The sequence below is a fragment of the Paraburkholderia sp. MM5496-R1 genome, from assembly GCF_050436205.1.
In the GTDB taxonomy this organism is placed as follows: Bacteria; Pseudomonadota; Gammaproteobacteria; order Burkholderiales; family Burkholderiaceae; genus Paraburkholderia; species Paraburkholderia tuberum.
Window position 1 is genome coordinate 1,412,672 of sequence record NZ_JBNDLT010000003.1, and the last position, 115,343, is coordinate 1,528,014.

Consider the following 115,343-nt stretch of genomic DNA (forward strand, 5'->3'; position numbering starts at 1 on the left):
CCGTTCGTAGAATGGTTTTCTTTGGGTCGTCCGTCTATCTTGATTCCATGGACCTGTATCCAGTGAGAGCCACGATGAGCATGAACGCAAGAGATTTACTCGAGCTGCACCGAGATGATCCAACGTCGTCAGAACTGCGGAAGATGGCCGCGAACATCATCGCCGTCGGCGTCGCAGATCAACACGAGGGATGCTGACATGAACGCGCTCGAACAGTGGCGCTCCCGACCGCTGCAGGTCAGTGTCCTGGATCGCTGCGATGAATGCGGCGAGTTGAAGGAAGACGTTCAGAAGCGCGTGAACTATTGGCCGAATATTACTGCCGTCTGCTGTGGGAAGTGCTTCACTGCAATGACCGCCCAATACAGCGGATCTTCAGCCCTATCAGGGGTCAGCGAGGAATGGCGCGCAACGCAATGCTGTCGCGACCGAGCCAGATAAATCAGTGTTTCCTTAGTTCCTTTGGAATTGACGGTAAGGCCGGCTGGGCCTGGGGGGCCGTTTTGGGTTTGCGTGGCATACATGCTCCTTGAGCTACATGTTATGCCTTGAACACAAAATTTATGAAAGGCCCCTAAAGTCCGGCCCGCGGATGACGATAAACCGCTTGATCGCGACGACGCATCGAGCACGAAGCATGGCTCTTGACGGTCCCAATCGTGCTCCTTCTCCTGGCCTCTTCTGCCGCCACCCCACGGCGCCTCCATCTCGGTACGTCGATTTTTTTTCAGAACTCTCCATGAAAAGTAAACGATGGTCAATTAGTCTAGTAACGTCTCTGGCTCTCTCTGCTTTGTTGCCGACGCAGGGCGCGCACGCGCTGGACGCCACCGTTCAGCCCGGGCAGAGCATTCAGAGCGCACTTCAATCGGTAGCGGCAGCGGGTGGCGGCACCGTTACGCTCGGCGCGGGCGTCTGGACCTTGAGCAGTTCGATCCAGATCCCGGGCAGCAACATCACGTTGACGGGCCAAGGTGCCGCAACGGTGATTCAAGGACCGTCGACGCCCTATGTATGGAACCTGATCCTTGTGAATGGCCAGAGGAGCCTGCACGACATTACCATCTCGAACCTTGTGCTTGACGGACAGGTTCCGAAGTCGGCGGCTTTTGATCCTAACAACGCCTACTCGGTGGCGGGCGGTGGCCTCAACGAAGCCGCGAAGGGTTTGGAGCTTGTCGACGCGAGCAACCTGAAGATTCTGAACGTCGAGGTGAGGAACACGGCGGAAGGAATGGCAACCGGGTCCATCAATGGACTGACCATCGATCGCTCCTACTTTCACGATAGCGGCATTATGGTGCACGGTAACGACGGCCTTGCCTGGCACAATGCGTATTTATGGGGCTCGACGAATGTGACGATTACCAACTCGCGCTTCTTGAACTCGTGGGCGGGCGATGGCTTGCATATCAACGGACCGGGGAGCAACGCGATCACTGTCGATAACTCGACATTCGTCGGCAACTATCGGCTGGGTATTCATGCCCAGCAAACTCCTGCCAATCTCACCGTCTCGAACAACGACCTGAGTTTCAACGGCTCGACCGCGCCCGGCACTGCGAACTACAACGGTCTGTCCATGAGCGGTCTCGACATGGAGTCCACGACTGGAACGATAGTCGGCAATACAGCCATCGGCAACACCAACGAAGGCATCATCACCCGCAGTGGAACCGGCACGCTCGCCGGCAATACGGCGCTCGCCAATAGCTGGTGGCAGATCGACAATTTCGGCTCCTACACGGTCGGTGCGAACTATTCAGTGCAGGGTCATGGTAGTGCGCGAGGCGTCGGGCCGATTCCGGACGGGACATATCAGATCGTATCCCGATCGAGCGGGCTGGCGCTGGCACCGGCCGGCCAGGCAAACGGCAGCTTGCTGACGCAAACTCCTTATACGAGGTCGACAAGCCAACTGTGGAGCTTCGTCAATCTGGGCAATGGCGAATATGAGGTCGCCGCCGCCAGTAGCAGCCTGGCGATGGACGTGAGCGGAGCGGGTACCGGAGATGGGGCGCAGGTTCTGGTGTGGAATTACCACGGTGCCGCCAATCAGATCTGGCGTGTCATCTCGACCGGCTCGCAGTATTACCGTCTGTGTCCGGCCCACGCGCCCGGTTCGTGCCTCGATGTCAAGGGTGGCTCGACGGCTTCTGGTGCAAATGCAGACCTTTGGCAATACGAAGGTTTGCAAAGCCAGCAGTGGCAAGTTCTCGCCCCCTGATCGCAAGCTGCCAGGCAAATCTGAAGATGCGGGCGTTCCACGCGGGGCTTTATAGCTCCGCTGCCGGGTGAGTCGACACGGAAAGTTGTTGCAGCTTCCGGCTCCCCACCCGCATCCGATTCTGTCAGGACTCCTATTCGGTAAGCGTCAGTGCATCCCGTCTTGAATATGGCAAGCCCGAGTGTGAATGTATTGCTTTCGTGAGGATGACAGTGCGCCAGCTCACGCTCATTGAACACGACCACCTCCGCGATGTAGGGCGCCCCCTGATACCAGTTCGGGTCGTCCTGACGTCGGGACCGCATTAGTTGAGAATCTCGCCGTACTCCGGACCCCATTCGATGAGAACGGGCCCACACTGGGTGAGAACAGCCCGATTACATCGGCGCGGAACCGCGTTCAGCAAGAATGTCCGAGCGGCTCAGCCAAGGTGCGTGTCAAAGTCAGCTAACGACCCACTTCTGCCCCTCGACCGACGGTATCTCAACGGGAGCTTTAGCTGCGGAGCAGACAGTCGGAAAAGTCGTTCGGAGGGAGGCGCGAGCGATGCGCCGGCGTGGGCGCTACACTCATATCTGTACTCCGACTGCGATGACGATGGAGACGGCGAGGATCCACAGCTCGATGGCGGTGAAGCGGGGGTATCCAATCTTTTTCATCGTCTTCCTCTCCTTATGACCCGCAGCCCGAACTTCATTGGGCATTCCCGGCCGGCAAGTACCTGGCTCTGGCCGTCGTCGATGTGCAACAAATCAACGGCTTGTACCTCAGCCGACGGTGAAACCTCGGCCCGAGGTCGAGGTCGACGCGCCGTACTTGGCCGGGGTCTGCGCCTGGCTACCGGTGGCAGGCGCGTTCCGCCGCTCGCTGACCGCTCGGTAAAAAAAAGCCGGCGGAAGCCGGCTTCGAAGCAGGTTCCGTTTTTCCCAGGGGTGCGGAGGTAGGAACCTGAGGAGACTCATTGTGTCAACGCGTTGGCCGGGTGATGTCCTACAACAGTTCACAAGCGTCCAAACTAAGACCTGCCGATTCGATCCTCGCCTCCTAAATAACAATCGCACCGTCCATGGAACCATGGTATGCGGATGCTCCCAAGACGGCCATTCTACGAACGGTTGCCGCAGTCGTACGCGAGCGTCGGGCTCTTATACTCGTGTATATCATCGAGACGATGAAGCGGGTCGGGCGTCGAACAAACATATTGCAGTACAACAGGACGGAGCGTGCCTGCCCGAGCGGCGGGTACTGCGGGGTAGCAGACGTCGGAACGTCCGCGAGAAGGTGCCGACCAACGTCAGTAGCTGGCCGAGAGCACCAGTTCAATCAAGGTCCTGTAGAGCGACCGTTGAAAATCGTCGACGGCCGCTTTCGGGCGGCTTCTGTGGATGAGTACTGTCGGCCAGGAAGCGCCGTTCGCCCGGTCTTGCACGAGGACATTCGTACGTCCGCTACTGTTTAGGTTTGTAGGATGCCTGCCCTCGACCACGGATATGAGCGCACGCCACAGGCGCATGCTCCTGAAGCCGATCGCACCGGCTCGCGAAAAGCCGGTGCGATGCTACCTACCTCAGGACGAGGCGAGCGTGACGATGTCGCTGGCGCTCATGGCGCCGTTATAGACACGGAAGTCGTCGATCAGACCGCTGAAATACGGGTCATTAGATTGTGAACGTCCGAGCCAGTTGTTCGTCGTACCTCGCAATTGGAACGGCGAAAGGAACATCGAGGCATTGGTTCCGACAACGGCTCCATTGACGTACAACGTGCCAGTCGCACCGGACAGCGTCACCGCGACATGCACCCATTGCGACATCGGCAGCGCCGCGGTGCCGTTGATACGTTGCTCGGCATTCCCAGTGCCGCTCTCCGTGATCGCAAACCGCACCGTGCCGAGATTGCTTCGCGGTGTCAAAAACATGTAACGAGTGGTGTTGTTGCCAAAGTCGAAAATACGCTGCCAATTCGAGGAGCCATTCCAGTACACCCAGGCCGCGATGGTGAAGTCGTTGATGTCTGAGATGAAACCGGCCGGCAGGGTGACATAGGCGCCGCTCCCGTTGAGCTGCACGGCGGTGTTGTGCTTGCCGGCCGCCCATGTTGCGCCGCCGAGCAGCGTGCCGTTATTGCCATTGCCCGTCGCATCGGAGGCGGTGGTGCCGCTCCCCTCGTCGAAGGTGAGGTTGGTATCCATCCGCGTGCCGCTCACGCCCATCGCTTCGTTCGACTGCGTCGTTTCGCCGGACGGCGTGATTGCGGTCACCACGTAGTAGTAAGCGCCTGCGGGCAGGTTGGCGTCGGTATACGTCAGAAGATCGGAAATACCGCTCGCGGCAAGCGTGTAGGGGCCGCCGGACGTCGTGCTCCGGTAGACGTTGTAGCTGGTCGCATAGGCGGTTCCCCACCAGGACAGGACGATCTGGCCGGCAATCGTTGGCGCGATCAGGCCGGAAGGCGGAGTCCCTTGAGCAATGGGGTCGCGCTGGAAGGTCAAGGTGCCATAGCCCAACTGATCAGAATTGCCGCCAGTGCCAAGTCCGCCTTCCGGTGAGTGCGACGTCGCAAATTTCTGGCAGTATGGAGCGGCTATACCTTTCCGGTTGACGTAATGGTTGTAAATGAGCGCCCACTGCGGCCGGAGGTTGCCCTGAGCGGAGGTCGAAAAGACGTTGTCGTACGCACCGGTGGTAGGGCAGTAATAGGGAGAATGGCACTTACTTAAGCCTACATGGAGGAGAAGACGCGGGTAAGTGCTTGAAGAGAAAGGGAGGGGGCTGATCCAGGGATTGATACGATGGTTGTTACCAGGCAAACACCGTCTCATTCCAAAGATCAGCCCCCATGGATCGTAATGCACGAAGTCATCACAGGCAAACACGAAGCAGGGTTCAAAGCCGGGCGTGCAGGGCCCAGGCGGTAGACTACTTCAACATACTGACGAGCCCGGGGCTGTTGGGCATAACGGAAGCGTATTTGCCAGAACATCGGGAACGGCTGTATCCGCCGACGGTGACACTGTCGATGTTCATGCGCCAGGCGCTGGAAGAGGACGCCTCCTGTCAGAAGGCAGTCAACGGGTGGGCGGCGCAGCGAGCTGCCGACGGGCTGCGGCCCATGAGTGTGCGTACGGGAGGCTACTGCCGCGCTCGCCAGAGACTGCCGCTGACGATGGTGCGGGAGTTGGCGCGCGAGACGGGGCGCCAACTGCATGAGCAGGCCGAGCCTGCCTGGAAGTGGCGCGGGCGCCCGGTCAAGCTGGTTGACGGCACCGGGATCTCGATGCCCGATACGCCGTCGAACCAGGCCCGTTTCCCGCAGTCCAGTGCTCAGGCCGAAGGAGTGGGCTTTCCATTGGCCTATCTGGTTGCGGTGATCTGTCTGGCAAGCGGCGCAGTACTGGAGTCGGCGGTCGGAACTTACGCGGGCAAAGGCAGCGGGGAGCTGACGGCGTTTCGCATGCTGCAAGGCACGTTTCGCAAAGGTGACGTGATCGTCGCCGATGCCTTGTACTGCCACTACTTTCTGATGGCCTCAATGATCGCCGCCGGGGTGGACGTCGTGATGGAACAGCATGGGGCACGCCGCACCGACTTTCGGCGAGGCCGGTCCCTGGGCACGCGCGATCACATTGTGACGTGGCCCAAACCCCGGCAGCGTCCTGACTGGATGACGCATGAGCAGTACCAGGCCTTCCCCGATGAGCTGATGGTGCGCGAGTCCAGGCTGCATCACCGGGTGCTGGTCACCACGATGCTTGATGCACGCAAGACCAGCAAACAGGACCTCTCGCAGTTGTACGCCAGGCGCTGGAACGTGGAACTGGATCTACGTAACATCAAGACGACGATGGGCATGGATGTGCTGCATTGCCAGACTGCCCACATGAACGAAAAGGAGACCTGGGTCCATCTGCTGGCCTACAACGTGATTCGGCTGCTGATGGCTCAGGCCGCCAGTCACCATGCCACTGACCCGAGAACACTGAGTTTCAAACACACGGTGCAGTTATGGACTGAATGGCTGGCCAGAGGTCTGACGGCAACTCACAACCAGAGTCTCCTGTTCAACCTGATCACGCAGTCTTGCGTTGGGAGTCGCCCCGGTCGCATCGAACCACGAATGCGCAAACGAAGACCGAAGTCCTACCCATGGCTGAAAGAGCCTCGTCACATCGCACGTGAGCGCGTCCAAAAATATGGGCACGCTCCACGGGCTTAAGTAAGTGCCATTCGCCTTAGTACTAAACCGCTTCCCTCCCACTACCGCGTCAGCGGTTTAGTACACAGCAGAGATTTTTTTGGTTGGCGATCGCGGCTACTGACGCGTGAACAGGCCGGACGGGGCCCCTCCGCGATCGCCAATCAAAAAAATCTCTGCTTTATAGAAAGCTTCGCATAAGGCCGATGAAGGACCGTCCGTCTTTCACAATCGAACGTACGGAAGCAGAGGCGGATTCAACGTCCGAATGGTCCCCCCCTTGGCCGCGGAAGCGAAAAGTTCGCATATTGACTGCTGGCCTGCCAAAGGCACTCGCCATGACAAAGTCCTGGCACCATTGCACGACTGCCCAAAAGGCACCCTCCTTCGAAATGTTCGCACCGTGTTGCCGCTTTTCTAGCACCGTTATGGGGCGTTTTAAGCAAAGACTAAAGAAGTTCTTCAACCGGTCGATAGCTTGATCAGGGGCTCTTCCCGCCGTGGGATCTAAACCAGAGGTCCGACGTTCCCTGCACGGAGAAACTCAGTGAAACGCCTGGCTTGCCGCACGTGGGACGAAAACTTTGCGATAGAGCGACCACGCCCATGAAACGCAACCTGTTCTTCCGGTTTCTCGGACGTCTCCGCGTCGGCCGAAAGCTGCTGCTGATTTATCTGCTCGACTTGAGCGCAGTCCTTTACATCAGCGGCATCCTGATCCGCGAAAAGTACATCGCAATTGACTTCTCCGACAAGGAGCTGATCGGGAATGCCTACGTCGCGGCCGTGCATGACGCGCTTATCGACTTCGCACTCGCGGGGGCTGGGCAGCCGCAGACTGCGGTCCAATTGAAGAGCACTGCTAGCAGACTCGACGACGCAGAGCGCCGCTTTGGCGCGAACATGCAAAGCGCAGTTATTAACGAACGGGTCCGCGATGCACTCGAAGCAAGTTCGGCGCCGCATGCGAGCGCATCGACGGTGGACCTCGGCCTCGACGCGACGCGCGCACTGGTGACCCGGGTCGGTAACCAGTCGAACCTGATTCTGGATCCGGACCTGGACAGCTACTATTCAATGTCACTGTCGATTCTGCGCTACCCGGAGCTGCTCGGCGACGTCAACCGGATCGGCCGCCACCTGCACGATGCCGGCGCGAACCCTCACGCCGCATCGATGAGCCACGATGAGATGCGTACCCGCTACCTCGTGCTGGAGGGACAGCTCGACGCGGTATTGCAGGGGCTGCGCTCGGACTATGCGGAAGCTTCGGCCGCGAACGGCACACTGACCGGCACGATTGGACCGTCGGTCGAACGCATGCTCGCCGCCGTCGAAACGTATCGCCGCATGGCTGGAGCCGCAGTTGACGCTGGCGCGGATGCGGCCGCGCTGAACCGGCTCGATTCCGCACAGCAGCGCCTGGTAACGAGCGTAAGCGACGCGTGGAGTAACACCGGCAGCCAGCTCGAAAGTCTTCTGCATAAGCGCGTGCGCGGCCTCTTTGAGCGAATGTGGCTGCACCTTGGAACGGCATTCTTTCTGCTATGCGCGATCCTGAGCATGGTGTACTTCGTCGCGCAGCAGATTTCCCGCCCCTTGCGCCAGCTGGCGCGCGTGATGGATACCGTGCGCCGCACAGGAGACCACTCGCTGCGCGCCAGGTGGCATAGTCAGGACGAGATCGGCCAGCTCGTGAGCGGCTTCAACGACATGCTCGCGCAGCTTGACCGCGAGCGCGTCGTGCAGAAGGAGCTTGCCGCGACAGCGCGTGCGTCGGCCGCGCAATACGCTCTTGTAGAGGCGACTCCAGTGCCGATGGTCGTCACGTCAATCCCGGGGCATGAGATCCTGCACGCAAACCGGCCAGCGCTTGCCTGGCTCAACGGCTGCACGGTAGACCCCTGGGGCTTCAGTCTCGACTCGGAGGTACGCGCGCGGTTTTTCCAGCAACTGTCGGACCGAGATGCCGTAGACGAATTCGAGGTGCGCTGGAAGGCCGGCAGCGAACCTACGTGGGCCATGCTGTCGGCGCGACGCCTCGACTTCCAGGGGCGCGACGCAGTATTGACTGCATTCACTCCAATCAACCAGATCAAGCTGATGGAGCAACGCCTCGAATTGTGGGGCAAGGTGTTCGAGGCATCATCCGAGGCGATTCTGATTCTGGATGAGCAACGACGGCTCGTCACTGCCAATGCATCGTTCTATCGAGCGACTGGATATTGCGCTGACGACGTGGCGGGCAAGAAGCCTGCTTTCCTCTTTGGAACGCAGGAGCAAGATGACATTTTTCCGGCCGTCATCGATTCTGTCGATCGCCTCAGCGGGTGGCATGGCGAAGCGCAGGTGCGAAGGCGGGCCGGCAACGACTATCCGGCATGGCTAATGGTGAGCGCGGTGCGCGACCGGCGGGCGAACCTGTCGCACTATATCTGCACGTTGATCGACATCACGGACCGCAAGAAGAGCGAGGCGCGCATTCAGTTCCTAGCCGAACACGACGTGCTAACGGAACTGCCGAACCGCGAGCTGTTCACCAAGCGCCTTGGCGTCGCACTCGGCAATGCGCGCCACTCCGGCCAACGCGTCGGCGTGCTTTTCATTGATCTGGACCGGTTCAAGAACATCAATGATTCGCTTGGCCATCACATCGGCGACAACCTGTTGCGCTCGGTCGCGCGGCGCCTTCTGCAAGCCGTGCGCAGCAATGACACCGTCAGCCGCCTCGGTGGCGATGAGTTCACGGTAATCCTCAACGGTGTCAGCAATGTGGCGGATGTTACCCGTGCGATCGAGGATCGTCTGTTGCCGCTCGTTCGTCAGCCGCATGAACTAGGCGGCGCCGCATTGCCGGTGTCATGCAGTGTCGGCGTGGCACTTTTCCCGGACGATGGCGAGGACATCGATACCCTGATGCAGAACGCCGACGCCGCGATGTACCAGGCGAAGGCCGCGGGACGTAACCTCGTCAAGTTCTTCGCACCTGATATGGCCGAACGCGCGCGCTACCGGTTGACGCTCGAAGCGTGCCTGCGCACGGCGATCACCAGGCAGGAGTTCCGGCTCGCGTACCAGCCGTGTGTCGATGCCCGCACGGGCGAACCGGTTGCCGTTGAGGGGCTCTTGCGCTGGAACAGCCCGCAGATCGGCACGGTGTCGCCTGCGCAGTTTATTCCGGTCGCCGAAGACACACGACTCATCATTCCGATCGGTGCCTGGGTAATCGACGAAGCATGCCGACAGGTCGCCGCGTGGGACGCTGGCGGGCTGATGCATTTGCGCGTCTCGATCAACGTGTCCGCGATCCAGCTGCGCGATCCAGACTTGATAAGCTCGCTCGCAGACAGTCTCGAGCGGTACCGCGTGGCTCCCGATCGGCTCGAACTCGAGATCACTGAGACGGTGTTGATGGACAACGCGGAGAACTATCTCACCACGATCCAGGCGATCCGCAAGCTTGGAGTCAAGCTATCCCTCGACGATTTCGGTATCGGTTACTCAAGCCTCAGCTATCTGAACCGATTTCCGCTTGATCGCCTCAAGATCGACCGCGCGTTCGTGCAAGACATGCTCGATGCGCCGGCCGACCTCGCAATTATTCGGGCAATCATCGAGCTCGGCCACGAACTGGGCCTCCGAGTGGTCGCCGAAGGAGTCGAGAGCGAGCATCAGGCTCAGATCCTGCGAAACATTGGTTGCGACGAACTGCAAGGTTTCCTCTTCTCGAAAGCATTGTCGCCTACCGAATTGCGGTCCTGGAGTAGCGTACGCAAGGTGGCTTGAGCGCCGCAGTAGCTTTCTTTCGCGCGATAGTATTCTCCGGGGCCGGAGCGGCCAAGCGTGATCACAACTGGCTGCACTTGGACCCTCAAGCGACCTCCGAAAAACCTCGACCAACGGCGGAAATTAACGGGCGGATATACGGCCATCGAGCGAGGTGCCGATCGTGTCGGTTGCCATCCGCCGGTGCGCACGGCGCTTCGGGTGCTGGCTTTCATCGCGTTTTGCAACATATTGAATCTGGCCTACACGAGCGCGATGGGTGTGCACGCGGTGTATGCCGATCCGTGGCCGGCGGATATGCCGAGCTGGCTCGCTAACAACCGTTAGGCGCACAGTGCCCGCCATCGTCAAACGCCACAGCGGATAACCGATGACGCATTGCAAGCCGCATCGCTTCGCCGACGTCGAGTATCGTGTAGAAGACGAAATCGCTATCGTCACGATGAGCCATCCGCCAGTCAACGGATTAGGTCTGGGAATCCGTCGCGGACTCGTTGCCGCGTTTGAAGCGGCCCGGTGCGACGCGCGGGTTCGCGCGATCGTAGTCAATGGCAGTGGACGAGGCTTTTCCGCGGGAGGTGATATTCGCGAGTTCGGCACTTCCGCTGCCACAGCTTGGCCAGCATTGTCGCTGCACGTTCATCCGGTGATCGAGGCGAGCGACAAGCCGGTTTTTCAAGTCACGCCGGGACGGCTCCGCTCGATAAGCACCAGCTGATTTGCTACTACGCGGAAAGTTGCTTGCGCAGATCGCCTTTTCGCACCTTTCCCGAAGGCGTGCGCGGCAGCTCTGCAACGATGCAAAGTTGCTCGGGCGTCTTTTGCTTCGCCACGCCCGCGCCGGCAAAGTGGGTCTGGACTGCGATCAGGTCGAGCGACGTGCGTTCGTGCAAGACGACGACCGCACAGACTCTTTCTCCATATCGTGCGTCTGGCTGTGCCAAGACGGCGACATCGCGCACGGCCGGGTGAGTGGCAAGTACTCGCTCTACTTCGAGCGACGATATATTTTCTCCTCCGCGAATCACGATGTCCTTCTTTCGGTCCGTGATGGTCAGGCAACCGTTTTCGTCGAGACGGCCGATATCGCCGGTCCGGAACCATCCGTCGTGAGTGAACGCGGCCGCATTGAGCGCCGGGTCGGTGTAGCCGACAAACAGCTCCGGTCCTTTGATCAGAATCTCGCCGTCGCGCCCGGCAGGCAGGTCGCTGTCCAACTCATCGACAACGCGCACCTGCGAGCCGGGTTGAATGCGACCGTCCGTGCAGGCCCGGATATCAAAAGGCGAATCGGCCCAGCCGACACTCACTGTCGAATGCTCGGTCAGCCCGTACGCGCGGGTTCCCGCGAAGCCGGCCCGATCGGCCATGGCGACGTGCTCCGGCGTGACACCCGTGCCGCCCAGACCGTAAGAAGCGAGGGACGCCAGGCTGCGCCCGTCGCGGCGGGCGGCTTCGAGGAGCCCCTGGAGATGAAACGGCGTGCCGCCCGAGAGGCGCACGCGATACTCATCGACCAGTCGCGCGGCAAGCGAGGCGTCCCATCGGTCCATGAACACCATCTCGGTGCCTGTAATGAATGGACGCAACAGGAAATTGAAGCCTGCAATATGGCCAGCAGGGAAGGGCGTGAGATACGGCCCAGGCCCGTCGATGAACGGAATTTGCCACTCTGCGCCTACTGTGCGATGAGAGTGCTGCACGCCTTTGGGCGAAGCTGTCGTTCCTGACGTGTACAGCAGCAGGCAGATGTCTTCCGACGTTGGCGGGTCAGCAGGGCGGTGTTCATGCGTTGTCGCGGCGAGTCGTTGCAGCGCGCCAAACGTGATGCCGTTCGAGGGCGCCCGATCGCCAACGACGATCACGCGCTCGAGGTCGGGCGTGTCGCCGAGCGCGGCGACACGCTCCAGGTAGTCGGTTCGGGACCAGAAATCGGGCACGCACAGAACGCGGGCGCGGGATTGTCGAAGGATGAAGCCGACTTCGGCGGGACCGTAGATGTGTACGATCGGCACGAGTACCGCACCGATCTCCAGTGCAGCCAGATACAGAAGCGCAGTCTCGCGCTGTGTGGGAAGCTGTATCGCGATCACATCGCCTCGACGCAGACCGAGGGCTGTGAGTGCCTTGCCAATCTCTTTCGCGTCGCGCAGCAGGGACTCGGTGGTGCAAGTGTAGGCACCGGCCTGGGTATGAAAATGGAGTGGCGTCGCGCCGTGCTTTTCGACGGCGCGCGCAATCAGGGCCGCAAGAGGCAAACCGCTCGACCACGGCGCAGTTTTCGATTCGCGCAGATTGGAATTCATGCTAGCAAGGCTCGCAAGAGACTCACCAGCGCGAGTGGCTGGTCAAGCATCATGTGATGGCCTGCGCGTGGCATCGTGATGGGACCCTTCGCGCCGGGAATCGCAGCTACGATGCGGCGCGCGCGATCGGCGCTGACCACGCTGCTGCACTCGGCGTGCACATAGCTGACGGGAACCGCGATGCGGGTCAGCAGGTCTTCTTCGCCTTCGACCGGCTGGAGATTCCGCAACTTCGGGTCGAAGCGCCATACCCAGCCGTCGGCGGTTTGACGAAGTGAAGTCCGCGCGAGGTGCTCGAGCAGCCACGGCTCGCAATCTTGTTCCGGGATGAGTCGAAAGCGACTGAGTGCAGTATGCCAGTCCGCATAGGGGCGGGGCGGCGGGCGTCGTTCCACTGCAGGCAAGGTTTCGCCGCGTAGCATGAAATACGAATCGAGCACGACTGCATGCGAGAGACGATCGGGAAAGGTCGCGCACGCCTGGAGCAGACGCGATCCGCCGAAACTGTGGCCCACCGCGACGCACGGTCCAGAGCCGATTGCATCCACGACAGCGACGAGGTCGCGCACGAAAACGTCGGCGCTGTATTCCTGCCTGTAGGCGCTGTCGCCCATGCCGCGGAAATCCAGAGCAAAGACGCGAAAGCGATCGGTGAAGAAGGGCGCAATGAAGTCCCACCAGTGCGTGTGCCCGAGAAAACCGTGTGCGAAGACAAGTGGCGGCTTACCGGTGTCTGCGGCGTTCCACGAGACATAATGGACAGTCACCCCGCCGCCTTCGGTGAAGTGAGATCGACGCGGCTGGGCCATGGCGTGATCGAACCATGAGGGGACACGATCATTCATTGCGGATTTTCCATTACCTGAGGCTTGCACACGCGGTCCACCGACCAGCTATACGAGTACGATGTGCTGTCGATTCGCATCGATCCAGTCCACCATCGGGGTGAGCTGGACACCACGTTTGGAAAGCGAATCGATATCGACGCGGTACCCGACCGCGTTGATCCATTCTTGTGCATTCACCCATCCGGGTGCGAGACCCTTTGCTCGGGCTTCATCCGGTGACACGTGCGAAACGTTGATCTGTGCGCCCAGAACGTTGTTCAGGCGATTCGCAACTTCAGACATCGTGAGCTTTTCCGACGCCAGCGGCACGGTCTCACCGTGCCAGCGTTGCGGATCGTTTAGCGCGCTGGCCGCGAGCGCGCCCACGTCGTCGGCGGCAATCCAGTCGAGTCGGGCGTCGGGTAGCAACGCGCTGAGCAACAAGCCTTCGCGCAGGTGCGGAAACATCGCGCCCGCTTTCGGCTCAGCGAGGTTGTCCATCATGAATGCCGGTTGCAAGACCGTCCACGATTCGAAGCCCGCGGCGCGAACGGCCTCTTCCACGTCCCATTTGTCCGTCCAGTATTTTCGGTTCCAACGTTTCTCGCTCCAGCCAGGAAACGTCTCATGATTGCCGGCCTGCGCCACGGAAGTGTGAACGAACTGCGGGACCTCCGCGTTGCGCGCTGCGTTGACGAGCGCAAAACCCTGGCGGCGCTCCCTGTCGCTGCGATCAAAATCAGTCAGGAGAACGGAGAAGACGGAACCGACGCCCTCCATCGCTTTTGCGAGCAAGTCGCGGTCGTCCAGATCTCCCCGTAGCGCCTGCGCATCCATGTCGACGAGTGCACGCGCAGCCGGCGAGTCCGGATTTCGTGTCAGGAAGCGTACCTTGCGTCCAGCCGCAAGAAGATGGCGAGCCGCGGCGCCTCCTTGTGCGCCAGTGGCGCCGATGACGAGTACCGCGGCGGATGAATCGATCATGACTTGTCCCGAGGTCGAACGTTAGACGTTGGCCAGGCGTGTCACGCCTGGGCGGCTTGCGCGCGACGCCGCTAACCCTGTGACAGCCATTGCAGGCTCGCGGCCTGGTTGTTCACAAGCGTATCGTTCCGATATTAGCACGATGTTCATAAAACCGCGAGCAAAGGCTGCCCATGATCGATGCTTCGGAATTGCCAGGCCAAAGGGCAAGGCGAATGGCGCGAGGCGCAAAGACGAAGCTTCGTCTTTGCGCCTGACACGACGATCAATGCTGCGGGCGCAGCGTTTGAACGAGGCCGCCTTCATGTGCAACGATCACCTCGGATCCCGGCTGATAAACCCCGGCAATTTCGTCTGCGCGCAGGCGGTTGCCCTGGAGGCCGCGCAGATAACTCGTGTCGTCAAATCGCAACACATGTTCACCATGCGCGTCGCGCACGACGATCTGGTCCGATGCGATCGACGTCAGCGTGCCCACATAGGGCAGCCGGGGCTCAAACGGGAAACTTCCGCCGTGCGGCAGGATGCGCGTGTCGAGTGACAGACGAAAACGGTCCGAATGATTGCTGAGACCAGAGTGCGGCGTGCGTCGGCTCATCAACAGGACGTCGCCCAAGCGGTAGTTCGTGCGGCGCCATGCGTCTTCTGGCACGCTCGCGAGATCGATGGGAACGATCTTGTCGCCGTCCTTCCTGTGCAGGCACGCAAGCTTATGCAATCCTTCCGCGACGGCCAATCCGCCGACTCGCGCATCGATATCGCTGAGCGGAATCCAGCAGATAATGAAATCGAGGCGGTCGCTGTAGATCGCATCTTCATGAATGAAGTCGAACCGTGTGCGGCTTTTGTCGATAGCGGGCGGCGACGTGCGGTATTCGGTGAAAGGTACCCAATAAAGCGGTACGCCGAAGAGCCGCTGAAAGAACGCACGAACTGCGGGGTCTTCCATCACGGTGCGTGCCGCACGCTGCTCGTTCATCGCCTTCACGGGAAAAAAGCTGAAATTTTCGCGGTCTTTGCCAGTCCATCGCACGTCTCGGTCGTTGCGGTCCACGAAGCCGTTGCTGTCGAGGTGATCAACAAGCAGACCGCGCATGCGCTCCAGCGGCTCGTGGTCGAGAACGTCGCGAAAAAACAGGTAGCCGTCTTCGTTCCAGCGCTCTTGCAACTCGGCGTGATTGCCGAGCAGGCCATTGGAAACGTTGAATTCGCGCATCGTCGGCACGATATCCACGCCTGGTGTGCTCATAGATTGTCTCTTTGGGTCGCGGGGGCGCTCCGATGTCGGCTCACAGCAATCCGCGTTCTTCCGAAGTGCGGGTCGTGGTGTCGATGCCAAGTTCCCGCAGTGTCTCCAGAACGGCCGTGGTAGCGGAGGCGACGGCGGGGAACCCGGCATACGGAAGCGCCTGAATCAGCACCCCTTCGAGTTCGCGTGCGCTCAGACCGTTGCGCACGGCAATGCGGACGTGGTTCTTCAGTTCGAGCGTCTGCCGGCTCGCGATGAGAATGCCCAGCGTGACGAGGCTGCGCTGCTTGCGCTCGAGTTTGTCGTCGCCCCAGACATCCGCGAACGCATAGTTGATGGCAAGGCGTGAAATGTCGGATCCGAAGCCGGTGGACTCGCTTGCGGCCCGTAAGCCGGCTGCCTTGTCTTCACCCATGATTTCGCCGAATACCTTTAAACCATAGGCAAGTTTTTCTTCGAGGCTCTTCACTTGTGTCTCCTGTTTAACCGCGGCGGCGCGGCTATTGATAGCGGATGCGACTCACCCGAGCCGCCTTGATCATCATTCGTATTGTAGAACGACATTCTAAAATGTATGTTGAACGGTGCTGGACGTCAAGATAGTGCGCACCCGATATGACCAGGGTTCGTCCGTAGTGCACCGCAACGGGACAAAGGCAATATGCTGGGGACACCCGATATCAAAGCCATATCACGTCATGGAATTGCGGCATCTCAGACACTTCGTTGCGGTCGCGGAGACCCAGCACTTTGGCCGTGCGGCTGCGCGCCTGGGCATGGCGCAGCCGCCGCTCAGCCAGTCGATCATGCGGCTGGAGGAGCAGCTCGGTATCAAGCTGCTCGAACGTACACCGCGAGGCGTTTCGCTCACAGCCGCCGGAGCCGCGTTGCTCGCGGAAGCGAAGCCGCTGATCGCGCAAGCGGAGTTGGCCGAGCGGCGCGTGCGGCAAGCCGCCGACGAACTGGCGAGCCTGAGCGTAGCGTTCGTGCCGATGTGTGCGCTGCGAATCATGCCGCTAGCCATTCAGGGGCTTCGCAAGCAATGGCCGGGCGTTGACGTCCGGTTGATCGAGCGCGGCAGTGCTTTGACCGTCGCCAGCGTGAAAAACGGCAGCATCGACCTGGGCGTGGTAGTCACCAGCTCGGCGGACGTCTCCGGTTTGGAAAGCGTGGTCATCGAGCGTCTGCGTGTGGTGGCCGCGGTTCCGGCGAAGTGGCCCGTGGCGGCGCAGCCTTCAATTCGTATCGCGGATCTCGCGCGATACCCGCTCATCATGTTCCCTCAGCAGATGTCGCAGCCGCTGTTCGCTGCGTTCGAGACAGCGCGCCGCGAGGCGGGGCTGTCGCCGCGGGTGACCCAGCAAGCGCGCCATCCATACACGATGCTCAACCTCGTGTCTCATGAACTGGGCATCGGTCTGATGCTGGACTCGGCGCGATACCTGCCCGTGGAGGGTGTCGCCTTCGTCGACATCGAGGATGTTCCGGCTTCAGGCGAAACTGAGGTGTCGCTGGTGTGGGCCGATAGACCTCACAAGCCCTACCACCGTTCGATGCTCGACATCATGCGCGATATCGCGTCGCCGGCGGCGGGGTGATACGCGCAATCGCACTGCTCGGCAGCTTCGTCCATGCTGCTCCTTTCGTCATCCGCTTCTCGTTCATCTTGACACGCCAAAGTGGTGTGTTTATCTTTGCGAATGACGTTCAGAAAATCACCCGCTCGCGCGGCGAGCCAAAGGAGGAGCAATGAGCACGAATGTGGCGAGTCTTTTCAATCTCGATCAGAAAGTGGCGGTGGTAACAGGGGCAGGCTCAGGCATCGGCCGCGAGACGGCTTTGCTGCTGGCGTCGGCCGGCGCGGCGGTGGTCGCGGCGGACCTGAATGAGGAAGCGGCGCAGCAGACGGCCAGCCAAATCGAAAGTGCGTCTGGCAAGGCTATCGCGATCAAAGTGGACATCAGCGATGAATCGTCGATTCTTGCGATGTACGAAACGGTGCAGGCCAAACTTGGGCGCCTCGACATTCTCGTGAACAACGCGGGCATCTATCCGAAGACGAAATTCGTCGAGACGTCGGTAGAAAAGTGGGACAAGGTGCTCGGCATCAACTTGCGCGGCACCTTCCTCTGCATGCGCGAAGCGATCAAGCGAATGCAAGGTGCCAAAAACGGCGGTTCCATTATCAATATTTCGTCGGTGGCTTCGCTGCAGCCGGTGATTTTCGACAACGGTGACTACGGCGCGTCGAAGGCGGGCGTCAACAACCTCACCAAGGTGGCAGCGCTCGAATTCGCAGCAGACGGAATTCGCGTGAACGCAGTACTGCCCGGCGGCGTGGCAACCGAGGGCGCGGCCGCATCGACGAAGGTTCATCAGGCTCACGGGCCGATCACCCAACCTGGCCGCATGCCGCTGGGCCGCATCGGCGTCGCCTCCGATATCGCCAGGGCAGTGTTGTTTTTCGCGTCGCCGGCATCGGACTACGTCACCGGTCAGCTTCTCGCTGTCGACGGCGGCTTCCAGGTCTCCTGATCACTCGTCTGCGTGTCATTTTCGAATCGCTAAGCTGCGTCGAGAACGCGGCTTGGCGCTGCCATTCCCTTTCCCCGATTGATTGCCGACCCGTTCGCACACACGTCCATGTGTGCCGCGGGCGCTCGCGCATGCGCGTCGGTCTGTGCCTTGTCGGGTAGTGAAAACACCGACGCCATTAATTGAACGACTTGTTGCATAACCATATTCCGTGGCCTAGGATGTTCATCAAGAGGCGCCATGCAAGCGCCCGAGAGGCATAAGCCTGATCGGAGACATGCGATGTACTTTCTCGACAGCGATTTACGTGGTCCTCTTGCGGACTATACGTACGACTATCGTCGCCAGCGCGCTGAAAAGGGCGCTCCGTCGTCGGACGAATCGGCTCGCGCAAAACAATCGAATTGGGCGGCGCGCGTGTTGGGCGCGGTGGCGCCTCGTGCTCTGGGCAAGCTGCGGACGGAGGGCCGGGCGCGATGAAAACGCTGACTCGCGAGAGCGCTCGGGAAGCGCGTAGAGTATGGCTCCCACTCATTCTCCTGTCGATTTCGGCGGCGGCGGTCTGGCTGCTGCAACGCGATGTGCGCATGGAAGAGCTAGGCCGGTCCGCACTCTTCGACGTCGTGATGATGTTTGCCGTGCTCGGGGCGACGGCATTGGCGGGCATCGTCGGATGTGCGATTGCGAGCCGTGCGCGGGCGCAGGAAGCCGATTTGTCGACAGGCGAGGGTTGTTGCTTCATTGGCGCCGTGATCGGTGCGGTCGTCTTTTTTGTCGCCATGACTATCTAACGGTAGAAGCCATGAATGAAGAACTGAGCGCGCGCGTCGAAGCACTCTTGGATAAGCAGGACATACTCGAATGCGTACACCGCTATTGCCGCGGGGTCGATCGCATGGACCGGAAGTTGACGCTGTCGGCGTACCATCCGGACGCAATCGACGACCACGGCGCATTCGTCGGGGATGCAGAGGAATTCGTTGACTGGGCCTTTGCGTACCATACCGAGCATCAGTTGTCGCACCACCATATGGTGTTCAATCACAGCGTCGAATTGCAGGGCGACGAGGCGCACGGGGAGACGTACTGGCTTTTCTTCGGAGAAAATCGCGTCAAGCCAGACACGCTAGCGGTGGGGCGCTATATCGACCGCTTCGAAAAGCGTGATGGCGTGTGGGCGATTGCCGCCCGCGTCTGCATCTCCGAAGCGATCAACGAACTGACTCCTGCGGAAGTGCCTACTGCGTGGCGAGAAATCCTGATGGGCAATGGCGTCAGTGCACGAAATCGTGAAGACGTCTCTTACGAACGGCCTTTAAAGACGCGCCAACCCAGCGAGGTTTAAGGCCAGACGCAAGCCTGCTACGACGCTTGCCACGGATACCAGCATCGATTTGCCATGAAAGCCAACGTCGGCAGCAAGCCGACGTTGGCTTTCAGCTATTGGGTAATGGCGCAATCGTGCTGTGACCGACAATCGACAGAAACTCGCGGCGGGTGGAAGGATCGTCACGGAATGCGCCCAGCATTCGGCTCGTCACCAGCGATGCGCCGGGCTTGTGCACGCCTCGCGTACTCATGCACTGATGCGCGGCTTCGAGAATGACAGCGACTCCCTTCGGCTGCAGCACGGTGTTCAGCGCATCGGCGATCTGAACGGTCATCTTCTCCTGAATCTGTAGGCGCTTGGCATAGACATCGACGAGGCGCGCGAGTTTGGAGATGCCGACCACGCGATGCTCGGGCAAGTAGGCAACGTGCGCACGTCCGATGATAGGCACCATATGGTGTTCGCAGTAGCTCTCGAAACGGATGTCCTTTAGCACCACCATCTCGTCGTAGCCATCCACTTCGGAAAACGTGGTGGCGAGAATCTGCATCGGATCGGAGTCATAGCCCGAGAAGAACTCGCGGTATGCGCGCGCGACGCGTGCAGGTGTTTTAATGAGACCTTCCCTTTCGGGATCGTCACCGGCCCATCGGATCAGCGTGCGCACGGCTTGTTCCGCCTCGTCCGGCGTGGGGCGAATCGACACTTCCTCAGCGCCAATCTGATTGTCTCGCTTGTTCATCAACTCTCCTGATCATTCATGCCTCGTGCAATCGCATTGGCGTCCGCGAATGCGGCACACGAGTGTCGGTGATATCGAGAAAGTGTATATAATTGCACAGTGTTCGTAAATACAAACGAACGGTGCGCCTCGCACGCGGCGTTCGACCATTGCCGGTCGAAAGATCAGGTTGCACTTACACAAGGATCAGCACATGAAAACGCGCATTACAGAGCTGCTTGGGATTCGATACCCCATTGTTCAAGGGGGCATGATGTGGGTGGGTCGCGCTGAACTTGCCGCCGCCGTCTCGAACGCCGGTGCGCTCGGCACCATCACTGCTCTGACGCAGCCCACGCCCGAGGCGCTGCGCAACGAGATCGCTCGGGTTCGCTCAATGACGGATCAGCCGTTCGCCGTCAACCTGACCATTCTGCCGACCATCAAGCCAGTGCCGTACGACGAGTACGTGCAAGCGGTCGTGGAGAACGGTGTGAAGATCGTCGAGACGGCGGGACGCAATCCCGAGCCATATATGCCCGCATTCAAGGCTGCGGGAATCAAGGTCATCCACAAGTGCACGTCGGTGCGTCACGCGCTGAAAGCGGAGGCGTTGGGCTGCGACGCCGTGAGCGTGGACGGATTCGAGTGCGCCGGACATCCGGGCGAGGACGACGTGCCCAATCTGATCCTGTTGCCGGCCGCGGCCGCGAAACTGCATATTCCGATGCTTGCGTCAGGCGGCATTGCCGATGCGCGCGGCATGGTCGCCGCGCTCGCGCTCGGCGCGGATGGGATCAATATGGGTACGCGCTTCATGGCAACGCGGGAGGCACCGATTCACGAGAACGTCAAGCGCAGGCTCGTAGAGCATGACGAGCGCAATACGGCGTTGATCTTCCGCACGCTGAAGAACACGTCGCGTATCTTCAGGAATTCGGTAGCGGAGCAGGTGTTGGAACTCGAGCAAAAAGAGGGTGTGACGTTTGCGGATCTCAAGCCGCTGGTGAGCGGTGAGCGCGGTAAGCGAGTGTACGAGACGGGTGACACCGAAGACGGAACGTTTCCGGCTGGCCTCGCAATCGGGCTTATCGAGGATATTCCCACCTGCGCGGAACTCGTGAGTCGGATGGTCGGCGAGGCGCGCGCACTCATTCATGGCCGACTGGCCGCGCTTGTAGAAGAGAGCTGAGTCCGCAACAAGACGGCCGTCGAACAAGGCCGCCCGCGCCCTCGGTTTTAGCGGGCGTGGCAGCCGATGCATGCATGACGATCGCAATCAGGCCTGCGAAGTCGGACGACGTTGTTCGTCGAGTCGTTCGAGATGCGCCAGCAGCGACCGGGATGCCGCTGGCCAGAGCCTTTCGGGAACATCGGTATAAGCAAGACGCAGCCAGTCGTCGATCGAACCGGTCGGCAGTGTCAGCAAATCGCCATCGAGCAATTCCGGTGTCGTGTTTAACAATGAGAATGGCGTTCAGAAATTAGCGCAATTTTTGTTTTCTGTCCACGTTGTTGTGCGATGCGCAAGGCTGCGATCGTGCCGGACATTGCGCGCGTCATTCGCGCCAGATTGCGTGTGTGCTATCAGGCCTTCCTCGTGGGTGACAACGGATAGACGTGGTTGGGATTTCGCGTTATTCTTGTTCAGAAATATGATCGACGTTCAATTATTGGTTGAACTTGGCCCGCAACATTTCCAGGTATCGGAAGGCGATGCGAGCGCTCGCGGGACATGACTTGCCAGATAACAACAGGACGACTCAGATGGATGCAGGTACGGCTTCGCACGACGCCCTGATGGATGTGCCGTTTCGCCCGATTCGCGTCGGCAGCATGGATGCCATCGTCGAGCGAAGGCCAGACGGAAGCGTGGTGTATGAACTGAAGGAACCGCTCCAGGCGTATCCCGTCCGCTTGACGGAGCGGCTCGAACACTGGGCGAGCGTCACGCCCGAGCGCGCGTTGCTTGCGCGGCGGACGCCGGACGGCAAGTCATGGGAGTCTCTGACCTACCGCCAGGCGTTCGACGGTGCGCGTGCGCTGGGGCAGGCGCTGCTCGATCGAGGATTGTCGCCGTCTCGTCCGTTGATGATTCTCTCCGATCGAAGCTTTGAACACGCGCTCTTCGCGCTCGCCGCATTGCACGTCGGGATTCCCTATATCCCGGTGACGCCCGCGTATTCGCTGTTATCGCAGGACTTTTCGAAGCTCAGGCAACTCGCGGCCGTATGCACGCCCGGCCTCGTCTTCGCGGAGGACGGCGCGCAGTATGGCCGCGCATTGCGTGAGGTGTTCGGCGACGTGGAATGTGTCGTCGTCGGTCCGTTGCCGGAGGGTCGTGGCGGTTCGCGCGTCGCGCAGTGGCTGAAGACGCCGGTTACAGCCGACGTCGACAAGGCGTTCAAGGCAGTCGGCCCGGATACGGTGGGCAAGATCATGTTTACTTCGGGAACGACAGGCGCACCGAAAGGCGTGATCTATCCGCAGCGCATGTTGTGCAGCAATCGACAGCAAGTCGCCCAGGTGTTCGCGTTTCTTCAGGACGGGCCATCGGATCTCGTCGACTGGCTGCCTTGGCATCACACTTTTGGCGGCACGCATAACTTCGGCATGGTGCTGTACGGCGGGGGGACTTACTACCTGGACCCAGGCAAGCCAACGCCGGAGGAAATTGGCCCGACGGTGCAGGCATTGCGTGAAATCGCGCCGGCGGTCTACCTCAATACGCCGCAAGGGTTGGCCTCGCTCATTCCGCATCTGCAGGCGGACAAGGCACTGCGCGAGAAATTCTTTAGCAAACTCGCGCTCATCTACTACGGCGGCGCAAGTCTGCCGAAATACGTCTGGGCTCAACTCGACGAGCTCGCGGTGCGTACCATCGGCCAGCGTGTGCTCATCATGTCGGGCATCGGCAGCACGGAAGCAGGCCCAACGCCGCTATCGGCGGCCTGGGATCCGCGACGCGAAGCGATTGCGGGGTTGCCCGTGCCCGGCGTCAAAGTGAAGGTGGCGCCGGTCGGCGCGAAGCTGGAAATCCGTTTCCTCGGCGACTGTGTGACGCCCGGATATTGGAAAGATCCCGAGCGCACCGCCGCCGCGTTCGACGAGGAAGGCTATTTCCGCTCCGGTGACGCAGCAACGTTCATCGACCCGCAGCGCCTCGAACTGGGACTGCGCTTCGACGGACGCATTGCGGAAAATTTCAAGCTGTCCTCGGGCACCTGGGTCAACGTCGCCGAGTTGCGACTGTACGCGCTGAACGTGTGGGGCCCGTATGCGCGGGATATCGTGATTGCCGGGCACGACCGCGACTACCTGAGCGCGCTCGTCTTCCCTGACATCGAAGCGTGCCGCGCGCTTTGCGACGACCTTCACGATCCGATGCCGGGCGCCGACCAGATCGTCAACAGCCGCGGCGTGCGCGCGTTCTTCCAGACCGGACTCGACCAGCTCGCCGCGCGTCCTGGCGGCAGCTCTACGCGCATTGCGCGCATCGTGCTCGAAAGCGAGCAGCCGACGCTCGATAACGGCGAATTGAGTGCAAAGAGCGCAATCAGCCAACGCAATGTGCTCGAGCGACGGCGCGGTGTCGTGGACGAGCTTTATTGCGTGCCGCCCACGCCGCGCACATTGGTCGGCAACGCTGGCGCAGCAGCGGGCGCAGATCGAGGCGCGCGCCGCGGTTCAACGTACTGAAAACGCTGGAAGCTAAACCATGGATTTTCGCGTAGATCCCGCGGACATCGCGTTCCGCAAAGAAGTTCGTGCGTTCCTCAACGAGCATTTGCCGGCCGACCTGGCCTTTCGCGGGCAGCAGGGCTTTCTGGCAGGTGACGACGATTCACAGCGCTGGACGCGCATCTTGCACGAAACGCACGGCTGGTCGGTGCCGCATTGGCCGGTTGCTGACGGCGGCACGGGGTGGACCGCGATGCAGCGTTACATCTTCGAGGAAGAATGCTATCTGGCAGGCGCACCGATACAGAATCAGGCGGGCGTGTCGCTCGTCGGACCCGTGATTTGCGAGTTTGGCAACGAAGAGCAGAAGCGGCGCTTTCTTCCTCCTATCCAGCGTGGTGAAGTGTTCTGGGTACAGGGTTTTTCAGAGCCGGGCTCGGGTTCCGATCTTGCATCGCTACGTACGACGGCGGTTCTCGATGGAGACCACTACATCGTCAATGGACAGAAGATCTGGACCAGCTTCGGCGCCTACGGCCAATGGAATTTCGTGCTGGTCCGCACGGATAGCGAAGCGAAGCCACAAAAGGGCATTTCCTTCCTGCTGCTCGACATGTCGTCGCCGGGCGTTACCGTACGGCCGATCGCGTCACTCGATGGCTGCCATCATCTGGCGGAAGTCTTCTACGACAACGTACGTGTGCCCGCTGAAAACCTTATCGGCGAGGTCAACAAGGGGTGGGGATACACCAAGTTTCTGCTGTTTAACGAGCGGGCGTTTCTTGGCGCTGAAGCGCCTGCCCTCAAGCGGTATCTGCGCAAGATCCGGCACTACGCCTCGCGCGAACGGATGGCCGGCAAGCCGTTGATCCAGGATCCGACGTTTGCGGCACGTTTCGCGCAGCACGAATTGGAGGTTCGCGCGATCGACATGGCGGTGCAGAAAATCCTGCATCAAGGGATAGACGAGCGCAGTGGCGGTATGGCGATCGGATCCATGCTCAAAGTGCGCGGATCTGAACTCCATCAGAAGCTCACGGAGATGCTGCTGGAGGTGATCGGCGATTACGGCGCCGTGTTCTATCCCGATCCGAATGAAGAGCGAGAGCTGCGCGAAGCCCAGTTCATCGGACCTGAATACGCGCCAGGCCTGGCGGCAGAGGTCTTCTATCGGCGGGCTTGCTCGATCTATGGCGGGACGGCCGAAATTCAGCGAAACATCATCGCCAAAGCACTGTTCGATCTTTGACGCCATATCGAGTCACGAACGGTCTTCGATCCCGAGACGTGGGATCGCATCAATTGCCGGCATAAAGAGGGTGCAGCATGGACTTCGAGTTGAGCGACGAACAGCGGATGTTGCAGGAAAGCGCGCAACGCTTCTTGCAAAAGAGTTATACGTTCGAACATCGTCGCAATCTTGCTTCGCAAGGAGGCGGATTTTCGCGCGAGACGTGGCGTAGGTTCGGCGAAATGGGTTGGCTCGGTGTCGCGGTGCCGGATGAATTGGGCGGGCTCGGTTTCTCGTCAGTCGAAAGCGCCATCGTGGCCGAGCAGATCGGGCGCGCGCTGGTGCTGGAACCATACGTGATGTGTGGTGTGTTTCCTGCGTCGCTTGTCACGCGCTGCGGGCGAGACGGGCAGCGCGAGGCGATACTTGGCGAGATCGTTTCGGGCGAGACTGTCTATGCAGTCGCGCACAGTGAACGTGAAGCGCGGGGTCAGGTGCATTACGTGACGGCCGCCGCGAAGAAGACAGAGGACGGGTCGTGGCGGCTGGACGGCTATAAGACGCTCGTGGTTGGAGCGCCCGTTGCAGACCGTCTGCTTGTTGTCGCGCGCGCGGCGGGTGCAGCCGATGCCACGGACGGCATCGGGGTTTTCGTCGTCGATCCGAAGCAGGCAGGCGTGACGCTGAAGACTTGCGCGTTGCTCGACGGCACGCCATCTGCCGACTTGCTGCTCGATGGTGTGATCGTCGCGGAATCGAATGTTCTGGGTGAGGCTGGGCGAGCGTTCGAAGGACTGCAGGCCGCCGTTGACGAAGCGGTCGTTGCGATCTGTGCCGAACTGGTGGGCGATATGGAAGACGCTATCGAGCTCGCGGCGGAGTACTTGAAAACGCGCAAGCAGTTCGGGGTGGCGATTGGCAGCTTCCAGGCGCTGCAACACCGGATGGCCGACATGGCGATCGAAGCGATGCAGGCGCGCGCAACACTGCACCGTGCGTTGCTCTCTATCAGCGAGGACAGGGAGAACCGGAGCGTCGAAATCTCGGGCTGCAAGGCACAGACCACTCGTGGCGCGAAGTTCGTCACGCAACAGGGTATCCAGTTGCACGGTGGCTACGGCATCACGGATGAATATAAGGTGGGCCATCACTATCGCCGTCATCTGGTGCTCGACGCATTGTTCGGCAACACGGACTACCACCTGAATCGCTACGCACGCCAGATTCAGCACGAGGCAATGGTCGCGGCGGCGTGAACCCTTTCGAGGCATTGCCATGAACGCAAATGCAACCGATCTGCTCGGCGTGCAGAGTGACGGAACGGTTCTCACGTTGACACTGAACCGGCCCGCGGCCCGCAACGCACTGAACCTCGCATTGACCGAAGCGCTGGTCGACGCATTGCGTCGTTTCGAAGCGGACCAAAGCCTGCGCGTCCTTATCGTGACGGGCGCCGATCCGGCCTTTTGTGCTGGGCTCGACCTGAATGATTTTTCCGCGCCCGATGCGCCGCGCACGCGGGTCGCGGACATGATCGATATGTGGCCGCGCATCACCAAGCCGGTAATCGCGGCGGTCAACGGCGCCGCCGTTACAGGCGGGCTGGAACTTGCAATCGGGTGCGATTTCATCATCGCGTCCGAGCGTGCGCGCTTTGCCGACACGCACACGAAAATCGGCGCGCTCGCGGGGGGCGGCATGACCGCGAGGTTGCCGTATATCGTGGGTCCGCGGTGGGCGAAGCAGTTCAGCTTGACGAGCGATCCGATTGACGCCGCCACGGCGTTGCGCATCGGCCTCGTGAACGAGGTGGTCAGCCACGAGCAACTGATGGAGCGGGCAGCGTCACTAGCGAAGACGATTGCGAGCCGCCGACCCGAGCTCGTCGCGACGGTCAAGCGCGTGATCGATCAGGGTGCGCTAGCTTCGCTGGAAGAGGCGTTGCGGATCGAGAAGGCGGCATTGGCGCAAAGAAAGCAAAGCGGCGGCATGGCGTGGCAGGTGGGGAAATAATCGCTTGCCTGAGCGAAGCGCGCGACGCGAGGGCTTTCATCGACAAGCCTCCATTTTTGTGGAGTACGTATGCCCTCATCGCTTTTTGACCTCACGGACAAGGTCGCAATCGTCACCGGATCGAGTCGCGGCATTGGCTATGCCAGTGCGCTCGGCATTCGTCACCCGTTACTTTGCGGCGGTCTTGGGCCGCGCGTGTCCCACGCACGGTATGTCGCGGCAGTCGTCAACGCAGGCGGCGAGATCTACAAGACGAAAGATGCGCTGGTGCGGGAGAAGCTGGAACGCGTCTGGTACACGTGGGCGACGCGTTATAAGGATGGCAGCATCGACTTCGGGCACTTCACGCTCGGTAACGACATGTTCGGCTTCGCGATTCTCGGCAACGAGAAGGGCGAGGTGCGCTTTACCTATGACGTGACGGGCACCATCGATTTCGGCGCGAATGGGTATTGGCAGGAAGGCATCCGTTACTCAGCGTTCGGCGAAGAGTGGGCGTTCATGCCCGATCCGCGCGGGCGTCTGGTCGGTCTCGGGACGCTCAGGAATCCGCAGGTGGACGGCCGCTGGCGGCGCGTGGGCGACGCGCGCGAGCCTGACGTGTGGTTCGCATGGGGCGAAGCCGCCCCGGAGCATGGCAGCCGCCCCATCAACCGGCTCCCGGGGCTTGGCACGCGTGTCGGCGTGAACTTCCGCAAATACTGAACTTCGGCGCGCGTATGCGCAAAGGGCGACGCCGAGCCGAGCGTCGCCCCGCCGGCATTTCCGCCGGTCACTTCACGTACTTGCGAAACTCCGGCTTGCGCTTTTCGCGGAACGCATTGCCGCCTTCCTTCGATTCGTCGGTGTCGTAGTACATCGCAAGCGCCTGCATCGCGAACGCGCCGATGCCGCGGATGTTCTCGGTATCGATATTGAACGAGCGCTTGGCGAGCGCAATAGCGGTAGGGCTCATCTGCAGAATCTCGTCGCACCACTTCTTCGTTTCGGCGTCGAGTTGTTCCGCGGGCACGACGGCGTTGATGAGACCCCAGTCGAGCGCCTGTTTCGCGCTGTATTTGCGGCACAGGTACCAGATTTCGCGCGCGCGCTTCTCACCGACGATGCGCGCGAGGTAGGCGGTGCCGAAGCCCGGATCGACCGACCCGACCTTCGGGCCGACCTGACCGAAGACCGCGGTCTCGGCAGCGATGGCGAGATCGCAGAGCGTCACCAGCACGTTGCCGCCGCCGATTGCATAGCCGTTCACGCGTGCGATCACGGGCTTCGGAATGTCGCGGATGATGCTTTGCAGTTCCTCGATCGGCAGACCGACGGTGCCGCGCCCGTTGTAGCCGTCGCCGGACTGGTCGCCGCCCGTGCAGAACGCCTTGTCGCCGGCGCCCGTGAGCACCACGACGCCGATATCCTTGTTCCATCCCGCGAGGCCGAAGGCCTTGATGAGCTCCTCAACGGTGTTGGCGCTGAATGCGTTGTACACCTTCGGGCGATTGATGGTGATCGTCGCGACCCCGTCCGCCTCCTGATAGCCGATGTCCTTGAATTCCATGTCGTATTCCAATGTTGTTGATTGATTGCGTTCGCGCTGCCGTTTATCCAGCCATCGTCAGACCGCCCGACACGCTGATGACCTGACCGCTGATGAACGCGGCGTCGTCACTCGCGAGAAAGGCCACCACGCCCGGGATGTCGCCAGGTTCGCCCATGCGGCCGAACGGCACGGCCTTCACGAGGGCGGCCTTGATGCGCTCGCCTTTCTCGCCCTGCGCGAGGTTGTCGAGAAGCGGCGTCGCGGTCGGGCCGGGGCAAACGACGTTGACGGGAATCATCTGGCGGGCCATTTCGCGTGCCATCGTCTTCGTGAAGGCGATGAGGCCGCCTTTGCAGAACGAGTACACCGCTTCCATCGAGGAGCCCACGCGTCCCGCATCCGACGAGATGTTGACGACGCGGCCACGGCCACGTTCGGCCATCCGTCGCAGCACGGCATGGTGCATGTTCAGCGGTCCGTACAGATTGATCGCCACCACTTTGTCCCAGAACGGTTTCTCGGTTTGCAGGAAGAACGCACCCATGTCCCAGCCGGCGTTGTTCACGAGAACCTCGATCGGTCCCAGTTCTTCCTCGACTCTCGCCACCGCAGCATGCACACCTTCGTGATCCGTGATGTCGACGCGGTAGGCTCGCGCCTTGCCGCCCGCCGCCTCGATTTCCGCCGCGACACGCACGGCGCCTTCTTCGTTCAGGTCGAACAGCGCGACGGTCGAACCTTCGTCGCCGAATCGTCTGCTGATGGCGGTTCCGATCCCACCTGCCGCGCCAGTGACGACGACGACCTTCTCCTTGAGCCCCTTCATTGATTCCCTCCGTGATGTGCGAGGCGCTGCCGCGCCAGTTAATCCTTGCTCAGCGCTTCCGATATGGCTTCGCCCCTTCCTGTGGCCAGGGCGAGGAGCGCGCTCGCTTCGTCCGCGCTATATCCCGCTTCGACCAGAACCTGGATGCTGTGCTCGCCGAGATTCGGCGGCAGATAGCGAACGTTGCCGGGCGACTCGGAGAAGTGCACCGGTATCGAGGTCATGACCATGTCGCCTTCGGTCGGGTGCTCGAAGCGCTGGAAGAACCCGGTCTCCTTGATGTACGCGTCGTGCATCAGGTCTTTCAGGTCGCGCACGGGACCGTGCGGCACGTCCGCCGAGGCGAAGATCGCATTCCATTCCGCAGTCGTCTTGTTGCGGATGGCGTCGCCGACGATGCGATACAGCTCGCTGATGTTGCGCATACGCTCGGCCATGTGCTGGAAGCGCGGGTCGTCGAGCAGATGCGCTGCACCGATTGCGCACAGCACGCGGCGCCATTGCTCGTTATTCACGGCGAGCAGGCAGATATGCCCGTCTTTTGTCGCATAGGGCCGGCGGTGCGGCGAGAACATGCGCGGATAGCCCAGGCCGGTTCCGTCATTGGAGCCCAGCGCACCTTCCCAAAGATGCTCGAAAAGATTGAATTGCAGCATCGTTTCGAACATCGGCACGTGGACGAGTTGGCCGACACCGGTCCGCTCGCGGTGATAGAGCGCCATGCCGATCGACGACGCCAGCACGTAGCCGCAGAACTTGTCGACGATCACGGTGGGGAAGTATCGCGGCGAGCCGTCCGCGTCGCGGTTCATCGCGGCAATGCCGGTTTCACCCTGAATCACGTCGTCGAAAGCGGGGCGGTCCTTGTAGGGTCCGTCGATTCGATAGCCGGCACCCGACGCGTACACGATGCGTGGGTTGCGCGCCCGCACGGTTTCATAGTCGATGCCGAGGCGCTCGGCGGCACTCGGGCGCATGCTGTGCACGATGACGTCGGCGGTCTCGACGAGCTTGAGCAGCGCTTCGCGGCATTCGGCCTGCTTCAGGTTCAGGATCACGCTGCGCTTGTTGCGGTTCATGATCGTATAGAACACTGCCATGTCGGGGTTGCGGCCAGGGCCATTCTTGCGGTTCTGGTCGCCTTCGGGCGGTTCGATCTTGATGACGTCCGCGCCCATGTCGCCGAGTAGCTGCGTGGCGACCGGACCGAGCACGTTGATGGTCAGGTCGATCACGCGGACACCGGCTAACGGGCCGGTCGCCGGTTCGAGGGGCTGTTGGGGATTTTCCATGCTCAGGCCTTGTAGTCCTTGCCTTTAACGAGTCTGAGCGGCGTGTACACCATCACTTCCGTGCCGTCCTGCCTGATCACGCGGTTACGGGTGCGCACCAGCCCAAGTCCGGGGCGCCCCTTGCTAGGCCTGCATTCGATCACCTCGCATTCCACGTGAATCGTGTCGCCCACATAGGTCGGGCCTTTGATGTCGAGTTCCATGTTGAGGAACGCGAAGCCGACGCCCTGCATGGTGGCCTGCGTGAGCAGCCCTTCCATCAACGTGAAGACCAGCGCGCCCGGCGCGACGCGCCCCTTGATGGCCGACTGCTCGCGAAGAAACTCGGTGTTGGTGAACAGAACTTCCAGCATGCCTGTCACCGAAACAAAATTCACGACATCCGTTTCGGTCACCGTGCGGCCCACGGTCTTGAACTTGCGTCCAATGGGCAGGTCCTCCCAGTGAATTCCCAGACCAACCGTTTCGATTTCTTCCATTGCCTGTCCTCTGTCGTTGTCGGCTCGGCTGTTAGCTGAGCTGTCGTTGTCAGTTCTTCTTGATGCGGCCTAGCACGCTGTCCGCGACGATGTTGCGTTGGATCTGGTTGGTGCCTTCGATGATCTGCACCACCTTCGCGTCGCGGAAATAACGGTTGATCGGGTACTCGTTGGAGATGCCTGCGGCGCCGAATAGCTGCACGGCATCGGTCGCGACCTTCATGGCGACATCCGACGCGAACATCTTCGCCATCGCCGCCATTGGGGCGAGTTCACGGCCGCTAACGCCCGCATCGACGAGCGACGCCGTGCGATAGACGAGTTGGCGCGCGGCCTCGGTCTGGGTGACCATGTCAGCGATCATCCAGCGCACACCCTGAAAGTTGCTGATGCTCTGGCCGAACGCAACGCGGTCCTGAATGAATTTGACGGTGTGATCGATCGCGCCCTGCGCGATGCCAACCGCGCGCGCGGCCACGATGGGACGGCTCGTGTTGAGCGCCTCCATTGCCACCTTGAACCCCTGGCCGCCTTCCGGCCCGAGACGGTCTTCCGCGCGGATGAAGGCATCGTCGAAGTAAAGGGGGCACGACGCCACGCCGCGCGCGCCCATCTTGTCTTCTTCGTTGCCGATCGTCAGGCCCGGCGTGTTGCGACCGACGATGAAAAGATTGATCCCCAGCGCCTGTCCTTCCTCGTCGAGCGTCCTGGCGGCGACGAGAATGAAGTCGGCGATATGCGAATTCGTGCACCAGATCTTTGAGCCGTTGAGCACATAGCCGCCGTTCTTGCGGCGCGCTGTCGTGCGAATGCCCGAAACGTCGGAGCCGCTTTGAGCCTCGGTAATGGACAGCGCACCGCGCAACTCACCGGAGGCGAGCCCCGGCAGCAGGCGAGCCTTCTGCTCTTCGGTGCCGCCTTCGAGAATCGCTCCGAAGGGTGTCCATTGCACGACCAGCAGATAGCCCGTGTTGTAGCAAACCCGCCCGAACTCCTCGACGGCGATGCAGGCCGACATCACGCTGCCGGCACCGCCATACGCTTCAGGAAACGGCAACGTGAAGAGGCCGAGTTCCTTGAGCAGTGCGTACATGTCGTGCGGATACCCGGCCGTACGGTCGATCTCGTCGGCCCGCGGCGCCACGCGCTCCCGTGCGACGCGACGGATGAGGTCGCGGATCTGAAGCTGGTCGTCTGTTAGTTCGTATGTCACTTCGAGCTCTCTTGCTAACGGTTTTTTCGGGCCGGCCCCCCGGATTCGTCTCCGGACTGGGGATACGTCGCCCCCGCCGACCACTTCCTGATCACATTCGAAGTCTTCACGTTTATGAACGATGTTCGATAAATTAAACGAAGGGCCGGGTGATCGTCAAGCGCTGAAACCGGCTCCCGCGGGTTTGTCCGAGGTGCGTCGGGAATTTGGTCGGGATGTAGTTTCAGCCTTGTACGGCGGGGCACGGCAGGGCTTTCCCGGCGTTGACAGCGCGCTCCCAGTGCGTTTAAGATTTGGAACAGTGTTCGGTTATTGGTTCCATTTTGGCCCGACGGAGCGGCTCGATTCGGCGTGAGCCCATGGCAAAACAATTTGGAGGAGCGGGGAATGGACTCTCTTTGTCCTGAAGTCGATTATCAGAAATTCCTGGCCGAGGGCCGCTTGATGATCCAGCGCAGCCGCGGCAGCGGCCGCTATGTCTTCTACCCGCGGGTGGCTGAGCCGGTTACCGGGATGCGCGATCTGGAGTGGGTCGAAGCCTGCGGGAAGGGGACGGTTTATTCCACTACCGTGGTGCGCCAGAAATCGCCCACGCCCAGCTACAACGTCGCAGTGATCGATCTGGAAGAAGGTGTGCGCATGCTGAGTTGTGTGGAGGGCATCGAGCCGGAGGCCGTGCGCATTGGCATGCCGGTGCAGGCGAAGATCGTGTACCGAGGGGATGCGGCATTGCTTGTGTTCGAACCAGCCTGACGCCCGCTAACCCGCAGCCGGCCGTCAACAGCCGGTCACACCGATGAAAGGTAGATCGAATGGAATTCAACTTGCGCGGGCGTACCGCACTGGTGGCAGGCGCCACCTATGGGATGGGGGAAGCACCTGGCTTGTCGTCGCTGGACCTTGCTGCGCGTGCGTCCGTTGACGCGCTCGCCCAGGGGGGACTTACGCCTGGCGATGTAGACGGCCTTTTCGTGTGCACGCCGGACGACATGCTGTCGGGTCTCACGTTTGCCGAATACCTCGGTATTAACCCGAAGTTCACCGACAACAACCGAAGCGGCGGATCGGCGTTCGAAATCTACGCGCATACGGCGGCCATGGCGTTGTGTACGGGACAGATCGATGTTGCCTTGATTGCATATGGGAGCAATCAGCGCAGCGCGGCGGGCAAGCTCGTGCAGTCGTCGCGTCCTTCGCCGTGGGAGAGCCCGTATAAGCCGATGAATCCGGTGTCGTCGTATGCGCTTGCGGCGGCGCGTCATATGCATCAATACGGCACGAAGCGTGAGCATCTGGCCGAGGTGGCCGTCGCCGCCCGCAAGTGGGCGCAACTGAATCCGGATGCGTATATGCGCACGCCCCTGTCGATCGACGACGTGATGGGCGCGCGCCTCGTGTCGGATCCGCTTTCCGTGCGCGATTGCTGCCTCGTGACGGATGGCGCGGCAGCGATCGTCATGGTGCGCGCCGATCGAGCGCGTGATCTCACCGACAAGCCGGTGTATCTGCTCGGCGCGGCCTCGGCCACTTCGCACCGCGAAATCGCGAGCATGCCGGATCTCACGGTGACTGCCGCAGCGGAATCGGGCAGGCGTGCGTATCAAATGGCGGGCGTGAAGGCGAACGATATCGACGTCGCGATGCTGTACGACGCCTTCACGATCAACACCATTCTGTTTCTCGAAGACCTCGGCTTTTGCCCTAAAGGCGAAGGCGGCCGCTTCGTTTCGGACGGCGGCATCGCGCCGGGCGGCCGGCTCGCGGTCAACACGAACGGCGGCGGTTTGTCCTGCGTTCACCCCGGCATGTATGGACTGTTCCTGATGGAAGAATCGATGCGGCAATTGACGGGCCGCGCTGGTGAGCGCCAGATACCCGGTGCGAAACTGGCAATCGCGCACGGTAACGGTGGTGTGCTCTCGAGCCAGGCCACGGTGATTCTCGGGACGCAGGAAACCCTGTAAAGACACGCTGTGAGACACGCCGCCCGCCAGGGTCACTGTCAACAGCTTTGCATGGGATCGGAGTAAGCGCTAAAACGCTAACCCCGATCGACAGGAGACGGACAGATGAGCGAAGAGACCAGCAACGATGCAGCAGAGATCGTACAGGTCCGGCAAGACGGTGCAATCGCGATCGTCACATTGAACTATCCCCAACGGCGAAACGCGTTTTCGCTAAAGATGCGCGAGACGTTGTACGCGCGGCTTTATCGCCTGATGCATCATGAGGAAGCGTGCCGTGCGATCGTACTGACCGGCGCGGGCAATACGTTTTGCGCGGGTGGCGACATCTCGGAGATGCAGACGCGCAAGGTGCTCGAATATCGACAGCGCAATGAACTGCCGCTCGATATTTTTAGACTGATGGTGGAAGGCCCGAAAGCGATCGTCGCCGCCGTCGAAGGGTTTGCGTTTGGCGCTGGTCTGTCGCTCGCCGCTGCTTGCGATCATGTCGTCACATCGTCGGCCGCGCGCTATGCGAGCGCGTTCGTCAAGGTCGGGCTGCTGCCCGATACGGGGCTCTATTGGTCGTTGTCGCAGCGCGTGGGCGGTGGCCTTGCACGCGAGCTCATGTTGAGTGCTCGTGAGTTCAACGGCGTCGAAGCGGGCGAGACCGGTTTTGCCAATCAGGTCGTCGAGCCCGGCGAGGCGCTGAACGCGGCCTCGAAGGTGGCGCAACAGTACGCGGAACTGCCCTCGGTGGCCACCGCGCACCTGAAGGCCGCGCTCGCGACGGGCATCCGTACGCTCGACGACGCCATCGAAGCGGAAGTCAACCTGCAGCCCATCCTGCGCCGCAGCCGCGAACACCAGGAGGCCGTGAGCGCCTTCATGGAAAAGCGCAAGCCGGTGTTCGTGGCCGACTGAAGGAAGCCAACATGAGCGAAAAAGAAACGGCAGAAAACGATACGACGTCGCTGATCGAGGTGACCCGCGAGGGACCGGTCGCGATCGTGACGCTAAACAATCCTCGACGCCGCAACGCGATGGGACGTCAGATGCGTCAGTTGTTGCGCGACACGATGCATCGGCTGATGGTGGACGATCCGGACTCGCGGGCAATCGTCCTGACGGGCGCGGGCGAGCACTTTTGCGCCGGCGCCGACATCTCCGAGATGACGCAGCGCACGATCCTGCAAAGCCGCGAGATTCTGGCGGAGTCGTGCGTGGTAGTGCGTGAAATGCAGGCGGGACCCAAGCCGGTCGTGGCGGCCGTGGAAGGCGTAGCCTTCGGCGCCGGGCTGTCGCTCGCGGTCGCGACCGACTATGTCGTGGCTGCATCGAGTGCACGCTTTTGCGCGGCGTTTCTGCGCGTCGGCCTGATTCCGGACACCGGTATTCTGTGGACGCTTCCGAAGCGCATAGGCATGGCTCGCGCGAGGGAGATGCTCTCGCTCGCCACTGAAATCGACGGCGACAAGGCCGGCACGATTCACCTTGCCAACGAAGTCGTCGGGCCGGGTACTGCGCGCGCAAAGGCAATCGAAGTTGCGCGCGGTCTTGCCGACTTGCCGCCGCTCGGCGTGGCGCTGCTGAAGGACGCGCTGACCAACGCCGCGGCGACCATGGAAGGCGCGCTGCGAGCCGAGATCGACTATCAGCCCATCCTGCGTCAGTCGAAAGACCATCAGGCTGCCTGCAAGGCGTTTATGGAAAAGACCAAACCGGTCTTCACGGGTGAGTGAGCGCGGGGAGCAATGCGATGAGTATCGAGCAGAAGGAAAAAGCCGCGGGCGCCGACGAGATCGTGCAGGTGCGCCGTCAAGGCGACGTGACCATTGTCACGATGAACTATCCCGAGCGCCGCAACGCGTTCTCCATGAGGATGCGCGTTGCGCTGACCGAGGTCTTGCACCGGCTGATGCACGACGATCCGCAAACGCGCGCCATTGTGCTGACAGGCGCGGGCGGCCATTTTTGCGCGGGCGGCGACCTGTCCGAAATGCACGCGACCACTCTACAGTTGCTGGCGCTTCGTGAGCGTATCGCGGTGGGCGTGCGTCTGTTCAAGCTGATTTATACGGGCACGAAGCCGGTCGTTGCGGCGGTGGAGGGCACGTGCTATGGAGCGGGGCTGTCGCTGGCGGCTGCATGCGATGTCGTGGTCGGTGCCGATACCGCGAAGTACTCATGTGCGTTCGGCAAGGTCGGACTGCTTCCCGACACTGGAATTCTATGGACGCTGCCGCAAAAGGTCGGCGGCAGCAAGGCGCGTGAGTTGATGCTGAAAGGCGATGTCATCGACTCGGCCACGGCGCGCCGCATCGGCCTGATCAGCGAGGTGGTCGCGAGCGGCGGCGCGCTCGCTGCGGCGATCGAGGCCGCGGCGCGCTTCGCGAACTATCCGCCAGTGACGCTGGCGCTCCTGAAGGCGAGCCTCGTCAATGCGGGCAATTCGATCGAAGACGCATGCCGCCTCGAAACTGACCTCAATCCGCTGACCCGTCAAACGAGCGACCACGCGGAGGCGGTGACGGCCTTCATGGAAAAACGCAAGCCGGTTTTCACGGGTGCCTGACGCTGCCATTCTCCGTTGCTGTCCCTACTGGAAGTTCAACGCATATGTTTACGCCTGACCTGCTGAAGAACAAAAGAATCCTCATCACCGGGGGAGGCACCGGCCTTGGTAAGAGTATCGGCCTGCGCTACCTCGAACTGGGCGCCGATCTCGTCATCTGCGGTCGCCGCAAGGAAGTGCTGGACGCGACGGCCGACGAGTTTCGCGGCGTCGTGCCTGGCGCGCGTGTCACGACGGTCCCGGCGGACGTGCGCAGCGGCGAGTCCGTCGAGTCGATGATGGAGACGATCTGGCGGGATGGTCCGCTCGACGTATTGCTGAACAACGCGGCGGCCAACTTCATCGCGCGCACGGAAAGCCTGTCGGCGCGCGCGGTGGATGCGGTGCTCGACATCGTGCTGCACGGCAGCTTCTATTGCACGATCGCGGCGGGCAAGCGCTGGATCGACGCGGGTCACCCGGGCAACGTGATCAGTACCGTATCGACGCCCACGATGACCGGCTCGGCCTTTACCGTGCCGTCCGCGGCCGCGAAGGCGGGTATTCTCGCCATGACCCGTAGCCTTGCGGTCGAGTGGGGCCCGAAGGGCATTCGCCTGAACGCGGTGGCGCCCGGACTGTTCCCGACGCCGGGCGCATGGGAGCAGTTGTACCCGCCGGGCTCGCAGGTCGAGCCGCAGGAGCGCTCGGTGCCGCTGAGGCGCTTCGGCGATCACGCGGAACTTGCCAATCTCTACGCTTATCTGGCGTCCAATGGCTCCGGCTACATCACCGGCGACATGATCGTGATCGACGGCGGCCGCTGGATGCAGGGTGTTGGCGGCCCGACCTTCCGCGCGATGCAGGACTGGACCGACGAGCAATGGGACGCCATGCGCGCCCACGCTCGCAAGGGTTGAACCATGGGTCCGCTTGCAGGAGTTCGAATCATCGAGCTGGCCGGCATCGGCCCGGGGCCCATGGCGGCGATGCTGCTCGCCGATCTGGGTGCGACGGTGTTGCGCATCGAACGTCGCCAGCCGGTCAAGCTCGGTATCGAGCGTCCGCTGCGCTACAACCTGTTGCTGCGCAACCGGAAGACGATTGCGCTCGACCTGAAAGACCCGGAGGCCGTCGAACTCGTGCTCACGCTGGTGGAGCGCGCCGATGCCCTGATAGAAGGTTTCCGACCCGGCGTGACCGAGCGACTCGGGCTGGGCCCGCAGGCCTGCCTCGAACGCAATCCGAAGCTCGCTTACGGACGCATCACGGGATGGGGCCAGCAAGGTCCGCTCGCGCAGTACGCCGGGCATGACCTGAACTACATCGCGATCACCGGCGTCCTCAACGCAATTGGCCGCCGCGATCAGCCGCCGTCGATACCGCTGAATCTGATCGGCGACTATGCGGGCGGTTCGCTGTACCTTGCAATGGGGCTCCTGTCGGCGATCCTGCATGCGCGCAACGGCGGCGCGGGACAGATCGTGGATGCCGCGATCGTCGACGGCACGGCCAACCTTGCTACCACGTTCTTCGGCATGCAGGCTGCCGGCATCTGGCGCGACGGGCGCGGGACGAATATCACGGATTCGGGATCGCACTTCTACGACGTTTATGAATGCGCGGACGGCAAGTGGATTACGGTCGGCCCCATCGAGGACAAGTTCTATCTCGAACTCCTCCGCCTGCTCGACATCGATCCGCAAACGCTGGGTACGCAGCTCGACGCAAGCAACTGGCCCGCCGCGCGCGCACTGTTCGCGCTGCAATTCAAGCGACGCACACGCGAGCAATGGACCACCTTGCTCGAACACACGGACGCGTGCTTCGCGCCGGTTCTGTCGTGGACCGAGGCACCCGAGCATGCGCATCTGAAGGCGCGCGGCACGTTCATCGAAGTGGACGGCATCGTGCAGCCCGCGCCGGCGCCGCGCTTCTCCGCCACGGTGCCCGCGAAGCCGACGGCGCCCGAGGCGCCCGACGCGACCACGATCGACGCCGCGCTGGCGGCATGGCTCGAACCGGGCCGCATTGGCGAGTTGAAAGAAGCGGGAACGCTGGCCTGAGCCGCACCCGACAGGCGACCCATAAAAGACGAAACGAGACACTCATGGATCTGCGATATACCGACGAAGAGCTGGCGTTCCGCAATGAGGTCAGAGCCTTCTTCAAGGAAGCGCTGCCGGCCGACATCCGACGCAAAGCTACCTTGGGGCAGCGCTATTCGGCGGCCGACCTGCGCCGCTGGCAACGCATGCTCTACGAGCGCGGCTGGGCGACGCCAGCGTGGGACAAGGCGTGGGGCGGGACGGGCTGGAGCGCGGTGCAGCAATACATCTTCAAGGAAGAGCTGCACATGGCCCCGGCGCCCGAGACGCTGTCATTCAACGTGAACATGATCGGTCCGGTTTTGATCGCGTTCGGCAACGAGGAGCAAAAGCGCCATTTCCTGCCTCGCATCGCGAGCCTCGAATACTGGTTCTGCCAGGGATTCTCCGAGCCCGGCGCCGGTTCGGACCTGGCCGCGCTGCGAACCCAGGCGGTGCGCGACGGGGACCAGTATGTCATCAACGGCCAGAAGCTCTGGACTTCGACGGCGCATCACGCGGACTGGATGTTCTGTCTCGTACGCACGGATTCGAGCGGCAAGAAACAGCAGGGCATCACGTACCTGCTGATCGACATGAAGACACCGGGCCTGACCGTGCGCCCGATCGTCACGATCGACGGCCACCACGAAACCAACGAGGTGTTCTTCGACAACGTGCGCGTGCCGGTTGCGAACCGAATTGGCGAGGAGAACAAGGGTTGGGATTACGCGAAGTATCTCCTTGGCAACGAACGCAGCGGCATTGCGCGCGTGGGCGTTTCGAAGATGCGCGTGCGTCACGCGAAGGATCTTGCGAAGCGCGTGCCCTGCGGCGACGGTGTGCTGTGGGACGACTCGCGTTTTCGTGAACGTGTCGCGGCTGTCGAGGTGGAACTGAAGGCCTTGGAGATGACGCAGATGCGCGTGATCGCCGAGAGCAGCGCGCAGCAGAGCCACGTGCCCGACCCGAAGACTTCGATCCTGAAGATCAAGGGTTCGGAGCTGCAGCAACTCTCGGCTGAATTGCTCCTCGAGGTGGCAGGGCCGGATGCTCTACCGCTCGACCTCGACTTCCTGCGTGGGCTTGCCGATCCGGTTCGCGAACCCGAATGGGCGCTCACCGTTGCGCCGAATCACTACTTCGCGCGTCATGTCTCGATCGTGGGCGGCTCCAACGAGATTCAGAAGAACATTCTCGCCAAGTCCGTACTCGGACTTTGAGCGACGGGCGAACTGCGGAGAAGCATCAGATATGGACTTTGATTTCACCGATGAGCAACGCATGCTCAAGGACAGTGTCGACCGGCTCGTCAAAGACGAGTACGGGTTCGAGCAGCGCGCGAAGTATCTCGCTGAGCCGGACGGTTTCAGCCGCGAGCTTTGGGCGCGTTACGCCGACATGGGTCTGTTGGGCCTTTCGTTTGACGAGGAATACGGCGGCAGCCACTGCGGCCCTGTCGAAACGATGATCGTGATGGAAGCGTTGGGCCGCGCTCTCGCGGTCGAACCGTATCTCGCGACGGTCGTGCTGGGCGGCGGCTTGGTGCGGCTTGGCGGCAACGCGGCGCAACGCGCGGCGATTCTGCCGCAGATTGCGCAGGGCGAGTTGCAGATGGCGTTCGCGCACAGCGAGACGCAGGCGCGGTACGACCTCGCGGACGTTGCGACCACCGCACGACGCGAAGCCGCCGGCTGGGTGCTCGACGGCGCCAAGCGCGTTGTGCTTCACGGCGGCAGCGCCGACGTTCTCGTGGTGTCGGCGCGCGTGTCCGGTGGGAGGCGCGAGCGTGACGGCATCGGGCTGTTCGTGGTTAGGGGCGACGCAGAGGGCGTGACGCGCCACCCGTATCCGACGCAAGACCGGCTGCGTGCGGCCGACGTCGAGTTGTCGCGGGTGCGCGTTCCAGATAGCGACGTTCTGGGCACCGCGGGCGCCGCGTTGCCGCTGATAGAAACGGTCGTTGCGCACGCGATCGCGGCGGTGAGCGCGGAAGCCGTAGGTGCAATGGCAGCTGCGCACGAAGAAACCGTGGAGTACCTGAAGGTCCGCAAGCAGTTCGGGGTGCCTATCGGATCATTCCAGGCGCTCCAGCATCGTGCAGTCGACATGCTCGTCATGGTGGAGCAGGCGCGCGGCATGGCGCTCTTCGCGACCATGATGAGCGAGGAGCCGGACGCGGCGGAACGCGATCGCAGTATGTCGGCGGCGAAAGTGCAGATCGGGCGCTCGGGCCGCTTCGTCGGTCAACAAGGCGTGCAATTGCACGGCGGCATCGGGATGACCGAGGAGTGCAAGATCGGTCACTACCTGAGACGCCTGAGCGTGATCGATATCCAGTTCGGTTCGACCGAACATCATCTGACCCAGCTCGCCAATGCAGGCGGACTGATCGATGCAGCAGCGTGAGCCGCGCGTCCAGCCAAGCAAACGGAAACCATTCATGAGCCGAATTTCCCCACCCGATCAATATCAGGAACTGCGCGACGCCTTGCGCGACCTCTCGAAGGCGTACCCGGACGAGTACTGGCGCCGTATCGATCACGAGCGCGTCTATCCCGAGGCGTTTGTGGATGCGCTGACGAAGGCCGGCTGGATGGCCGCGCTGATCCCTCAGGAGTATGGCGGTTCAGGTCTCGGGTTGGCCGAGGCGTCCGTGATCATGGAGGAGATCAACCGCAACGGCGGCAACTCTGGCTTTTGTCATGGCCAGATGTACAACATGAATACGCTGCTCAGAAACGGCTCGGAGGCGCAAAAGCGCAAATACCTGCCGAAGATCGCGAGCGGAGAATTGCGTCTGCAATCGATGGCTGTGACCGAACCGACCACCGGAACGGACACGACGAAGCTGAAGACCACTGCTGTAAAAAGAGACGACCGGTACGTGGTGAACGGCCAGAAGGTGTGGATATCACGCGTGCAGCATTCGGACATGATGATCCTGCTCGCACGCACCACGCCGTTGTCGGACCTGAAGAAGAAGTCGGATGGGCTGTCGTGCTTTCTCGTGGACCTGCACCAGGCTATCGGCAATGGCCTGACCGTGCGGCCGATTCCGAACATGGTCAATCACGAGACGAACGAGCTGTTCTTCGACAATCTGGAGATTCCTGAAGAGAACCTGATTGGCGAGGAAGGCAAGGGCTTCAAGTACATCCTCGACGGACTGAACGCCGAGCGCGCACTGATCGCGGCCGAGTGCATCGGCGACGGCTACTGGTTCGTCGAGCGCGCGTCGAAGTACGCCAGCGAGCGTATCGTGTTCGACCGGCCCATCGGTATGAACCAGGGCATCCAGTTCCCGATCGCCGAGGCCTACATCGACGTGCGCGCGGCGGATCTGATGCGCTACAAGGCCTGCGAACTGTTCGACAACCATCAACCGTGCGGCGCGGAAGCGAACATGGCGAAGCATCTCGCGGCCACGGCTTCGTGGAAAGCCGCGAATGCCTGTCTGCAGACCCATGGCGGCTTCGGTTTCGCTTGCGAATACGATGTCGAGCGCAAGTTCCGCGAAACGCGGCTCTATCAGGTGGCGCCGATCTCGACGAACCTGATTCTGTCCTACGTCGCCGAGCACGTGCTCGACCTGCCGCGTTCATTCTGAGCTTTGGAGGGATCTGATGCGCTTCGAGACCATTCTGTACGACGTCAAGGACCGGGTAGCGACGATCACGCTGAACCGTCCGGAACACATGAACACCTGGAACGACCAGGTGGCGACCGAAGTGTACGAGGCGATGCAGGCGGCGGGCGCGGACCATGGCGTGCGCGTGATCGTTTTCACCGGCGCGGGCAAGGCGTTTTGCGCGGGCGGCGATATTCACAGCTTCGGCGGTGATCCCGCCGCGCTCATGACGAAGCTCCCGCGTCCGTTCGATATGCGCAAGCGCGCCGACTGGCAAACGCGCTGCTCTTACTACCCGGCCATTCCGAAGCCGGTGATCGCGATGCTCAACGGCGCCACTGTCGGCATTGGCCTGATCCACGCCCTTTTCTGCGACATCCGCTTTGCGTCCGAAGACGCGACCATCACGACGGCATTCGCGCGCCGCGGCCTGAGCGCGGAATACGGCATGGCCTGGATACTCGCGCGCCACGTCGGCCAGGCACACGCGCTCGACCTGCTGCTGTCGGGACGCAAGATCAAGGGGCGCGAAGCCGAACGTATGGGACTCGTGAATCGGGCAATCCCGGCGGACAAGCTGGTCGAGGAGACCTATGCGTACGCGCGAGAAATGGCGGAGTACTGCTCGCCGCGCTCGATGCGCATCATGAAGGAGCAGGTCTGGGAGGTGCCGTTCCAGACGCCCCACGAGGCGGTGATACACGCCGGGTTGGACATGCCGATCGCCAACCAGTGCGATGACTACAAGGAAGGCATGGCGAGCTTTCTCGAGAAGCGCAAGCCCAACTTCACGGACTACTGAGCACACATAGGACTACCACCTCATGCTGAACTACGAAGTCGTCAAGAACTGGCCGATCGAAGATGTCACGCAGACATATAGCGAGCGCGACGTGATGCTGTATTCGCTGGGTCTCGGGTTGGGCGCAGACCCGCTGGACGCAGAACAGCTACGCTACGTCTATGAAAAGGACCTGCAAGCGATGCCGACTTGCGCGGCCGCGTTCGCGTGGCCGAAATCGTGGATGCGCGATTCGCGTACGGGCATCGACTACCTGAAGCTCGTGCACGGTGAGCAGGACGTTCGCTTCATGCGCCCGATGCCGGTTGCAGCGACCATCGTTAGCAAGACGCGGGTGAGCCGCATCTCGGACAAGGGCGCGGGCAAGGGCGCAATCGTCGAGCTCAAGCGTGACATCATCGACGCCTCGACGGGCGAACAACTTGCCGAAGTCCGGCAGGTGTCCTTTCTGCGCGGCGACGGAGGGTTCAGCGCCGGGTCGGGCGCGAGCGACGCGCCGCCCGAAGCGCTTCCGGCTGTGCCGGAGCGCGCCCCGGACGCGGAATACGTGTTTTCGACCGGCGCGCATGCAGCGTTGATCTACCGCCTTTCGGGCGACGCCAATCCCTTGCACGCGGACCCGGAGGTGGCGTCGAAAGCCGGATTCAACCGGCCTATTCTTCACGGCCTCGCGACCTATGGCATGGCGGGTTACGCCGCGATTCGCACCTTCGCGGGCAACGACGCAAAGCGTCTGAAGCGACTCGCCTTGCGCCTGACTGCGCCGGTGTACCCCGGCGAAGAAGTGCGCTTCCAGTTCTGGCGGGACAGTGACACGCGTCTGCATCTGCGGGCGCGCGTCGACGCACGCGATGTGGTGGTGCTGAACAACGGAATCGTGGAGATTGCCTGAAACCGCGCCCGGCAGCGCCGACGTGCTTTGCCGGGCCGCGACTGGAGCCTGAAATGAAACGACCCCCATGCTCACTGTTGTTCGCGGCCCCCCGGGGGGGCTTCAGCCTCCCTTGGGGGCGGCCCGGCGGGAGGCTGAAATGGACCTGAAAGAGAGTCCCGCCGACAAGGAATTTCGCGCCACGGTGCGCGAATTCGTAGCGACTCATTTGCCCGACGACATGCGTGAACGGGTGCTGAACTTCCGCCATGTGCCGCGCGAAGACTACGTGCGCTGGCAACGCATTCTGGCCGCGAAGGGATGGGGCGCACCTGCATGGCCCGCGCAATTCGGCGGCGCCGCCTGGAATGCCGCGCAGCGCAACATTTTCGACGAGGAATGCTTTACCGCCGGCGCGCCGCGCCAGATGCCGTTTGGCCTTTCGATGGTTGGACCTGTAATCCAGAAGTTCGGCACCGACGCGCAGCGCGAACGGTTCCTGCCGCGCATCATCTCGATGGAGGACTGGTGGTGTCAGGGTTACTCCGAGCCGGGTGCGGGTTCCGATCTGGCGTCGCTCAAGACGCGTGCGGACCGTGTCGAGCGCGACGGTCAACCGTTCTACGTCGTCAACGGCCAGAAGATCTGGACCTCGTTTGCCCAATGGGCGAACTGGATTTTCTGCCTGGTCCGCACGGATGGCAGCGGCCGCCCACAGGAAGGCATCTCGTTCCTGCTGATCGATATGTCCACGCCCGGCATTACGGTCAGACCCATCCGCACGCTTGACGGCGGCCACGACGTCAACGAAGTGTTCTTCGACAATGTGGCAGTGCCAGTGAGCAATCTCGTCGGTGAGGAGCATCGCGGTTGGTCGATCGCCAAGTATCTGCTCGGCCACGAGCGGACCAACATCGCCGGCCTCGGCAACTGCAAGCGTTTCATGCGACGTCTGAAGGAGATTGCCAGCACCGAGCGTAAGCACGGCAAGCCTCTCATCGAGGACGTTCGCTTTCGCGATCGCATCGCCAGGGTGGAAATCGATTTGATCGCGCACGAATGGTCGCTGCTGCGCGTCGTCTCAGCCGAAACTGCAGGACGTCCCATCGGACCGGAGGCTTCGGTGCTGAAAATCCGCGGTTCGGAGATTCAGCAGGAGCTTACGGAGCTGATCATGGAATGCGCAGGCCCCTATGCGGTGCCTTTTGTAAGCGAAGCGCTGGAGGCGCACTGGCGCGGCGAAACCGCGAACGGCGAGCTGCTCAACGCGCTGGCCGCGCACTACCTGGACTGGCGCAAGATTTCGATCTACGGCGGCTCGACTGAAGTGCAGAAAAACATCATCGCCAAGCAGGCGCTCGGCATCTGAGGACACGCCATGGACTTCACGCTGGTTGAAGAGGAACAGATGCTGGCCGACGTGGTCGGCCGTTTCGTCGAAAAGGAATACGACTTCGAGGCGAGGCGCCGTCTCGCCGCTACTCCCGAGGGCTGGTCGGCTGCGCACTGGACGACGCTGGCCGAAATGGGCGTGCTGGCACTGAACGTGCCGCAGGACCATGGCGGCCTTGGCACGGGGCCGGTCGAGACCATGCTCGTGATGGAGGCCTTCGGCCGTGGGCTCGTACTGGAGCCGTTTGTTTCGACGGCCGTGATCGGCGCGAAGCTGATCGGGCGCGCAGGACACGAGTCGCGCAAGGCCGAGCTGCTGGCCGGTATCGCCGACGGCAGCCTGAAGACCGCGCTCGCGACGCTCGAACCTGGTGCGCGTTTCGATTTGTGGAACGTCGCGACGAGGGCCGAGCCAACGCGTGACGGGTTCATCCTGAATGGACGCAAAGGCGTTGTACTGCACGGCGACAGCGCGGACATTCTGCTGGTTTCGGCGCGTACCGCAGGCGAGCAGACCGATAGGCACGGCATCACACTCTTCGCCGTCGGTGCGCGAACGCAAGGTGTGAGCGTCAAAGGATTTCCGGCACTCGACGGGCAGCGTGTTGCCGAGGTAGTGCTGGACGACGTACACGTCGGTGTAACTGCTGTCATCGGCGCCGTCGATCAGGGCTGCCCGTTGCTCGAATGGGCCGTCGATCAAGGCATTTTCGCGCTGTGCGCGGAAGCGGTCGGCGCGATGTCGCGGCTGAGCGATCTGACCTTTGAATACCTGCGCACGCGAAAGCAGTTTGGTTCGCCGATCGGCAAATTCCAGGCGCTGCAGCATCGCGCCGCCGATATTTTGACCGCGGTAGAGCAGGCGAAATCGATGGTCTTCTTTGCTGCCGCGAAACTTGGCGAGGACGATGACCTGGAAGCCCATCGTGCTGTTACAGCCGCAAAGGCGCTGATTGGCCGTAGTGCACGCTTCGTCGCTCAGCAAGCGGTGCAACTGCACGGCGGAATGGGCATGACGGACGAACTGGCGGTGGGGTGGTACGTGAAGCGGCTCACCTGCATCGACATGACTTGGGGAAACACCGAACACCATCTCGAACTGTACGGTGCGTTCCTGTAATTACAGTTAATCAGACGACGAGAATGGTCCCGACCGCCCATGCCGGTCGATTCGAAGAAAGGAGACAACTAATGTCAGTAGCTGCTCATGGCGGGACTCCGGATCTGGCGCCAATTCCAGCGCACGTATTGCCTGAACGAGTGTTCGACATCGATATCTACAATCCGCCGGGTGCCGAAGACGACTACCATCTCTCGCTCAAGCAGTTGCACGCCGAAGGCATTCCCGACATTCTCTGGACACCCCGCAACGGCGGACACTGGATCGCGACGCGCGGCGATGACATCTATCACATCCTCAAGGACTACGAGAATTTCTCGTCGAAGCAGCTGACAGTGCCGCTCGTCGAGCATCAACCGTTGCCGCCGATCTTCTTCGATCCTCCGCAGCACACCGCCTATCGCGCGCTGATCGCGCCCGCGTTCATGCCACAGGCAATCGGCAAGCTCGAGGAGAAGGCGCGCGAAATGGCGATCGAACTGATCGACGGCTTTTTATCCTAAGGGCGAGGTGGAATTCGTATCGGGGTTTGCGCAGCATCTTCCGATCGGCATTTTCATGAACATGGTGGCGCTGCCCGCCGAGGATCGCGAGTACTTGCTCGGCCTCGCTGACAAGATGGTCCGCCCGGTCGATGCGAACGAGAAGCTCAAGGCGCTCGGTGCGATTTTTCAGTACCTGGGGGTGAGGATTGCGGAACGCCGCGCGAACCCGGGTGACGATCTCATCAGCAAGATTGTCCATTCGAAGATCGACGGGCGCGCGCTCACCGACGAAGAAGTGCGGGGGCTTTGCGGTCTCGTGCTGATTGGCGGCCTCGACACGGTTGCCTCGGCAATGGGCTTTATCGCGCGATTCCTCGCCGGGAGCCCCGCCCACCGCAAGCAGCTCATCGACAACCCCGAACTGACGCAGAAGGCCGTGGACGAGCTTCTGCGGCGCTTCCCGGTGGTCAATCAAGGGCGGCGGATCACACACGATTTCGAGTACAAGGGCGTGCAGATGAAGGAGGGTGACATGATCATCATGCCGACCACACTGCACGGTCTGGACGAGAGGAAGTTCGACGATCCGCTGAGCGTCGATTTCGCTCGGCCCACGCCGATTCATTCGACGTTCGGCAATGGCGCGCATCGTTGTCCCGGCTCGTTCCTTGCGCGCGTGGAGTTGAAGGTTTTCCTTCAGGAATGGCTTAAGCGGATTCCCGATTTCCAGATCAGGCCTGGCGAGAAAGCGGGTGTCCACGGAGGTGTGAACGGCACGCTATACCACTTGCCTCTTGTCTGGGACGTGGTCCGCTGAGGATCGATCACAATGGCCTGAGCTGGCCATTGTGATCATGTGCGTCTGTAGAAGGCGATCTGCGGCTCGGTGCGCCCGTCACATGGCGCGCCGACCGCTCCATCCGGGCGCGATTCTGGCACAAGAACCTGCCTTGTAGTTCTATGGAGATGCCTTGCTCAACGCTCGCCAGACGACCTTCATGGCGTGACGGAACGAGTCCGCATTCACTGTGTCCGCGCCGGACCGGCGAAGAAAGACGACCAGACCGTGCAGATGTGAAAGGAGCAGGGCGCCGCGCAACGTGCATTCTCCCGAGGGCAAGGTTGGGTTGATCTGCGCGATCAGTTCCGCCAGGAGACCCTGAAAATCCGCAGTAGATTTCGCCATCAGGGCATGCAGAAAGGGCTCGTGCTCTGCGAGGCTCCAGCATTCCAGCACGAAGGCGCTAACGCGGTTTCCGCCGCTCGCCGTCAGTACGGAGAACGCCTCGTCGACGATGACATCCAGTCGCGCTTCCGGTGACCGGGATTTGTCTTGGGCGATCGCCCGATAGTGCTCGAAATAGCGATCCGTGTATGCCTCGATCGTGGCCCGCAATAGTTCTTCGCGGGTGCTGAAGTAGTGCTGCAAGGTCCTCAGTCGAATCCCTGCCTCGCTGGCAATTCGGCGTTGAGTGAAACCAGCGTTACCTTCGGATGCGAAGACCTCGATCGCCACTTCGATGATGGCGGGCACGCGGGTCGTTCTGTTCCCGCGCCGTTTGGGCCCGTCTGCTGCCGTGTTGCCGAGGTCTGCCGATGAGATGGTCAGGTCTTTCATCTGTTGTGCTCTCCTTGGCGTCTGCTGTCCTCTCGCTCGTTGTCAGTCCGGGATGTGTATCTGCGGGCTATACCCCGCCTGATACGAGCGCCGTTCGATCCTGATCGGGCAGCGCCGGCATTAATCTGATGATAGTCAGATGACGAATAAATATGCGTCTGCTGACTAATTAGCTTTTAGATAAAGCCTGATCCAGTCACTCGCGACATCACATATCCTACCCGAATAAAGGGTAGATTTGTCCATACCAGCATTTCCCCTAGTGTCATCTGGGCTTGATAATGGGTCGGCTGACTACTACTATTTAGTCAATCGACACATTACGCCGGAACCCGACCATTCCCGCTGTATCGCAAGCCGAAGCAGCGGATTCGCAGGGTTTGGGGTTGGCCCGTTAGAGTCGCCAATTTGCGTTCGTGGTTGTGATGTCAGCAGCGCGCACAGGCCGTAGAAGGAGCTGGACATGAAGGTTGGGGAAGGTTCTTTGCGTTGGCTGATCGACAAGTGGATTGCGCCCACTGCAACCAGCTCGGTGCACATCACCCGATGTACTTTCGCAAATTCAGGCCAGACGAGGTGTGTACTTGCGCGGTCGTCCGCCGCTGAGAACTCCCTCGCGATATTCTTCTTTCGGCACGACGACGGGGCATGGCGCGTGTTCCCGCCTCCTCCCCGCAAACCGGAAAGGCACTTCTACGCAGGAACGGGATAAGGGATTCGTCTGATCGCGGTCCATGACCAGCCTATACAAAAGGACTGCAGAGGAAACTGATCCGATCGCACAAGCTATTGATTCATCATCGGCTCGGACGGTTTTCCGAAAGCCATCCATGGTTTGCATCGTCAATCTGCGCAGTCGAATCGGACACCTCGCAAATGCAAGCGTCGCCACTATCTCGTCAGCGTCACGCGGCCATGCGCGGACCGCTTCGAGTTCATCACCAAACTCAAATCCACGTTTACCCCGCGTTTTGAACGTCGTTCGGAAAATTGCATCACTTAGGGGTGAGCGAGCGTTGACAGTCGAGTTTCGAGCGTTTATCTTTCCGAACAGCATTCGCATTCTGGTGACGCTGTCGGAGGTATCCGAGGCGCGATGCTGACGAGGTAGGGAGGCCGGTTTCGCTTCATTGCAAAAGTCTGCGGCAGTCCAACGGCCTGGGCCTTTTCTGCGGCAGCGCGACAAAGACAAGAGGAGACGCATGAAACAGAAGAGTCTAAAGCCAAGTGCGATCAGCCTTGGCGTGCACGCGACCTGCATCGCTGCAGCGTGCGGGTTGTGGAGCGCGAACGCCAACGCCTTCCACTTCGATGTGCCGAACCCGGACATCGACATGGAATGGGACAACACGGTGCGTGCGGACTACGGCATCCGGCTTCAGAACCCGAGCCACTTCTACACGAACAGCCCGACCTACGACGAAGGCGATCTATCGACGCCGAAGTTCAGCACGATCCAGTCGATGCTGAACCTCTACAGCGAATTCGATTTCAAGTACAAGGACACGTCCGGCTTCCGCATCAGTATGGACGCGTGGTACGACCCGACGTTCAAGAATCACAATACGAGCAATCCTGCATTTCCTCCGAACTATCCGAACAACGAGTACACCAGCTACATCAAGAAGTACTACCAGGGGCCGAGCGCGGAGCTGCGTGATGCGTTCGTGTTCCACACTTTTGACCTCGGTGGTCACTCTGTCAACGTCAAGCTCGGCCGGACGGCAGTCACCTGGGGGCAGTCGGCGTTTGCTACGCTGGGTGGCGCGAACTCGGTGGCCATCGGTCAGCAGCCGCTCGACCTGATGAAACTGACGCAGAGCCCGAGCGCTTCGCTCAAGGAAATCGTGTTGCCGACGGCTCAGGCCGACGTGACGACGAACATTACCGACACGTTCTCTCTCGGCGCGCAGTACACGTTCGAATGGAATCACGATCGGCTGCCTGAGGGCGGCACATATTTCGGCGGTGCCGATCCTATTCTTTACGGACCTCCGATCGCCAGCTATCAAAACATTCCGGGGCTGGGCACATTCGCGATTCCGCGCATCGCGCCGACGAAAGGCCAGATCGGCGATATCGGCATCGACGGCAAGTGGCGTGTCGATTCGATCGCAACGACCTATGAATTTACGTACCGTCACTTCGCCATGAAGATGCCGTGGGCGGCGGTGCTACTCCCGGGTGCCGGACCCGAACTCTTCCCGGGCACCAACCTTCCCGGTGTTACGGCGAAGTACGGCAACGACGTGAACCTGATCGGCGCTGGCTTCAACAGTGCGATCGGCAGTTCGGCAGTGGCAGGCGAGCTGTCGTATCGCTGGAACATGCCACTCAATGCCGTCAACACGACGACGGTCAACGATGCGCCGACGGGTCGCACGCTGCATGGTCTGCTGAACGTCACGCAGTCGTTCGGCAAGACGCCCATGTGGGACAACATGTTCCTGCAGGCGGAATTCGCGTTCAACCAGCTGCTAAGCGTGCAATCGAATGCGCGGAATTTTGCCAACTCCAGTTATGACACCACGGGCCAATGCTCGGCATCGGGCAACTCCGCGTTTAACAACTGCTCGACGCGCTTCTGGGCCGGGATCGGCGTTGGTGCGAGCCCGCAGTGGTATCAGGTATTCCCTGGGGTTGATTTGACGATGCCGCTGTTCGTTAATCTGAATCTGAAAGGCTACTCATCTGTCATCGCGCCAGCGGCCGAAGCACAGGGGCAGAACACCTTCGTGGTCGGGCTTGATTTCACGATCTACAACAAGCATGAGGTGGACATTACCTACACCTACTACCTGAACAAGAAGGGGTACTCAACGGCGGGAGCCGCGACGGCGCTCGGTGCACCGTACAGCGACAAGTCGTGGATCGGCATTACCTATCAGACAACGTTTTGATGATGGAGGCACGTGTGAAAAGATTCCCAAAGCTTCTTAAGGCGCTGGCGATACTCGCCGCGGTTTGGGCCTCGCCGTATACGCTGGCAATCGAGAGTGGGATCACGCCGTTCGGCGCGGAAATTGCCGGCAACAAGGACGGCACGATTCCGGCATACACGGGGGGCATCAAGGACTTTCCGACCGGGTTCAAGGCCGACTCCGGAAAATGGGCCGACCCGTTTCCTGGTGAAAAGCCGGTTCTGCAAATCACGGCTCAGAACTATCAGCAATACGCCGACAAACTGAGCGCCGCCTCGATCGAGCTGTTCAAGCGCTATCCGACTTACCGGATGGACGTTTACCCGACGCACCGCTCGGTTTCGTATCCGGACTGGTATCTCCAGAACTCGGAAAAGGACGCGGAAAGTGCCAAGCTCGAAAAAAACGGCCTTTATATCGATGGGGCGTTCGGCGGCAAGCCGTTCCCGGTGCCGAAAAACGGTCAGGAGGCGCTGTGGGACTGGGAATTACGCTACGTCGGAACGGCCCAGAAAAACAACGTGAAGACGTGGCTCGTCGATTCGAGCGGCACGCCGATTCTTGCTGCGCAGTTCAAGAGTTCGCTGCTCTATCCGTATTTCGAGCCGAAGGACGAAGCGGAGTTTCGCAAGAAGGGCCCCCTCGCGATCTGGTATGAGGTATATAACGACTACGCGTCACCGGCCCGCCTGATTGGCGACACGACGCTCTTCTGGTACTTCACGGATTCGGCCGATCACGATCAGCAATCGTGGGAATACAACCCGGGCCAACGTCGCGTGCGCGTGGCGCCCGATCTCGCCTACGACACGCCGAACCCCGGCTATTCGGGCGCGATCACGATGGACGACATCCAGTTGTTCTACGGCAAGATCGATCGCTGGAACGCGAAGCTGGTCGGCAAGAAGGAAATGTACATTCCGTACAACGACTACAAGCAGCAGTACGACACGCCGGCCAGCAAGATCACCACGCCGCATTTCGTGAATCCCGATTATGTCCGGTGGGAACTGCACCGCGTATGGGTCGTGGATCTGACGCTCAAGCCGGGCGCGCGTCACATCTACAGCAGGAAGACGCTGTACTTCGACGAGGATGGCGGCGGGGGAATGATGGATGCCTACGACCAGTCCGGCAAGCTCTATCGCGCCGGCTTTGAGACCACGGTTCCAGCGTACGACTACAAGGTGCCGTATTCGCTCGGTAACTGGTTCTACGACTTCAACAGCGGCATTTATATCTTCGGCAGCCATCCGGCGGACTCGCCCGGGATTTTCTTCAACGTGAATTTCCCAAATGACTACTTCACGCCGGAGCGTATGCAATCCGCGGGTGTGCGCTAATTGCGGGCCGAGTTGAGGATGAGGTATTGAGTGATGCGTCCTGCCCGGCTTGCCTGGCGGGCACAAGGAAGGGCGCAGCACGTGCGCCGTGCCGGCTATGGCATGGCGCACAAAGAAGTTTTCATAAAAAGCTCAGGACTGTTCGCGTGATCGATCGCCAGTTACTGTGAAGGAGACACAATGCGCAAGACTCTGTTTCGTTGGCTGGCAATCGTCGCCGCGGCATGCGCCGCGAGCGGGTCGGTCTACGCCGAATTCGCCGACCCGATGCGCTCGCCCGCCGTCATCAACCCGCAGGCCGCGCATGAACCGCTGATGGCGCTGGCGCAGGCCGGACAGCGCCTGGTCGCGGTAGGTCCGCGCGGAGCAATTCTCGTATCGGACGACGCCGCCGTGCACTGGCGCCAGGTACAGGTGCCGGTGAGTTCCGATCTGGTGGCCGTTACGTTCAAGTCGGCCGCGCTGGGCTGGGCGGTCGGACACGACGGCGAGGTGCTCCATACCACCGACGGTGGCAATAGCTGGACGCGACAGCTCGACGGCCAGCAGGCGGCCAGGCTGATGAGCGAGTACTACGCGAAGCAACACGGCGATTCACCTGATCTCAAGGCATCGCGCGAAGAGGCCGAGCGCTTTGAAGCAGACCAGGGAGGCCGTCCGTTTCTCGACGTCTGGTTCGATGACGAGCGTTCCGGCTGGGTCATCGGTTCGTTCAACATCATTTTTCATACCGACGACGGCGGCAAGAGCTGGGTGCCCTGGTTCGATCGCGTCGACAATCCCAACGCGTTGAACCTGCATGCGATGCGCCGTATCAACGGCACGCTTTATATCGCGGGCGAACAGGGGCTGCTTCTCAAGCTCGATCCCGACAAGCAGCGTTTCGTCGCGGTGCCGACGCCTTCGAAGGGCAGCTTTTTCGGTCTCGCTTCGTCGGGCGATGCGCTGATCGTCTACGGTCTGCTCGGCAACGCGTATCGCTCCACCGACGGCGGCGCGACGTGGGACAAGATCACGCTGCCGACCGGCGCGAGCATTCTCGCTTCGGCTGAACTGCCGAACGGCCACCTTATTCTCGCGACCCAGGCGGGCGAGCTGCTCGAGAGCGTCGACCAGGGGGCAACGTTTCATACACTCGGCGCGAGCCAGCCGGGCGGCATCTTCGCCATGGCGCTGCGCGGCGACACCGCGGTGCTGGCCGGTGCGGCCGGCCTGTCGCGGATCGCATTGTCGAAGTTGCACTAAGGGGGAGCAGGACATGGCTGGCGGCAACAATGCCCAATTCGACAAGATGCCCGTGGTGGCGGATCTCGCCAGCTTCGATACGCGCTCGGGTAACGCGCTCGAGCGGTTGATCTTCAACCGGCGTCCGTGGCTCATCATCATCTGCGCGATCATCACGGCGGTGCTGGGATTTCAGGCGCTGCGGCTCGATGTGAATGCGAGCTTCGAGAAGATGATTCCGCTGTCGCATCCGTACATCAAAAACTACCTCGCCAACAAGGCGGATCTGAAAGGACTCGGCAATTCGCTGCGGATCGTCGTCGAGAATCCGTCGGGTGACATCTACGATCCGAAATATCTCGCGGCGCTGCGGCGTATCAACGACGCGTTGTTCCTGATTCCGGGCGTCGACCGGCCTGGCGTGAAGTCGCTCTGGATGCCGATCGTGCGCTGGAACGTGGTCACGGAGCGCGGCTTCGCAGGGGGACCGGTGATGCCGGACGGCTTCGACGGGTCCGCGCAGGCAGTCGAACAGCTGCGCACCAACGTTGCCCGCGCCAACATCGCGGGCAGCCTCGTGTCGAACGATCTGCATTCGAGCATGATCCAGCTGCCGCTGCTCGATCATTACGCCGATACCGGCAAGCCGCTCGACTACGCGAAGCTCTCGCACCGGATCGACGAGGTCATCAAAGCGGAGGGCCGCGGCGAGGTCCGGGTTCACGTGGTGGGCTTCGCGAAACTGATCGGCGACCTGATCGACGGACTCAAGCTGGTAGCGATGTACTTCGGCGTGGCCGCGGGGATCGCCCTCGTCGTGATCTTTCTCTATACGCGCTGCTATCGCAGCACGCTGCTGGTGGTGGGGTGTTCGCTGATTGCGGTGGTCTGGCAGCTCGGCATCATTCGCACGCTCGGCTATGTGCTGGACCCGTACTCGGTGCTCGTACCGTTTCTCGTTTTCGCGATCGGCGTCTCGCATGGCGCGCAGAAGATGAACGGGATCACGCAGGACATCGGGCGTGGCACGCATCGCTACGTGGCGGCGCGCTACACGTTCCGGCGGCTTTTCCTCGCCGGTCTCACGGCGTTGCTCGCGGACGTGGTTGGCTTTGCCGTGCTGATGGTGATCGACATTCCGGTAATCAAGGATCTGGCATTTACCGCGAGCGTTGGCGTGGGCGTGCTGGTCTTCACCAACCTGCTGCTGCTGCCGGTACTACTGTCATACATTGGTGTGAGTCCGTCGGCTGCACGACGCAGCGTGCGTGGCGAGCAGAACGACGCGCGCGGCACCTCGTCGGCGGGCGCGTTGTGGAATCTGCTTGATCGCTTCACCGAGCGCCGCTGGGCTGTCGGTGCGATCGTTTGTGCGGCAGCGCTCACGGTGTTCGGCTGGTCGATCAGTCAGCACCTGCAGATCGGCGACCTCGATTCGGGCGCGCCGGAACTCAGGCCGGAGTCGCGTTATAACCTCGACAACGCGTACACCAACGCGCACTACGGTCTGTCGAGCGACCTGTTCGTCGTGATCGGCAAGTCGTCGCACGGCACCTGCGACGCCAACAACTTCCCGCTGGTGCTCGAGGCGGACCGGCTCGAAACCGCACTGCGGGGCGTGCCGGGGGTGCAGACCACCACCTCGGTCGGCGGTCTCGCGCGCTGGGTGACGGCCGGGTTCTACGAGGGCTACCCGAAGTGGTACACGATCGACCGCGTGCCTTCGATCGTGAACAAGACGGTGTGGCAGATCCTGCTCGATCATCCTGATCTGCTGAGCCAGACCTGCGGCACTGCACCGGTCATCGCCTATCTGACCGATCACAAAGCGGCGACGCTGTCGCGCGTGATGGAGGCTGCAGAGGCATTCGCGAAAACCCATAGCGACGCCGATCATCAGTTTCTGATGGTGGCCGGGTCGGCGGGCATCGACGCGGTGACGAACGTCGTTGTTGCCAAGGCGAACCGCACGATGCTGTTGATGGTGTATGCAGCGGTGATCCTGCTGTGCTTCATCACGTTCCGCAACTGGCGCGCGGTCGTGGTGGCGGTCGTGCCGCTCGGGATCACGTCGGTGCTGTGCGAGGCGCTGATGGTCAAGCTCGGCATCGGCGTGAAGGTGGCAACGCTGCCGGTGATCGCGCTGGGCGTGGGCATCGGCGTCGACTATGCGCTCTATCTGCTGAGTGTGCAGCTCGCGTATCAGCGCGCTGGGCAGCCGCTGCGTGTAGCCTATCGGCACGCGGTGCAGTTCACCGGGAAGGTCGTGGCGCTGGTCGGTGTGACGTTGGCTGCCGGCGTCATAACGTGGGCGTTCTCGCCGATCAAGTTCCAGGCCGATATGGGCATCCTGCTCACGTTCATGTTTCTGTGGAACATGATCGGCGCGCTGATCCTCATTCCGGCGCTGTCGCATTTCCTGCTGCAAGGCATTTCGCGTAAAGCAGTGGCGAAGGGCGGCGCCGCCGGTTCCACGAAGGTCGAGGCCTGTAGCGGTGAGGCAACGCTGCGGTCGTGACTGCGGAACGGGTGCCGCTCTTCGCGCGGCACCCTGGCAGGACAAAAGAATTGGCCCGCTATCTACGGAGATAGCGGGCCGGGTTGCCTGCAGGTCATGCGGCGCGTTGGGGCGAGCCACTCGTTGCGCTACACCACGGACATCGAGAAGCTCAGGATCTCCGAGACCCCGCCGTCGACCATCAGCATTTGCCCATTCATGTAGGAGCTCGCTTCGGAGGCGAGAAAAACCGCGACGCCGCCGAGTTCCTCGGGGTTCCCCCAGCGTCCCACCGAGATATGCGAACGCACGATTTCCTTCATCCGCGGGTTGGACGTGACGGGCTCGGCCATTTCGGTGAGAAAGTAGCCGGGGCAGATGCCGTTGCAACGAATGCCGTGTCGGCCCAGTTCCGCGCCGAGCGATTTCGTCAGTCCGGCAATCGCGTGCTTGCTGGCCACGTATGCCTGCAGCTTCTCGCGACCGAGCACCGACACATAAGACCCGACGTTGATGATGCGTCCGTGTCCGCGTTCGATCATCGGGCGCGCAACTTCCTGCGCGAGCACGTAGGCGGCCGTGACGTTGGTATCCATCGTTCTTTGCCACATGTCGAGGTTCGACTGCAGAAAATCACTCCACTCGCAAATGCCGGCATTGTTGAGCAGGACGTCGATGCGTCCGTGGCGTGCAAGGACGTTGCGAACGCCGTTTCTGATTGCGCCCTGATCGGTGAGGTCGAACGGTTCGATATCGACGTCGCCGCCCGCTTTACGAATCGATTCCGCAGCGGTTTCGAGGCTCGCGCGCGAACGCGCGCACAGTATCACCGTCGCACCCGCTGCCGCCAGCGCGTTAGCCATGGCGAAGCCGAGGCCGCGCGACGCGCCGGTGACGAGCGCAATCTGTCCTTCCAGTGAAAAGAGTTTCATAGTCTGACTCCGTGGATCATGCGAAGGCTGGTTACCGGTGGCGAATGACGATCTTGCCGAAATGCTGCTGGCTTTCGAGGTGCCGCAGCGCATCCGGTACGCGCGCAAAGTCATAAACCGAGTCGATGACGGGCTTGAGCTTGTGCAGTCCGATCGCGCGGTTCATCGCTTCGAAATCCTGACGGGAGCCGACGCGGATCGGCGCGATCGACAGTCCGCGCGTGAAGAATCCTTCGCCGGGAGAAGGGGCGCCGGTCAGCAGTCCGACCACGCTGATGCGCCCGCTGTCGCGAGTGGCGGCAATGGACTTGCCGAAGGTTTGGGCGCCGCCCACCTCGACGACCAGATCGACCCCAAAGCCATCGGTCAGGCGCAGCACGGCGTCATCCCAATTCGGCGTGTCGCGGTAGTTGATCGTGGCGTCGGCGCCGAGTTCGGCAAGCCGTTTGAGCTTCGCTTCGCTCGACGAAGTCGCGATCACGCGCGCGCCGAACAGACGGGCGAGCTGCAGAGCGAACAGCGATACCCCGCCAGAGCCCTGTACGAGCACGGTTTGGCCCGGCAGCAGCGGCGCATGCTGGCACAGCGCGTTCCATGCGGTGAGCGCGGCGCAAGGCAGCGTTGCGGCCTCCTCGTCGGAAAGATGATCCGGAACGCTAACCAGTTCTTCCTCGCTCAGCACCGCCTTGTCGCGCAGCATGCCTTCGACGATGGCGCCGCGGCCCAGCGTATCCGCGTGTTGCGGGCGGGTGCCGCCGTGCCAGTTCTGCGCGAAATTGGCCATCACCCGGTCGCCGGGTCGGAAGCGCCGCACGCCTGGGCCGACGGCAAGCACGACGCCCGCGCCGTCCGAGGCCGGAATGAAGTTGGGCGCCATCCAGTCGCGATACGCACCGTTGATCAGCAGCAACTCGCGGAAATTCAACGAACTCGCATTGACCTGTACCAGTACCTGATGAGCGCCGGGCGGCGCCGGATCGGGTTCCTCGCGCAATGCCAGACCCGCAATACCTTCAAACCGTTCACATCGATAGAGCTTCATTGGTCGTCTCCATGGTGTCGAACGAGGGCGTCGAATTGAGCGACAAGCGACGTTCTCCTCATTCTTCTCGTTGACAGCTACAAAAAGATGAGTTCAGAATATAGAACATTGTTCAACAAAGCGTTCGGAGCGTCAAATTGAAAATACTGGTCGCGGTGAAGCGCGTGATCGACTACAACGTGAAACCTCGGGTGAAGTCCGATGGTTCGGGCGTCGATCTGGCCAACGTGAAAATGGCCATGAACCCGTTCGATGAGATCGCGGTGGAGGAGGCGGTGCGCCTCAAGGAAGCGGGCGTGGCGAGTGAAGTCGTCGTGGTGTCGGCGGGAACCACGCAATCGCAGGAGGTGCTGCGCACGGCGCTCGCGATGGGGGCTGATCGCGCGGTGCTGGTGGAAAGCGACGCGGATCTGCAGCCGCTCGCGGTCGCCAAGCTGCTGGCCGCCGTGGCCGCGCGGGAAACTCCGCAACTGGTGCTGCTCGGCAAGCAGGCCATCGACAACGACGCGGGACAAACCGGCCAGAAGCTCGCCGCGTTGCTCGGTTGGCCGCAAGCCACGTTCGCGTTCAAGACGGAAGTGGACGGTCAACAGCTACTCGTCACGCGTGAGATCGATGGCGGTCTCGAACGTGTCGCGCTCGATCTGCCGGCGGTGGTCACGACGGACTTGCGTCTGAATAGTCCGCGCTATGTGACGCTGCCCAACATCATGAAAGCGAAGAAGAAGCCGCTGGAGACGCTGAGCCCCGACGCGCTTGGAGTCGACGTTGCACCTCGTCTGAAGGTTCTCGAAGTGACCGAGCCGCCGGCGCGTAAGGGCGGCGTGATGGTTCCCGATGTTGCAGCGCTGATTGAAAAGCTTCGTAACGAAGCGAAGGTGATCTGATCATGACTATTCTCGTTATCGCCGAACACGACAACGCAAGCCTCAAGCGCGCCACGCTCAACGCCGTCACGGCGGCAGGCGCTGCGGGCGGCGACATTCATGTACTGGTCGCAGGCCACGGCGCGTCGGCGGTGGTAGAGCAGGCCGCGAACGTTGCCGGCGTCGCCGAAGTGCTCGTCGCGGATGCACCCGAATACGCGCATGGGCTGCCGGAAAATCTGGCCGCACTCGTCGTTTCGCTGGCTAGCGGTTATACGCACGTGATCGCGGCCTCCACGGCCGTGGGCAAGAACTTCATGCCGCGGGTAGCCGCGCTGCTCGACAGCGCGCAGATTTCCGACGTGATCGCTTTCAAGGCCCCCGATGTGTTCGTGCGTCCGATCTACGCCGGCAATGCACTCGCCACGGTCCAATCGTCCGACGCAATCAAGGTCGTCACGATTCGTCCGACCGCTTTCGATGCGGCCGCGACCGGTTCGGCCGCCGCGCCGTCGCGCGCCGTCGCATCCGCAGCGGCTTTCGACAAGGCCCGTTTCGTCGGCCAGGAACTGACGAAATCGAGCCGGCCGGAGCTTGCGGCAGCCAACATCGTGGTGTCGGGAGGCCGAGGCATGCAGAACGGCGACAACTTCAAACTGCTCGACGCGCTCGCGGACAAGCTTGGCGCCGCGGTCGGCGCGTCGCGCGCCGCGGTCGACGCCGGCTTCGTGCCGAACGACTATCAGGTCGGCCAGACCGGCAAGATCGTCGCGCCTCAGTTGTATATCGCGGTGGGTATCTCGGGCGCGATTCAGCATCTCGCCGGTATGAAGGACTCGAAAGTCATCGTCGCGATCAACAAGGACAGCGAGGCGCCGATCTTTCAGGTGGCCGACTACGGTCTGAGCGCCGACCTTTTCGACGCTGTCCCGGCACTGACCGCGGCGCTCGATTGACGTTCGCCCGGATTGACACCGAGCAGAACGCTGTTCAAGATAATTGAACAGCTAGTTGCAATATGGCCGTCGACTGCGCGGCCCCCACATAAAAAGGCGGAACCGGTGCCTACGCCGGCCATATGACGAAGGAGATAACAATGGGTAACACCAGTCCCGATTCGGGTGAGCACACTGTCCGCCTCGATTTTGTCCCAAAGGACAGTTACCTGTCGAAGCAGTTTCTCGAGCGCGAGAAAGAGCGCCTCTGGCCGCGAATCTGGCAGGTCGCCTGCCGTCTGGAAGAGATTTCCAACGTGGGCGACTTCGTGACCTTCGACGTGGCCGGCGAATCGATCATCGTGGTACGAACCGCGGGAGATCAGATCAAGGCCTTCTTCAACGTCTGCCAGCACCGTGGCCGGCGCCTGACTAATGGCTGTGGCAAGGCCGCGAAATTTCACTGCGCCTATCACGGCTGGCAGTGGAATCTGGATGGCAGTCTTGCGCGTGTGCTCGACAGGCAAGATTGGGAAGGTTGCCCGGACATGGCTGACGGGGACCTTCGTCTCACGGACGTGCTGGTCGATACGTGGGGCGGGTTCGTGTTCATCAATATGGATCCGGACGCAGAGCCGCTCGCGAAATTTCTCGACCCGGTGCCGGAGATCACGAACTGCTTCGAGTTCGAAAAGATGCGCTACCGCTGGTACAAGTCGATTCGTCTGCCGTGCAACTGGAAGGTTGCACTCGAAGCGTTCAACGAGGGTTATCACGTAGCGGCAACCCATCCGCAACTGCTCGACGTCGCCGGCGATGACGTGACGCGCAGTTTCTCCTATGGCCGCCATGGGATGTTTGGTTATTCGACGGCGACGCGGATGATCGGCGCGCCCTCGCCGCGAACCGGCAAGCCGATGCCGGAAGACGTACGCCAGGGGCTCGTGAACTTTTTCCGGGTAATGGAAGAGACTCTGAAGGCGATCAATACCGCGCGCGATTACGAAGCCGCGAAGCGCCTGATGACCGAAATGTCGCCGTCGGGTAACCAGTTCGAAGTCCTTGGGAAGGCGATGGAATTTCAGCGCGAGGCGGCCATCGCCGAGGGTGCGGGCTGGCCGGAGATCTCTTTCGAGCAACTGGGTCGCGCGGGAGCGGACTGGCACGTGTTTCCGAATCTGGTGTTCCTGCCGTACCCGGACGGCGCGTTGTTCTATCGCGCGCGGCCGGATGGCGACAACCCGGATTCGTGCATCTACGACATCTGGTCGCTGCAGCGCTTCGCGCCTGGGGCGGAGCCGCCGTTGAAGCGCGAGTTCTATTACGGCATGGACGACTGGAAGGAGAACGCGCAGGAGAACTTCGGCCTGATCCTGTGGCAGGACTTCCAGAACATGACCAACGTTCAGCAGGGCATGAAGTCGCGCGGCTTCAAGGGTTTGCGCACCAATCCGCTGCAGGAATCGTCGGTTTCGAACTTCCATCGCGCGCTGCGCGAATTCATCGCGCGGGATGAGTGATGTCGACAAACTGGGACGCAACCTACGACTTCGTGGTGGTCGGCAGCGGCGGGGGGTCGATGTGTGCGGCGCTTGCCTGCAAGTCGGTCGGCAAAGAAGCACTGATCATCGAGAAGCAGGCGAAGGTCGGCGGCTCGACCGGATATTCGGGCGGGGTCTGGTGGCTTCCGAACAATCATGTGATGAAGCGTCACGGCGTCAGCGATTCCTATGAACGCGCGCGCCAGTACTTCGATGCGGCGGTTACTTATCAAGGGCCGGGGACTTCTGACGCGCGACGCGAGGCTTACTTGCGCACCGGCCCGAAGATGGCCGAGTTTCTCGAGCAGCAGGGGATGCAGTTCGTGTACGCGGACGGCTGGTCCGATTACTACGACACGCTGCCCGGCGGCGAGCCGCGTGGCCGGTCGCTGCTGGCCAGGTTGTTCGACGTGAAGGAACTGGGCGAATGGGCGCCGCGTCTGTCGCGCTACAAGGGCCCGTCGATGCCGGCCAACTCGGACGAGTATCCGCAACTGTTTCTGATGAAGCGGACGTGGGGCGGCAAGCGCAAGGCGATGCAACTGGGTGGCCGGATGCTCTATCAGAAGATTACCGGCAAGGAGCTCGTGGCCAACGGCGCGGCGATTCAGGGGCGCATGCTGCAGATGGCGCTGCGCGCAAACGTGCCGATCTGGACGGACACGCCGGTGCGCGAGTTCATCGTCGACGACGGACGCGTGACAGGCATCGTCGCGGTGCGCAGCGGCCGCGAGTTGCGCGTGCGTGCTCGCGAAGGCGTCCTGCTGAATACCGGCGGCTTTTCACACAACGCGGAAATGCGCCGCAGGTACCAGCCGCAGCCGTCGTCCGCGGACTGGACCAATGCGAATCCGGGCGATACCGGTGAAATCCTGCAAGCCGCGATTGCGCTCGGCGGCGCAGTGGACTGCATGGAGGAAGCGTGGTGGGTCGTGACGTCGCTCGGTCCCAACGAGGAACTGCCCGAAGGTGCACGCGCGCCGGATGGCTCGCCGCTGCCGTTCATGCATCACCTCGACCTGTCGCTGCCGTTTTCGATCATGGTCGATCAGGACGGCGAGCGCTTTTGCGACGAAGCGGGAGCGTACATGGAAATCGGTCAACGCATGTACCAGCGCCACAAGCAGACGGGTAAGGCCGTTCCCGCATGGGTCGTGATGGACAGCCGGCAGCGTAAGTACTACCCGTGGGGCACGGCGATGCCGGGCCAGATTCCGCAGAAGTGGCTCGACAGTGGATACATGATCAAGGCTGACACGCTCGAAGAACTGGCCGCGAAATGCAGTATCGACCGTGCTGGGCTGCTCGAGACCGTCAAGCGCTTCAACGGCTTCTGCGAAACGGGCGTCGACGAAGATTACGGTCGCGGCTCGCGCGCATTCGATCGCTGTCATGGAGACCCGACCATCAAACCGAACCCCAATCTCGGGCCGATCGAGGAGGGGCCGTTCTACGCCGTGCGCATGTATCCAGGGGATGTGGGCACGGCAGGCGGTCTCGTGACCGACGAATACGGGCGCGTGCTGAAGGACGATGGTTCGCAAATCCCTGGGCTGTACGCCACCGGCAACTGCACGGCATCCGTGGTTGGCCGGTGTTATCCGGGCGCCGGCAGCAGCATCGGCGCATCGTTCGTGTTCGGTTACATCGCGGCGCTGCATGCGAGCGGCGCGCAAAAGATCTGGTGACACAGGAGAGTGACGAATGAATGCCTATCAGCCGCCCAGCAGCGAAATCCTGGTCGACATCTACAGGCGCATGGCTCTCATCAAGCAGAACGATGAGCGCTTTCGTGCCGTTATCAAGGCCGGCAAGCTGGTGATGCCGTACTACTCGCCGCGCGGCCAGGAAGTGATTCCGTCGGCGATGTCGGTGTGTCTCACCGACGACGACTACATCTGCACGATCTACCGCGGCGTCCATGACATGATCGCCAAAGGTGTGCCGCTCAAGGAACTCTGGGCCGAGCTCGGAGGACGAGTGACGGGGACGTGCAAAGGCAAGGGCGGCCCGATGCACGTCACGCATCCCGCGTCGGGCGTCATGGTGACGACCGGCATTGTCGGCAGTTCGATGCCGATCGCAAATGGGCTTGCGCTCGCCGCGCAGATTCGTGGTGAATCGCGCGTGGCCGTGGCCTACTTCGGTGACGGCGCATCAAACATTGGCGCCTTCCACGAGTCGCTGAACATGGCGTCCGTGTGGAAGTTGCCGGTGATTTTCGTCTGCCAGAACAACGGCTATGCCGAGCACACCAAATACGCGTATGGCACGTCCGCGCCGAACATCGCCCAGCGCGCCGTCGCGTACCAGATGCCGGGCATCACGGTGAACGGCAACGATCCGATTCAGATGCACAAGGCGGCGCACGAAGCGGTCGAACGCGCGCGCAATGGCGGCGGCCCGACGCTGATCGAAGCGAACACGTTCCGCTTTCAGGGGCACGTGTTCGGCGACCCGGACGCCTATATGGACAAGCACGAAAAGGCCGCCTGGCTCGCGAAGGATCCGGTGCCGCTGTTCCGTCAGTGGCTCATCGATGCGAAGCATGCGACCGAGGAGCAACTGGTTGCGATGGAAGCCGAACACGAGGCGCAGATCGACGCCGCGGTCGAATTCACGCTGTCGAGCGAATATCCCGATGTCGCGGAGCTTCGGCGCGACATCTTCAAGGACGAGGTACTTGCATGAGCCAGCAGCCAACCAACATCAACACCATCCAGGCGGTCAACTTCGCGCTCGACGACGCGATGGCCGCCGACGCCAACGTAATCGTGCTGGGCGAAGACGTTGCCGACGGCCAGGAGGGCGGCATTGTCGGCGTAACGAAGGGACTGTCGTCGAAATACGGCACGTCGCGGGTGCGTTCGACGCCGATTTCGGAGCAGGCCATCATCGGTGCGGCAATCGGCGCTTCGATGGTCGGGATGCGTCCTGTGGCGGAAATCATGCTGATGAACTTCACGACCGTCGCGATGGACATGATCGTGAATCACGCCGCGAAGCTGCGGTTCATGTCGGGCGGACAGACCCATGTGCCGATCGTCATCCGCACCATGACGGGTGCGGGCTTCGGCACGGGTGGTCAGCACGCCGACTACCTCGAGGCCTGGTTTGCGCACGTTGCCGGCATCAAGGTCGTCACACCGTCGAATCCTGCCGATGCGTATGGCTTGATGCTGTCCTGCATCCGCGATGACGACCCTTGCCTATTCATCGAGAACATGCCGACCTACTGGAATCCGGGCAGTGCGCCGGAGCGCGGCGTGGCGATTCCGCTTGGCAAAGCCAACGTGATTTGCGCGGGTACCGACGTGACGGTGATCAGCTACAGCCGCCGCGTGCAGGAAGCCATGGCTGCTGCCGAAGTGCTGGCCAAAGATGGTGTCGCCTGCGAAGTGATCGATTTGCGCACCGTCTCTCCGTTGGATACCGAAACTATCCTGACTTCGGTTGCAAAAACCGGGCGCGCCGTTGTCGTGCACGAAGCCGTCAAACCGTTCGGCGTGGGTGCGGAAATCGCATCCCGTATCTACGAAGCCCTCTTTCGCGAGCTCAAGGCGCCCGTGCAGCGCGTAGGCGCGCAATTCTGCCCCGTGCCGTTCTCGAAGCCGCTCGAAGACGCGTTCGTACCGGGCGTGGCCGAAATCGAATCGGCGGTTCGCGCGACGCTGAAATGACAGGCACGAACACCCGGAATTCCATCATCAATAGAGCAAGGTCATGACCACACAAGTGCTGCTTCCCAAACTGGGCTTTTCCATGAACGAAGGCACGCTAGCCGAATGGCTGGCGGACGACGGCGCAACCGTGAGCGAAGGGCAGATTCTCTACGCGCTCGAAAGCGACAAATCGATTCAGGAGGTCGAGTCGCCCGCGTCGGGCACGCTGCGCATCGTTGCCCAGGTTGGCGAAGTGTATCCCGTCGGCACGGTGCTGGCGGAAATCGTCTGATTGGCCATAGGCCGTCACGCTGTCCAACAGTCGTTCGAAGAGGCATCCGCGATGAGTGTCGAATCCGTTGCTACGCGACCGCAGTCCGATGTGAATACCGGCCCCGGCGAGGCTGCAGTCCCCGCTTTCGGCGCGAATCTGCCGTCTTGGCCGCAGGTCGATTTCGCCGAATTCGGCGAGGTGGAAGTCAAGCCGGTGTCGCGCATCCAGAAGCTCACAGGAGCCTTCCTGTCGCGCAACTGGCTGACGATCCCGCATGTGACCCACCACGACGACGCTGATATTACGTCGCTCGAAAGTTATCGCAAGGCCCGTAACGAGGCGGGCACGGTGGTTAAGCTGACGCCGCTCGTCTTCCTTATCAAAGCCGTGGTGCGGGCTTTGCAGGAGTTCCCGCAATTCAACGCGTCGCTCGACGGTGACGGCAAAAACATCGTTCTGAAGAAGTACTTCCACATCGGGGTCGCCGTGAACACGCGCTTCGGATTGCTGGTGCCGGTGCTGCGCGATTGCGACCGGAAGAGCGTCGAAGAACTCTCGGCGGAACTTGCGGCAATTTCGCAGAAGGCGCGCGAAAAGGGTTTATCGATGGCAGAGATGTCGGGCGGTTGCTTTTCGATCAGTTCGCTCGGCGGCTTTGGCGGTACCGGTTTTACGCCTATCGTCAATGCGCCGGAGGTGGCGATTCTCGGCGTGACTAAAACCCGGCTGGTAGCCGCGCCGGCGGACGACGGCGGCGTCAGTTGGCGCAAGATGCTGCCCCTGTCGCTCAGCTACGACCATCGAGTGATCAACGGAGCCGACGCGGCGCGGTTCGCCGCATTCATTGGAACCGTGTTGGCCGATCCGCAGACGCTCGCTGGCTAACAGTCGATCTGACAAAACAACGACAGGATTGAGATGAGAACCCTTGGCGAGATGATCGAGCGAAACGCTCGCTTGCATGCCGACCACACGGCGCTCGTGTACGCCGACCGGCGTCTGACGCACAGTCAGTTGGCGGAGCGCGCACGCCGCTTTTCGGGAGCGCTATATGAGCGCGGCCTGCGGCGTCAGGACCGGGTTGCGATCCTCGCGATGAATTGCGCGGAGTACTACGAGAGCTACCGTGCATGCGAGTGGGCCGGCTTCATTCTGGCAACCGTCAATTTCAGACTGGCCCCCGCAGAGATTCTTTATATTCTTAAGGACGCGGCCCCAAAGGCGCTCGTATTCGAGGCTCAGTATGCCGATGTCGTGAACGGACTGCGTTCGCAACTGCCCGAAATCGAGCAGTACATCTGCATTGGCGACGCACCGGATTGGGCCGTTTCGTTCGAGGCGGTGATGAAAGCCGGCCCAGTGGAAGGGCCGCCGATCCGTTCGAAACCGGAAGACTACGCGTACCTGATGTACACGAGCGGCACCACGGGGCGTCCCAAGGGCGTCGTGCGCACGCACCATGCCATGTGCGTCACCGCGGAAAGCTGCGCGCTGGTGACGGAGTTTTCGGGCAATACCCGCGTGCTACAGACGACGCCGGCGTTCCACGTCGGCGGGATTGGCTTCGTTAATTCGGTGGCCTGGATGGGCGGCACGACGGTCGTGCATCGCACCTTCGAGCCGAAGCAAATGCTCGAGACGATCGCCGAAGAACGGATCACCTTCACGTTCATGGTTGCCGCGATGCTTCAGGCGGTCCTCGATGTGCCCGAACTGTCGAGCTATGACGTGTCCAGCATCGAAAACATCGTCACGGCGGCAGCCCCGGTGCCGGCACCGCTGCTGTCGCGCGGCATTCAGGTGCTCGGCCCGGTGTTTTCGGTCCAGTACGGCATGACCGAGAGCAACGCCTGCTGGTTGCCTGCGCACGAGGTCAGGCCCAAAGGGTCCCCGGAACAGGTACGGCGTCTCGCATCGGTGGGGCGCCCGTGCCCCGGCATCGAACTGCGCATCGTCGACGATCAAGGCAACGAGCTGCCGCAAGGCCAGACCGGCGAGGTCTGGCTGCGCTCGCAGACGCAGTTGAGTGGCTACTGGAACAACAGCGTGGCGACGGTGGAAGCACTGCGCGATGGCTGGTATCGCTCGGGCGACATGGGCTACCAGGACGAGGACGGCTACATTTTCCTCGTCGACCGCAAGAAGGACATGATCATTTCCGGCGGCGAGAACATCTACAGCCGTGAAGTCGAAGATGCGCTGCTCCAGCATCCGGCAGTCGTCGACGTGGCGGTGATCGGCGTGCCGCACGAGAAGTGGGGAGAGTGCGTGAAGGCGATCGTCGTGCTGCGCCGTGGCGAGCAAGCGGGCGAAGCCGAATTGATCGAGTTCTGTCGCGGCTTGATCGCGAGCTACAAATGTCCGAAAGCCATTGCATTCATCGACGAATTGCCGAGGCTGCCGACGGGCAAGATCAGCAAGGTCAGTCTGCGCGCGCAGTTTGCCCGGTGAACGGCAATCGCCTCAATTGGAGGGAATCGACCATGGCCAAATGGCTGAAAACATCGGAGTGCGTGAAGTTTGAAGTGGCGGACCGCGTTGCGCGCATCACGCTGACTCGTCCGGACAAGCGCAACGCCATCAACAATCCGCTTCTGCAGGAACTCAAGGCCGCGTTGCTCGAAGCCGACGACCTCAAATCGGTGAACGTGATCGTACTGTCGGGAGCTGGCCGCGACTTCTGCGCGGGCTACGATCTGGTGACGACGTATTCGGATCGGGCCGCGGACGCCGCTGATCCGGGGGACTATCGTGGAACGATTCGCAGCTTCGACGACGACTGCTGGTCGATGGAGCGGCAGTCGGAGACGGTCAATCTGATGGCCGATATCCACAAGCCGATCATCGCGCAGGTGCATGGCAACTGTCTTGCGGGCGGCACCGATCTCGCGCTGGCGTGCGACATGGTGATCGCCGCCGACAACGCGAGGATCGGCTTTCCCGCCACGCGCGCGAACGGCTCGCCGCCTGCGCATATGTGGTTCTATCACGTCGGCCCGCAGTGGGCGAAGCGCCTGCTGCTGTCTGGCGACTCGCTGACGGGCCGCGACGCCGCGAAGATCGGGCTCGTCATGGATGCGGTGCCGGCAGAGCAGGTCGAAGCGGAGGTGGGCGAGTTGGCACGCCGTCTGTCGTTTGTCGATGCCGATCTGCTTGCGGCTAACAAGCGCATTGTCAACATCGGGCTGGAGCTGGCCGGTTCGCGCACGCTTCAGCGGCTCGCGGTGGAAAACGACTCACGGGCTCACCAGAGCCTGGGGCCGCGCCGCGCGCAGTTCAAGGCGGACATGGAAGCGGTTGGCCTGAAGGAAGCGCTCAAGCGCCGCGACGAGCCGTTCGGCGACGGGATGATCCGCCTGCATGCTCGCGGCAGTTGACCAGACCGTCGAACGGACGAACCAAACTCAGACGAAGAGCCGAACATCATGGATGTTGAACTCACTTTGAACGGCGCGGTTGCGACGCTGTGTCTGAACCGCCCCGAGAAGCTCAACGCGCTGACGCCGGAAATGCTTGATCTGATTCTCGGCCACCTCGATCGCGTCGAAAAGGATCCGGAGATTCGCGCGGTGATTCTCACTGGCGCAGGCCGCGCATTTTGCGCCGGTGCCGACATCAAGGGCAGCGGCGCCGCGCCACCGCAGATGAGTGTGGCGCACGCGCGCGCATCGATGGCGGTGTATCAGAAGATCGCGCTTCGGTTGTACAACCTGAACAAGCCAGTGGTCGCGGCGGTACGAGGCGTTGCCGTGGGAATTGCCTGGAGCTTTGCGTTGTGCGCGGACCAGCTCATCGTTTCCGATACGGCGCAGTTCATTCCCGCCTTCCTGATGCGCGCCACCTTACCCGAAGGCGGCATGGTGTATCTGCTTGCGCGTCATTGCGGCGAGTTTCGCGCCAAGGAAATCATGTATCTGAATCGCCGGCTGAGCGGCAAGGAAGCACTCGATATGGGTCTTGCCAGCCATCTCGTCGAGGACGGCGAGCTTGACGCGGCCGCCGAAAAGCTGGCTGGCGAGCTGGCGGCTGGCCCGACTTTCTCGCTCGGGCTGACCAAGCAGTTGTTCAGGTTGAACCCCGGTGGCATGGAAGAGTTTCTTGCGCAGGAACTGAACGCGGTGGCGCTCGCGGTGAACTCCGAGGACGCCGCGGAGGGCCGGCTCGCCGCGAGAGAAAAACGCGCACCGGCTTTCAGAGGCCGCTAGGCGGAGCACCCGCACAAGCGCGGCGCAGTGGCGCGACAGAGCAGACAACGAGGGCGCAAGAGATTCAGGAGTCAGGCATGCATTTGGGCTATAGCGAGGAAGACGAATCATTTCGTCGGGAAGTCAGAACGTTTTTCAGTGAGCATGCGCCGGCCGACATTTCACGCCGCTGGCGTGTCGGCGTGCACCCGCCTGCGCGCGATGACATCCGCAGATGGCAGCGCATTCTGTACGAGCGCGGCTGGGGTGCGCCCCATTGGCCCGTCGAACATGGCGGCACCGGCTGGAGCGCGCTTCGCAAGCATATCTTCATGGAAGAGCTGTACCACGCCGATGCCATGGACTATGGGTGGCAGTCGACGCAGATGGTGGCGCCCGTCATCATCGCGTTCGGTTCGGACTGGCAGAGGGAGCGTTTTCTCGGGCCTATTCTGCGCGGCGACGAGTTCTGGTGCCAGGGCTTTTCGGAGCCGAACGCGGGCTCGGATCTGGCTGGACTGAAGACCACGGCCGTGCTCGACGGTGACGAGTACGTGATCAACGGCCAGAAGATCTGGACCAGCGACGCAACGATTGCCGATTGGGGCTTCTTCCTCGTCAAGACCGATACGAGCGTCAAGCCGCAACGAGGCATTTCCTTCCTGCTGGTCAACATGGACACGCCGGGCATCACGGTGCGTCCGATCGTTTCGATCGAGGGCGGCAAGGGCCTGAATGAAGTGTTCCTCGAAAACGTGCGCGTGCCGAAGTCGCATCTCGTGGGCGAGGCCGGCATGGGATGGACCTATGCGAAGTACCTCCTCGAGAAGGAGCGCACGGCGAGCGCGTTCCTGTACTTCAACAAACGCGAGCTGCAACGCGCGAAAGACATCGCGGGGCAGGAGCGGGAGGACGGCGTGCGGCTCATCGATACACCCGGGTTCGCGCGCAAGGTCGCGGAGGTCGAAGCGGACCTGATGGCGCTCGAATGGTCGGTGCTCCGCATCCTTGCGGAAGAGAAGAGCGAGCGCAATCTCGATGCGGTCGTCTCTGCGCTGAAGATCAGCGGGTCGGAGATGCAACAGCGCGTGACGCAGCTGCAAATGGACGCACTCGGTCCCCGCGCGATGCGTTTCGACGACCACGGCGAGCCGCAGGGTGATCTGGCGGTCGACGAAAACTGGCCGGATTACATGGGCGGCCGCACGTCGGGCTATCTGATCGCACGCGCCTCCACGATCTATGGCGGCGCGCGCGAAGTGCAGAAGAACATCATTGCCAAGCTGGCATTTGGACTGTAGCCATGGACTTCAACTTCTCCGAAGAACAATTGATGCTGAAGGACGGCGCAGAGCGCTACGTTCAGCAGGAGTATGGATTCGAGGCGCGCACGCGCATCGCATCGGGGCAAGAGGGTTTCAGCCGCGAACATTGGCGCGCCTATGCCGAACTTGGCTGGCTGGGGCTGACGATGCCGGAAGACGTCGGCGGTCTCGGGTGCTCGTTCGTTGAAACGGCGATCGTGATGGAGGCGCTCGGCCGCGGTATGGCGCTCGAGCCGGTCGTGCAGACGGCGCTGCTTTGCGCCACGATCGTCGAACGAGGCGATGCGCGGCGCCGGCGTGAGACGCTGCTGCCCGCCGTCATCGACGGCACGCTGCTGCTGTCGCTCGCGGACAGCGAAGCGGGCAGCCGGTACAAGCTGGGATGCCACGCGCAAACGCACGCGCTCAAGAGCGCCTCGGGTTACCTGATCAGCGGCGCGAAGACGCTGGTGATCGCCGGCGCGTCGGCGGACCAACTGCTCGTGACCGCGCGAGTCGAAGGCGCGGCGCAAGGCGTGGGCGTTTTTCTTGTCGATCGCCGGGGCGCGGGCGTAACGTGCCGGTCGTACCGCTTGCTCGATGGATCGCGTGCCGCGGATATCGACCTGCATAACGTCGAGCTCAATGAAGATGCATTGATCGTCGGACCTGAACGCTCGCTGCAGGTGCTCACGCAGGCAACGGAACTCGCCAGTCTCGCGAGCGTGGCCGAGAGCCTTGGCATGATGGAAGCCGTGATGGCGATCACCTCGGAGTACATCAAGGGACGCTCGCAGTTCGGCCAGCCGATCGGCAAGTTCCAGGCGTTGCAGCATCGCATGGCTGAGATGTTCGTCGCCACGCAGGAAGCGCGCTCGATGCTGTACTGCGGGATCGCGCACCTGAACGGCCCGGCGGCCGAACGCAGCCGCGTCATCTCGGCGGCCAAAGCAGTTGCCGCACGCGCCAATCGCTTCGTTTGCGCGCAGGGCATCCAGTTGCACGGTGGCATGGGGCTCACCGAGGAATATCCGGTAGGGCACTACTTCCGCAAGATGACAATGATGGAGAAGATGTTCGGCGATATCGACTTTCATCTCGACCGCGTTGCGGCAGGCGGCCGGACACCGATAACGGCCTGAGACAGGGAGCAGATCATGCAACGCGTGAAGCAAAAGATTGCCATCGTGACCGGGGCCGCATCCGGTATCGGCGCTGCCTGTGCCGCCAGGCTCGCGCAGGAGGGCGCCTTGCTCGTCGTGGCGGACCTGAATCTCGAAGGCGCGCAGGAACAGGTTCGTCGTATTAACGAAGCGGGGGGGCACGCGGTCCCGGCACAGGTCGATATCGGCGACGAAAGTTCGATCGATGCATTGTTCGATCTGACGCTCAAGACTTGGGGCGGGCTCGATATCCTGCATAACAACGCTGCGGCCACATCGCTTTCCAGTACTGCCGATGCGGCAGTCGAGGCACTCGACGTAGGGGTCTGGGACGACACGATGCGCATCAATCTTCGCGGCACCATGCTGGCCTCGCGGTGCGCGCTGCCGCTGATGCGCGCACGAGGCGGCGGTTCGATTATCAATACCTCTTCCGGTGCCGCTCAGGCGGGCGCGCTGGGGTACAGCGCATACGGCGTCGGCAAGGCCGGTATCGAGGCGCTGACGCGCTACGTCGCCGCGCAGCACGGCAAGGAGGGGATACGCTGCAACGCGATCGCTCCGGGCCTGATCGTCACGCCGGTGACCCAGGCGTACTACGCGGGGGAGACCGGAGAGATGATGCTGAGCCACCATCTCACGCCTCGCCTCGGGCAGCCCGAAGACATTGCACACGCGGTGGTGTATCTCGCTTCGGATGAGGCGGCGTTCGTCACGGGCCAGGTGTTCAACGTCGATGGCGGACTTCTTTCACACCAGCCTTACTATGCCGACGAAATCCGCGCGCGCCCGGCCGCGATGGCCAACGCTACGAAGGGGAAGGCATGACGACGGATTCAGCGCTGCTCGCGCGTATCGAGCGCATTGAGGCTCAGCTCGCCATCCAACAATTGCCCGTCCGATACGCGCTCGCGGTCGATTCGCGCGATCTGGACAGCCTGGTGCAACTGTTCGCCGAAGACGTCGATTGCGGCCGATGGGGCGTAGGGCGCGCGGCATTGAAGACGTTCTACGGGTCCGAGCATATTCTGCGTGGCTTTTATCGCAGCATTCACCAGATCTGCGGCCACGTCGTCGATTTCATCGATGCCGACCATGCGACGGGAAGCGTCTATTGTCGCGCGGAGCACGAGGACAACGGAGCGTGGGTGGTGATGGCGATCTGCTACTTCGATCACTATGTGCGGCGCGACGGGCAATGGTGCTTCGAGCGTCGCGACGAACAGCATTGGTATTCGACGGACTGGCTCGCTCGCCCCGGTGCGCCGCGCTTGCAGAACTGGCCCGGCAAGTATGAAGGCGACCGGTATCAGCCGCGTCTTCCGCAAGGATTTCCGACGTGGGCGGCGTTCTGGAGCAACAGCGAACAACACGCGATTGACGCGTTGACGAAAGCGCCGTAAGCGCGGTCTCGTCTTCGGCTCCTGGCCCGCCACGTAGCCATTCGTGGGACTGGCGAGGAATGCAAGGAGTGAGGTCCGCGCAAACTTCCGCATCGTGGAGATCGATGTCGAGCGGCAGGCCTCCCTGCTCCTCGCGCTTACGCCGTCAGATCGGGCAGACGCACCACCAGCCCGTCCAGTTCCGGCGTCATGAAGATCTGGCATGTCAGACGGCTGTTTTCGCGCACGTCCATCGCGCAGGTGAGCATGTCGACTTCATAGGATTCCGCCGCTGGCATGTGGCTGCTCCAGGTGTCGTCGACATACGCGTGACAGGTTGCGCAGCTGCAGCTGCCGCCGCAATCGCCGAGAATGCCTGGGATCTGATTGTTCACCGCTGTTTGCATGACTGAATCGCCAACGTTGGCGCTTACGGCGGCCTCGCTGCCGTCCGGCTGGATGAATCGAATGAGCGGCATGGCTTGTGAACCTCTGAAAAATGAATTGGACTAGGGAAGCAGACTTTTCAACGGGATCGATTCGTTGGCGAGATCGGCGGCGCGGACCGGAATTTTCTCGGCAACGAAACGCTTGGCCAGCACGAATTCGGGTACACGGCTGACCGTATCGGCCGCGAGCATGACGCCGTCCTTGAGATAAAACGCCGAGAAAGAGCGGGCTTTGGGATCGCCGCGCAGGACGAACTCGTCGTAGCCGAAGGACAAGCCGACCATCTTGAGCTTCAGATCGTATTGGTCGGACCAGAACCACGGCACGCTGTTGTAGACACGCTCCTTGCCGCACAACGACGCAGCGGCGGTGCGGGCCTGCTCCAGCGCGTTAGGGACCGACTCGAGACGCAGGCGCCGTCCAAGGGAAGGGTTGGGGTGGTTGGTGCAATCCCCGACCGCAAAAATGTCCGGGTCGGACGTGCGCGTGTGTTCGTCGACCATGATGCCGTTGTCGACAGCAAGGCCGGCCGCTTGCGCGAGTTCGGTGGCGGGCTCCAGTCCCACGCCGACGATGACGAGATCCGCGGCGACGCGCGTGCCGTCCGCGCAGCACACGGCGGCAACGGCGTCGCCGGATGCGTCGAGTTCGAACCCACTCACGATCGCGTTGGTACGGATGTCGACTCCGGCTTCGCGGTGAACTTCCTCGTAGAACCTGGAAAGCTCGGGAGCCGTGACGCGCGCGAGGACGCGCGGCAACGCTTCGAGCACGGTGACGCGCAAGCCGCGCTTCACGGCTACGGCGGCCACTTCCAGCCCGATATATCCACCGCCGATGATCACGAGGCGCGAGCCGGCATGAAACTGGTTTCGAATCCGCGCGACGTGATCGAGCGTGCGAAGGTAGTGAAAATTCTGCAGCTTCTCGGTCGCTTCGATACCCGGCAACGCGAGGCGCCGCGCGCGGCCGCCGGTGGCCAGAACCAGTTTCGTATAGCTGATTTCGCTGCCGTTGGACAGCGTGACCCGTTTCGCGTCACGGTCGATGTGCTGCGCGCGCGTGTTCGGGATGAACTCGACACGCGCTTTGTCGTACGTCGACAGCGGTTTCAGGTACAACTGCTCGGCGGTCGATTCGCCCGACAGGAATGCCTTGGAGAGCGGCGGCCGTTGGTAGGGCAAATGCGGTTCCTCTCCCACCATCACGATGCGTCCCGTCCATCCCTGTTCTCGGATCGCGGTCGCGCATTCTCCTGCTGCGTGACCCGCCCCGACGATCAGCGCGATGTTCTCTGCGTCTCCAGCTGTCATGAGGCTAACTCCATCTCGCACGGCCGCAGGCTCGCTGCGGCCACAGTAAGTCTGAATAATGTTCTAAATTGTGAACGACGGTCGCTGCGCCTGTCAATGCTCATGAACCCCGTTGGGCCGAGCCGGAGCTGACCATCGCCTCGATGCCGCCAACCGCGAAACGAATCAAATAGGTGCGCATGCGCTCGATATGTGCTGTCGTAAGTGCCTTGGCTCCGGAGCGCGCTTCCTGCGCGTAAAGCTCGTTGAGCACGAGATGAAACACGGACTCGACGAAATGCTGCACCAGTTCGACGGTCTCCCGCGTGACGCGGGGAAGTGCCTTGGCGAAGGCGTCACGGTAGCGCGCGGCCGCAGGTGCGTATTGGTCATAAAACGGCGCCGTGAGATCGGGGCGCTCCAGAAGACAGCCAATCTGGGTCAGCAGGCGCAAGTAATTTCGCCACCCCGGATCGCCGCTCTTCAGATGCGCGAAGGCTGGTGCGGAAAGTGCGGTCACGATTGCTTCCACGTTGGGACGCTTGCCTTGCAGCGGTGCCAGTTCGGCCTCGAGCGATTCGATCACCTGCCGGCTGATCACCGCGGCGCGACGGCCGATCGCCTGCTGAAACAGCGCGTCTTTGCTGCCGAAGTGGTACCGCGCGAGGCTCAGCTCCATGCCACAGCTCTGCATGATGTCGCGAATCGACGTGCCGAAGTAGCCGTGCATCGCGAACAGCCGCTCGGCCGTATCGAGAATGCGCTCTGGCGTCGTGCTGCGCGCCGTGGCACGCGGCTCGTTGTCGGCAGTTGCCCGTCTGCTGGCGGCGTGCGTAGTGCTGGACGGCATGGTTTCCCTTTGATGGCGGGCGCGAGCCAGAAAGCGCGCAACATCCCCTTCCGCGAATGATAAATCGATCTTGCACACTTGTGCAAAATAGAACATAGTTCAACTATTGGTACCTCGCGCAAAAGCAGAGGTGCCTGCAAACCAACGATCAACGGAGACAGGAACCATGGCCGGCGCGCTGCGACTTGAGGACTTCGACGATCCTGAGTTCAACCCCTTTTTCGAGGATTCACTCGCTTACGGTGCCGATGCGGACCCTTATCCACGCATTGCGGAACTGCGGGAACAGGCTGCGGTTCAGGAAGGTGACTACCGTGTGCTGATGGGCGGCGCGGCGGACCTGACCATGTCCGATGTCGCGCACTATTCCGTATTCGGATACGACGAAGTCTCGAAGGTGCTTGGCGACCCGGCAACGTTTTCAAACAAGTCTTACGAGCGCAATCTCGGCATCAGCTTCGGGCGCAGTATCTCGACGATGGATGCGCCCGAGCACCCGCGCTACCGCCGCATCTTCCAGAAGGCCTTTTTGCCGCACACCGTCGCGGCATGGGGCGATACGCTGGTCGACCCGGTGGTGAGCGAGCTGATGTCGAAGTTCATGGATCGCGGACATGCGGATCTCGTCAACGAGTTCACGCTTCACTACCCGTTCAACATCATCTATCGGCAACTGGCATTGCCGCCGGAAGACGTAAAGATCTTTCACAAGCTCGCCATCGCACAGACGCTGGTTTCGATCGATGTCGAGCATGGCGTGGAGGCATCGACGAAGCTGGGCACCTATTTCGCGCGGCTTGTCGACGAGCGCCGCAGTAATCCCGGCGACGATCTGGTGAGCTCGCTGGCCACCGCGGAGGTGGACGGCGAGCGGCTACCGGACGAGGTCGTCATTTCGTTTCTTCGCCAGCTGGTGAATGCGGGCGGCGACACGACCTATCGCGCGACCAGCGTACTGTTGTTTGCGTTGCTGCGCGATCCGGCACAGCTCGAAGCGGTGCGCCAGGATCGCACGCTGGTCGCGGCGGCGATCGAAGAGGCTCTGCGCTGGGACGGCCCCGTGCTGATGCAGTCGCGTATGGCGACGCGTGATGTCACGCTCGGCGGTGTCGAGATTCCTGCCGGCGCATTTCTCGACGTGGTGGCGGGCAGCGCCAATCGCGACCCCAGCCGTTTCGCCGATCCGGACAGGTTCGACATCTATCGCAAGGCGGGTCACCGGCACTTTGCATTCGCCTATGGCCCGCACGTGTGCATCGGCCAGCACCTTGCGCGCGTGGAAATGACGCGCGCGCTCAACGCGATTCTCGATCGCCTGCCCAAACTTCGGCTCGATCCGGCCGCGCCAGCTCCACCGATCAACGGGATCATGATGCGCGTTCCGCATTCGATTCCCGTCATCTTTGGCTAACAAGGTTCGCTGGTCTGCACGGACGGTGGAGAACGCATAGATGACCGAGTTTGACTTTATCGTGATTGGCGCGGGTGCGGCGGGTTGCGTGCTAGCCAATCGTCTTTCGGAGAGCGGGCACCATACCGTGCTACTCATCGAGGCAGGTCCGGAAGATCGTAATCCGTTGATCCGGATGCCAAAAGGCTTTGGCAAGCTGCTGGGCGACCCAGCTCATGCCTGGTTCATTCCGGTGCAGCCCGATCACGGCAACGGGCATCGCAACGAAATCTGGCTTCGCGGCAAGATGCTCGGCGGTTCCAGCAGCATCAACGGCATGGTGTATATGCGAGGTCATCCCGAGGACTACGACGGATGGGCCGAACTGGGTGTCGAGGGCTGGAGCTGGCAGAACCTGGCGCCTTGCTTCCGGCGCATCGAAGATCACGCGCTCGGCGCCGATGAGCTGCGTGGAGAGGGCGGCCCGCTGAAAGTGTCACCGTACGCGCAGCGCAATCGAATCGGCGAGGCCGTACTCGAAGCGTGCCGGTCGCTCGGCGTGCGGCGCGTGGAAGATATCAACAGGCTCGATCATGAGGGCGTGGCCTATCTGATCTATACGATACGCAACGGTCGTCGGCAAAGCTCGGCCGAAGCCTTCCTGAAGCCTGCGAGGGCGCGCAAGAACCTCACAGTCGCTACCGGCACGCAAGCCGCGCGAATCGTGTTTGACGGCACGCGCGCCGTCGGCGTGCGGTGCGAAAGCGCGGGGCAGCAGATCGCTTACCGTGCGCGTCGCGAGGTGGTGCTCTCGGCGGGCGCGATCGAGTCGCCGCGGCTTTTGCAGTTGTCGGGCGTTGGCGATCCCGGCCATCTGCGGTCGCTTGGCATTCCTGTCGTGGCAGCGAGTCCGGGGGTCGGACGAAACCTGCGCGAGCACTATCTATATATGCTGCAGGCGCGCCTGCGGCACTGGCGTGATTCGCAGAACCGGCAGTTCAGCGGCATGCGCTTATGGCGCAACGCGATGCAGTATCTGCTGTTCCGCCGTGGCGTGATGTCGCTCGGCTCGTACCAGGTGGGCGGCTTCGTCAAGACCGCGGCGGATGCGATGCGTCCCGATGTTCAACTGATGATGGCGCCGTACTCGATGGATTTCGGCGCGGCCGGTTACGCGTTCGAGTCGTTCCCAGGCATGCAGCTCTTCAGCTACCCGCTGCGCCCGCGCAGCGAAGGGCACGTCAGGATCCAGTCCGCGGACCCCCGCGTGCCGCCCGAAGTCGTCGCGAACTACCTTGCCGATCCGCACGACCGGCAGATGGCTGTCAACGCATTCCGGTTCATGCGCAGCGTGCTGGCCGCCGAGCCGCTTGCCAGCCTGCTGGCAGGGGAGACACGCCCAGGCCCCGCCGTCCAGACCGATGACGAGATTCTCGACCTCTACCGGCGTGAAGGCCAATCCGGCTATCACGCTTGCGGTACCTGCAAGATGGGATCGGACACGCTTGCCGTGCTCGATTCGCGGCTGTGCGTGCGCGGTGTCGAACGCCTGCGCGTGATGGATCTCTCCATAACACCCACGATGATCTCCGGCAACACGAATGGCCCCATGATGGCGATGGCATGGCGCGCCGCCGGCCTGATCCTGGAGGACGCGCGATGAGCCGCCTTGAAGACTACAGCGGGCGCTTTACGAACATCGACTTCGAGCGACGCGACGGTGTTTTGCAAGTGCGCCTGCATACCGATGGCGGCCCGCTCAAGTGGGGCGCGCTCGATCGCAGCATTCACAGCCAGCTAGGCGAGGCGTTCTACCAGATCGCACGCGACCTCGACAATCGCGTAGTCATCCTGACCGGCACCGGCGATTCGTTCTGCGACGCGATGAATGACGCCGAGTTGCCGGCGGAGCCGCTTGTGCAAGTCTGGCCGCGCCTGCAGCGCGAGGGGCATGACCTGCTGATGCAACTGCTGGACATTCCGGTTCCGGTGATCGGCGCGATCAACGGGCCGGCACTCATTCATGCCGAGTTGCTCGTGCTGTCGGATATCGTGCTGGCCTCCAGTCGCGCCGAAATCTCGGACCAGGCGCACTTCGTTCACGGCGTCGTGCCGGCGGACGGCGTGCAGATCGTCTGGCCGATGCTGATTGGCCACAACCGCGCCCGCTACTTTCTTCTCAGCGGCGAGCGCATCACGGCGCAACGCGCGTGGGAGCTTGGCGTCGTCGGCGAAGTCGTCGCGCACGACACCTTGCTCGAACGTGCGTGGCAAATGGCGCACGAACTCGCGGCGAAGCCGATCGAAACGCTGCGATACACGCGCGCGGTCTTCACGCAGCCGTTCAAGCGCCGCATGGTCGACGAACTGGGCTACGGGCTCGCGCTCGAAGGACTGGCCGGCATTGCCGCGCAGTCCGGCAAGAGGTAGCCCGTCAACGCGAATGTTCACGAATCGGAGACACGATATGACCTTGGTAGTGCAAGCATCAACGGAGCGCAACGCGATCGTTCAGCAGGCGCTCGACCGCGCCACGCGGGAAGGCGGTGAGATCGGCGTGCAGGTGGCGGCCTATCTGAACGGCAAGCTCATGATCGACGCATGGAGCGGCGTGGCCGATCCGTCCACCGGCCGTCCGGTCGACGGCGAAACGCTGTTCAATGTGTATTCGGTGACGAAGGCGGTTGCTGCAACTGCGTTGCATATCCTGGCCGACCGCGGGCTCATCGAATACGACGCGCCGGTGACGCGCTACTGGCCAGAGTACGGTGCCCACGGCAAGCAGAAAACGATGGTGCGCGATGTGCTGACTCATCGCGCGTGTGTGCCGCAAATGCCCGAAGGCGTCACACCGGAGCTGATGTGTGACTGGCAATGGATGACCAGCGCCATCGCCAACCTTGAGCCGCTTGCGGAGCCGGGGACGAAGACGCTGTACCTCTCGATGACGTTCGGCTGGATCGTTGGCGAACTGGTGCGGCGCGCCGATCCGAAGAAGCGCTCGCTGGGCCGTTTTGTCCGGGGGGAGATTGCAATGCCACTCGGCATCGACGATCTATGGATCGGCATTCCCGACGAAGTCGAACCGCGCATCGCACGTCTCACCGATGCAATGGTGCCGGTTCCCGCGGAATACCTGCCGCCGCTGTTCCTGCGCTCGATGCCGCAACAGGTCGCATTGGCGCCACAAGTGTTCGAGCGCCCGGACGTGCGGCGCGCGGAAGTGGCGGGCGTTGGCGGGATCTTCAATGCACGCAGCGAGGCGCGCTTCTGGGCAATGCTGGCATGCGGAGGCGAGTTGGGCGGCGTGAGGATCCTCTCCAAGGAGCTCGTCGCCACGCTGAACACGCCACGCGCCAATAGCGAGGAACCCGACCCGGTGATGTTCGGCTTTCCGATTCCAATCACGATCGGTGGCTTCTGGTTCGGCGGCAACCATCCGCCGGTGACGGCGGCACGCTCGCCGCGCGCTTTGTGCCATCCGGGGCAGGGCAATTCGATCGGCTGGGCGGACCCGGATACCGGGCTCGCCGTCGCGATCTGCCACAACAAGCTGTTCAACCCGGCCACGCCGGAAGAAGATCCGCTGCTTCCGATCGCTGCGGCGATTCGCGACGCACTGGATCTGAAGTGATTGGCACGATGCGCATGGATATCGAGTATTTGCAGCAATGGACTGGGCGCACTGAGGAAGTGCGGGACCAGGTCACCTCCACGCCGATTGCGGCGCTCAGCGCCATGCTTGACCACGATGACGCGCCTTCAGCACGTGGCGATGACTTACCGCCGTTGTGGCACTGGCTTTATTTTCTGCCGGTTCATCGCCAGTCGATGGTGGGGGCGGACGGTCATCCGAAACGCGGCGGCTTTCTGCCGCCGGTCGATTTGCCTCGCCGCATGTGGGCGGGCAGTCAACTCGAGTTTCTACGGCCGCTGAAAGCGGGTAGCGCGATCACGCGTCTTTCATGCATCGAGAGTGTTGCGCACAAGCATGGACGTACCGGCGATCTCGTGTTCGTGAAGGTCAAGCACGAGGTCAGCGACGCTGCTGGCCTTGCGATCGTCGAGCGCCAGGATATCGTGTATCGCGATCATGCGGCTGCCAGCGAAAAGCCTGCAGCATTCCAGGCCGCGCCCATCGGCGCTCAATGGGCACGCGAGGTCAATCCCGATCCGGTGCTGCTGTTTCGCTACTCAGCGCTTACGTTGAACGGTCATCGCATTCACTACGATCGGCCCTACGCGATCGGCGCAGAGGGATACGAGGGACTCGTCGTGCATGGCCCGCTGCTCGCCACGCTACTGATGGACTCGCTCGGATCGGAGTTGCCGGGCGCGCGCGTCGGAGCGTTTTCGTTCCGCGCGATCAAACCGGTGGTGGACACTTCGCCTTTCTATGTTTGCGGAAAGCAACACGAATCGGACCAAAGCAAGGTGAGCTTGTGGATCGCCGGCAGCGACGGATCGTTGCGCATGGAAGCCACGGCTGTTCTGATCTGATCGTCGAGCCGGTCCGCTGGCGGGGTCGCCGTAGCCGGACCTGACGCTGAATGGGAGACTTATGCGTTCGTTTCTTTTTGTGCCGGGCAGCAAGCCCGAACGATTCGCCAAGGCACTCGCGGCAGGCGCCGATGCGGTGATCGTGGACCTCGAGGACGCTGTTGCAGATGCGGACAAAGCATCGGCGCGTGCATATGTTGCCGACGCGGTTCGTACATTTTTGGCATCGACGGTTCGGGTACTTTTGCGCATCAATGGCGCGGGGACGCAGTGGTTCCAGCGGGACCTCTCGCTCGCAGCGTTCGATGGTATCGATGGCGTGGTGTTGCCCAAGGCAGAGAATCCGGCTGCTTTGACCGCTGTCGCGGCGGCAACGGCGAAACCCATATTGCCGATCATCGAATCTGCCGAGGGCGTCTGGAACGCCCTGGACGTGGCGCGCACGCCCGGCGTCGAGCGACTCATATTCGGCTCGGTTGACTTCGAGCTCGATCTGGATTGTGACGGTTCATGGGACGCGTTGTTGCTCGCGCGTTCGCGTATTGTGCTGGCCTCCCGCGTAGCGGGCATTCAGTCTCCCGTGGATGGCGTTAGCGTGGCAATCGATGACGAACGACAGCTCGCGCACGACTCGTCGAAGGCGCGATCGCTGGGCTTTGGCGGGAAGCTGTGCATTCATCCTCGCCAGGTTGCAGCGGTCAATGCGGCGTTCAGCCCGAGTGGGAATGAAATTGCCAAGGCGCGGCGAATCGTCGACGCGTATGAGCGGGCAGAAGGCGGGGCGGTGTCCGTAGATGGACGGATGGTGGACTTGCCGGTATTGCTCAAGGCAAGACGCATCGTCTGCTTGTCTGAAAGCGTGCGAGGTTCAGAGGAAGGGTGAGTGGTGTGGCGGGTGAACGCCGCACCGCCCGCGCCACCACCGCATCATGTGGCGCGGGCGTGACACGGTATCGCTTACACCGGATCCCATGGCGTGAGCGCCATGGACGGCACGTTCGGGAAGAAGCTCGATTCGAACGCCGGCATGACCTGCTCGGCAATCGCTTCGGGCGTCCAGCCGCCGTCGCGATGCAGCGAGCGGATCATGCGGATCTGGTTGAAGAAGTAGATCTCGTTGGCGCGCACGCCGAAGATCTGACCCGAAACCTTTGCGGCCTGGTCGGACGCAAGGTAGACCGCGAGCGGCGCGATCTTGCGCGATTCCATGCGCTTGAGAATTTCGACGCGTGCTTTTTGCTCAGGCGTCTCCGAGGGGATCGAGGCCGTCATTGCGGTCCATGCCCACGGCGCAATGCAGTTCGAGCGCACGTTGAATTTCGCCATGTCGAGGGCAATCGACTTCGACAGACCGACGACCCCCATTTTGGCGGCGGAGTAGTTGGCCTGTCCGACGTTGCCGATCAGACCCGAGGTGGAGGTCATGTGAACGAAGCTGCCGCCGTTTTGTGCCTTGAAATGCGGAGCCGCCGCGCGTGCCACGAAAAACGACCCGTTCAGATGCACGTCGACTACGGCCTTCCACTCGTCGAGGCTCATGTTGAAGAACATGCGGTCACGCACGATGCCGGCGTTGTTGACCACACAGTCGATGCGGCCGAACGTGTCCAGCGCGGCCTGCACGATCTTCTGCGCGCAATCCCATTCAGCGACGCTATCTGTCGAGGCAAGCGCTTGCCCGCCGGCCTCCTTGATTTCTTCGACGACGCGCTCTGCGGCGAACTGGCCGGATTCGGCGTTGCGACCCAGGTCGTTGACGATGACCTTTGCGCCGTTCGCCGCGAATTGCAACGCAAAATCGCGCCCGATGCCGGCACCCGCACCCGTTACCACTACCACCTTGTCCTTGACGAAATCGCTCACTCTTGTCTCCGTTCGATAGGCGTTGATGTAAAAAAGCTCGCTTCGGTATAATATCAAAACTGAACGGCGTTGCATAATATGAACGCTGGCACGTTGATGCAAAGTGTGACGACTGATCCATTCGAAGACGACCAAATGATAGGAGACGCGAGATGAACCCTACGAAAGACTGGACCGTGCCGGATCATGTTCCGCGAGAACTCGTGGTCGATTTCGACTATATGAATCCGCCAGGCGTGCAAGACGATGTTCATATGGCGTGGAAGACGCTGCACACCGGGCCCGATATCGTCTGGTCCCCGTACCATGGCGGCCACTGGATCGCCACGCGCGGCGAAGACATCGAGGCGATGCAGAAGGACCACACCCGTTTTTCGCATCGCAGTGTCAACATCCCGCCGCTCAACGAGACGCAGCTCGTGCCGCTCGAGCTTGATCCGCCCGAACATACCGCGTACCGCAACCTGATCACGCCCGCTTTCCTGCCGCAAGCTATCTCCTCGCTGGAAAGCGACGTGCGCAGCCTCGCAATCGAGCTGATGGAAGAAATCGCTCCACGCGGCGAATGCGAGTTCGTCTCGGAGTTCGCGAAGATCCTGCCGATCGTGATTTTCCTGCGTCTTGCCGATCTTCCGTTGAGCGATCGAGGACAATTGCTCGAATGGGCGGAATGGGCCGTGCGCGGCAACGTCGAGCAGCGCAACGAATCCCAGCACCGGCTGATTGGCTATATCTCCACCTGGGTGGAGCAGCGCAAGGCAGAGGCGGGCGGCGATCTCGTGAGCCTCATCGCCAACGCGCAGATCGACGGCAAGCCGATCAGCCCCGAGCGCATGTTCGGGATGTTTATCGTCGTGCTGTTTGGCGGCCTCGATACCGTCGCGTCGATGATGGGTTTCATCGCGCGCTTTCTGGCGGAGAATCCGGCGCACCGGAGGCAACTGATCGAGAATCCCGATCTGATGGTGTCGTCGGTCGATGAGATGATTCGTCGCTTTGGCGTGGCGAACACCGCGCGGCTCATCACGCAGGACATGGAATACAAGGGCATCCAGTTCAGGAAGGGTGACCAGATTCAATTGCCGAACTCCCTGTTTGGCCTCGACGAGCGCAAGTTTAGCGATCCGCTCGGCGTCGACCTGACGCGCAAGCCAGTGCTGCACGCCGCGTTCGGCAACGGCCCGCATCGCTGCCCGGGGTCGTTCCTTGCGCGTACGGAGATCAAGGTTTTCCTCCAGGAGTGGCTCAAACGCATTCCCGATTTTCGCATTCGCGAGGGCGACAAGCCCCGATGCGGCTCGGGCTCCGTCAACGGCATGCTCTATCTGCCGCTCGTCTGGGACGTAGCGCCCTGAAGTATCCCCACCCTCAACGACTCATCGACGATCATGAAAAAGTGGCAATGCATTTTTTGCGGTTTTTACTACGACGAAGCAGCGGGACTTCCCGCGGAGGGCATCGCGCCCGGCACTCGCTGGGAAGACATCCCGGATGACTGGGCATGCCCCGAGTGCGGTGCGACCAAGGCCGACTTCGTGATGTTCGAAGTGGAGGTCTGAGCGTGCGGGCGCGCGCACGGCGCAAGGCCGTGCGCTTCATCGCTCAGGATCAGGCGCGCTCGAACACGGCGGCAATACCCTGGCCACCGCCGATGCACATGGTCTCGAGCGCATAACGTCCTTTCCGGCGCGTCAACTCGTGCAACAGCGTTGTCATGATGCGCACGCCCGTTGCGCCAATCGGGTGGCCCAGCGATATGCCAGAGCCGTTCACGTTGAGCCGGTCGGTATCGTGCCAGTTCCAGCCTTTGAGGACTGCCAGCACCTGACACGCGAATGCTTCATTTACTTCGACAAGATCCATCTGCTCGAGCGTAAGCCCGCTGCGCGTCATCAGCTTCCGCACTGCGGGCACGGGCCCAATGCCCATGCGTGATGGCTCGCATCCGGCTGCGGCCCAGCCGGTCAGCCAGGCCATGGGTTCGAGTCCGAGCGCTTCGAGGCGGTCTTCCGCGACGACGAGGCAAGCGGCAGCGGCATCGTTTTGCTGGCTGGAGTTGCCTGCGGTGACTGTGCCGCCCGGCATCAACGCGCGAAGCTTGCCGAGGCTTTCCATGCTGGCGTCGGCGCGGAATCCTTCATCTTTGGAAAACAGAAGCGGCTGGCCTTTTTTCTGAGGAACGCTGACCGCCACGACCTCTTCGGCCATATGGCCGGACTCCCATGCGGCGGCCGCGCGCTGATGGCTGCGCAGCGCGAACTCGTCGGCGGCCTCGCGGCTGATGCCATAGTCGGTGGCCAGATTTTCGGCGGTCTCGATCATGCCGGAGATAAAGCCGAAGCGCGATTCCGGCTGTGAGCGCTCGCGGCCCCGCGCGAGCCGGTCGTGAAACTGGACGGAGCCCGACCGTGCGCCCCAGCGCATGTCCGTGCTGTAGTACTCGATATTGCTCATGCTTTCCACGCCGCCGGCCAACACCACGTCGGCGGCGCCGGTCTGCACCATCATCGCGGCGGTGACGAGCGCCTGCAGGCCGCCGCCGCAACGTCGGTCAAGCTGCATGCCCGGCACCTCCACCGGCAAGCCCGCCTGCAGCGCAATCCAGCGGCCCACGCAAGGTGTTTCGCTGTTCGCGTACGCTTGCGCGAAGACGACGTCGTCGATGCGAGCGGGATCGAGTCCTGCGCGCCGGATCGTTTCATTCGCAACGAGCGCGCCGAGGTCTTCGACGCAAACGCCGCGCAGGCTACCGCCAAAGGTGCCGACGGGCGTTCGTACAGGGGAGACAATTGCCGCGCGTTTCATCGGACGTTTCCTCGCAAGGTTTGAAGTTCTGATTCGGGTGCGGTTGCAATCAGCCGACGAGCGTCGCGCTTCTTAAGCGATTGGAAGGCGGGACGCCCGCCATCTGATCGAGCGCGCTGCGATGGTCCGGATGGGCGATTGCCAGCATGCGTTCGCGCCTTTGGCGCAGCGTCAGGCCGCGCAGATCGGCCACGCCGTATTCGGTCACCACGATGGCGGCGTCGCTGCGCGGCGTGCTGACCGGTCCGTTCAACGACGCGACGATGCGGGTCGCGCCCTTGCCCGCTGTGGACGGCAATGCGATGACAGGAACGCCGCCACGCGAGCGCCGCGCGCCGCGCAGGAAATCCAGCGCGCCGCCCACCGCGCCCACATACACGCCACCGGCAATTTCGGCGTTGATCTGGCCACTCAGATCGACCTCGACCGCCGAGTTGATGGCGACGAAGCGGTCGATGCTTGCGAGCACGTTCGGATCGTGCGTGTAGCGGGTCGAACGAAACTGCACGGCGTCGTTTCGATGCGCGAACTCGTGTATGCGGCGACCCCCCATCATCACGCCAGCAATGGTCTTGCCCGTGTCGATGGTCTTGCGCGCATTGTTGATCACGCCGCTTTCCATCAGATCGGCGACTTTGTCGCCGATCGTGCCGGAATGGATGCCAAGGTCTCGCCGATCGCCGAGGCAAGCGAGGATCGCTTCTGGAATCGCGCCGAGGCCGACTTGAATGGTGGCGCCGTCTTCGATCAAAGCGGCCGTGTGCCGTGCAATCGCCAGCTCCGTCGGGCTGACGGCGCTGGGCGAACTCTCGGGCAAAGCGCGCGACGTCGGGACAATGAAGTCGAGGTCGTCGTCGCGAAGATATCGCTCGCCGTAAGTCCAGGGTGCCTGTTCGTTGACTTCCGCAATGATGACGCGCGCGCGCTCGAGCGCCGGGATCAGATACTCATGCGCGACGGACAAGCTGTAGCGGCCGTGCGCGTCGGGTGGCGCCAACTGCAGTAGCAGGACGTTGATCGATAGCTGAGCCGACTCCATCATCTCTGGCAACTGCGAATAATGGCAGGGCAGGATATCAAGCGCGCCAGCCTTGGCCAGTGCGCGGTTGGAGCCGCTCCCGCAGTACGAAACGAAATCGATGCAGTCCGCGTGCTCAGGCCGGCACGTGTCGTAGTTGCCGGCGCCGAGAAAGACCCGGAACGCGCCGATGCTGTGCCGCTGCTGAAGTAGAGTGCGCGTGAGCGCAACGGGCTCTGCGTTCGATTGGCCCCATGCGACGGTATCGCCGGGGCGGATGATGGACGCGAAATCGACGGCGTCCGCCTCTAGCTGTAAGGGCATGGTGTGGTTTGCGTCAGGTGGCGGGTTGCGCAAGGGCCAGGGCTTCGTCGTGCTGCCCCCGTACTGCGCCTGTCGCGACGAGTTCCGCAATCCGTTCTTCGCTGTAGCCGAGGCTCCGCAGCACGAGTTCTGTGTGTTCGCCAAGGTGTGGAACGGCGAGCGGTGGCGACCCAGGCTCCAAACGGAAGTGAATCGGGCTTGCAACGTGGTTGCGTCCGGACGGATCCCTCTGGACCATCCCGCGCTCGTGCGCATGCGGATGGTCGAGCGCTTCGGCGAGCGAGAGCACCGGCGCCACACTGATGTTTCGGCCTTCGAACCAGCAGAGCCATTCATCGAGTGTGCGAGTCAGGAAGATTTGCGTCAGGAACGCCCGGACGCGTATCTGGCCTTCACCGGCTGGGCCGATCGCGTCGGCGACGAGATCCGGACGGCCGAGTGGTGTCAGCAGGTTGGTTGCGAAGCTGTGTTCCCGGCCGCCAAGGCAGAGCCACTTCGAATCGGCGGTCTCATAGGTGTCGAGCAACGCGAGCCCGCTGTCGCCTTCGGTCGGCCCTCGCAATTGGCTGTCCGGCGCGTTGAGCAAGCGGCCGCTCAGATACGGCTGCGAGGTGAGCGCCGCATCGAAAAGCGCCATGTCGATGTAGTCGCCGCGCCCCGTTTCCCGCGCGCGCAGCAGCGCCATCAACACGGCGGACAACGCCGTCAATGAACCGGCCAGCGCAGCGAGCGACGGTCCCGTGGCAATTGGGATTCCCCGGCCATCGCGCGGCAGCGTGCCTGCAAGCGATTGAACTACCGGATCGTGTGCGGGCAATTGAGAGAGCGGGCCGGTTTGGCCGAATGCGGTAATTGCACAATAAACGACTCCCGGGTTCGTCCGGCTGATCGTGTCGTAGTCGATGCCAAGCCGAGCGGCCACGCCCGGCCTCGACGATTCGATCACGACGTCGGCCTCGCTCATCAGCTTGAGCGCGACCTCGCGTGCGTCCGGATGTTTCAGATCGAGCGCGATGCTGCGCTTGCCGCGGTTGATCGCGGCGAAGAACGCGCCGTCGGTGCCGGGTGCGCCGCGGGTGGGGTCGCCGGTGACCGGTTCGATCTTGACGACGTGCGCGCCGTGATCGGCGAGGTTGGTGGCGAGGAACGGACCCGGCATGAATTGCGACAGGTCCACGACGCGAAGGCCGGTCAGTTTCATGCCAGAGCAGCGCCGAAGCCGAGCTGGCGTTGCGCAATCGCGGCGGCTTCCTTCACGATGCGACCGATCAATTCCGCACAGGTCGGCAAGTCGTGAATGAGGCCGGTCACGATACCGGCGGGGAAGGCGCCGCCTTCCACTTCTCCTGTCACGAATGCGTCCATCCAGCGCTGTGCTCCGGTCAGCGCGTAGAGGTCCGAGCGCGTCACGTTGCCGGCGCGCTCGAGTTCGAGCGCGGCGAGACTCACGCTGTTCCTGACCACCCGGCTTGAATCGCCGATCGAGCGGCCAACCAGCACCGTATCGCGCTCGCTCGCTTCCAGCAGCCGTTGCTTGATCGCAGGGTGGACGGGGGACTCCTGCGTGAGCATGAATCGGGTTCCCATGTTGATGCCGTCCGCGCCGAGCGCGAGAGCCGCCATCAGCCCGCGCCCATCGGCAAAGCCGCCGGACGCGAGAATCGGCACCTTCAGCTTGTCGGCGGCGGCGGGAATCAGGATCAGTCCAGGGATGTCGTCTTCGCCAGGGTGCCCCGCGCATTCGAACCCGTCGATGCTGACGGCGTCCGCGCCGAGCGATTCGGCCTTCACCGCGTGGCGAACCGTCACGCACTTGTGCACGACCTTGACGCCCTGCGCCTTGAACTCGGCGATGTATTTCGCCGGATTGCTGCCTGCTGTCTCGACGACCTGGACGCCTTGAGACACGATCGTGCGCACATACGCGTCGTAGTCGAGCCCGACATTGGCGCCGAGAACGGTCAGGTTGACTCCAAAGGGCTTGTCGGTGAGCGAACGCACCCTGTCGATTTCGCGCGCGAGTGCATCGGCGCTTGCATGGGTGTGTGCGGAGATGAAGCCGAGACCGCCCGCATTGGCCACGGCCGCCGCCAGTTCGGCTCGCGCCACCCAGCGCATGCCGCCTTGAATGATGGGATATTGAATGCCGAGTAATTCAGTAATGCGATTGACATACGGTTTCATCGCGCGCCTGTAGCCTGGATAGGAAGTATGGGTGCCAGCGAAATGCGCGTGACGCGCGTGACCTGGCGGGCTTTGTTCGCCACGACAGCGTGGCGCTTTTTAGCAATTCAACAATCGCGAAACTGGGGTTTGCGCTTTTCGGCGAAGGCCGCCATGCCTTCCTTTCGATCTTCTGTGGCGAAGGTCGAATACGCCATACGCCGCTCGAACAGGATGCCTTCTGCCAGGCTCGATTCGTAGGCGCGGTTGACGCACTCCTTGGCCATCGCTACGACGGGTTGCGAGTATCGCGCGATCTCGTCGGCCGTTTTCAGCGCTTCCTCGACGAGCGTGTCGGCGGGCACGATGCGGCTCACGAGGCCGCATCGTTCGGCTTCAATGGCGTCCATCCTGCGACCGGTGAGGATCATTTCCATCGCCTTCGATTTGCCGAGCGCGCGCGTAAGGCGCTGCGTGCCGCCGGCGCCGGGAATGGTCGCGAGCGTGATTTCGGGCAGGGCGAAACGGGCGTTGTCGGCGGCAAGAATGAAGTCGCACATCATGGCCAGCTCGCAGCCTCCGCCTAACGCAAGACCCGCGACCGCGGCGATGACCGGCTTACGACAACGCGACGTGCGCTCCCAGTTCGACGTGATGAACTGATTCTTGTACACGTCCATGTACGTCCATTCGTTCATCATCTTGATGTCGGCGCCGGCGGCGAACGCCTTTTCGCTACCGGTCATCACGATGGCGCCGATGGCGGGGTCGGTTTCGAGGTCGTCGAGTGCCGCCGTCAGCTCATCCATCAACTGGTTGTTCAGGGCGTTGTAGGCTTGCGGACGGTGCAACCTGATCAAGCCGGTTTTCCCGTGCGTTTCGACGATGATCGTCTCGTAGGCCATGGTTCTTCCTTGAACGAATGAGGGTGAACACCTAGGCCCGGATGAGGCCTGCTCGCCGATGATTTGTGTGTCTGCGGTGCGCCGCGCGGCAGCGCCGGAGCGTATCGTGCGTTGCCAATTTTATGAACGACGTTTATGATTCTGAATGTGCGACCCGGCTTTGTCAATTGAGCGCGAGGTCAGAATTGCTAACGGAAAACACCGCGAGGAGACACTGCATGACCACTCGTCACGAGGACGGACAGATTCGCGTTGAGCAGCGTGGGAACCTGCTCTTGATGGGCATTGACCGGCCGGAAAAGCGCAATGGTTTCACGCCGAAAATGTTCGGAGAGCTTGCCATGGCTTACACGCAGCTCGAGAAGAGCAGCGATATTTTTTGCGGGCTGGTATACGCCGAAGGCGATCACTTTACGGCAGGGCTCGACATGCCAAAGGTCGCGCCGTTGCGCCGCGAAGGGAAACCGCTGCTTCCTGAAGGCGAGGTCGATCCGTTCAACTTGCGCGCGCCGCTGCGTACCAAGCCGGTCGTCATTGCGCTGAAGGGAATCTGCTTCACGGTCGCGGTCGAATTGATGCTTGCATCGGAAGTGGCTGTTGCGGCCGACAACTGCCGTTTCTCCCAGCTTGAAGTCAAGCGGGGGATCATGGCAGGTTGTGGTGCGACGTTCCGCATGGTGCAGCGAGCCGGCTGGGGCAACGCAATGAAGGTACTGCTTACCGGCGACGAATTCACCGCAGACGAGGCACGGCACATGAACTTCGTGCAGGATGTCGTGCCTGCGGGGCAGGAGTTCGACCGGGCGCTCGCGATCGCCGAGCGAATCGCGGCACAGGCACCGCTAGCCGTGCAGGCCACGATGCAGAACGCGCGCGTTTCGCTGGGACAAGGCTGGCAGGATGCTTACGCGACGATTCAGTCGACCCAGCAGTTTCTCTACAACACTGAAGACGCGAAGGAAGGCGTTCAGTCCTTCATCGAAAAACGTACGGCGAAGTTCGTCGGACGCTGATGCAAGGCTTCCGGCGCAGCCGGTGTGAATTCAAGGGGACCGTTTGCTATGACAAAAGGCGCGTTGGCGGGTGTTCGCGTACTCGACCTGAGCCGTATTCTCGCCGGGCCTTGGGGGGCTCAGATGCTGGCGGATCTCGGCGCGGAGGTCATCAAGGTCGAGCGTCCCGGCAAGGGCGACGATTCGCGGCAATTCGGCCCCCCGTTCCTGATGGATCGGGAGGGAAAGGTCACGCGCGAGTCGACGTTTTTTATCAGCGCGAACCGAGGCAAGAAGTCGATCACGTGCGATATCTCCACGGCCGAAGGCCAGGCGCTGATCCGCTCGTTGGCGGCGCACTGCGACGTGTTGATCGAGAACTATAAGGTTGGCGACCTCAAGCGTTACGGGCTCGACTACGACAGCCTCAAGGTGGTCAATCCGCGCCTGATCTACTGTTCGATAACCGGGTTCGGTCAGACCGGACCGTATAGCCCGCGCCCCGGCTACGACTCGATTTTCCAGGCGATGGGTGGCCTGATGAGCGTGACCGGAAACGGCGACGACGTGCCGGGCGGCGGGCCAATGAAAACCGGGCCCAGTCTTGCGGACATCCTGTGTGGTCAGTACGCCGCTTCGGCGATCATCGCAGCGCTTTATCATCGCGACGCGGCGCAAGGCGGTACCGGGCAGGGGCAGTACATCGACCTGGCGTTGCTGGACGCGATGATTGCTGCCACATCGCACTATGCAAGCCAGTATCTCGTTTCCGGCCAGATTCCCATTCGGCGCGGTACCGAGGGCAACGGTGGTATGCCGTCCCGCATGTTCCGCTGCGCCGATCGCGACATCATGATCGTGGCGGGCAACAACGAGCAATATGCGCGGATGTGTAACGTTCTGGGGCACCCCGAGCTCACTAGCGATCCACGATTCAGCGAGATTGCGCTGCGCGTGAAGAATCGTCGCGCGCTGGGCGAAGTGTTCGAGCCGCTGATCCTTCAATGGCAGAGCGATGAACTGCTCGCAGCACTCGACGCCGCCGGGGTGCCGGCCGGACCGATCAACAATCTGGAGCAGGTGTTCGCAGATCCGCATGTGCAGGCACGCGCGATGTGCGTCGAAGTTGCGCACCCGCTGACGGATAAGGCGGTTCGGATGGTCGCCAACCCGGTCAAGATGTCGGGCACGCCTATCGATTCGTACGGGGCGCCGCCGATGCTCGGACAACATACGGACGACGTGCTGCGTGATGTGCTGAGTATGTCGCAGTCGGATATCGATATCCTGCGCGAAAAGAAAATTCTATAGAAAGGGCAAAGCCTGCGACGCGCAACCTGCCTGGACGCGCTTTTCGTTCGACGGTTGAATGATTGCCGCATCCCGTAGCGGCCTCGTCGGTATTTTCGTATCACGCTTATGTAATCAGAGGTTCTTTGATGCACATCGGAATACCCGCGGAAACGCGGGCGCCGGCGCGAGCTATCCCGACGACGCGTACACCGCCGTGGGCGCACACGCTCTCGCGAAGTGTGTGAGAGGAGAAACGCCTGATCGCTCTTCAAGCTTCGTGGTACGCGCCCGGCGGGAAGCTCACTCCTCGGATCGAGGCTCGCGATAATGCAACTGGACGTTTCATATGTTGCACCGTGTTCAAACAGACGCACTAGAGCATTGACTGTCCGCCGTCCACACTGATAGTCTGCCCGGTTATGAAATTAGCGTCGTCACTACATAGAAATGCAACTGTTCGTCCAATATCGCGCTGAGGATCGCCGAAGCGGCCAAGCGCAATTTCAGAGAGATAGCGAGTGCGTTCCTGAGGATTGGCTTCGAGGTATGCTTCGGCGGCAGGTGTGAGCGCTGCCGGGCAAATGACGTTGACGGTAATGCCGTAGACGCCCCATTCGCGCGCGGCAACACGCGAGAGCCCACGAATGCCCTCCTTGGTTGCGGCGTACGCGCCGAATCCCTTGAGGCCTTCGATGCCGGTGCGCGAGCCGAAGTTGATGATGGCGCCGCGGCCCTGCGACTTCATCCGCGGCAATGCGGCCTGCATGAAATACAGCGTGCCGTACAAGCCCGATTCGAGCGTGTTGCTCCAGTCATCGTCGGTAACGGACTCGAGCGGCACCCCCGGGCTGCTGCTTTGGGCATTGTTGATGAGTGCGTCCACACGTCCGAATCGCTCGACGGCAAGCTCGACTGTCCGCACGGCGTCGGCACGATTGCGCGTATCGCCGGGCACGACCAGCACTTGCGAACCGAGGGCGCTCAGTTCCTCAGCAGCCCGCGCGAGTTTGGCCTCCGTGCGACCAGTGAGGACCAGACTCGCCCCCTCGGTGGCAAGCGCAAGGGCGATGCCGAGTCCAACGCCTTGGCCGCCTCCGGTCACGATGGCGACCTTTTCTGCCAGTTTTTTCGTGTACATGAGTGAATCCAGAAGTGAAGGTTGATGTTGCTGTTCGACGCGCGAGCGTATTGCGTAAATGGTCTGGAAGATGATGCTTCCACATTTCAGGTTTTCGAACGATGTTCAAATATATCTCAAGCGGTGTGAGGGAGCGCCCTGGCGTATTCCCGAATTCGGGTGGTGTAAAAGTGTGCCAGATTGTGATCGATGTAAAACTATGTGAATAGTTCCCGTATAATCTGTACAGTCAATTCATGGGGAAAATCATGTTGAAAGAGACCTCAGCGCCGGCGGACCGGGACGTCAGCGGGCCGCGCTCGCTGACCCGACTCCTTGGAATTTTCGATGTGCTGGCGAAGTCTCCGGACGGGATGTCGCTAGCAGAACTGAATGTCGCTCTCGAGTCACCGAAGAGCAGCCTGCTCAATCTGCTGCGACCTCTGGTGGCGGAGGGGTACTTGATGCACGACGTAGGCCGCTATCGCCTGGGACCGTCGATCTTCCGGTTGTCGGCAGGCGTGATGGCCGCGTGGAATTTTTCGAAGATACTGCGCCCGTTCCTGGTGGATCTCTCGAAGAGCACCAATGAAACCGTGTATGTCGGTGTCCTTGACGTCGAACACAAAGAGATCACCTATGTCGACGTGATCGAGACGCGAGCAATCGGTGCGCTATTCAATGCACATCGGTTTGCGTCGCCCGCTCTATTGCACGGCTGCGGGCCGCGTGCTGCTCGCCCATGCACCGGACGCTTTCGTTACCGACTACATGAAGACGGTCAAATTGGAGCGCCGCACCCCGCAAACGATCGCAACGAAGAAGGCGTTGCGTGACGAACTCGACCACATCCTCGAAAGCGGCCTGTCGGTGAGTCGCGGTGAACTACTGCCGGATTCGGCCGGCGTGTCGTCGCCGGTCTTCGGACCGAATGGCAATGTCATCGCAGCGATGGCAATTGGTGCGCCGCTCGAACGCTTCGACCGCGAACGTCACCGGCTCGAAGAGAACATGATCAGAGTCGCCCAGCGGGCGTCTGCGTTGGGCCAGGCAGACGAGGAGTGACTCGCCAGTCGGCCGGCGGCGCAGTGAAGCGGGTGCTTCAATGCGCCGCGGTCGCGGTGCGGTCGAAGAAGCGTCGTACCCGCGCGCAACGGATCGGTCGCAACGACCGTCAGTGTGTACGACGCTTCGGCAGCATGAAGGCGACCAGCAGTCCGGCGATCGAACTGCAGGAGATGTAGACGAATACCGAAACATAGCCACTCTCGGCCGGAAACGATGCACCGTCGTGTCCCGCCGTCGCGCTGCGCAGCAGCGCAAATACCGCCTGGGCACCTACCGCGAAGAAACACGAGAAGAAAACGTAGAGCATGCCCGTTGCCTCGCCTGTCTGATATGCAGGCGTCGCTTCCACGATCTGGTTGTACAGCGCCGTGCTTGCGAAGGCGAGGCCGAACGAGCACAGCACCGCACCTGGAACGAAGAGCAGCAGGCTGCGATGAAGCACGATCAGCGAGGCCCAGCCCAAGGCCAGTATGAGCATGCCAATCAAGGCAGCGGGCCGGGCCTTGTAGCGGGCCGCAACCCGGCCGCTCCATGGGCTCGCGACCAGCGCGACGATGTTAATGCTGAACATCAGTAATCCGGCTGCCGTCGCGCTCAACCCGAATCCGGCGCGCGTGCCGGCAGGTTGCTGGGCGAGCAGCGAGAAGACCTGTCCTAGTTGCATGGCGCCTGCCGCGAGGAATGCCATGCATGCATTGGCCAACACGACCTCGCGCGTCTTCAGCAGACGCACATTGATGAGCGGATGACGCGCCCCGTGTTGATGGCGTGCCCAGAGTCCGAGCACGATCATCCCGCCAGCGATCAAGCCCCACAGCCGCGGATCGCCGAGCCCCCACGTGCGGATTTGCTGCACGGCGAAGAGGATGGCGCAAAGTGCCGGAGCGAACGCGAGACCTCGAATGTAGTCGATCCGCACGCCGGGATTCGGTGGCGACGGCGGTGCCCACGCGCGTACCGCCGCGACGGCCACGACGCAAAGCGCGACTTTGAACCAGAAGCCGCCCTGCCACGAATAGTGATCCACGACAACGCCCGCGCAGATGTAGATCAGCCCCGCCGACACCATGCCTGCCGCACTGATCAACCCCACCGCGGCAGGCAGCCTGGCGGGTGGCAGATTCTCACGAACCAGCCCGATGGAGAGTGGCGTAATGCCTGCCGCGATTGATTGCATCGCACACCCCGCGACGAGCATGCCGACATCGGTCGCGCATGCGGCCACGACTGCGCCGGCCGCAGCGACCGACATCACCACGAGCAGGATACGGCGGTAGCCCAACAGGTCGCCGAGTCGCCCGCTCACGGCGGCAAAGACGGCCGAGCCGAGCCAGTACGCGGTGACGGTCCAGCTCACGGAGTTCGACGCAGGAAAAGCCTTGTAGAGCGTGACCAGCACGGTGTAAATGACTGTGATGCCGGACGAGGCCGCTACCGCGGCAAGCAGGATCGCCATCGTGAACCCGCGCGGTGGACCCACCACGGGTTGCGCTCGGTGTGCCGGCTGGGAGAGTACTTCGGCTTGCATAAACGTCTCCGGTTGCGTGTCTTCGTTTCGATTATACTTATATACGAACGTCGTTCGTATTGATGTTTTTTGGAGAATTCGATGCGGACCGCAAGGGTCGCGAGGCCACCGCCCGATATCAAATCGATATCGACGTTTTCGAGTTCGATATGAGAGTTTTTTAGTCGATGGCTTGACCCGATACTTCTCTCAAGGGCGCACGTTCTGAAGCGCTCCCCACAATCAGGAGCGAGACCATGCAAACGTATCAAGGGAAGATCTACGACGCCGACACGCACTTCTACGAAGTCGAGGACGCGTTCAACCGTCATTTGCCCGAGAAGTTCAGGAAGGACTGGTCGTTTACCAGCCGTGTCACGGCAGACGGCAACCGCTGCATGTATGTGGGCGACCGGAAGGTGGAAATCAGCGAGGGCTACACATCGGCCGAGGGGCACGTTCCGCCGCCGGGCAAGCTGCATGAATGGCTGCGCGCGATGAAGGATGGCAAGGATAACGTCGATATGCGGGTTTCGCCGACGCCGGACATGTTCAACCGCGACGCGCGCCTGAAGAAGATGGACGAATTCGGTGTTGAAGCCTGCACGATGTACATCGGCGAAATGGTCGCGTGTATTTCCTACCTCAACGAGCCCGTTGCGGCAAATGCGGTGTTGCATGCGTATAACCAGTGGATGCTCGACGACTGGGGCTTCAACTACAAAGACCGCATCTACACGACGCCGGTCGTCACGCTCGACGATCTCGATGCGGCTGTCGCCGAGGCCAGGTGGCTGGTTGCGAACGGTGTGCGGGTGATCCTGATGCCGATGGGGCCGTTCAATGGCCGTGCACCTGCCGATCCGTACTTCGATCCGTTCTGGTCGGTCCTCAACGAAGCGGGCGTGCGCGTCACCTTCCATGTGTCGGAAGCGATCTACATGAAGGATCATATGGCGGTGTGGGGCGAGCCCGTGCAGCAGTCGCGCCAGCGTCAGACCGCCTTTGTCTGGATGCACGGTTACGGCGAGCGGCCGGTCATGGAAACGCTGTCGTCGTTCATCTTCTACAACTTCTTCGAGCGTTTCCCGCGGGTCAAGCTGTGCAGCGCCGAAAACGGTGCCGAATGGGTGCCTTCGCTGCTCGTCAAAATGGACAAGTGCCGGGGGATGGCGAAGAATGGCTACTGGCCGTGCGGTCAGCTGAAGAAACGCCCGAGCCAGATCTTCAAGGAAAATGTCTTCGTGGTCGCGTATCCGGAGGACGACATCGCCCAGATCATCGCTCAAACGGGATCGTCGGACTTCCTGTTGATGGGCTCCGACTATCCGCACGCGGAAGGCGTGCCCGAACCGAAGGACTTCGCGTCGGAAGCATGCAATGAGCTCTCGGAAGAAGACACGCGCAAGATCATGTACGACAACGGCCGCCGGTTCATTCCGCTGCACGTGTGATCGGCCTTGCACCGGTCGACGGCGGCAGACGGTCTGTCCGTCCCGCGCGATTTCTTCATTACGAACAGGTTAGCCATGAATATTTCGGACTATCAGGCGCTATTGCTCGAACGCGAAGGCGGCGTCTTGACCGTTACGCTCAACCGCCCGGAAACGTTGAACGCGTTCGACGAGCAAATGGACATTGAGATGTCGCGGCTTTTTCTCGATGTCGCCGAGGACGTCGAGACCCGTGTCGTTGTGTTGACGGGCGCGGGGCGGGCTTTTAGCGCGGGCGGCGATATCGAGCATATGCAGCAGGTCATCGACAACCCCACGCTGTTTCTCGAAGGCATGCAGCGTGCAAAGAAAATTGTCTTCTCGATGCTGGATTGTCCGAAGCCGGTCATCGCCAAGATCAACGGTCATGCAATTGGTCTCGGCGCGACGATCGCGCTGTTCTCGGATCTGAGCTACGCGGCCAATCACGCAAAGATTGGCGATCCGCACGTGAAAGTCGGCTTCGTGGCGGGCGATGGCGGCGCGGTGATCTGGCCGCAGCTCGTGGGCTATGCGAAGGCCAAGGAATACCTGTTGACGGGGGATCTCGTCACCGCGGAAGAGGCGGCACGACTGGGTCTCATCAATCATGCCGTACCGGCCGACCAGTTGGATGCCGTGGTCGACGCGATGGCGAAGCGTCTCGCAAACGGCGCTTCGCGCGCCATCCAGTGGACCAAGGCGTCGATCAACATCGGCCTGAAGCAACTTGCGCATGCCATTCTCGACGCGTCGATTGCATACGAGGCGCTGTCGAACCTGACGGAAGACCATCAAGAGGCGGTCAACGCGTTTCGCGAGAAACGCGAGCCGGTGTTCAAGGGACGTTGAGCTTTTACAGTGTCCGGCGCCAGCGGTACCCGCGGCGCCGGGCGCGGCGAGGGAGAGATGCACATGCAACGGGTAGTGGCGATAACGGGTGGATTCGGCACGCTTGGGCGCACGGTTGGCCGCGTGTTTGCTGAGAACGGCTGGAAGGTCGCGCTGATCGACAAGGCGCTCGAGCCGGAGAACGCGAGCGCGGAGCAGCTGCACGCTTCCTGGTGGCGAGGAGGCGTCGAGCTGACTGATCTCGATGCGGCGCGCTCAGCGCTCTCCGCGGTCGTCGAGCAGCTTGGCAGGCTCGATGCAATCGTCAATGTAGCGGGAGGCTTTCGCTGGGAAACGCTGGCGGACGGCAGTCTCGACACCTGGGATCTGATGTACCGGACGAACGTGCGCACGGCGGCGACTGCGTCGAAAGCGGCACTCGACCATATTGCCGACAGCGCGGAGGGCGGACGCATCATCAATATTGGAGCCGGCGCTGCGCTGAAGGCGGGCGCGGGCATGGGAGCGTATGCGGCCTCGAAGTCAGGGGTGATGCGTTTGACTGAGGCGCTGGCCGAAGAACTCAAAGGCCGTTCCATTACCGTCAACGCTATCTTGCCAGGCATCATCGATACGCCACAGAACCGCACGGATATGCCCGACGCTGACTTTTCCCGCTGGGTACGGCCTGAAGAAATTGCCGAGGTGATTCTCTTTCTCGCGTCTGGCGCCGCGTCGGGGGTGACCGGTGCGTTGATTCCTGTCACCGGGCGTACGTAAAGATCCCGAACCGGAAATAGCAGTTGATGCCCGAGTCAAGGCGCCAACTGCAAATCGCGTTTCAGGTGAGGTGTGCGAGCGAGTCGTTGCTGAACCCGAGGAACGGCTCGCCAAGCCGTACGCGCCGCGCCCAGTTCGGATCATGTAGAAGCGAGCGTCCCACGCCAACAAGATCGAACTCGCCGCGTGAGAAACGATCGAGCAGGGCAGTGAGGTCGGGCTGCGCCGATGTCGCGGCCCCGGCCATTGAATCGTAGTAGCCCTTGTTAATGCCGATCCCACCAACGGTCATCGAAAGCTTGCCGGTTACCTTCTTCACCCAACCGGCGAGATTCATCTCTGAGCCCGCGAATTCCGCCCGGTTGAAATAGCGGGTGCTCGCCTCGAAGATGTCGACGCCAGCATCCGCGAGCGGCGCGAGAATGTGCTCGAGTTCGTGCGGGTCGTTGGCGAGACGCGCGCGGAAATCCTGCTGCTTCCACTGGGAGAAGCGGAACGAGATCGGCATCGTCGCGCCGATCGCTTCGCGGATTGCGCGGACAACTTCGGCGGCAAAGCGGCTGCGCGCCGTGAGATCCTTGCCCCATCGATCCGTGCGTTGATTGGTTTCCGCCCACAAAAAAGCGTCGATCAGATAGCCGTGAGCTCCGTGAATCGCGATGCCGTCGAAGCCGGCGGCCGTCGCATAGCGCGCGCTTCGACCATAGGCTGCAATGACGTCCGCGATCTCGGCATCGGTCATCGGGCGCGTTGGCGGCATGACGCGCTCCATGTAACCTGCGTTGAGCGATGTCGTTCGTCCTTCCGGTCCCCACAGTCCCGATGGGCGCAGTGGCGAGGCGGCCGGGAAGGGGCCCGTATTCGCCTCTTTCATGGGTCCCATATGCCACAACTGAGGAAAGATGATTCCGCCGCTAGCGTGAACTTCGTCCGTCACGCGTCGCCACGCGGCAACTGATTCCTCTCCGGCGAGCATGGGAATCGAATTTTCTCCGAGTCCGGCCTCGCCGAGCGCCGCGGGGTGATCGACGCCGACGCCTTCTGTGATGATCAGGCCTGTCTCGCCCTGCGCACGCCGCTTGTAGTAGGCGGCGACGTCACTACCGGGCAATCCGTTCGGCGAAAAGCCGCGAGTCATGGGTGACATGACGATACGGTTGGCAAGCGTGACCCCGCGCACGGTGAGAGGCGAAAAGAGCGAAGTGGTATTCATTGGTCATTCACATAGTTGACTTGTGTGCGAATAATGATACGCTATGTTCTATCGATGAAAAAGCAAATATTGGCGCCGTCTCGCAGGCGCCGTCTCGCAGGCGGCGTTGAACAGGAGGATTGCATTGGAGCAAGCAGACTCATTGGCGGTAGACGCGCTCGAAGAGAGCGGCGCAAAGCTCATCCCGGAGGGCTTTGCATTGATGCCGGAGTTCGGTCCCTTCCATCGGATGTTCGGACCTACCTACTTTCGCAAGAGCGAACGCGGACACGTCGTCGGCATGTACGTTCGCGAAGCGCATCGCAACCTTGGCCAGATGATGCACGGGGGCGCTGTTTGCATGCTGGCAGACACCGCCATCACGTGGGCGAGCAAGTATTCGCGTCAACCGGCCGTCAGGGTGTTGACGACGGGCTTGACGGTCAATTTCATGGGGAACGCGGCGCCGGGCGACTGGGTGGAAGCACACGTCGACGTTCTACGTTCGGGAAAGCGGGTGATTTTCTCCGACTGCCGGATCTGGGCGAATGCGAAATGCATCGCCCAGGCGTCGGGGCAATTCCAGGTGATGGGTGAAATTGACAGCTAGTGCGTCGGCGAGACCTGGATGGCCGCGCGAACGTTACGGCATTGACCGGACTCGAACCTTATCCAGTGCCGCACGGTACCTCCACGCGGTCAACAGAAGCCGATGAATCCGCTCAGCCCGGCGTTTCCGTTCGGAACGAGTGGTCTGAACCGCGAGGTGCACTTCGGGCGCGCCTGTGACCAGTGTGAGAAGATCGCGCGCCGCGTTCGAGGGATCGTCGATGGCGATCACGCCGCTGAGCGCGGCGGCTTCCAGAACGCCGGTTAGCGGCTCCAGCATCGTCACCACGAACTGCAGAAACTGCTTTGCGACATCGGGAAAGCGAATCGCCTCGCCAATGACCATGCGTGAAGTGTGCATGCTGTCCGGTATTGCCATGTGTTCGACGAGCGCATCGATAAGGGATGCCATGTTCGTCGAAAAATCGCGGCCCGGTTCCAGGTGCTCCGAGATCTTGCCGCGCAGATCGGCCATCCCGCGCCAGACGATGGAGCGAAAAAGCTCTTCCTTCGTGCCGAACTGGCGATACACGGTCGTTTTGCTGACGCCAGCCAGCGATGCGATTTCCTCGACCCTGGCGGCGCCGAAACCTTCTCTGATGAACACGGATTTGGCGGCGTCGAGCAGCCGCTCGCGCAACTGAACCGCATCGTCGTGGGTGGGCCGGCCAGCCGTTCGAGGTTTGTCCGCCGCAGCGAGCCGCGAGGCTCCGTTGGGAGCCTGAACTGACATAGGTTTGTACATCGGGGAGTGTTTGATGTCGGAATCAGGACATCAGTATACTCATGAGCCCAAGGGGGCGCCAGTAATGGCGCCCCTGGGGCTCGGACCGCGCGCAGCAGGGCTCAAACGTTGATCATGCCACGTACATACGACTCCATCGTGCCGGCGCACGAGAGCTTGTCTTCGCCTTCCTCGAGATCGGCGTAGCGGCCGACTTGACGGACCAGCGGCCCTTGCAGGCCGTCGGTGTTCCCCGCCGGTGAAAAGTCGACCACGACCTTGTCGCCAGTGATGAAACCACCCCAGTATCCTTCGGCCAGCAGGTCGAAAAACGCGAAGCGCCCCTCAACGACGCCCAGTCCATCCGGAGGATTCAGCAGTTGCTCTCCCGCCTTGTCGAGGACGAATGGGACGATCCACGGGCAGATTGCATAGCCCTGCGCAACTTCCGACCAGGGGCCGGTCCCGATCATCTCGGACATGCCATAACTGTTCTGGACGTTCTCGGCACGAATACCGTAGAAGCGGATGATTTGCTCCCGATAGTCGGCGGGGGCCGAGGTGCCCTTCAAGCCGCCACCGGTGGTGATTACCGTATCCGGATGGCAGATGCCATCGGCGCTGCCGCGCTGACGGGCGCGCTCGACGAGCGTCCAGTGCAACGACCAGTTGCCCTGGACGAGCACCGGAACTTCGCGCTGCGCGGTGAGCTTGTCGAGAAACCGGTCGATCATCTTGCCGGTATGACGTTGGCGCGCCACCGCCTGCTCCTGAAACGCCGCGACCTCGCTCGGTTTCGCGGAGCCGTCGGCGATTGCGCGGCGCATGCGGCCCATCGAAATCGTTGCGGATGCGAGCACCGGTTCGTCGAACATCAGCGTGGTTTCCGCGCCGAGCCGTTGCGCTGCGTTCAGTACCGGTTCGATATGCCGATGCGCGCCGGCAGGCGGCATCATGAGGAAAGCCGGGCGCTTGCCGAAATCTCTTCGGATCATTGCGTTTCCGTACACGCCCAGCTTCACGCACGACTCGGTGACATTGTCGAGATCGGCTTGCGTCTGACTGATGAAGCTGCACTTGCCGGATGTGCCGCTCGAGCTGAAAACATGGTGTCCCGCTGTGCGCAGACAATCCATCCATGCGTCGACGTTGTCCAAGCCGTCCAGATCGACTTCGGCTACCCGTTTGCTCGATAGCGTTTGCAGCCATGCCGAAAGCTGCTTCCAGCGGCCGTTGTCGATGAATGACTCGGGGTAGCTCTTGTAGATCTGATGCGCGAACAACAGGGGCACCATATCTTCATGGCGGGTCACCTCGTTGACGCCGACATCTTCCGCTCTGCGACGCAGTAGCCTGATCTGTTCGCGGCGCTCGGCGAAGCGCTCTTTCATGGCAGCGAGCTGAAGCTCGCGAAGGTTCTCGGGGTGCTGGCGAAACGGGTCGCTTTCACCGTGCAGCATTGCATAGAACGGGTCCAGAGCGGACATGTCGTCTCCAGGGCTATGAGTTGCCAGGCGTCAGTGGTCGAAGTCGGTGGAACTCGACACGTCGAGCCAGGCTTCGAGGTCGTGTTGCACGGACGAAAGTTTCTTCCGAACGATGTCGACGGCGTCCGGACCTAGCGGTAGCCGCAGCGGTGGGACGTCTGCGGAAACCGCGCGCACGATGGCGTCGGCAGCCTTGGCCGGATCGCCCGTTTGCGTGCCGTGGTAGCTGCTCATGTAACGACGCATCTTGCCCACGGTCTCCGTATAGACGGGTGATTCGACCTCGCTCCACTTCAGCGATCCGCCCGCGAAATTGGTGCGGAAGCCACCCGGCTCGACCACGGTCACACGAATCCCGAACGGGCTCAGTTCACGAGCGAGCGATTCCGAAAGCCCTTCGATCGCATGCTTCGAAGCGCAATAGAAACTGCAGCCCGCAATGCCGATCACGCCGGCGACCGACGAGAAGTTCACGATATGACCGCGGCCGCGCTCGCGAAAATGAGGCAGTACGGCGCGTATCACGTTGACCGTTCCAAACACGTTGGTATCGAACAGCTGACGTGCTTCCGCGTCGGAGACCTCTTCAAATGCGCCGAACAGACCGTAGCCCGCATTGTTGACGAGTACGTCGATCGGTCCCGCGCGCTCGATGGCCTGCGCGACGGCGCGAGGCACGGCTTCCGCGTCGGTCACGTCAAGCAGCACACCGTGCGCGCGTCCGGGTGCGAGATTTTCGAACGGCGTGATCTGTGCGTCATTCCGAACGGTCCCGACCACTTTGTCGCCACGGGCGAGGACCGCCTGCGCAAGGGAACGGCCGAAGCCGGACGAAACGCCGGTAATGAACCACACGGCTGGGCTTGTCTGTGTTTCAGTCATTGTCGATTGGCCTTCAGATGAGTAGCAAACATCGATTTAGTTGGCGGTCCGGGCCTCGGTCATGTCGGCGATCTCTCCGCGGACGTAGGCGTCGATCGTTCCCGCGCAGGACAGCTTGTCGTCGCCGCCGGGCAAATCCTTGTAGCGCACCACGTCGCGAATGATGGGCGTGCGCACGCCGTCGATGCCGTGACCGAACTCCACGGTGACCTTGTCGCCGCTGATCACGCCGCCCCAGCGCCCATCCGCGAGCAGGTCGATCATGGCGAGCCGTCCCTCGACGATGCCTTTCCCCTCCGCAGGATTAAGCAGTTGTTCGCCGGTCGAGTCGAGCACCAGCGGGACGAGCCAGGGCGGGACCGTCCACGCCTTCGCTTCGTGAAACCACGGGCAAAAGCCCGATACTTCGCCCATGCCGTAGCCGTCGTTGAAGTTGGTCGCGTTGAAGTTGAAGAAGCGCTCGCACTGTTGCTGGAAATCTTCTGGCAGGTTCGCACCTTTCTTGCCGCCGCCGATACTAATGATCGTGTCGGGGTGAAAGTCGGCGTCGGGAATGCCACGCTGGCGCGCCGTGGCGACGATCTGATAAAGCATGCCCATCATGCCCATGATGAACATGGGCTCGTGACGCCGTTCGAGCAGTTGGTCGATGAACTGCCGGAAATCGGCTTGTACGCTTTCGCTGCGTTCTCGACTTTCGTTCTGGAAGGCTTCGATTTCACTCGGGAGCACGGTGCCGTCCGCGATGGCCCGCCGCATGCGCGCCATGCGTGTGGTGTGCGCGGCGCTTTGCGGCACATCCGACATGTAATGAAGGTCGCCCGGCATTGCAATCGATTCGGCGAATTTCGCCATGCGCTCCGTTCCGGTGTAGGAGCCGGAGGAGGGCGTCAGAAGGAACACGGGATAGCGACGCGACGGATCGCGCATGCCGCTCGCCGCCCAGCGAATGCCTTGGGAGAGAAGGCGCCAGCCGAGTTCGCGGTCGGCTTCGCTCTGGTAAATGAAGGACTGCTTGCCCGAGGTCCCGCTCGAGCTCATTACATAGTGGCCGTTTCGACGCAGCGCATGGATCCAGTCGTCGAGATCGGCGATCGTGCCGTAGTCGAGTCCGTCGATCTTGCGGGTTGTGAGCGTTTGAAGCCACGCCGTGAGGTGGCGCCATTTTCCCTGCTCGATGAACGAATCGGGATAGCTCTTGTAGACGGAGTCGGCAAAAAGCAATGGCACGGCGTCGCTCATGCTCTTCACTTCCGTCACCCCGGCTTCGCTGGCTCGCTTGTCGAGAATGCGAATCTGCTGCCGGCGCTGCGCGAAGCGCTCGCGCACGGCTTGCAGTTGCGCGGCATGGAGGCTTTCCGGCGCGTTGCGGAAGGGGTCTTGAAGATCCGTGAGTTGAAGCAGCGTGGAAAGGGCTTGCATTATTGGGTCTCCTCCGGATTCGGGCCCGATTCCTCTGAGACCCATTTCATGAATCGATGAATCGGGAACATGCCGTCATGCGGATAGCCGCCAACCCCATCTGAAATAGACTCGCCCAGCGCCACGATGCGTTGGACGCCAGCGCACGCGAGCGCGTCGCGCACCTCTGTGACCCGGTGCGGCGGATAGATGCCGACCGTTTGCGTGGCGACGGTCGCATAGCGCGCACCGTCGCGCAGGCTTGCCACGGGAACGACGTTGACGGTCTTGCAAATGGGATGAAAATCGACCATTTCTTCCGAGCGAATGACGAGCCCCTTGCCGTCGTATCCGCCGAACACCCGGTAGAGCGGCTCCATCTCACGCAGCACATCAACCGCTTCGCGAATGTCGCTGGGCACCAGCGGGCCCTGGCCGTCGCCATAGCGAAAGTCCTGGCCGAGTGCCAGCGCCAGTTGCTCGGCATAGCGGTCGGCGTCGTCTTCGTCGCCTTCGATGAATTGATACCGGCTCGCATTGCACGCGTCCTGGTTGAACGACAGCACATCGGCTGCGCCGGCACGCGCGACTTCGCGCAGCACCTCGTCGGATGCAAAGGCTTCACGGCCGACCAGCGAGATAGATACCTTCGGATCGAACGCGACCAGCTCGAGCCCGGGGCCAGCGTAGCGCATCACGTGCCGAACCGCGCTGTCGCCGCCCCATACGACAATCTTGTCGAAGTACTGCGGACGATAAAGAATCGACTCGACATTTTCGTCTCCACCGCGCCAATACGCAGCCGAAAACGACTGGGTGACGGGATGATCCGGGTCGATGTCGGCCATCGTGCGCAGAATTGCAGTGGCCGTGAAAAGATCGTTCGAAGGCAGCTTGAGCAGGTGGACGCCTTTCGTCAGCGCCGCGCGCATGACCGTCATGGCTGCCACCATCGGCGAGTTGCCTGCGAGCACATGTACGAGGCGCGGAGGAAACGCGCGCAGACGACTCGGGCGCCCGCGCAGCGTGCGTGCCACCCAGCCGTCGACGAGGCGCGCGTCGCCAAGACTTACGCGCAACTCGTCCTCGATTACCTCGCGTGCGAAAAGGTTGGGAATGTCGCGATAGCAGTTTTCGAGAATCCGTCGCCCGAGCGGACTCACTTTGATCATTGACTCGAGCGCGGCCTGCATCAGCGGATTGACGTCCAGATGCAAACGCGGCCCCAGCTCGACAAGAAAGTCGATAACCTTCGCAATCGGCATATCGAAGGCGGGACCTGACTCAGCTCGCGGCCACACGAGGTCGTCAAGGTCGATCCTGGGCGTGCAGAAACCTTGGCCAAGATCACGCGACACGTGCCTGATGGCGCTTCCGGTGACAGTGCGACCGCGGTATACGTGAGGAACCGGCAGCGGCACGAGGCTGGGCTCCTGCGCCGGGTTCCCGCGTTGCCTTTCCGTTGTTTCGGGGTGCTCCATAAAAGCTCCTTTCAAATATCGATACGCGTTGACCTGGGGCGCAGACGCTGGTCCATTCCGAGCTTGCTATCGCTAGTCAGCTCAGATTGACGATCATCCGATCGAGTAAATGTTTGACGGTTCGGACTTCTTCGACCGTGAAGCCGCAAAGCTGCCGATTGCTTGCATCGACGATGTGCGGCAGGGTTCCGCGCAACAACTGGCGGCCGTTCGCAGTCAATGTGAGCTCGACACAGCGTCGGTCGGAAGTGCTGCGAATTCGTTCAATCAATCCTCTTTTTTCAAGCGAATCGAGCTTGCGGGTCATGATGCTGCTGTCAGCGAGTAGCATCCGGCACAAGGCGGTAGGTGTGCGAGCACGTCCGTCGTACAGTGCTTTCAGGATTCCCCACTGTATTGCTGAAAGCTCGCTCGCAGCGAGCTTTCCGTCGATTTCCTGCCAAAAAAGTAGCTGCATTTGCAAGCAACTATATGCACGGCATTCAAAATATGCAACGATAGGCGAGGTGTGGTTTTCCCCATGTTGCGACGGGGAGCAGGTATGCGCGACGATGCGCACGCGTCTTTTTGTTTGCAATCTTCGGGAGGAACCTTGTCGGAATCTGGTGTGGTAAGTGACATGGCGTTGCCTGTCGCTGTTGAGGAAGTGACCGCAAAGTGGCTAAGCTCCGCGATCGCGTTCCGCTTTCCCGGCGCCGAAGTAACTTCGTGCGGGCACGTGGAGGTATTGCCGGGTACGTCGACCAAGGTACGCGTCGCACTCGAGTACAACGAGGCGGGACAGGCAATGGCGCTGCCGGCGCGCATGATCGTCAAGGGCGGTTTCGAGGATCACAGTCCTTCGATGAGAGACATGTACCGCAACGAAATGCGGTTTTATCGCGACGTTCTACCGTTCATCAACATGAACGCGCCTAGATGCTTTTTTGCAGGCACGGATCCTGACGCCTGGCAATCGGTCGTAGTGATGGAAGACCTGAGCGAGCGTAACGTTCAGTTTTGCCGTGCCCAGCAATCGCAGGGCTACGAACAAGTCGCCCTACGGTTGAGTGCGATGGCGCGCTATCACGCGCAAACATGGAACAGCCGGGAGTTCGACAAGGGCGGTCGGCTCGAATGGGTGGGAGAGCGCTTTTCGGACTGGTCGCTGGAATACCAGAACCGATACCTCGAACCGGACGTCTGGGCACACTACATCTCGCTGCCGAGAGGAGCGGCAGTAAGCCGGTATCTGCACGATCGGGACTGGATGATGGCATCTCTCGCGCGCATTGCGCGCGAACATAAGAGCAAACCGGTATGCCTTATTCACGGCGATACGCATCTGGGAAATCTGTACGTCGAAGCTGACGGGACGCCAGGTTTTTTCGATGCCCAGGTCAGTCGGGCGCCTTGGAGCCTCGAGGTTGCCTATCACATAGGGTGCGCACTCGATATCGAGGACCGTCGCTCATGGGAGCGGTCGCTGCTCGAACACTATCTTTCGCAGCTGGCGATTGGCGGGGTCGAGGCGCCCGATTTCGACGAAGCGTGGAACGACTATCGACGCGATCTCGCGTATGGATACTTCATCTTTGCGATTAACGAAACCCGCTTCCAGACCGAAGCAGTGAACACCGCGTATGCGGCACGCTTTGGCGCGGCATTGTTGGATCACGGCACGGTGCGCGAATCGACATGATCCAGGCCAATAATGCAACCATATGTTGCATTATTGGCCTCGCGAGACTAAGCTCGACCATCGGCAGCCTCCTGGCGAGTTATGGCTTGAACGTGCAGGTGCTCGCTCGAACGTTCCAGATGACAGTCGACTTTCATCAACCGATTACAGCATGCCTGTTCCGAAAATCTTTCATCAACGTTTAAGCGGCAAGATCGCGATCGTGACCGGCGCAGGATCGCTCGGTCAGGGATTTGGCACGGGCAAGGCCATTGCCTGCCTTTTTGCGGCGGAGGGCGCGTCCGTCTGTCTCGTCGATCTGCAGTACGAGCGGGCGGCGGAAACGCTTGCGCTGATCACGGAAGCGGGCGGCCGAGCGTTCGTATCGACCGGCGATATCACGGACGGCGCTGTCTGTGCGCGCATTGTCGAAGAGACCGTTCAGCGGTATGGAGGTCTGGACATTCTCATCAACAACGTCGGTATCTCAGGCGCGCCGGGGCGATTGCAGGACCTCGACGAAGCGTCCTGGGACCGTGTGATCGACGTCAATCTGAAAAGTGCGTTCTTGATGAGCCGAAGTGCGGTGCCGAAGATCGTGGCGCGCGGGGGCGGGGCCATCGTCAACATCGGTTCAATCGCAGGCATCCGCAGCCACGGGTCGGCCGCGTATGGCTCGTCAAAGGCGGGAATGGTCGGCTTTACGCGTGAACTCGCGGTGATGTACGGCCGCGATCAGGTTCGTGCCAACGCGATTGCTCCGGGGCATATTTTTACGCCAATGGTGGAAAGCATGCTTGACGATAAGGCTCGCGAACGTCGCCGCAAGATCGCGCCCCTCCCATTGGAGGGAGATGCATGGGACGTCGCGGCCGCCGCGCTGTTTCTCGCCAGCGACGAATCGCGATTCATTACCGGTACGTGCTTACCCGTGGACGGTGGCGTGACGCAGATTGCGGCGCTTGCGGCGTACGATCTGGTCCAGCAATAGCCACCGTATCGGGCGGGTAAGTCGGGCAGCAAAGCGTCACTTTCCGCTGTGCTTTCCTGGCCAAATCTTCTGGTAACTTAGCGGGGCCGAATTTGACCCGCGCTACAGGAAACGGCACCTGTCTGGCACTGGCATGGCCGTCGAATTGCGGTTCATGCCAATCGCCCCTTTGCTCGGCCCTGGATAAATATCGCGCTCGATCCGAACGATCTGTCGATGTTCGTCCAGGTCGTCCGCGCCTTGGTTCATCTGCTTTCCGGCAAACGCGCGTCATTGCGGCCTGAGGTGCAGATCGTTGCTCACGGATTGCACCCCCGGCACGCCGCGCGTCACGGCAAGCGCTTTCTGAATCTGTGCCTCCGAATCCACGTATCCTGACAACTGCACGACGCCTCGATACGTCGCGACGCTCATCGGCAAGGATCTCAGTTCCGGGTTCGCGACGAGCGCCTGCTTCACCCGGGCGGCGAGCGCAGCGTCGTCAGCGGCGATCTTCCCCAGCGCTGTCAAGGGCGGCGTCACCGTGGACTTACAGCCGCTGGTGAACACGAACGCTGGCAATGCGAACGCCGCGACGATCAGCAATCGGCTTTTGATGTATGGCGCGTTTCGCATGTCGGCTATGAAATCCTGATTCGATAAGCGCTAAATGGTGGGCTGAAAAGCGCGCCGAGTGGCGAAGGGATACGGCGCATCTCGGCTTACAGGCTACCTGTATTGGCAGGGCAACCCTTCGCGTCGATTTGGCGAGGCGAATCAGGCGTAGCAATTGCGCAGGTACGAGAGAACGAGTATCTGACTGTCGCCATCGCAGTTTCCCACGAACTGCATACGTTAGCCGAAGACGGTATCTGAAGAAGTTTTCCCATGTCTGAGCCTGTCAATCCTCCCAATACCCGGGCGAGCGGGTTTCAAGGTGTCACGCGGAGGGTCGCACTGTCATCGGTCCGCTGGTCAAAGCGCCGCACGGGGGCAACGAAGACCCTTGAAGCGCCCCACCAGAAGTCTGATGTCCCGGCATAAAGCCTATCTGCATGCCCATTTTCTAAAGAGATCGCGGAATCTGCCGATAAAGAGGTCATCGTACAACACCGGGTTGAAAAGCGGCATGAGAAACGTATCGGTTCGAAATAGTCTCCTGACTGTCTTCCTGATCTTTGCGGCGATGATTTTGCTGGGCGGCGTAATTGGTGTCGCCACGCTCAGCCGCGCGAACGCCAGTCTCAACCGCATCCATCAGATTGCGACGCAGGAAATTCTCGTCAACGACGCATACAAGGACTCCACACGCACTCGAGCCGCGTTGACACGAGCCTACTCAGCTCTAAAGGAGCGCAACGACGAGACGACGCGAGACTCGGCATTGAAGAGCGCCGAAACGACGATGAACCGGGCGGCTGCGGAAACCGAGTCGTTTCGAAGCGCCGCCGTTTTTCGTGGCCAGGACGACGGGTTGAAGCAGCAGTTGATCGAATCGTCAGTCAACCTCGCCGCGATTCTGAAGAAAGCCTCCGATGCTCTGCGTGCCGGCGATACGAACGCCTACGCCGCTATCAACGATCACGACATTACGTCAACCGGTGTGGCGTATTCGGTGAATGTCGAGAAATTCCAGAGCATGGCTAACAGGTTGTCGAACGATGCCATCGCGCAGGTCGATCGCGAATATACGTGGGTCGTCAGCCTGGTCATTTTCGGAGTGAGCGCGGCGTTGGTCCTGATCGTCGCTGCGCATTTCGCGCTGCGGCGCATCGTGACGACTCCGCTGAACGACGCCGCCAATCTGCTCGATCGAATCGCGGCGAATGATCTGACAGCGCGCATCCCCGAGGCGAGCGGCAACGAGATCGGTCAGCTATTCGCGGCGATGCAGCGGATGCAGCGTGGTTTGGCTCGGACAGTGGCGAACGTGCGCAACAGTTGCGAGGCCATTTACGGCGGCGCGCGCGAGATTGCCGCGGGCAATGTGGATCTGTCGAGCCGCACAGAGCAGCAATCAGCGGCACTGGAAGAAACCGCGGCCAGCATGGAGCAATTGACGTCCACCGTCAAACAGAACGCGGATAACGCGCAGCAGGCAAGTGCACAGGCTTCGAGCGCAGCCGATGTCGCCGAGCAGGGCGGCGAAGTGGTCGAGCGCGCCATCGAGACAATGAATTCAATCAGCCAGAGTTCGCGGAGGATCGCCGAGATCACCGGGATGATCGACAGCATCGCATTTCAGACCAATATCCTTGCGCTGAATGCGGCGGTCGAATCGGCACGGGCCGGTGAGCAGGGACGCGGCTTCGCCGTGGTCGCAAGCGAAGTTCGCAGTCTAGCTCTGCGCAGCGCGGACGCCGCCCGAGAGATCAAGACCTTGATCGGCGCCTCGGTCGAGGACGTGGCTAACGGCAATAGCCTGGTCGCGCAGGCGGGTCAGTCGATGAAGCAGATTGTTAGCGCCGTGCGCGGCGTGGCCACCATCATGAATGAAATCAAGGCAGCAACGATCGAGCAGAGCACGGGCATCGAACAGGTCGGCCAGGCGGTTACGCAGATGGACCAGGTGACTCAACAGAATGCGGCACTCGTCGAAGAAGCCGCCGCTGCCGCGAGCGCGCTCGAACAGCAGGCGCAGTCAATGACGGATGCAGTCTCGGCATTCCGCCTCGCCGCGCAATAGAAGCTCCGATTGACCGACGCAAAGCGCTGGTCGATTCAGACAATCTAAATCATTTCTAACTGGGGTATGAATATGAACGTTAAAGGCGTGCTGGGCGCCACCGCAATTCTGATTGCCGGTGCTTCCCTCTCCTGCATGTCACAGGCCGCGACGTACGCATATGTATCGAATGCAGATAGTCAGAATATCTCGGTTTTCAGTCTCGACAAGTCGAACGGCTCGCTTGCGCCCGTGGAGACTGTGTCTGTCGGTGCAACGGTGATGCCGATGGCGTTTTCGCCGGATCACCTTCGGCTCTACGCAGGACTGCGTTCGAAGCCTTATCGCGTGGTGAGCTTTGCGGTCAATCCGCTCGATGGCCGGCTGATCGAACTCGGCAGGGCGCCGCTTGCGGATAGCATGGCGTATATCTCGACGGACGCAAACGGCCGTTACCTCTTTTCCGCGTCATATGGCGGCAACCTTCTGGCGGTGAACCAGATCGGCGCGGATGGTGTGGTCGGCAACGTACAGCAGACCGTCAAGACCGGCCCGATGGCTCATGCGATCCGCAACGCTCCGGACAACCGTTTCGTATTCGCGTCGGTTCTCGGCGCGGATGCCTGGCTCCGTCTCAAGTTCGACGCCTCGAATGGGCAGTTGACCGAGGACACCGCGCCCGCCTATTCGTTGCCGCCGAAATCGGGACCACGTCACTTCGTATTCTCGCCGGATCATCGCTTCACGTACCTGATCGATGAACTCGACGGCAAGCTGCACGTACTCGCCTTCGATAGCACCCGCGACACCGTCAAGCCGGTCGAAACAGTCTCGATCCTGCCGCCCGATTTCTCCGGCGACAAGCCATGGGGGGCCGATCTCCACCTGACCCCGGACGGGCGATTCCTGTTTGCATCGGAGCGCACATCGAGCACGCTCGCGGCGTACAAGGTGAACGCTGCCTCTGGCAAGCTGACGCGTATCGGTACGTACCAGACGGAAAAGCAACCGCGTGGATTCAATATCGATCCGTCCGGCAAGTACTTGCTGGCTGTCGGGCAATTATCGACGAGCCTTAGCGTTTACAACATCGATCGCAAGACTGGCAAGCTGAGTGCGATCGGACAGTATCCGGTCGGCAAGGGCGCGAACTGGGTTGAACTCGTGGAGTTTGATGGCACGAACGCCGATTGAGGTTTGATTCCCGGATCGCCGTGCGGTGAGCATGGCGTTCCTGCTTCGGCTTTCACTGGGCGCCACGATTTGCTTTTTGTCCGCGGTGATGCGTCCAGTCTTCCGAGAGGTGGGCGCTGCCTTGGAAAGCACCCGGCGCCCCGTTGCAGAACGTCAGGCTTTCGTGGCAGCGAACGGCCGCTATAGAGAAGGTCGACCCTCCACTTACGGCCACTCTGAACCACTCGAACCAGATTTGCCACGGTCTCATTGCGGGC

102 protein-coding genes and 2 pseudogenes are annotated in these 115,343 nt (G+C 61.6%); 69 read left to right on the forward strand and 35 right to left on the reverse strand.

Translation table 11 applies throughout. The features are described from left to right. The first annotated feature begins 739 nt into the window (after positions 1 to 739). Positions 740 to 2,227, forward strand: a complete 1,488-nt coding sequence (locus tag OKW38_RS32790) for an RICIN domain-containing protein (protein ID WP_090808706.1) — start codon at positions 740 to 742, stop codon at positions 2,225 to 2,227. Positions 2,228 to 3,794: 1,567 nt separating this feature from the next. Here OKW38_RS32790 and OKW38_RS32795 read toward each other — a convergent pair. Next, positions 3,795 to 4,733: a LamG-like jellyroll fold domain-containing protein gene (locus tag OKW38_RS32795; protein ID WP_429364948.1), complete on the reverse strand. Its 939-nt coding sequence runs from the start codon at positions 4,731 to 4,733 to the stop codon at positions 3,795 to 3,797. Positions 4,734 to 5,065: 332 nt separating this feature from the next. Between OKW38_RS32795 and OKW38_RS32800 the strand changes: the two genes are divergently transcribed. The 4 genes from OKW38_RS32800 (at position 5,066) to OKW38_RS32815 (ending at position 10,925) form a co-directional block, all read left to right on the forward strand. After that, positions 5,066 to 6,442: an IS4 family transposase gene (locus OKW38_RS32800; protein WP_429364949.1), complete on the forward strand. Its 1,377-nt coding sequence runs from the start codon at positions 5,066 to 5,068 to the stop codon at positions 6,440 to 6,442. Between the two features lie 585 nt (positions 6,443 to 7,027). After that, positions 7,028 to 10,207 (forward strand): bifunctional diguanylate cyclase/phosphodiesterase, encoded by a 3,180-nt coding sequence (locus OKW38_RS32805; RefSeq protein ID WP_429364950.1) that lies wholly within the window; start codon positions 7,028 to 7,030, stop codon positions 10,205 to 10,207. Between the two features lie 57 nt (positions 10,208 to 10,264). Then, entirely contained in the window at positions 10,265 to 10,534 is a 270-nt protein-coding gene (locus tag OKW38_RS32810; protein ID WP_429364951.1) for a hypothetical protein, read from the forward strand. Positions 10,535 to 10,577: 43 nt separating this feature from the next. Then, positions 10,578 to 10,925, forward strand: a complete 348-nt coding sequence (locus tag OKW38_RS32815) for an enoyl-CoA hydratase/isomerase family protein (RefSeq protein WP_429364952.1) — start codon at positions 10,578 to 10,580, stop codon at positions 10,923 to 10,925. Between the two features lie 7 nt (positions 10,926 to 10,932). Here OKW38_RS32815 and OKW38_RS32820 read toward each other — a convergent pair whose 3' ends face one another. The 5 genes from OKW38_RS32820 to OKW38_RS32840 form a co-directional block, all read right to left on the reverse strand. Beyond that, positions 10,933 to 12,513, reverse strand: coding sequence for an AMP-binding protein (locus OKW38_RS32820; protein ID WP_429364953.1), 1,581 nt, complete (start codon positions 12,511 to 12,513; stop codon positions 10,933 to 10,935). Beyond that, complete coding sequence (locus tag OKW38_RS32825) at positions 12,510 to 13,358, reverse strand: alpha/beta fold hydrolase (protein ID WP_429364954.1); 849 nt, start codon at positions 13,356 to 13,358, stop codon at positions 12,510 to 12,512. The genes OKW38_RS32820 and OKW38_RS32825 overlap by 4 nt, the downstream gene beginning before the upstream one ends. Positions 13,359 to 13,406: 48 nt before the next feature. Then, positions 13,407 to 14,324 carry an NmrA family NAD(P)-binding protein gene (locus OKW38_RS32830; RefSeq protein WP_429364955.1) on the reverse strand — a complete coding sequence of 306 codons (918 nt, stop codon included), beginning with the start codon at positions 14,322 to 14,324 and terminating at the stop codon, positions 13,407 to 13,409. A gap of 265 nt (positions 14,325 to 14,589) precedes the next feature. Beyond that, entirely contained in the window at positions 14,590 to 15,540 is a 951-nt protein-coding gene (locus OKW38_RS32835; protein WP_429364956.1) for a phytanoyl-CoA dioxygenase family protein, read from the reverse strand. Between the two features lie 73 nt (positions 15,541 to 15,613). After that, positions 15,614 to 16,042: a carboxymuconolactone decarboxylase family protein gene (locus OKW38_RS32840; protein ID WP_008917662.1), complete on the reverse strand. Its 429-nt coding sequence runs from the start codon at positions 16,040 to 16,042 to the stop codon at positions 15,614 to 15,616. A 229-nt stretch (positions 16,043 to 16,271) separates the two neighbouring features. On the opposite strand from OKW38_RS32840, the gene OKW38_RS32845 reads away from it, so the two are divergent. From OKW38_RS32845 to OKW38_RS32865, 5 genes are all read left to right on the forward strand, one after another. Further along, entirely contained in the window at positions 16,272 to 17,171 is a 900-nt protein-coding gene (locus OKW38_RS32845; RefSeq protein ID WP_090808726.1) for a LysR family transcriptional regulator, read from the forward strand. A 151-nt stretch (positions 17,172 to 17,322) separates the two neighbouring features. Then, positions 17,323 to 18,108, forward strand: coding sequence for an SDR family NAD(P)-dependent oxidoreductase (locus OKW38_RS32850; protein WP_090808728.1), 786 nt, complete (start codon positions 17,323 to 17,325; stop codon positions 18,106 to 18,108). Between the two features lie 282 nt (positions 18,109 to 18,390). Beyond that, positions 18,391 to 18,588, forward strand: a complete 198-nt coding sequence (locus OKW38_RS32855; RefSeq protein ID WP_090808729.1) for a hypothetical protein — start codon at positions 18,391 to 18,393, stop codon at positions 18,586 to 18,588. Further along, positions 18,585 to 18,899: a hypothetical protein gene (locus tag OKW38_RS32860; RefSeq protein WP_429364957.1), complete on the forward strand. Its 315-nt coding sequence runs from the start codon at positions 18,585 to 18,587 to the stop codon at positions 18,897 to 18,899. The genes OKW38_RS32855 and OKW38_RS32860 overlap by 4 nt, the downstream gene beginning before the upstream one ends. Before the next feature lie 11 nt (positions 18,900 to 18,910). After that, complete coding sequence (locus OKW38_RS32865; RefSeq protein WP_184032187.1) at positions 18,911 to 19,453, forward strand: nuclear transport factor 2 family protein; 543 nt, start codon at positions 18,911 to 18,913, stop codon at positions 19,451 to 19,453. 91 nt (positions 19,454 to 19,544) lie between these two features. Here the strand turns inward: OKW38_RS32865 and folE are convergent, their stop codons facing one another. Continuing rightward, positions 19,545 to 20,180 (reverse strand): GTP cyclohydrolase I FolE, encoded by a 636-nt coding sequence (gene folE, locus OKW38_RS32870; protein WP_429364958.1) that lies wholly within the window; start codon positions 20,178 to 20,180, stop codon positions 19,545 to 19,547. Positions 20,181 to 20,373: 193 nt separating this feature from the next. Here folE and OKW38_RS32875 point away from each other — a divergent pair, with 193 nt between their 5' ends. Then, a complete protein-coding gene (locus tag OKW38_RS32875) occupies positions 20,374 to 21,351 on the forward strand; it encodes an NAD(P)H-dependent flavin oxidoreductase (protein WP_429334470.1) in 978 nt (325 codons plus the stop codon). A gap of 87 nt (positions 21,352 to 21,438) precedes the next feature. Here OKW38_RS32875 and OKW38_RS32880 read toward each other — a convergent pair whose 3' ends face one another. Next, positions 21,439 to 21,603, reverse strand: coding sequence for a hypothetical protein (locus tag OKW38_RS32880; RefSeq protein ID WP_244168806.1), 165 nt, complete (start codon positions 21,601 to 21,603; stop codon positions 21,439 to 21,441). 323 nt (positions 21,604 to 21,926) lie between these two features. Here OKW38_RS32880 and OKW38_RS32885 point away from each other — a divergent pair, with 323 nt between their 5' ends. From OKW38_RS32885 to OKW38_RS32905, 5 genes are all read left to right on the forward strand, one after another. Beyond that, a complete protein-coding gene (locus OKW38_RS32885; protein ID WP_429364959.1) occupies positions 21,927 to 23,858 on the forward strand; it encodes an AMP-binding protein in 1,932 nt (643 codons plus the stop codon). A gap of 19 nt (positions 23,859 to 23,877) precedes the next feature. Beyond that, positions 23,878 to 25,089, forward strand: a complete 1,212-nt coding sequence (locus tag OKW38_RS32890) for an acyl-CoA dehydrogenase family protein (protein WP_184061978.1) — start codon at positions 23,878 to 23,880, stop codon at positions 25,087 to 25,089. Between the two features lie 77 nt (positions 25,090 to 25,166). After that, entirely contained in the window at positions 25,167 to 26,327 is a 1,161-nt protein-coding gene (locus OKW38_RS32895; RefSeq protein ID WP_429364960.1) for an acyl-CoA dehydrogenase family protein, read from the forward strand. A 19-nt stretch (positions 26,328 to 26,346) separates the two neighbouring features. Then, entirely contained in the window at positions 26,347 to 27,084 is a 738-nt protein-coding gene (locus OKW38_RS32900; RefSeq protein WP_429364961.1) for an enoyl-CoA hydratase, read from the forward strand. Between the two features lie 69 nt (positions 27,085 to 27,153). Beyond that, a complete protein-coding gene (locus OKW38_RS32905) occupies positions 27,154 to 27,789 on the forward strand; it encodes a hypothetical protein (protein WP_429364962.1) in 636 nt (211 codons plus the stop codon). Between the two features lie 67 nt (positions 27,790 to 27,856). Here the strand turns inward: OKW38_RS32905 and OKW38_RS32910 are convergent, their stop codons facing one another. Genes OKW38_RS32910 through OKW38_RS32930 form a run of 5 tightly spaced genes read right to left on the reverse strand, consistent with a single transcriptional unit; the run spans position 27,857 to position 32,425 of the window. Further along, positions 27,857 to 28,633, reverse strand: a complete 777-nt coding sequence (locus tag OKW38_RS32910) for an enoyl-CoA hydratase-related protein (protein WP_184032198.1) — start codon at positions 28,631 to 28,633, stop codon at positions 27,857 to 27,859. Positions 28,634 to 28,676: 43 nt separating this feature from the next. Further along, complete coding sequence (locus tag OKW38_RS32915; protein ID WP_018425530.1) at positions 28,677 to 29,441, reverse strand: glucose 1-dehydrogenase; 765 nt, start codon at positions 29,439 to 29,441, stop codon at positions 28,677 to 28,679. A 38-nt stretch (positions 29,442 to 29,479) separates the two neighbouring features. Then, positions 29,480 to 30,733, reverse strand: coding sequence for a CaiB/BaiF CoA transferase family protein (locus OKW38_RS32920; RefSeq protein WP_429364963.1), 1,254 nt, complete (start codon positions 30,731 to 30,733; stop codon positions 29,480 to 29,482). Positions 30,734 to 30,735: 2 nt separating this feature from the next. After that, entirely contained in the window at positions 30,736 to 31,212 is a 477-nt protein-coding gene (locus tag OKW38_RS32925; protein ID WP_429334462.1) for a MaoC family dehydratase, read from the reverse strand. A gap of 49 nt (positions 31,213 to 31,261) precedes the next feature. Then, a complete protein-coding gene (locus OKW38_RS32930) occupies positions 31,262 to 32,425 on the reverse strand; it encodes an acyl-CoA dehydrogenase family protein (protein ID WP_429364964.1) in 1,164 nt (387 codons plus the stop codon). 387 nt (positions 32,426 to 32,812) lie between these two features. Here OKW38_RS32930 and OKW38_RS32935 point away from each other — a divergent pair, with 387 nt between their 5' ends. The 15 genes and pseudogenes from OKW38_RS32935 (at position 32,813) to OKW38_RS33005 (ending at position 48,130) form a co-directional block, all read left to right on the forward strand. After that, positions 32,813 to 33,178, forward strand: coding sequence for a Zn-ribbon domain-containing OB-fold protein (locus OKW38_RS32935; RefSeq protein WP_018425526.1), 366 nt, complete (start codon positions 32,813 to 32,815; stop codon positions 33,176 to 33,178). A 59-nt stretch (positions 33,179 to 33,237) separates the two neighbouring features. Beyond that, complete coding sequence (locus OKW38_RS32940; RefSeq protein WP_429364965.1) at positions 33,238 to 34,389, forward strand: thiolase; 1,152 nt, start codon at positions 33,238 to 33,240, stop codon at positions 34,387 to 34,389. 105 nt (positions 34,390 to 34,494) lie between these two features. After that, on the forward strand, positions 34,495 to 35,295 hold the full coding sequence (locus OKW38_RS32945) for an enoyl-CoA hydratase/isomerase family protein (protein ID WP_429352528.1): 801 nt from the start codon (positions 34,495 to 34,497) through the stop codon (positions 35,293 to 35,295). A gap of 11 nt (positions 35,296 to 35,306) precedes the next feature. Continuing rightward, positions 35,307 to 36,113 (forward strand): enoyl-CoA hydratase/isomerase family protein, encoded by an 807-nt coding sequence (locus tag OKW38_RS32950; protein ID WP_090808768.1) that lies wholly within the window; start codon positions 35,307 to 35,309, stop codon positions 36,111 to 36,113. A 17-nt stretch (positions 36,114 to 36,130) separates the two neighbouring features. Beyond that, positions 36,131 to 36,946, forward strand: a complete 816-nt coding sequence (locus OKW38_RS32955; protein WP_429364966.1) for an enoyl-CoA hydratase/isomerase family protein — start codon at positions 36,131 to 36,133, stop codon at positions 36,944 to 36,946. 44 nt (positions 36,947 to 36,990) lie between these two features. Next, positions 36,991 to 37,845 (forward strand): SDR family oxidoreductase, encoded by an 855-nt coding sequence (locus OKW38_RS32960; protein ID WP_429364967.1) that lies wholly within the window; start codon positions 36,991 to 36,993, stop codon positions 37,843 to 37,845. 3 nt (positions 37,846 to 37,848) lie between these two features. Beyond that, the gene (locus OKW38_RS32965; protein WP_429364968.1) at positions 37,849 to 38,991 is read left to right on the forward strand and encodes a CaiB/BaiF CoA transferase family protein; all 1,143 of its coding nucleotides are present in this window, start codon (positions 37,849 to 37,851) and stop codon (positions 38,989 to 38,991) included. 44 nt (positions 38,992 to 39,035) lie between these two features. Beyond that, positions 39,036 to 40,235 carry an acyl-CoA dehydrogenase family protein gene (locus OKW38_RS32970; RefSeq protein WP_429364969.1) on the forward strand — a complete coding sequence of 400 codons (1,200 nt, stop codon included), beginning with the start codon at positions 39,036 to 39,038 and terminating at the stop codon, positions 40,233 to 40,235. Positions 40,236 to 40,266: 31 nt separating this feature from the next. Then, positions 40,267 to 41,421: an acyl-CoA dehydrogenase family protein gene (locus OKW38_RS32975; protein WP_429364970.1), complete on the forward strand. Its 1,155-nt coding sequence runs from the start codon at positions 40,267 to 40,269 to the stop codon at positions 41,419 to 41,421. Positions 41,422 to 41,455: 34 nt separating this feature from the next. Then, positions 41,456 to 42,622 (forward strand): acyl-CoA dehydrogenase family protein, encoded by a 1,167-nt coding sequence (locus OKW38_RS32980; RefSeq protein ID WP_429364971.1) that lies wholly within the window; start codon positions 41,456 to 41,458, stop codon positions 42,620 to 42,622. A gap of 16 nt (positions 42,623 to 42,638) precedes the next feature. Next, positions 42,639 to 43,445, forward strand: coding sequence for an enoyl-CoA hydratase (locus tag OKW38_RS32985; RefSeq protein ID WP_090808781.1), 807 nt, complete (start codon positions 42,639 to 42,641; stop codon positions 43,443 to 43,445). Between the two features lie 22 nt (positions 43,446 to 43,467). After that, positions 43,468 to 44,337 carry a MaoC/PaaZ C-terminal domain-containing protein gene (locus tag OKW38_RS32990; RefSeq protein ID WP_090808783.1) on the forward strand — a complete coding sequence of 290 codons (870 nt, stop codon included), beginning with the start codon at positions 43,468 to 43,470 and terminating at the stop codon, positions 44,335 to 44,337. A 139-nt stretch (positions 44,338 to 44,476) separates the two neighbouring features. Further along, positions 44,477 to 45,685: an acyl-CoA dehydrogenase family protein gene (locus tag OKW38_RS32995; protein WP_090808786.1), complete on the forward strand. Its 1,209-nt coding sequence runs from the start codon at positions 44,477 to 44,479 to the stop codon at positions 45,683 to 45,685. Positions 45,686 to 45,694: 9 nt separating this feature from the next. Further along, positions 45,695 to 46,828: an acyl-CoA dehydrogenase family protein gene (locus OKW38_RS33000; RefSeq protein ID WP_429364972.1), complete on the forward strand. Its 1,134-nt coding sequence runs from the start codon at positions 45,695 to 45,697 to the stop codon at positions 46,826 to 46,828. Between the two features lie 71 nt (positions 46,829 to 46,899). Further along, positions 46,900 to 48,130, forward strand: a pseudogene (locus OKW38_RS33005) (cytochrome P450). A gap of 141 nt (positions 48,131 to 48,271) precedes the next feature. Here the strand turns inward: OKW38_RS33005 and OKW38_RS33010 are convergent. Further along, positions 48,272 to 48,931 carry a TetR/AcrR family transcriptional regulator gene (locus OKW38_RS33010; RefSeq protein ID WP_429334451.1) on the reverse strand — a complete coding sequence of 220 codons (660 nt, stop codon included), beginning with the start codon at positions 48,929 to 48,931 and terminating at the stop codon, positions 48,272 to 48,274. 1,202 nt (positions 48,932 to 50,133) lie between these two features. Between OKW38_RS33010 and OKW38_RS33015 the strand changes: the two genes are divergently transcribed. From OKW38_RS33015 to OKW38_RS33030, 4 genes are all read left to right on the forward strand, one after another. Continuing rightward, positions 50,134 to 51,831: a DUF1302 domain-containing protein gene (locus tag OKW38_RS33015; protein WP_244144842.1), complete on the forward strand. Its 1,698-nt coding sequence runs from the start codon at positions 50,134 to 50,136 to the stop codon at positions 51,829 to 51,831. 14 nt (positions 51,832 to 51,845) lie between these two features. Beyond that, positions 51,846 to 53,195, forward strand: a complete 1,350-nt coding sequence (locus tag OKW38_RS33020) for a DUF1329 domain-containing protein (RefSeq protein WP_090810376.1) — start codon at positions 51,846 to 51,848, stop codon at positions 53,193 to 53,195. 180 nt (positions 53,196 to 53,375) lie between these two features. Further along, complete coding sequence (locus OKW38_RS33025; RefSeq protein WP_429364973.1) at positions 53,376 to 54,440, forward strand: WD40/YVTN/BNR-like repeat-containing protein; 1,065 nt, start codon at positions 53,376 to 53,378, stop codon at positions 54,438 to 54,440. A gap of 13 nt (positions 54,441 to 54,453) precedes the next feature. Next, complete coding sequence (locus OKW38_RS33030; RefSeq protein WP_429364974.1) at positions 54,454 to 56,937, forward strand: efflux RND transporter permease subunit; 2,484 nt, start codon at positions 54,454 to 54,456, stop codon at positions 56,935 to 56,937. 128 nt (positions 56,938 to 57,065) lie between these two features. On the opposite strand, the gene OKW38_RS33035 is transcribed toward OKW38_RS33030, so the two are convergent. Together OKW38_RS33035 and OKW38_RS33040 are read right to left on the reverse strand one after the other, a co-directional pair. Beyond that, on the reverse strand, positions 57,066 to 57,848 hold the full coding sequence (locus OKW38_RS33035; protein ID WP_018425505.1) for an SDR family oxidoreductase: 783 nt from the start codon (positions 57,846 to 57,848) through the stop codon (positions 57,066 to 57,068). A gap of 31 nt (positions 57,849 to 57,879) precedes the next feature. Further along, positions 57,880 to 58,890, reverse strand: a complete 1,011-nt coding sequence (locus tag OKW38_RS33040) for a zinc-dependent alcohol dehydrogenase family protein (RefSeq protein ID WP_184061948.1) — start codon at positions 58,888 to 58,890, stop codon at positions 57,880 to 57,882. Between the two features lie 137 nt (positions 58,891 to 59,027). On the opposite strand from OKW38_RS33040, the gene OKW38_RS33045 reads away from it, so the two are divergent. From OKW38_RS33045 to OKW38_RS33115, 15 genes are all read left to right on the forward strand, one after another. Beyond that, positions 59,028 to 59,777, forward strand: a complete 750-nt coding sequence (locus OKW38_RS33045) for an electron transfer flavoprotein subunit beta/FixA family protein (protein ID WP_018425503.1) — start codon at positions 59,028 to 59,030, stop codon at positions 59,775 to 59,777. A 2-nt stretch (positions 59,778 to 59,779) separates the two neighbouring features. Beyond that, positions 59,780 to 60,712 carry an electron transfer flavoprotein subunit alpha/FixB family protein gene (locus OKW38_RS33050; RefSeq protein WP_429364975.1) on the forward strand — a complete coding sequence of 311 codons (933 nt, stop codon included), beginning with the start codon at positions 59,780 to 59,782 and terminating at the stop codon, positions 60,710 to 60,712. A 140-nt stretch (positions 60,713 to 60,852) separates the two neighbouring features. Continuing rightward, a complete protein-coding gene (locus tag OKW38_RS33055) occupies positions 60,853 to 62,211 on the forward strand; it encodes an aromatic ring-hydroxylating oxygenase subunit alpha (RefSeq protein ID WP_429364976.1) in 1,359 nt (452 codons plus the stop codon). Then, on the forward strand, positions 62,211 to 63,920 hold the full coding sequence (locus OKW38_RS33060; RefSeq protein WP_429364977.1) for an FAD-binding protein: 1,710 nt from the start codon (positions 62,211 to 62,213) through the stop codon (positions 63,918 to 63,920). Before OKW38_RS33055 ends, OKW38_RS33060 begins: the two co-directional genes overlap by 1 nt. Positions 63,921 to 63,936: 16 nt before the next feature. Next, on the forward strand, positions 63,937 to 64,923 hold the full coding sequence (locus OKW38_RS33065) for a thiamine pyrophosphate-dependent dehydrogenase E1 component subunit alpha (protein WP_429352509.1): 987 nt from the start codon (positions 63,937 to 63,939) through the stop codon (positions 64,921 to 64,923). Further along, on the forward strand, positions 64,920 to 65,912 hold the full coding sequence (locus OKW38_RS33070; protein WP_429364978.1) for an alpha-ketoacid dehydrogenase subunit beta: 993 nt from the start codon (positions 64,920 to 64,922) through the stop codon (positions 65,910 to 65,912). The genes OKW38_RS33065 and OKW38_RS33070 overlap by 4 nt, the downstream gene beginning before the upstream one ends. 43 nt (positions 65,913 to 65,955) lie before the next feature. Beyond that, positions 65,956 to 66,186, forward strand: a complete 231-nt coding sequence (locus OKW38_RS33075) for a biotin/lipoyl-containing protein (protein WP_018425497.1) — start codon at positions 65,956 to 65,958, stop codon at positions 66,184 to 66,186. 51 nt (positions 66,187 to 66,237) lie between these two features. Beyond that, positions 66,238 to 67,053 carry a 2-oxo acid dehydrogenase subunit E2 gene (locus OKW38_RS33080; RefSeq protein WP_429364979.1) on the forward strand — a complete coding sequence of 272 codons (816 nt, stop codon included), beginning with the start codon at positions 66,238 to 66,240 and terminating at the stop codon, positions 67,051 to 67,053. A gap of 33 nt (positions 67,054 to 67,086) precedes the next feature. Beyond that, positions 67,087 to 68,619, forward strand: coding sequence for a class I adenylate-forming enzyme family protein (locus OKW38_RS33085; protein ID WP_429364980.1), 1,533 nt, complete (start codon positions 67,087 to 67,089; stop codon positions 68,617 to 68,619). Between the two features lie 32 nt (positions 68,620 to 68,651). Next, on the forward strand, positions 68,652 to 69,545 hold the full coding sequence (locus OKW38_RS33090) for a crotonase/enoyl-CoA hydratase family protein (protein WP_429364981.1): 894 nt from the start codon (positions 68,652 to 68,654) through the stop codon (positions 69,543 to 69,545). 48 nt (positions 69,546 to 69,593) lie between these two features. Next, positions 69,594 to 70,373, forward strand: a complete 780-nt coding sequence (locus OKW38_RS33095; protein ID WP_090808825.1) for an enoyl-CoA hydratase/isomerase family protein — start codon at positions 69,594 to 69,596, stop codon at positions 70,371 to 70,373. Positions 70,374 to 70,450: 77 nt separating this feature from the next. Then, entirely contained in the window at positions 70,451 to 71,653 is a 1,203-nt protein-coding gene (locus tag OKW38_RS33100; protein WP_429364982.1) for an acyl-CoA dehydrogenase family protein, read from the forward strand. A gap of 2 nt (positions 71,654 to 71,655) precedes the next feature. Then, positions 71,656 to 72,798: an acyl-CoA dehydrogenase family protein gene (locus tag OKW38_RS33105; protein WP_429364983.1), complete on the forward strand. Its 1,143-nt coding sequence runs from the start codon at positions 71,656 to 71,658 to the stop codon at positions 72,796 to 72,798. Between the two features lie 15 nt (positions 72,799 to 72,813). After that, entirely contained in the window at positions 72,814 to 73,647 is an 834-nt protein-coding gene (locus OKW38_RS33110) for an SDR family oxidoreductase (RefSeq protein WP_429364984.1), read from the forward strand. Next, positions 73,644 to 74,222 (forward strand): nuclear transport factor 2 family protein, encoded by a 579-nt coding sequence (locus OKW38_RS33115; protein ID WP_090808832.1) that lies wholly within the window; start codon positions 73,644 to 73,646, stop codon positions 74,220 to 74,222. Before OKW38_RS33110 ends, OKW38_RS33115 begins: the two co-directional genes overlap by 4 nt. Positions 74,223 to 74,359: 137 nt before the next feature. Here OKW38_RS33115 and OKW38_RS33120 read toward each other — a convergent pair whose 3' ends face one another. From OKW38_RS33120 to OKW38_RS33130, 3 genes are all read right to left on the reverse strand, one after another. After that, positions 74,360 to 74,680 carry a 2Fe-2S iron-sulfur cluster-binding protein gene (locus OKW38_RS33120; protein WP_090808834.1) on the reverse strand — a complete coding sequence of 107 codons (321 nt, stop codon included), beginning with the start codon at positions 74,678 to 74,680 and terminating at the stop codon, positions 74,360 to 74,362. Positions 74,681 to 74,710: 30 nt separating this feature from the next. Continuing rightward, on the reverse strand, positions 74,711 to 75,964 hold the full coding sequence (locus OKW38_RS33125; protein ID WP_429334436.1) for an NAD(P)/FAD-dependent oxidoreductase: 1,254 nt from the start codon (positions 75,962 to 75,964) through the stop codon (positions 74,711 to 74,713). 100 nt (positions 75,965 to 76,064) lie between these two features. Beyond that, on the reverse strand, positions 76,065 to 76,871 hold the full coding sequence (locus tag OKW38_RS33130; RefSeq protein ID WP_429364985.1) for a TetR/AcrR family transcriptional regulator: 807 nt from the start codon (positions 76,869 to 76,871) through the stop codon (positions 76,065 to 76,067). A gap of 88 nt (positions 76,872 to 76,959) precedes the next feature. Between OKW38_RS33130 and OKW38_RS33135 the strand changes: the two genes are divergently transcribed. From OKW38_RS33135 to OKW38_RS33160, 6 genes are all read left to right on the forward strand, one after another. Further along, positions 76,960 to 78,204 (forward strand): cytochrome P450, encoded by a 1,245-nt coding sequence (locus tag OKW38_RS33135; protein WP_429364986.1) that lies wholly within the window; start codon positions 76,960 to 76,962, stop codon positions 78,202 to 78,204. 40 nt (positions 78,205 to 78,244) lie between these two features. Next, positions 78,245 to 79,846 (forward strand): GMC family oxidoreductase, encoded by a 1,602-nt coding sequence (locus OKW38_RS33140; RefSeq protein ID WP_429364987.1) that lies wholly within the window; start codon positions 78,245 to 78,247, stop codon positions 79,844 to 79,846. Further along, the gene (locus OKW38_RS33145) at positions 79,843 to 80,613 is read left to right on the forward strand and encodes an enoyl-CoA hydratase/isomerase family protein (protein WP_429364988.1); all 771 of its coding nucleotides are present in this window, start codon (positions 79,843 to 79,845) and stop codon (positions 80,611 to 80,613) included. The genes OKW38_RS33140 and OKW38_RS33145 overlap by 4 nt, the downstream gene beginning before the upstream one ends. Positions 80,614 to 80,650: 37 nt before the next feature. Next, on the forward strand, positions 80,651 to 81,817 hold the full coding sequence (locus tag OKW38_RS33150) for a serine hydrolase domain-containing protein (protein ID WP_429364989.1): 1,167 nt from the start codon (positions 80,651 to 80,653) through the stop codon (positions 81,815 to 81,817). An 8-nt stretch (positions 81,818 to 81,825) separates the two neighbouring features. Continuing rightward, positions 81,826 to 82,683: an FAS1-like dehydratase domain-containing protein gene (locus tag OKW38_RS33155; protein ID WP_090810382.1), complete on the forward strand. Its 858-nt coding sequence runs from the start codon at positions 81,826 to 81,828 to the stop codon at positions 82,681 to 82,683. A gap of 61 nt (positions 82,684 to 82,744) precedes the next feature. Then, positions 82,745 to 83,566, forward strand: a complete 822-nt coding sequence (locus tag OKW38_RS33160; RefSeq protein ID WP_429364990.1) for an HpcH/HpaI aldolase/citrate lyase family protein — start codon at positions 82,745 to 82,747, stop codon at positions 83,564 to 83,566. A gap of 74 nt (positions 83,567 to 83,640) precedes the next feature. On the opposite strand, the gene OKW38_RS33165 is transcribed toward OKW38_RS33160, so the two are convergent. Beyond that, positions 83,641 to 84,546, reverse strand: coding sequence for an SDR family NAD(P)-dependent oxidoreductase (locus tag OKW38_RS33165; RefSeq protein ID WP_090808847.1), 906 nt, complete (start codon positions 84,544 to 84,546; stop codon positions 83,641 to 83,643). A gap of 152 nt (positions 84,547 to 84,698) precedes the next feature. On the opposite strand from OKW38_RS33165, the gene OKW38_RS33170 reads away from it, so the two are divergent. Together OKW38_RS33170 and OKW38_RS33175 are read left to right on the forward strand one after the other, a co-directional pair. After that, complete coding sequence (locus OKW38_RS33170) at positions 84,699 to 85,901, forward strand: cytochrome P450 (protein ID WP_429364991.1); 1,203 nt, start codon at positions 84,699 to 84,701, stop codon at positions 85,899 to 85,901. A 33-nt stretch (positions 85,902 to 85,934) separates the two neighbouring features. Next, a complete protein-coding gene (locus tag OKW38_RS33175; RefSeq protein WP_429364992.1) occupies positions 85,935 to 86,105 on the forward strand; it encodes a rubredoxin in 171 nt (56 codons plus the stop codon). Between the two features lie 49 nt (positions 86,106 to 86,154). Here the strand turns inward: OKW38_RS33175 and OKW38_RS33180 are convergent, their stop codons facing one another. The 5 genes from OKW38_RS33180 to OKW38_RS33200 form a co-directional block, all read right to left on the reverse strand. Beyond that, positions 86,155 to 87,351: an acetyl-CoA C-acetyltransferase gene (locus tag OKW38_RS33180; RefSeq protein ID WP_429364993.1), complete on the reverse strand. Its 1,197-nt coding sequence runs from the start codon at positions 87,349 to 87,351 to the stop codon at positions 86,155 to 86,157. A 49-nt stretch (positions 87,352 to 87,400) separates the two neighbouring features. Beyond that, a complete protein-coding gene (locus OKW38_RS33185; RefSeq protein ID WP_429365558.1) occupies positions 87,401 to 88,693 on the reverse strand; it encodes an acetyl-CoA hydrolase/transferase family protein in 1,293 nt (430 codons plus the stop codon). Positions 88,694 to 88,706: 13 nt separating this feature from the next. Beyond that, entirely contained in the window at positions 88,707 to 89,894 is a 1,188-nt protein-coding gene (locus OKW38_RS33190) for a CaiB/BaiF CoA transferase family protein (protein ID WP_429364994.1), read from the reverse strand. After that, a complete protein-coding gene (locus OKW38_RS33195; protein ID WP_429364995.1) occupies positions 89,891 to 90,877 on the reverse strand; it encodes an NAD(P)H-dependent flavin oxidoreductase in 987 nt (328 codons plus the stop codon). Before OKW38_RS33195 ends, OKW38_RS33190 begins: the two co-directional genes overlap by 4 nt. Before the next feature lie 107 nt (positions 90,878 to 90,984). After that, complete coding sequence (locus OKW38_RS33200; RefSeq protein WP_187630156.1) at positions 90,985 to 91,761, reverse strand: enoyl-CoA hydratase; 777 nt, start codon at positions 91,759 to 91,761, stop codon at positions 90,985 to 90,987. Positions 91,762 to 91,979: 218 nt separating this feature from the next. Here OKW38_RS33200 and OKW38_RS33205 point away from each other — a divergent pair, with 218 nt between their 5' ends. Then, the gene (locus OKW38_RS33205) at positions 91,980 to 92,774 is read left to right on the forward strand and encodes a crotonase/enoyl-CoA hydratase family protein (protein WP_090808860.1); all 795 of its coding nucleotides are present in this window, start codon (positions 91,980 to 91,982) and stop codon (positions 92,772 to 92,774) included. 48 nt (positions 92,775 to 92,822) lie between these two features. Continuing rightward, positions 92,823 to 94,064, forward strand: a complete 1,242-nt coding sequence (locus OKW38_RS33210; protein ID WP_429364996.1) for a CaiB/BaiF CoA transferase family protein — start codon at positions 92,823 to 92,825, stop codon at positions 94,062 to 94,064. 355 nt (positions 94,065 to 94,419) lie between these two features. On the opposite strand, the gene OKW38_RS33215 is transcribed toward OKW38_RS33210, so the two are convergent. After that, positions 94,420 to 95,184 carry an SDR family NAD(P)-dependent oxidoreductase gene (locus OKW38_RS33215; RefSeq protein ID WP_429364997.1) on the reverse strand — a complete coding sequence of 255 codons (765 nt, stop codon included), beginning with the start codon at positions 95,182 to 95,184 and terminating at the stop codon, positions 94,420 to 94,422. 248 nt (positions 95,185 to 95,432) lie between these two features. On the opposite strand from OKW38_RS33215, the pseudogene OKW38_RS33220 reads away from it, so the two are divergent. Beyond that, positions 95,433 to 96,228, forward strand: a pseudogene (locus OKW38_RS33220) (IclR family transcriptional regulator). A gap of 109 nt (positions 96,229 to 96,337) precedes the next feature. Here OKW38_RS33220 and OKW38_RS33225 read toward each other — a convergent pair. Continuing rightward, positions 96,338 to 97,759 (reverse strand): MFS transporter, encoded by a 1,422-nt coding sequence (locus tag OKW38_RS33225; protein ID WP_429364998.1) that lies wholly within the window; start codon positions 97,757 to 97,759, stop codon positions 96,338 to 96,340. 236 nt (positions 97,760 to 97,995) lie between these two features. On the opposite strand from OKW38_RS33225, the gene OKW38_RS33230 reads away from it, so the two are divergent. The 3 genes from OKW38_RS33230 (at position 97,996) to OKW38_RS33240 (ending at position 100,821) form a co-directional block, all read left to right on the forward strand. Continuing rightward, positions 97,996 to 99,192: an amidohydrolase family protein gene (locus OKW38_RS33230; protein WP_184061922.1), complete on the forward strand. Its 1,197-nt coding sequence runs from the start codon at positions 97,996 to 97,998 to the stop codon at positions 99,190 to 99,192. A 75-nt stretch (positions 99,193 to 99,267) separates the two neighbouring features. Continuing rightward, entirely contained in the window at positions 99,268 to 100,062 is a 795-nt protein-coding gene (locus tag OKW38_RS33235) for an enoyl-CoA hydratase/isomerase family protein (protein ID WP_090808869.1), read from the forward strand. A 63-nt stretch (positions 100,063 to 100,125) separates the two neighbouring features. Beyond that, positions 100,126 to 100,821 carry an SDR family NAD(P)-dependent oxidoreductase gene (locus OKW38_RS33240; protein ID WP_429352484.1) on the forward strand — a complete coding sequence of 232 codons (696 nt, stop codon included), beginning with the start codon at positions 100,126 to 100,128 and terminating at the stop codon, positions 100,819 to 100,821. 61 nt (positions 100,822 to 100,882) lie between these two features. Here the strand turns inward: OKW38_RS33240 and OKW38_RS33245 are convergent, their stop codons facing one another. Further along, positions 100,883 to 102,034: an NADH:flavin oxidoreductase gene (locus OKW38_RS33245; RefSeq protein WP_429364999.1), complete on the reverse strand. Its 1,152-nt coding sequence runs from the start codon at positions 102,032 to 102,034 to the stop codon at positions 100,883 to 100,885. A 124-nt stretch (positions 102,035 to 102,158) separates the two neighbouring features. Here OKW38_RS33245 and OKW38_RS33250 point away from each other — a divergent pair, with 124 nt between their 5' ends. Further along, entirely contained in the window at positions 102,159 to 102,623 is a 465-nt protein-coding gene (locus OKW38_RS33250) for a PaaI family thioesterase (protein ID WP_429365000.1), read from the forward strand. A 33-nt stretch (positions 102,624 to 102,656) separates the two neighbouring features. Here OKW38_RS33250 and OKW38_RS33255 read toward each other — a convergent pair whose 3' ends face one another. The 6 genes from OKW38_RS33255 to OKW38_RS33280 form a co-directional block, all read right to left on the reverse strand. Beyond that, complete coding sequence (locus tag OKW38_RS33255; protein ID WP_429365001.1) at positions 102,657 to 103,262, reverse strand: TetR/AcrR family transcriptional regulator; 606 nt, start codon at positions 103,260 to 103,262, stop codon at positions 102,657 to 102,659. A 206-nt stretch (positions 103,263 to 103,468) separates the two neighbouring features. Further along, positions 103,469 to 104,833: a hypothetical protein gene (locus OKW38_RS33260; protein ID WP_429365002.1), complete on the reverse strand. Its 1,365-nt coding sequence runs from the start codon at positions 104,831 to 104,833 to the stop codon at positions 103,469 to 103,471. 30 nt (positions 104,834 to 104,863) lie between these two features. Then, on the reverse strand, positions 104,864 to 105,715 hold the full coding sequence (locus OKW38_RS33265; protein ID WP_429365003.1) for an oxidoreductase: 852 nt from the start codon (positions 105,713 to 105,715) through the stop codon (positions 104,864 to 104,866). 36 nt (positions 105,716 to 105,751) lie between these two features. After that, on the reverse strand, positions 105,752 to 107,137 hold the full coding sequence (locus tag OKW38_RS33270) for a hypothetical protein (RefSeq protein WP_429365004.1): 1,386 nt from the start codon (positions 107,135 to 107,137) through the stop codon (positions 105,752 to 105,754). Beyond that, positions 107,137 to 108,381 carry an acyl-CoA reductase gene (locus tag OKW38_RS33275; RefSeq protein ID WP_429365005.1) on the reverse strand — a complete coding sequence of 415 codons (1,245 nt, stop codon included), beginning with the start codon at positions 108,379 to 108,381 and terminating at the stop codon, positions 107,137 to 107,139. Before OKW38_RS33275 ends, OKW38_RS33270 begins: the two co-directional genes overlap by 1 nt. A gap of 292 nt (positions 108,382 to 108,673) precedes the next feature. After that, positions 108,674 to 109,054 (reverse strand): MarR family winged helix-turn-helix transcriptional regulator, encoded by a 381-nt coding sequence (locus OKW38_RS33280; RefSeq protein ID WP_429365006.1) that lies wholly within the window; start codon positions 109,052 to 109,054, stop codon positions 108,674 to 108,676. A gap of 84 nt (positions 109,055 to 109,138) precedes the next feature. Between OKW38_RS33280 and OKW38_RS33285 the strand changes: the two genes are divergently transcribed. Continuing rightward, positions 109,139 to 110,278, forward strand: coding sequence for a phosphotransferase (locus tag OKW38_RS33285; RefSeq protein WP_429365007.1), 1,140 nt, complete (start codon positions 109,139 to 109,141; stop codon positions 110,276 to 110,278). A gap of 22 nt (positions 110,279 to 110,300) precedes the next feature. Next, positions 110,301 to 111,248: an SDR family NAD(P)-dependent oxidoreductase gene (locus OKW38_RS33290; RefSeq protein WP_429365008.1), complete on the forward strand. Its 948-nt coding sequence runs from the start codon at positions 110,301 to 110,303 to the stop codon at positions 111,246 to 111,248. Positions 111,249 to 111,518: 270 nt separating this feature from the next. Here OKW38_RS33290 and OKW38_RS33295 read toward each other — a convergent pair whose 3' ends face one another. Next, positions 111,519 to 111,863, reverse strand: coding sequence for a BON domain-containing protein (locus OKW38_RS33295; RefSeq protein WP_429365009.1), 345 nt, complete (start codon positions 111,861 to 111,863; stop codon positions 111,519 to 111,521). A gap of 493 nt (positions 111,864 to 112,356) precedes the next feature. Here OKW38_RS33295 and OKW38_RS33300 point away from each other — a divergent pair, with 493 nt between their 5' ends. Both OKW38_RS33300 and OKW38_RS33305 read left to right on the forward strand, forming a co-directional pair. Further along, positions 112,357 to 113,913 (forward strand): methyl-accepting chemotaxis protein, encoded by a 1,557-nt coding sequence (locus OKW38_RS33300; RefSeq protein ID WP_429365559.1) that lies wholly within the window; start codon positions 112,357 to 112,359, stop codon positions 113,911 to 113,913. A 66-nt stretch (positions 113,914 to 113,979) separates the two neighbouring features. After that, positions 113,980 to 115,086: a lactonase family protein gene (locus tag OKW38_RS33305; RefSeq protein ID WP_410451312.1), complete on the forward strand. Its 1,107-nt coding sequence runs from the start codon at positions 113,980 to 113,982 to the stop codon at positions 115,084 to 115,086. The last annotated feature ends 257 nt before the right edge of the window (positions 115,087 to 115,343 follow it).

Coding starts and splice junctions, on each gene's coding strand:
- OKW38_RS32790 (WP_090808706.1), top strand. CDS start 740: ATGAAAAGTAAACGATGGTCAATTAGTCTAGTAACGTCTCTGGCTCTC.
- OKW38_RS32800 (WP_429364949.1), top strand. CDS start 5,066: ATGGATCGTAATGCACGAAGTCATCACAGGCAAACACGAAGCAGGGTT.
- OKW38_RS32805 (WP_429364950.1), top strand. CDS start 7,028: ATGAAACGCAACCTGTTCTTCCGGTTTCTCGGACGTCTCCGCGTCGGC.
- OKW38_RS32815 (WP_429364952.1), top strand. CDS start 10,578: ATGACGCATTGCAAGCCGCATCGCTTCGCCGACGTCGAGTATCGTGTA.
- OKW38_RS32820 (WP_429364953.1), bottom strand. CDS start 12,513: ATGAATTCCAATCTGCGCGAATCGAAAACTGCGCCGTGGTCGAGCGGT.
- OKW38_RS32825 (WP_429364954.1), bottom strand. CDS start 13,358: ATGAATGATCGTGTCCCCTCATGGTTCGATCACGCCATGGCCCAGCCG.
- OKW38_RS32830 (WP_429364955.1), bottom strand. CDS start 14,324: ATGATCGATTCATCCGCCGCGGTACTCGTCATCGGCGCCACTGGCGCA.
- OKW38_RS32835 (WP_429364956.1), bottom strand. CDS start 15,540: ATGCGCGAATTCAACGTTTCCAATGGCCTGCTCGGCAATCACGCCGAG.
- OKW38_RS32845 (WP_090808726.1), top strand. CDS start 16,272: ATGGAATTGCGGCATCTCAGACACTTCGTTGCGGTCGCGGAGACCCAG.
- OKW38_RS32850 (WP_090808728.1), top strand. CDS start 17,323: ATGAGCACGAATGTGGCGAGTCTTTTCAATCTCGATCAGAAAGTGGCG.
- OKW38_RS32855 (WP_090808729.1), top strand. CDS start 18,391: ATGTACTTTCTCGACAGCGATTTACGTGGTCCTCTTGCGGACTATACG.
- OKW38_RS32860 (WP_429364957.1), top strand. CDS start 18,585: ATGAAAACGCTGACTCGCGAGAGCGCTCGGGAAGCGCGTAGAGTATGG.
- OKW38_RS32865 (WP_184032187.1), top strand. CDS start 18,911: ATGAATGAAGAACTGAGCGCGCGCGTCGAAGCACTCTTGGATAAGCAG.
- folE (WP_429364958.1), bottom strand. CDS start 20,180: ATGAACAAGCGAGACAATCAGATTGGCGCTGAGGAAGTGTCGATTCGC.
- OKW38_RS32875 (WP_429334470.1), top strand. CDS start 20,374: ATGAAAACGCGCATTACAGAGCTGCTTGGGATTCGATACCCCATTGTT.
- OKW38_RS32885 (WP_429364959.1), top strand. CDS start 21,927: ATGGATGCAGGTACGGCTTCGCACGACGCCCTGATGGATGTGCCGTTT.
- OKW38_RS32890 (WP_184061978.1), top strand. CDS start 23,878: ATGGATTTTCGCGTAGATCCCGCGGACATCGCGTTCCGCAAAGAAGTT.
- OKW38_RS32895 (WP_429364960.1), top strand. CDS start 25,167: ATGGACTTCGAGTTGAGCGACGAACAGCGGATGTTGCAGGAAAGCGCG.
- OKW38_RS32900 (WP_429364961.1), top strand. CDS start 26,347: ATGAACGCAAATGCAACCGATCTGCTCGGCGTGCAGAGTGACGGAACG.
- OKW38_RS32905 (WP_429364962.1), top strand. CDS start 27,154: ATGCCCTCATCGCTTTTTGACCTCACGGACAAGGTCGCAATCGTCACC.
- OKW38_RS32910 (WP_184032198.1), bottom strand. CDS start 28,633: ATGGAATTCAAGGACATCGGCTATCAGGAGGCGGACGGGGTCGCGACG.
- OKW38_RS32915 (WP_018425530.1), bottom strand. CDS start 29,441: ATGAAGGGGCTCAAGGAGAAGGTCGTCGTCGTCACTGGCGCGGCAGGT.
- OKW38_RS32920 (WP_429364963.1), bottom strand. CDS start 30,733: ATGGAAAATCCCCAACAGCCCCTCGAACCGGCGACCGGCCCGTTAGCC.
- OKW38_RS32925 (WP_429334462.1), bottom strand. CDS start 31,212: ATGGAAGAAATCGAAACGGTTGGTCTGGGAATTCACTGGGAGGACCTG.
- OKW38_RS32935 (WP_018425526.1), top strand. CDS start 32,813: ATGGACTCTCTTTGTCCTGAAGTCGATTATCAGAAATTCCTGGCCGAG.
- OKW38_RS32940 (WP_429364965.1), top strand. CDS start 33,238: ATGGAATTCAACTTGCGCGGGCGTACCGCACTGGTGGCAGGCGCCACC.
- OKW38_RS32945 (WP_429352528.1), top strand. CDS start 34,495: ATGAGCGAAGAGACCAGCAACGATGCAGCAGAGATCGTACAGGTCCGG.
- OKW38_RS32950 (WP_090808768.1), top strand. CDS start 35,307: ATGAGCGAAAAAGAAACGGCAGAAAACGATACGACGTCGCTGATCGAG.
- OKW38_RS32955 (WP_429364966.1), top strand. CDS start 36,131: ATGAGTATCGAGCAGAAGGAAAAAGCCGCGGGCGCCGACGAGATCGTG.
- OKW38_RS32960 (WP_429364967.1), top strand. CDS start 36,991: ATGTTTACGCCTGACCTGCTGAAGAACAAAAGAATCCTCATCACCGGG.
- OKW38_RS32965 (WP_429364968.1), top strand. CDS start 37,849: ATGGGTCCGCTTGCAGGAGTTCGAATCATCGAGCTGGCCGGCATCGGC.
- OKW38_RS32970 (WP_429364969.1), top strand. CDS start 39,036: ATGGATCTGCGATATACCGACGAAGAGCTGGCGTTCCGCAATGAGGTC.
- OKW38_RS32975 (WP_429364970.1), top strand. CDS start 40,267: ATGGACTTTGATTTCACCGATGAGCAACGCATGCTCAAGGACAGTGTC.
- OKW38_RS32980 (WP_429364971.1), top strand. CDS start 41,456: ATGAGCCGAATTTCCCCACCCGATCAATATCAGGAACTGCGCGACGCC.
- OKW38_RS32985 (WP_090808781.1), top strand. CDS start 42,639: ATGCGCTTCGAGACCATTCTGTACGACGTCAAGGACCGGGTAGCGACG.
- OKW38_RS32990 (WP_090808783.1), top strand. CDS start 43,468: ATGCTGAACTACGAAGTCGTCAAGAACTGGCCGATCGAAGATGTCACG.
- OKW38_RS32995 (WP_090808786.1), top strand. CDS start 44,477: ATGGACCTGAAAGAGAGTCCCGCCGACAAGGAATTTCGCGCCACGGTG.
- OKW38_RS33000 (WP_429364972.1), top strand. CDS start 45,695: ATGGACTTCACGCTGGTTGAAGAGGAACAGATGCTGGCCGACGTGGTC.
- OKW38_RS33010 (WP_429334451.1), bottom strand. CDS start 48,931: ATGAAAGACCTGACCATCTCATCGGCAGACCTCGGCAACACGGCAGCA.
- OKW38_RS33015 (WP_244144842.1), top strand. CDS start 50,134: ATGAAACAGAAGAGTCTAAAGCCAAGTGCGATCAGCCTTGGCGTGCAC.
- OKW38_RS33025 (WP_429364973.1), top strand. CDS start 53,376: ATGCGCAAGACTCTGTTTCGTTGGCTGGCAATCGTCGCCGCGGCATGC.
- OKW38_RS33030 (WP_429364974.1), top strand. CDS start 54,454: ATGGCTGGCGGCAACAATGCCCAATTCGACAAGATGCCCGTGGTGGCG.
- OKW38_RS33035 (WP_018425505.1), bottom strand. CDS start 57,848: ATGAAACTCTTTTCACTGGAAGGACAGATTGCGCTCGTCACCGGCGCG.
- OKW38_RS33040 (WP_184061948.1), bottom strand. CDS start 58,890: ATGAAGCTCTATCGATGTGAACGGTTTGAAGGTATTGCGGGTCTGGCA.
- OKW38_RS33050 (WP_429364975.1), top strand. CDS start 59,780: ATGACTATTCTCGTTATCGCCGAACACGACAACGCAAGCCTCAAGCGC.
- OKW38_RS33055 (WP_429364976.1), top strand. CDS start 60,853: ATGGGTAACACCAGTCCCGATTCGGGTGAGCACACTGTCCGCCTCGAT.
- OKW38_RS33060 (WP_429364977.1), top strand. CDS start 62,211: ATGTCGACAAACTGGGACGCAACCTACGACTTCGTGGTGGTCGGCAGC.
- OKW38_RS33065 (WP_429352509.1), top strand. CDS start 63,937: ATGAATGCCTATCAGCCGCCCAGCAGCGAAATCCTGGTCGACATCTAC.
- OKW38_RS33070 (WP_429364978.1), top strand. CDS start 64,920: ATGAGCCAGCAGCCAACCAACATCAACACCATCCAGGCGGTCAACTTC.
- OKW38_RS33075 (WP_018425497.1), top strand. CDS start 65,956: ATGACCACACAAGTGCTGCTTCCCAAACTGGGCTTTTCCATGAACGAA.
- OKW38_RS33080 (WP_429364979.1), top strand. CDS start 66,238: ATGAGTGTCGAATCCGTTGCTACGCGACCGCAGTCCGATGTGAATACC.
- OKW38_RS33085 (WP_429364980.1), top strand. CDS start 67,087: ATGAGAACCCTTGGCGAGATGATCGAGCGAAACGCTCGCTTGCATGCC.
- OKW38_RS33090 (WP_429364981.1), top strand. CDS start 68,652: ATGGCCAAATGGCTGAAAACATCGGAGTGCGTGAAGTTTGAAGTGGCG.
- OKW38_RS33095 (WP_090808825.1), top strand. CDS start 69,594: ATGGATGTTGAACTCACTTTGAACGGCGCGGTTGCGACGCTGTGTCTG.
- OKW38_RS33100 (WP_429364982.1), top strand. CDS start 70,451: ATGCATTTGGGCTATAGCGAGGAAGACGAATCATTTCGTCGGGAAGTC.
- OKW38_RS33105 (WP_429364983.1), top strand. CDS start 71,656: ATGGACTTCAACTTCTCCGAAGAACAATTGATGCTGAAGGACGGCGCA.
- OKW38_RS33110 (WP_429364984.1), top strand. CDS start 72,814: ATGCAACGCGTGAAGCAAAAGATTGCCATCGTGACCGGGGCCGCATCC.
- OKW38_RS33115 (WP_090808832.1), top strand. CDS start 73,644: ATGACGACGGATTCAGCGCTGCTCGCGCGTATCGAGCGCATTGAGGCT.
- OKW38_RS33120 (WP_090808834.1), bottom strand. CDS start 74,680: ATGCCGCTCATTCGATTCATCCAGCCGGACGGCAGCGAGGCCGCCGTA.
- OKW38_RS33125 (WP_429334436.1), bottom strand. CDS start 75,964: ATGACAGCTGGAGACGCAGAGAACATCGCGCTGATCGTCGGGGCGGGT.
- OKW38_RS33135 (WP_429364986.1), top strand. CDS start 76,960: ATGGCCGGCGCGCTGCGACTTGAGGACTTCGACGATCCTGAGTTCAAC.
- OKW38_RS33140 (WP_429364987.1), top strand. CDS start 78,245: ATGACCGAGTTTGACTTTATCGTGATTGGCGCGGGTGCGGCGGGTTGC.
- OKW38_RS33145 (WP_429364988.1), top strand. CDS start 79,843: ATGAGCCGCCTTGAAGACTACAGCGGGCGCTTTACGAACATCGACTTC.
- OKW38_RS33150 (WP_429364989.1), top strand. CDS start 80,651: ATGACCTTGGTAGTGCAAGCATCAACGGAGCGCAACGCGATCGTTCAG.
- OKW38_RS33155 (WP_090810382.1), top strand. CDS start 81,826: ATGCGCATGGATATCGAGTATTTGCAGCAATGGACTGGGCGCACTGAG.
- OKW38_RS33160 (WP_429364990.1), top strand. CDS start 82,745: ATGCGTTCGTTTCTTTTTGTGCCGGGCAGCAAGCCCGAACGATTCGCC.
- OKW38_RS33170 (WP_429364991.1), top strand. CDS start 84,699: ATGAACCCTACGAAAGACTGGACCGTGCCGGATCATGTTCCGCGAGAA.
- OKW38_RS33175 (WP_429364992.1), top strand. CDS start 85,935: ATGAAAAAGTGGCAATGCATTTTTTGCGGTTTTTACTACGACGAAGCA.
- OKW38_RS33180 (WP_429364993.1), bottom strand. CDS start 87,351: ATGAAACGCGCGGCAATTGTCTCCCCTGTACGAACGCCCGTCGGCACC.
- OKW38_RS33185 (WP_429365558.1), bottom strand. CDS start 88,693: ATGCCCTTACAGCTAGAGGCGGACGCCGTCGATTTCGCGTCCATCATC.
- OKW38_RS33190 (WP_429364994.1), bottom strand. CDS start 89,894: ATGAAACTGACCGGCCTTCGCGTCGTGGACCTGTCGCAATTCATGCCG.
- OKW38_RS33195 (WP_429364995.1), bottom strand. CDS start 90,877: ATGAAACCGTATGTCAATCGCATTACTGAATTACTCGGCATTCAATAT.
- OKW38_RS33200 (WP_187630156.1), bottom strand. CDS start 91,761: ATGGCCTACGAGACGATCATCGTCGAAACGCACGGGAAAACCGGCTTG.
- OKW38_RS33205 (WP_090808860.1), top strand. CDS start 91,980: ATGACCACTCGTCACGAGGACGGACAGATTCGCGTTGAGCAGCGTGGG.
- OKW38_RS33210 (WP_429364996.1), top strand. CDS start 92,823: ATGACAAAAGGCGCGTTGGCGGGTGTTCGCGTACTCGACCTGAGCCGT.
- OKW38_RS33215 (WP_429364997.1), bottom strand. CDS start 95,184: ATGTACACGAAAAAACTGGCAGAAAAGGTCGCCATCGTGACCGGAGGC.
- OKW38_RS33225 (WP_429364998.1), bottom strand. CDS start 97,759: ATGCAAGCCGAAGTACTCTCCCAGCCGGCACACCGAGCGCAACCCGTG.
- OKW38_RS33230 (WP_184061922.1), top strand. CDS start 97,996: ATGCAAACGTATCAAGGGAAGATCTACGACGCCGACACGCACTTCTAC.
- OKW38_RS33235 (WP_090808869.1), top strand. CDS start 99,268: ATGAATATTTCGGACTATCAGGCGCTATTGCTCGAACGCGAAGGCGGC.
- OKW38_RS33240 (WP_429352484.1), top strand. CDS start 100,126: ATGCAACGGGTAGTGGCGATAACGGGTGGATTCGGCACGCTTGGGCGC.
- OKW38_RS33245 (WP_429364999.1), bottom strand. CDS start 102,034: ATGAATACCACTTCGCTCTTTTCGCCTCTCACCGTGCGCGGGGTCACG.
- OKW38_RS33260 (WP_429365002.1), bottom strand. CDS start 104,833: ATGTCCGCTCTGGACCCGTTCTATGCAATGCTGCACGGTGAAAGCGAC.
- OKW38_RS33265 (WP_429365003.1), bottom strand. CDS start 105,715: ATGACTGAAACACAGACAAGCCCAGCCGTGTGGTTCATTACCGGCGTT.
- OKW38_RS33270 (WP_429365004.1), bottom strand. CDS start 107,137: ATGCAAGCCCTTTCCACGCTGCTTCAACTCACGGATCTTCAAGACCCC.
- OKW38_RS33275 (WP_429365005.1), bottom strand. CDS start 108,381: ATGCCGATTGCGAAGGTTATCGACTTTCTTGTCGAGCTGGGGCCGCGT.
- OKW38_RS33280 (WP_429365006.1), bottom strand. CDS start 109,054: ATGCAGCTACTTTTTTGGCAGGAAATCGACGGAAAGCTCGCTGCGAGC.
- OKW38_RS33285 (WP_429365007.1), top strand. CDS start 109,139: ATGCGCGACGATGCGCACGCGTCTTTTTGTTTGCAATCTTCGGGAGGA.
- OKW38_RS33290 (WP_429365008.1), top strand. CDS start 110,301: ATGTTGCATTATTGGCCTCGCGAGACTAAGCTCGACCATCGGCAGCCT.
- OKW38_RS33295 (WP_429365009.1), bottom strand. CDS start 111,863: ATGCGAAACGCGCCATACATCAAAAGCCGATTGCTGATCGTCGCGGCG.
- OKW38_RS33300 (WP_429365559.1), top strand. CDS start 112,357: ATGAGAAACGTATCGGTTCGAAATAGTCTCCTGACTGTCTTCCTGATC.
- OKW38_RS33305 (WP_410451312.1), top strand. CDS start 113,980: ATGAATATGAACGTTAAAGGCGTGCTGGGCGCCACCGCAATTCTGATT.